Annotated in this window: 101 protein-coding genes and 1 pseudogene (1 of these 102 running past the window's edge); 48 read left to right on the top strand and 54 right to left on the bottom strand. The window is 71.9% G+C overall.

Features of this window, described 5'->3' with window-relative positions:
- Nucleotides 1-476 precede the first annotated feature (476 nt).
- On the bottom strand, nucleotides 477-1424 hold the full coding sequence (locus AB0947_RS04760; protein WP_366748788.1) for a LysR substrate-binding domain-containing protein: 948 nt from the start codon (nucleotides 1422-1424) through the stop codon (nucleotides 477-479).
- A gap of 132 nt (nucleotides 1425-1556) precedes the next feature.
- Between AB0947_RS04760 and AB0947_RS04755 the strand changes: the two genes are divergently transcribed.
- The gene (locus tag AB0947_RS04755; RefSeq protein WP_171153230.1) at nucleotides 1557-2111 is read left to right on the top strand and encodes a peroxiredoxin; all 555 of its coding nucleotides are present in this window, start codon (nucleotides 1557-1559) and stop codon (nucleotides 2109-2111) included.
- 3 nt (nucleotides 2112-2114) lie between these two features.
- Nucleotides 2115-2648: an alkyl hydroperoxide reductase gene (locus AB0947_RS04750; RefSeq protein ID WP_103815808.1), complete on the top strand. Its 534-nt coding sequence runs from the start codon at nucleotides 2115-2117 to the stop codon at nucleotides 2646-2648.
- Nucleotides 2649-2669: 21 nt separating this feature from the next.
- Here AB0947_RS04750 and AB0947_RS04745 read toward each other — a convergent pair whose 3' ends face one another.
- From AB0947_RS04745 to AB0947_RS04720, 6 genes are all read right to left on the bottom strand, one after another.
- Nucleotides 2670-4043, bottom strand: coding sequence for an AI-2E family transporter (locus AB0947_RS04745; RefSeq protein WP_366748787.1), 1374 nt, complete (start codon nucleotides 4041-4043; stop codon nucleotides 2670-2672).
- Between the two features lie 160 nt (nucleotides 4044-4203).
- Complete coding sequence (locus AB0947_RS04740) at nucleotides 4204-4920, bottom strand: transglycosylase SLT domain-containing protein (RefSeq protein WP_366748786.1); 717 nt, start codon at nucleotides 4918-4920, stop codon at nucleotides 4204-4206.
- 390 nt (nucleotides 4921-5310) lie between these two features.
- Nucleotides 5311-6636: a PhoH family protein gene (locus AB0947_RS04735; RefSeq protein WP_366748785.1), complete on the bottom strand. Its 1326-nt coding sequence runs from the start codon at nucleotides 6634-6636 to the stop codon at nucleotides 5311-5313.
- Between the two features lie 359 nt (nucleotides 6637-6995).
- Entirely contained in the window at nucleotides 6996-7769 is a 774-nt protein-coding gene (locus AB0947_RS04730; protein ID WP_366748784.1) for an isoprenyl transferase, read from the bottom strand.
- Nucleotides 7770-8410: 641 nt separating this feature from the next.
- Complete coding sequence (locus AB0947_RS04725; RefSeq protein WP_366748783.1) at nucleotides 8411-9202, bottom strand: class I SAM-dependent methyltransferase; 792 nt, start codon at nucleotides 9200-9202, stop codon at nucleotides 8411-8413.
- 73 nt (nucleotides 9203-9275) lie between these two features.
- Nucleotides 9276-10181, bottom strand: a complete 906-nt coding sequence (locus AB0947_RS04720; RefSeq protein WP_366748782.1) for an LLM class flavin-dependent oxidoreductase — start codon at nucleotides 10179-10181, stop codon at nucleotides 9276-9278.
- A gap of 59 nt (nucleotides 10182-10240) precedes the next feature.
- Here AB0947_RS04720 and AB0947_RS04715 point away from each other — a divergent pair, with 59 nt between their 5' ends.
- Entirely contained in the window at nucleotides 10241-10666 is a 426-nt protein-coding gene (locus AB0947_RS04715) for a DUF192 domain-containing protein (RefSeq protein WP_366748781.1), read from the top strand.
- Between the two features lie 13 nt (nucleotides 10667-10679).
- On the opposite strand, the gene AB0947_RS04710 is transcribed toward AB0947_RS04715, so the two are convergent.
- From AB0947_RS04710 to AB0947_RS04645, 14 genes are all read right to left on the bottom strand, one after another.
- Complete coding sequence (locus tag AB0947_RS04710) at nucleotides 10680-11264, bottom strand: OmpA family protein (protein WP_366748811.1); 585 nt, start codon at nucleotides 11262-11264, stop codon at nucleotides 10680-10682.
- A gap of 46 nt (nucleotides 11265-11310) precedes the next feature.
- On the bottom strand, nucleotides 11311-11892 hold the full coding sequence (locus AB0947_RS04705; protein ID WP_366748780.1) for a hypothetical protein: 582 nt from the start codon (nucleotides 11890-11892) through the stop codon (nucleotides 11311-11313).
- Between the two features lie 15 nt (nucleotides 11893-11907).
- On the bottom strand, nucleotides 11908-12519 hold the full coding sequence (locus AB0947_RS04700; RefSeq protein WP_366748779.1) for a pilus assembly protein TadG-related protein: 612 nt from the start codon (nucleotides 12517-12519) through the stop codon (nucleotides 11908-11910).
- Nucleotides 12516-12701 carry a hypothetical protein gene (locus AB0947_RS04695; RefSeq protein ID WP_366748778.1) on the bottom strand — a complete coding sequence of 62 codons (186 nt, stop codon included), beginning with the start codon at nucleotides 12699-12701 and terminating at the stop codon, nucleotides 12516-12518. The genes AB0947_RS04700 and AB0947_RS04695 overlap by 4 nt, the downstream gene beginning before the upstream one ends.
- Nucleotides 12702-12826: 125 nt before the next feature.
- A complete protein-coding gene (locus AB0947_RS04690) occupies nucleotides 12827-13585 on the bottom strand; it encodes a response regulator transcription factor (RefSeq protein WP_366748777.1) in 759 nt (252 codons plus the stop codon).
- A gap of 10 nt (nucleotides 13586-13595) precedes the next feature.
- Complete coding sequence (locus tag AB0947_RS04685; RefSeq protein WP_366748776.1) at nucleotides 13596-15227, bottom strand: histidine kinase; 1632 nt, start codon at nucleotides 15225-15227, stop codon at nucleotides 13596-13598.
- An 8-nt stretch (nucleotides 15228-15235) separates the two neighbouring features.
- Entirely contained in the window at nucleotides 15236-16123 is an 888-nt protein-coding gene (locus tag AB0947_RS04680; RefSeq protein WP_366748775.1) for a DUF5936 domain-containing protein, read from the bottom strand.
- A gap of 13 nt (nucleotides 16124-16136) precedes the next feature.
- Entirely contained in the window at nucleotides 16137-17081 is a 945-nt protein-coding gene (locus AB0947_RS04675) for a type II secretion system F family protein (protein WP_366748774.1), read from the bottom strand.
- A 12-nt stretch (nucleotides 17082-17093) separates the two neighbouring features.
- A complete protein-coding gene (locus AB0947_RS04670; RefSeq protein ID WP_366748773.1) occupies nucleotides 17094-18431 on the bottom strand; it encodes a CpaF family protein in 1338 nt (445 codons plus the stop codon).
- Nucleotides 18432-18449: 18 nt separating this feature from the next.
- The gene (locus tag AB0947_RS04665) at nucleotides 18450-18794 is read right to left on the bottom strand and encodes a TadE/TadG family type IV pilus assembly protein (RefSeq protein WP_366748772.1); all 345 of its coding nucleotides are present in this window, start codon (nucleotides 18792-18794) and stop codon (nucleotides 18450-18452) included.
- Nucleotide 18795: 1 nt separating this feature from the next.
- Nucleotides 18796-19176 (bottom strand): pilus assembly protein, encoded by a 381-nt coding sequence (locus AB0947_RS04660; RefSeq protein WP_366748771.1) that lies wholly within the window; start codon nucleotides 19174-19176, stop codon nucleotides 18796-18798.
- A 7-nt stretch (nucleotides 19177-19183) separates the two neighbouring features.
- Nucleotides 19184-20419, bottom strand: a complete 1236-nt coding sequence (locus tag AB0947_RS04655) for an AAA family ATPase (RefSeq protein ID WP_366748770.1) — start codon at nucleotides 20417-20419, stop codon at nucleotides 19184-19186.
- Between the two features lie 9 nt (nucleotides 20420-20428).
- Nucleotides 20429-21133 (bottom strand): Flp pilus assembly protein CpaB, encoded by a 705-nt coding sequence (gene cpaB, locus AB0947_RS04650; RefSeq protein ID WP_366748769.1) that lies wholly within the window; start codon nucleotides 21131-21133, stop codon nucleotides 20429-20431.
- Between the two features lie 58 nt (nucleotides 21134-21191).
- Nucleotides 21192-22013 carry a hypothetical protein gene (locus tag AB0947_RS04645; protein WP_366748810.1) on the bottom strand — a complete coding sequence of 274 codons (822 nt, stop codon included), beginning with the start codon at nucleotides 22011-22013 and terminating at the stop codon, nucleotides 21192-21194.
- Between the two features lie 339 nt (nucleotides 22014-22352).
- On the opposite strand from AB0947_RS04645, the gene AB0947_RS04640 reads away from it, so the two are divergent.
- Nucleotides 22353-24065: a glycoside hydrolase family 18 protein gene (locus AB0947_RS04640; protein WP_366748768.1), complete on the top strand. Its 1713-nt coding sequence runs from the start codon at nucleotides 22353-22355 to the stop codon at nucleotides 24063-24065.
- Between the two features lie 97 nt (nucleotides 24066-24162).
- Nucleotides 24163-24555, top strand: a complete 393-nt coding sequence (locus tag AB0947_RS04635) for an Imm50 family immunity protein (protein WP_366748767.1) — start codon at nucleotides 24163-24165, stop codon at nucleotides 24553-24555.
- A 66-nt stretch (nucleotides 24556-24621) separates the two neighbouring features.
- Here the strand turns inward: AB0947_RS04635 and AB0947_RS04630 are convergent.
- Both AB0947_RS04630 and AB0947_RS04625 read right to left on the bottom strand, forming a co-directional pair.
- Nucleotides 24622-25517, bottom strand: a pseudogene (locus tag AB0947_RS04630) (hypothetical protein).
- Between the two features lie 32 nt (nucleotides 25518-25549).
- A complete protein-coding gene (locus tag AB0947_RS04625; protein ID WP_366748766.1) occupies nucleotides 25550-25960 on the bottom strand; it encodes an ATP-binding protein in 411 nt (136 codons plus the stop codon).
- A gap of 206 nt (nucleotides 25961-26166) precedes the next feature.
- On the opposite strand from AB0947_RS04625, the gene AB0947_RS04620 reads away from it, so the two are divergent.
- The 3 genes from AB0947_RS04620 (at nucleotide 26167) to AB0947_RS04610 (ending at nucleotide 28753) form a co-directional block, all read left to right on the top strand.
- Nucleotides 26167-27018, top strand: a complete 852-nt coding sequence (locus AB0947_RS04620; protein ID WP_366748765.1) for a helix-turn-helix transcriptional regulator — start codon at nucleotides 26167-26169, stop codon at nucleotides 27016-27018.
- A 2-nt stretch (nucleotides 27019-27020) separates the two neighbouring features.
- Nucleotides 27021-27218, top strand: a complete 198-nt coding sequence (locus tag AB0947_RS04615) for a DUF397 domain-containing protein (protein WP_366748764.1) — start codon at nucleotides 27021-27023, stop codon at nucleotides 27216-27218.
- Between the two features lie 188 nt (nucleotides 27219-27406).
- The gene (locus AB0947_RS04610) at nucleotides 27407-28753 is read left to right on the top strand and encodes a M14 family metallopeptidase (protein WP_366748763.1); all 1347 of its coding nucleotides are present in this window, start codon (nucleotides 27407-27409) and stop codon (nucleotides 28751-28753) included.
- Nucleotide 28754: 1 nt separating this feature from the next.
- Here the strand turns inward: AB0947_RS04610 and AB0947_RS04605 are convergent, their stop codons facing one another.
- The 5 genes from AB0947_RS04605 to AB0947_RS04585 form a co-directional block, all read right to left on the bottom strand.
- Nucleotides 28755-29288 (bottom strand): hypothetical protein, encoded by a 534-nt coding sequence (locus AB0947_RS04605; protein ID WP_366748809.1) that lies wholly within the window; start codon nucleotides 29286-29288, stop codon nucleotides 28755-28757.
- Nucleotides 29289-29436: 148 nt separating this feature from the next.
- The gene (locus AB0947_RS04600; protein WP_366748762.1) at nucleotides 29437-30915 is read right to left on the bottom strand and encodes a gluconate:H+ symporter; all 1479 of its coding nucleotides are present in this window, start codon (nucleotides 30913-30915) and stop codon (nucleotides 29437-29439) included.
- A 125-nt stretch (nucleotides 30916-31040) separates the two neighbouring features.
- A complete protein-coding gene (locus AB0947_RS04595; protein WP_030652279.1) occupies nucleotides 31041-31451 on the bottom strand; it encodes a RidA family protein in 411 nt (136 codons plus the stop codon).
- Nucleotides 31448-32212: an IclR family transcriptional regulator gene (locus AB0947_RS04590; protein ID WP_366748761.1), complete on the bottom strand. Its 765-nt coding sequence runs from the start codon at nucleotides 32210-32212 to the stop codon at nucleotides 31448-31450. The genes AB0947_RS04595 and AB0947_RS04590 overlap by 4 nt, the downstream gene beginning before the upstream one ends.
- Complete coding sequence (locus tag AB0947_RS04585; RefSeq protein WP_366748808.1) at nucleotides 32209-33324, bottom strand: sugar kinase; 1116 nt, start codon at nucleotides 33322-33324, stop codon at nucleotides 32209-32211. The genes AB0947_RS04590 and AB0947_RS04585 overlap by 4 nt, the downstream gene beginning before the upstream one ends.
- Before the next feature lie 171 nt (nucleotides 33325-33495).
- Here AB0947_RS04585 and AB0947_RS04580 point away from each other — a divergent pair, with 171 nt between their 5' ends.
- Both AB0947_RS04580 and AB0947_RS04575 read left to right on the top strand, forming a co-directional pair.
- Nucleotides 33496-34767 (top strand): amino acid deaminase, encoded by a 1272-nt coding sequence (locus AB0947_RS04580; RefSeq protein WP_366748760.1) that lies wholly within the window; start codon nucleotides 33496-33498, stop codon nucleotides 34765-34767.
- A gap of 9 nt (nucleotides 34768-34776) precedes the next feature.
- Nucleotides 34777-36387 (top strand): D-aminoacylase, encoded by a 1611-nt coding sequence (locus tag AB0947_RS04575; RefSeq protein ID WP_366748759.1) that lies wholly within the window; start codon nucleotides 34777-34779, stop codon nucleotides 36385-36387.
- A 7-nt stretch (nucleotides 36388-36394) separates the two neighbouring features.
- On the opposite strand, the gene AB0947_RS04570 is transcribed toward AB0947_RS04575, so the two are convergent.
- Nucleotides 36395-37243 (bottom strand): serine protease, encoded by an 849-nt coding sequence (locus AB0947_RS04570; protein WP_366748758.1) that lies wholly within the window; start codon nucleotides 37241-37243, stop codon nucleotides 36395-36397.
- A 717-nt stretch (nucleotides 37244-37960) separates the two neighbouring features.
- Nucleotides 37961-38788: a hypothetical protein gene (locus tag AB0947_RS04565; RefSeq protein WP_366748757.1), complete on the bottom strand. Its 828-nt coding sequence runs from the start codon at nucleotides 38786-38788 to the stop codon at nucleotides 37961-37963.
- A 126-nt stretch (nucleotides 38789-38914) separates the two neighbouring features.
- Between AB0947_RS04565 and AB0947_RS04560 the strand changes: the two genes are divergently transcribed.
- From AB0947_RS04560 to AB0947_RS04535, 6 genes are all read left to right on the top strand, one after another.
- Entirely contained in the window at nucleotides 38915-40126 is a 1212-nt protein-coding gene (locus tag AB0947_RS04560) for a pyridoxal phosphate-dependent aminotransferase (RefSeq protein WP_366748756.1), read from the top strand.
- Nucleotides 40127-40215: 89 nt separating this feature from the next.
- Entirely contained in the window at nucleotides 40216-40635 is a 420-nt protein-coding gene (locus AB0947_RS04555) for a hypothetical protein (RefSeq protein WP_366748755.1), read from the top strand.
- A 299-nt stretch (nucleotides 40636-40934) separates the two neighbouring features.
- Nucleotides 40935-42011 carry a substrate-binding domain-containing protein gene (locus AB0947_RS04550; protein ID WP_366748754.1) on the top strand — a complete coding sequence of 359 codons (1077 nt, stop codon included), beginning with the start codon at nucleotides 40935-40937 and terminating at the stop codon, nucleotides 42009-42011.
- A 17-nt stretch (nucleotides 42012-42028) separates the two neighbouring features.
- The gene (locus AB0947_RS04545; protein ID WP_366748753.1) at nucleotides 42029-43192 is read left to right on the top strand and encodes a toxic anion resistance protein; all 1164 of its coding nucleotides are present in this window, start codon (nucleotides 42029-42031) and stop codon (nucleotides 43190-43192) included.
- Complete coding sequence (locus AB0947_RS04540; RefSeq protein WP_366748752.1) at nucleotides 43189-44727, top strand: VWA domain-containing protein; 1539 nt, start codon at nucleotides 43189-43191, stop codon at nucleotides 44725-44727. Before AB0947_RS04545 ends, AB0947_RS04540 begins: the two co-directional genes overlap by 4 nt.
- A complete protein-coding gene (locus AB0947_RS04535) occupies nucleotides 44714-45340 on the top strand; it encodes a hypothetical protein (protein WP_366748751.1) in 627 nt (208 codons plus the stop codon). The genes AB0947_RS04540 and AB0947_RS04535 overlap by 14 nt, the downstream gene beginning before the upstream one ends.
- Nucleotides 45341-45491: 151 nt before the next feature.
- On the opposite strand, the gene AB0947_RS04530 is transcribed toward AB0947_RS04535, so the two are convergent.
- Nucleotides 45492-47315 carry a phosphoenolpyruvate carboxykinase (GTP) gene (locus tag AB0947_RS04530; RefSeq protein WP_366748750.1) on the bottom strand — a complete coding sequence of 608 codons (1824 nt, stop codon included), beginning with the start codon at nucleotides 47313-47315 and terminating at the stop codon, nucleotides 45492-45494.
- A 280-nt stretch (nucleotides 47316-47595) separates the two neighbouring features.
- Between AB0947_RS04530 and AB0947_RS04525 the strand changes: the two genes are divergently transcribed.
- From AB0947_RS04525 to AB0947_RS04515, 3 genes are all read left to right on the top strand, one after another.
- Nucleotides 47596-48309 carry a hemolysin III family protein gene (locus tag AB0947_RS04525; RefSeq protein ID WP_366748749.1) on the top strand — a complete coding sequence of 238 codons (714 nt, stop codon included), beginning with the start codon at nucleotides 47596-47598 and terminating at the stop codon, nucleotides 48307-48309.
- Between the two features lie 127 nt (nucleotides 48310-48436).
- Nucleotides 48437-49069 (top strand): TetR/AcrR family transcriptional regulator, encoded by a 633-nt coding sequence (locus AB0947_RS04520; RefSeq protein WP_366748748.1) that lies wholly within the window; start codon nucleotides 48437-48439, stop codon nucleotides 49067-49069.
- Between the two features lie 33 nt (nucleotides 49070-49102).
- Nucleotides 49103-49825 (top strand): Mut7-C RNAse domain-containing protein, encoded by a 723-nt coding sequence (locus AB0947_RS04515; protein WP_366748747.1) that lies wholly within the window; start codon nucleotides 49103-49105, stop codon nucleotides 49823-49825.
- A gap of 224 nt (nucleotides 49826-50049) precedes the next feature.
- On the opposite strand, the gene AB0947_RS04510 is transcribed toward AB0947_RS04515, so the two are convergent.
- Nucleotides 50050-52083 carry a thioredoxin domain-containing protein gene (locus tag AB0947_RS04510; protein ID WP_366748746.1) on the bottom strand — a complete coding sequence of 678 codons (2034 nt, stop codon included), beginning with the start codon at nucleotides 52081-52083 and terminating at the stop codon, nucleotides 50050-50052.
- Between the two features lie 174 nt (nucleotides 52084-52257).
- Between AB0947_RS04510 and AB0947_RS04505 the strand changes: the two genes are divergently transcribed.
- Entirely contained in the window at nucleotides 52258-55464 is a 3207-nt protein-coding gene (locus tag AB0947_RS04505; RefSeq protein ID WP_366748745.1) for a tetratricopeptide repeat protein, read from the top strand.
- 10 nt (nucleotides 55465-55474) lie between these two features.
- Here the strand turns inward: AB0947_RS04505 and AB0947_RS04500 are convergent, their stop codons facing one another.
- Nucleotides 55475-55723, bottom strand: a complete 249-nt coding sequence (locus tag AB0947_RS04500) for a hypothetical protein (RefSeq protein ID WP_366748744.1) — start codon at nucleotides 55721-55723, stop codon at nucleotides 55475-55477.
- Nucleotides 55716-56576, bottom strand: a complete 861-nt coding sequence (gene mca, locus AB0947_RS04495) for a mycothiol conjugate amidase Mca (RefSeq protein ID WP_366748807.1) — start codon at nucleotides 56574-56576, stop codon at nucleotides 55716-55718. The genes AB0947_RS04500 and mca overlap by 8 nt, the downstream gene beginning before the upstream one ends.
- Before the next feature lie 179 nt (nucleotides 56577-56755).
- Here mca and AB0947_RS04490 point away from each other — a divergent pair, with 179 nt between their 5' ends.
- Entirely contained in the window at nucleotides 56756-57154 is a 399-nt protein-coding gene (locus tag AB0947_RS04490) for a DUF4307 domain-containing protein (RefSeq protein ID WP_366748743.1), read from the top strand.
- A gap of 200 nt (nucleotides 57155-57354) precedes the next feature.
- On the top strand, nucleotides 57355-57852 hold the full coding sequence (gene greA, locus AB0947_RS04485; RefSeq protein WP_366748742.1) for a transcription elongation factor GreA: 498 nt from the start codon (nucleotides 57355-57357) through the stop codon (nucleotides 57850-57852).
- Between the two features lie 99 nt (nucleotides 57853-57951).
- Here the strand turns inward: greA and AB0947_RS04480 are convergent, their stop codons facing one another.
- The 3 genes from AB0947_RS04480 to ilvA form a co-directional block, all read right to left on the bottom strand.
- Nucleotides 57952-58803 carry an ABC transporter permease gene (locus tag AB0947_RS04480; RefSeq protein ID WP_366748741.1) on the bottom strand — a complete coding sequence of 284 codons (852 nt, stop codon included), beginning with the start codon at nucleotides 58801-58803 and terminating at the stop codon, nucleotides 57952-57954.
- Entirely contained in the window at nucleotides 58800-59783 is a 984-nt protein-coding gene (locus AB0947_RS04475) for an ATP-binding cassette domain-containing protein (RefSeq protein WP_366748740.1), read from the bottom strand. Before AB0947_RS04475 ends, AB0947_RS04480 begins: the two co-directional genes overlap by 4 nt.
- A 228-nt stretch (nucleotides 59784-60011) precedes the next feature.
- Nucleotides 60012-61241: a threonine ammonia-lyase gene (ilvA, locus tag AB0947_RS04470; protein ID WP_366748739.1), complete on the bottom strand. Its 1230-nt coding sequence runs from the start codon at nucleotides 61239-61241 to the stop codon at nucleotides 60012-60014.
- Nucleotides 61242-61402: 161 nt separating this feature from the next.
- Here ilvA and AB0947_RS04465 point away from each other — a divergent pair, with 161 nt between their 5' ends.
- The 3 genes from AB0947_RS04465 to AB0947_RS04455 all read left to right on the top strand — a co-directional run bounded on the left by AB0947_RS04465 (nucleotide 61403) and on the right by AB0947_RS04455 (nucleotide 62893).
- Nucleotides 61403-61909, top strand: coding sequence for a MarR family transcriptional regulator (locus tag AB0947_RS04465; RefSeq protein ID WP_171159750.1), 507 nt, complete (start codon nucleotides 61403-61405; stop codon nucleotides 61907-61909).
- A 137-nt stretch (nucleotides 61910-62046) separates the two neighbouring features.
- The gene (locus AB0947_RS04460; RefSeq protein WP_366748738.1) at nucleotides 62047-62550 is read left to right on the top strand and encodes a sigma factor-like helix-turn-helix DNA-binding protein; all 504 of its coding nucleotides are present in this window, start codon (nucleotides 62047-62049) and stop codon (nucleotides 62548-62550) included.
- Nucleotides 62551-62644: 94 nt separating this feature from the next.
- Nucleotides 62645-62893 carry a hypothetical protein gene (locus AB0947_RS04455; protein ID WP_366748737.1) on the top strand — a complete coding sequence of 83 codons (249 nt, stop codon included), beginning with the start codon at nucleotides 62645-62647 and terminating at the stop codon, nucleotides 62891-62893.
- Between the two features lie 6 nt (nucleotides 62894-62899).
- Here the strand turns inward: AB0947_RS04455 and AB0947_RS04450 are convergent, their stop codons facing one another.
- Nucleotides 62900-64057: a cystathionine gamma-synthase gene (locus AB0947_RS04450; protein ID WP_366748736.1), complete on the bottom strand. Its 1158-nt coding sequence runs from the start codon at nucleotides 64055-64057 to the stop codon at nucleotides 62900-62902.
- Nucleotides 64058-64289: 232 nt separating this feature from the next.
- On the opposite strand from AB0947_RS04450, the gene AB0947_RS04445 reads away from it, so the two are divergent.
- From AB0947_RS04445 to AB0947_RS04415, 7 genes are all read left to right on the top strand, one after another.
- Nucleotides 64290-65408 carry a hypothetical protein gene (locus AB0947_RS04445; RefSeq protein ID WP_366748735.1) on the top strand — a complete coding sequence of 373 codons (1119 nt, stop codon included), beginning with the start codon at nucleotides 64290-64292 and terminating at the stop codon, nucleotides 65406-65408.
- A 228-nt stretch (nucleotides 65409-65636) separates the two neighbouring features.
- Nucleotides 65637-67268 carry a M48 family metalloprotease gene (locus AB0947_RS04440; protein ID WP_366748734.1) on the top strand — a complete coding sequence of 544 codons (1632 nt, stop codon included), beginning with the start codon at nucleotides 65637-65639 and terminating at the stop codon, nucleotides 67266-67268.
- 83 nt (nucleotides 67269-67351) lie between these two features.
- A complete protein-coding gene (locus AB0947_RS04435; protein ID WP_366748733.1) occupies nucleotides 67352-68470 on the top strand; it encodes a hypothetical protein in 1119 nt (372 codons plus the stop codon).
- Between the two features lie 90 nt (nucleotides 68471-68560).
- Entirely contained in the window at nucleotides 68561-69274 is a 714-nt protein-coding gene (gene msrA, locus AB0947_RS04430; protein ID WP_366748732.1) for a peptide-methionine (S)-S-oxide reductase MsrA, read from the top strand.
- Between the two features lie 464 nt (nucleotides 69275-69738).
- Nucleotides 69739-69879: a hypothetical protein gene (locus AB0947_RS04425; protein ID WP_366748731.1), complete on the top strand. Its 141-nt coding sequence runs from the start codon at nucleotides 69739-69741 to the stop codon at nucleotides 69877-69879.
- 1506 nt (nucleotides 69880-71385) lie between these two features.
- Nucleotides 71386-71979: a DUF4291 domain-containing protein gene (locus AB0947_RS04420; protein WP_366748730.1), complete on the top strand. Its 594-nt coding sequence runs from the start codon at nucleotides 71386-71388 to the stop codon at nucleotides 71977-71979.
- Between the two features lie 194 nt (nucleotides 71980-72173).
- Nucleotides 72174-72899, top strand: coding sequence for a hypothetical protein (locus AB0947_RS04415; RefSeq protein WP_366748729.1), 726 nt, complete (start codon nucleotides 72174-72176; stop codon nucleotides 72897-72899).
- A gap of 178 nt (nucleotides 72900-73077) precedes the next feature.
- On the opposite strand, the gene AB0947_RS04410 is transcribed toward AB0947_RS04415, so the two are convergent.
- Nucleotides 73078-74118, bottom strand: a complete 1041-nt coding sequence (locus tag AB0947_RS04410; RefSeq protein WP_366748728.1) for an NAD(P)-dependent alcohol dehydrogenase — start codon at nucleotides 74116-74118, stop codon at nucleotides 73078-73080.
- 171 nt (nucleotides 74119-74289) lie between these two features.
- Between AB0947_RS04410 and AB0947_RS04405 the strand changes: the two genes are divergently transcribed.
- Nucleotides 74290-75198, top strand: a complete 909-nt coding sequence (locus AB0947_RS04405; RefSeq protein ID WP_366748727.1) for a helix-turn-helix transcriptional regulator — start codon at nucleotides 74290-74292, stop codon at nucleotides 75196-75198.
- A gap of 69 nt (nucleotides 75199-75267) precedes the next feature.
- On the opposite strand, the gene AB0947_RS04400 is transcribed toward AB0947_RS04405, so the two are convergent.
- The 5 genes from AB0947_RS04400 to AB0947_RS04380 all read right to left on the bottom strand — a co-directional run bounded on the left by AB0947_RS04400 (nucleotide 75268) and on the right by AB0947_RS04380 (nucleotide 83059).
- Nucleotides 75268-78513 carry a S8 family serine peptidase gene (locus AB0947_RS04400; RefSeq protein WP_366748726.1) on the bottom strand — a complete coding sequence of 1082 codons (3246 nt, stop codon included), beginning with the start codon at nucleotides 78511-78513 and terminating at the stop codon, nucleotides 75268-75270.
- Nucleotides 78514-78815: 302 nt separating this feature from the next.
- Nucleotides 78816-79499, bottom strand: a complete 684-nt coding sequence (locus AB0947_RS04395) for an ABC transporter ATP-binding protein (RefSeq protein ID WP_366748725.1) — start codon at nucleotides 79497-79499, stop codon at nucleotides 78816-78818.
- Nucleotides 79500-79620: 121 nt separating this feature from the next.
- Nucleotides 79621-81063 (bottom strand): ABC transporter permease, encoded by a 1443-nt coding sequence (locus AB0947_RS04390; protein WP_366748724.1) that lies wholly within the window; start codon nucleotides 81061-81063, stop codon nucleotides 79621-79623.
- A 167-nt stretch (nucleotides 81064-81230) separates the two neighbouring features.
- A complete protein-coding gene (locus tag AB0947_RS04385; protein ID WP_366748723.1) occupies nucleotides 81231-82478 on the bottom strand; it encodes an Ig-like domain-containing protein in 1248 nt (415 codons plus the stop codon).
- Nucleotides 82479-82714: 236 nt separating this feature from the next.
- Nucleotides 82715-83059, bottom strand: a complete 345-nt coding sequence (locus AB0947_RS04380; protein WP_366748722.1) for a hypothetical protein — start codon at nucleotides 83057-83059, stop codon at nucleotides 82715-82717.
- A gap of 109 nt (nucleotides 83060-83168) precedes the next feature.
- Between AB0947_RS04380 and AB0947_RS04375 the strand changes: the two genes are divergently transcribed.
- The gene (locus tag AB0947_RS04375; RefSeq protein ID WP_366748721.1) at nucleotides 83169-83495 is read left to right on the top strand and encodes an LAETG motif-containing sortase-dependent surface protein; all 327 of its coding nucleotides are present in this window, start codon (nucleotides 83169-83171) and stop codon (nucleotides 83493-83495) included.
- A 42-nt stretch (nucleotides 83496-83537) separates the two neighbouring features.
- Nucleotides 83538-84335 (top strand): hypothetical protein, encoded by a 798-nt coding sequence (locus tag AB0947_RS04370; protein ID WP_366748720.1) that lies wholly within the window; start codon nucleotides 83538-83540, stop codon nucleotides 84333-84335.
- Between the two features lie 55 nt (nucleotides 84336-84390).
- Here AB0947_RS04370 and hutH read toward each other — a convergent pair whose 3' ends face one another.
- From hutH to AB0947_RS04355, 3 genes are all read right to left on the bottom strand, one after another.
- Nucleotides 84391-85929, bottom strand: a complete 1539-nt coding sequence (gene hutH, locus AB0947_RS04365) for a histidine ammonia-lyase (protein WP_366748806.1) — start codon at nucleotides 85927-85929, stop codon at nucleotides 84391-84393.
- 88 nt (nucleotides 85930-86017) lie between these two features.
- Complete coding sequence (locus tag AB0947_RS04360) at nucleotides 86018-87160, bottom strand: GGDEF domain-containing protein (protein WP_366748719.1); 1143 nt, start codon at nucleotides 87158-87160, stop codon at nucleotides 86018-86020.
- Between the two features lie 236 nt (nucleotides 87161-87396).
- Entirely contained in the window at nucleotides 87397-88191 is a 795-nt protein-coding gene (locus tag AB0947_RS04355; protein WP_366748718.1) for an enoyl-CoA hydratase-related protein, read from the bottom strand.
- Nucleotides 88192-88343: 152 nt separating this feature from the next.
- Between AB0947_RS04355 and AB0947_RS04350 the strand changes: the two genes are divergently transcribed.
- Nucleotides 88344-88979 carry a hypothetical protein gene (locus AB0947_RS04350; protein WP_366748717.1) on the top strand — a complete coding sequence of 212 codons (636 nt, stop codon included), beginning with the start codon at nucleotides 88344-88346 and terminating at the stop codon, nucleotides 88977-88979.
- 15 nt (nucleotides 88980-88994) lie between these two features.
- Here AB0947_RS04350 and AB0947_RS04345 read toward each other — a convergent pair whose 3' ends face one another.
- A complete protein-coding gene (locus tag AB0947_RS04345) occupies nucleotides 88995-90119 on the bottom strand; it encodes an adenylate/guanylate cyclase domain-containing protein (protein WP_366748716.1) in 1125 nt (374 codons plus the stop codon).
- Nucleotides 90120-90333: 214 nt separating this feature from the next.
- Nucleotides 90334-91194 carry a biotin--[acetyl-CoA-carboxylase] ligase gene (locus tag AB0947_RS04340; RefSeq protein ID WP_366748715.1) on the bottom strand — a complete coding sequence of 287 codons (861 nt, stop codon included), beginning with the start codon at nucleotides 91192-91194 and terminating at the stop codon, nucleotides 90334-90336.
- Between the two features lie 110 nt (nucleotides 91195-91304).
- Here AB0947_RS04340 and AB0947_RS04335 point away from each other — a divergent pair, with 110 nt between their 5' ends.
- From AB0947_RS04335 to AB0947_RS04320, 4 genes are all read left to right on the top strand, one after another.
- Nucleotides 91305-92918 carry an acyl-CoA carboxylase subunit beta gene (locus tag AB0947_RS04335; RefSeq protein WP_366748714.1) on the top strand — a complete coding sequence of 538 codons (1614 nt, stop codon included), beginning with the start codon at nucleotides 91305-91307 and terminating at the stop codon, nucleotides 92916-92918.
- A gap of 53 nt (nucleotides 92919-92971) precedes the next feature.
- Nucleotides 92972-93181 carry an acyl-CoA carboxylase epsilon subunit gene (locus AB0947_RS04330; protein ID WP_366748713.1) on the top strand — a complete coding sequence of 70 codons (210 nt, stop codon included), beginning with the start codon at nucleotides 92972-92974 and terminating at the stop codon, nucleotides 93179-93181.
- Between the two features lie 84 nt (nucleotides 93182-93265).
- The gene (locus tag AB0947_RS04325; protein ID WP_263983217.1) at nucleotides 93266-93394 is read left to right on the top strand and encodes a hypothetical protein; all 129 of its coding nucleotides are present in this window, start codon (nucleotides 93266-93268) and stop codon (nucleotides 93392-93394) included.
- 32 nt (nucleotides 93395-93426) lie between these two features.
- Nucleotides 93427-94044 (top strand): nucleoside triphosphate pyrophosphatase, encoded by a 618-nt coding sequence (locus AB0947_RS04320; protein ID WP_366748712.1) that lies wholly within the window; start codon nucleotides 93427-93429, stop codon nucleotides 94042-94044.
- On the opposite strand, the gene AB0947_RS04315 is transcribed toward AB0947_RS04320, so the two are convergent.
- Entirely contained in the window at nucleotides 94016-94600 is a 585-nt protein-coding gene (locus AB0947_RS04315; protein ID WP_366748711.1) for a hypothetical protein, read from the bottom strand. The two genes, AB0947_RS04320 and AB0947_RS04315, sit on opposite strands and share 29 nt — an antisense overlap.
- Before the next feature lie 364 nt (nucleotides 94601-94964).
- On the opposite strand from AB0947_RS04315, the gene AB0947_RS04310 reads away from it, so the two are divergent.
- Nucleotides 94965-96737 carry a biotin carboxylase N-terminal domain-containing protein gene (locus tag AB0947_RS04310; RefSeq protein ID WP_366748710.1) on the top strand — a complete coding sequence of 591 codons (1773 nt, stop codon included), beginning with the start codon at nucleotides 94965-94967 and terminating at the stop codon, nucleotides 96735-96737.
- Nucleotides 96738-96976: 239 nt separating this feature from the next.
- Here the strand turns inward: AB0947_RS04310 and AB0947_RS04305 are convergent, their stop codons facing one another.
- Both AB0947_RS04305 and AB0947_RS04300 read right to left on the bottom strand, forming a co-directional pair.
- On the bottom strand, nucleotides 96977-97885 hold the full coding sequence (locus tag AB0947_RS04305; RefSeq protein ID WP_366748805.1) for a DeoR/GlpR family DNA-binding transcription regulator: 909 nt from the start codon (nucleotides 97883-97885) through the stop codon (nucleotides 96977-96979).
- Nucleotides 97886-98075: 190 nt separating this feature from the next.
- The gene (locus tag AB0947_RS04300; protein ID WP_366748709.1) at nucleotides 98076-99524 is read right to left on the bottom strand and encodes an NAD(P)H-quinone dehydrogenase; all 1449 of its coding nucleotides are present in this window, start codon (nucleotides 99522-99524) and stop codon (nucleotides 98076-98078) included.
- A gap of 96 nt (nucleotides 99525-99620) precedes the next feature.
- On the opposite strand from AB0947_RS04300, the gene AB0947_RS04295 reads away from it, so the two are divergent.
- The 3 genes from AB0947_RS04295 to AB0947_RS04285 all read left to right on the top strand — a co-directional run bounded on the left by AB0947_RS04295 (nucleotide 99621) and on the right by AB0947_RS04285 (nucleotide 103533).
- Entirely contained in the window at nucleotides 99621-100058 is a 438-nt protein-coding gene (locus tag AB0947_RS04295) for a gamma-glutamylcyclotransferase (RefSeq protein WP_014674593.1), read from the top strand.
- 135 nt (nucleotides 100059-100193) lie between these two features.
- The gene (locus AB0947_RS04290; protein ID WP_366748708.1) at nucleotides 100194-101018 is read left to right on the top strand and encodes a purine-nucleoside phosphorylase; all 825 of its coding nucleotides are present in this window, start codon (nucleotides 100194-100196) and stop codon (nucleotides 101016-101018) included.
- An 883-nt stretch (nucleotides 101019-101901) separates the two neighbouring features.
- Nucleotides 101902-103533, top strand: a complete 1632-nt coding sequence (locus AB0947_RS04285) for a phospho-sugar mutase (protein WP_366748707.1) — start codon at nucleotides 101902-101904, stop codon at nucleotides 103531-103533.
- 282 nt (nucleotides 103534-103815) lie between these two features.
- On the opposite strand, the gene AB0947_RS04280 is transcribed toward AB0947_RS04285, so the two are convergent.
- The gene (locus tag AB0947_RS04280; RefSeq protein WP_366748706.1) at nucleotides 103816-104517 is read right to left on the bottom strand and encodes a PH domain-containing protein; all 702 of its coding nucleotides are present in this window, start codon (nucleotides 104515-104517) and stop codon (nucleotides 103816-103818) included.
- Between the two features lie 135 nt (nucleotides 104518-104652).
- Between AB0947_RS04280 and deoC the strand changes: the two genes are divergently transcribed.
- From deoC to AB0947_RS04265, 3 genes are read left to right on the top strand one after another with little or no spacing between them, the layout of a single operon-like run.
- On the top strand, nucleotides 104653-105612 hold the full coding sequence (gene deoC / locus AB0947_RS04275; RefSeq protein WP_366748804.1) for a deoxyribose-phosphate aldolase: 960 nt from the start codon (nucleotides 104653-104655) through the stop codon (nucleotides 105610-105612).
- Between the two features lie 6 nt (nucleotides 105613-105618).
- The gene (locus AB0947_RS04270) at nucleotides 105619-107049 is read left to right on the top strand and encodes an aldehyde dehydrogenase family protein (protein WP_366748705.1); all 1431 of its coding nucleotides are present in this window, start codon (nucleotides 105619-105621) and stop codon (nucleotides 107047-107049) included.
- Nucleotides 107042-107926, top strand: a complete 885-nt coding sequence (locus tag AB0947_RS04265; protein WP_366748704.1) for an aldehyde dehydrogenase family protein — start codon at nucleotides 107042-107044, stop codon at nucleotides 107924-107926. The genes AB0947_RS04270 and AB0947_RS04265 overlap by 8 nt, the downstream gene beginning before the upstream one ends.
- Nucleotides 107927-107976: 50 nt before the next feature.
- Here the strand turns inward: AB0947_RS04265 and AB0947_RS04260 are convergent, their stop codons facing one another.
- On the bottom strand, nucleotides 107977-108378 hold the full coding sequence (locus AB0947_RS04260; protein WP_366748703.1) for a hypothetical protein: 402 nt from the start codon (nucleotides 108376-108378) through the stop codon (nucleotides 107977-107979).
- A 127-nt stretch (nucleotides 108379-108505) separates the two neighbouring features.
- Here AB0947_RS04260 and AB0947_RS04255 point away from each other — a divergent pair, with 127 nt between their 5' ends.
- Nucleotides 108506-108755 carry the start of a uridine kinase gene (locus AB0947_RS04255; protein ID WP_366748702.1) on the top strand. 386 nt of this gene lie beyond the right edge of the window, so the window shows 250 of its 636 coding nt (coding positions 1-250); its start codon is at nucleotides 108506-108508; its stop codon lies beyond the right edge, outside the window.

Below are 108755 nucleotides of genomic sequence, written 5' to 3'. Positions count from 1 at the left end.
GACGTCGTCACCGGGCTGGCGGCGCTTGAGGGCGATCAGCTCCATCAGGCAGGCGGTGAGTTCCTCGTTGGCGCGCAGGGCCCCCCACCCCGCGGGGCGCTCAGCCCTCCAGCACCCTGACGGGCAGCGCCCGCAGCGCCCCCGCCAGCGAGGCTGGACGGCCTGCGCAGGGTGTGAGTCCGCCGTCGGCCGATCGCGGCGCCACCGCGGCCGGCCGCGCGGTCCCCCGCACCCCTGCAGGGGGCTCAGCCCTCCAGCACCCTGACGGGCAGTGCCCGCAACGCCTGCCGCAACGGGCCCAAACTGCTGCGGCAAGACCTCCTCGGCACACCCGTACGGAACTCAAGCGGGAGTTCGGCAGGAGGCGGACCCGCGCCCCGCCAGCTCCTCGTACTCCGCAGATGCGGCCGGATGGCCTGCGCACGGAGTGAGTCCACCGTCGGCCGGCCGCGCGGTCCCCCCACCCCGCGGGGCGCTCAGCCCTCCAGCACCCTGACGGGCAGCGCCCGCAACGCCTGCCGCAACGCCCCCGCCAGCTCCTCGTACTCCGCGGCGCGAGCCGCCCCCGCGCGCATCGCGAACGCGACCCGGCGGCTGGGGGCCGGCTCGGCGAAGTACCCGGTCAGCAGCTGGCTGCTACGGGTGGTCTCCAGCTTCAGCGCGGTGCGCGGCAGCAGCGTGCAGCCGAGTCCGCCGGCCACCAGCTGGACCAGCGTGGACAGACCGGCGGCCGTGGTGGTGACCGGCGCGTCCTCGCGGCCGGCCTCCCGGCAGATGTCCAGCGCCTGGTCGCGCAGGCAGTGGCCCTCGTCCAGGAGGAGCAGGTTCAGCTCCCGCAACGCCTCGCGCGGGATGCCCTCCCGGCCGCCGAGCCGGTGGTCGAGCGGGGTGACGAGCACGAAGTCCTCGTCGAAGAGGGGGAGTTCGACGACCCCGGGGACACCGAGCGGCACGGCGAGCAACAGCAGGTCGAGTCGCCCGGAGTTCAGTCCCTCGACCAGGGTGGCCGTCTGCTCCTCGTGCACCTGGAGGTCGAGGTGCGGGTAGCGGTCGTGGACGAGCCGCAGCACGGCCGGCAGCAGGTACGGGGCCACCGTGGGGATCACCCCGAGGCGCAGCGCCCCTGTGAAGGGCGCCCGGACCGCCTCGGCCTCCTCCAGCAGCGCGCCCACCGCGTCCAGCACCGCCTTGGCCCGCACCGCCAGCCGCTCCCCCGCGGGCGAGAGCAGCACCTTGCGGGTCGTACGCTCGAGGAGGGTCACGCCGAGGGTCTCCTCCAGGGCCGAGACCGCACCCGAGAGGGCGGGCTGGCTCATCCCGATGGCCGCCGCCGCGTCCCGGAAGTGCAGATGCTCGGCCACGGCGGCGAACGCCCGCAGCTGCGCCAGGCTCGGCTGCCGGCGCTTGCCGTTGCTCACGGTCACTGATAACTACCTCCGATCAACCTGACCGAGTGTAGCTATTTCACTAATCAATGCACCCTGTGCCACCATCGATCACGTCCAACCCATGGGAAACACCCCAAAAGGGAAGTTTCTTCGCTGCAAGGAGAGCGCGTGCTCACTGTCGGTGACAAGTTCCCCGAGTTCGATCTGACCGCCTGCGTCTCGCTGGAGAAGGGCAAGGAGTTCGAGCAGATCAACCACAAGTCCTACGAGGGCAAGTGGCTCGTGGTCTTCGCCTGGCCCAAGGACTTCACGTTCGTGTGCCCGACCGAGATCGCCGCGTTCGGGAAGCTGAACGACGAGTTCGCCGACCGCGACGCCCAGATCCTCGGCTTCTCGGGTGACTCCGAGTTCGTCCACCACGCCTGGCGCAAGGACCACCCGGACCTGACCGACCTGCCGTTCCCGATGATGGCGGACCCCAAGCACGAGCTGATGCGCGACCTCGGCATCGAGGGCGAGGACGGCTACGCCCAGCGCGCCGTCTTCGTCGTGGACCCGAACCACGAGATCCAGTTCACGATGGTCACCGCCGGTTCCGTGGGCCGCAACCCCAAGGAGGTCCTGCGGGTCCTGGACGCCCTGCAGACCGACGAGCTGTGCCCCTGCAACTGGACCAAGGGCGAGCAGACCCTCGACCCGGTCGCGCTGCTGGCTGGTGAGTGACCCGTGTCGCTCGACTCCCTGAAGTCCCGTATCCCGGACTACGCCAAGGACCTGAAGCTCAACCTGGGCTCGGTCATCGGCAACTCGGACCTGCCCGCGCAGCAGCTGTGGGGCACGGTGCTGGCGACCGCCATCGCCTCCCGTTCCCCCATCGTGCTGCGTGAGCTGGAGCCGGAGGCGAAGGCGAACCTCTCGCCGGAGGCGTACCAGGCCGCCAAGTCGGCCGCCGCCATCATGGCGATGAACAATGTCTTCTACCGCACCCGGCACCTGCTGTCCGACCACGAGTACGGCACCCTGCGCGCGGGCCTGCGGATGAACGTCATCGGCAACCCGGGCGTGGAGAAGGTCGACTTCGAGTTGTGGTCGTTCGCGGTCTCCGCGATCAACGGCTGTGGCATGTGCCTGGACTCGCACGAGCAGGTGCTGCGCAAGGCCGGTGTGGAGCGCGAGACCGTCCAGGAGGCGTTCAAGATCGCTTCCGTGGTGCAGGCGGTCGGCGTCACCCTGGACGCCGAGGCCGTGCTGGCCGAGTAAGCCGTACGCCGAGGACCCCGCTCACTCCTGGTGGGCGGGGTCCTCGGCGTTCTGGGGCACCGCCTCTTCCGCTGTCTCTTCGGCTGCCTCTTCCACTGCCTCTTCCGCGGGCTCGGCCGCGGTGTGGTGCTCGGCCTCCTGCGAGTACTGCCGCAGGTACCCCACCACCGTGTTCGTGACCGCCACCAGCGGTACGGCCACCACCGCGCCGCCGATGCCGGCCACCATGCCGCCGGCGGCCACGGTCAGGACGACCGCCAGCGGGTGCACCCGGACCGCGCGGCCCAGGATGAACGGCTGCAGGACGTGCCCCTCGATCTGCTGCACCGCGAGGACGACGACGAGGGTCATGACGGCGGTGAAGACGCCCTGGGTGACCAGCGCCACGATCACCGCGAGCGCGCCGGAGGCGACCGCGCCGACCAGCGGGATGAACGAGAACAGGAAGATGAACACGGCCAGCGGGACGGCCATCGGCACGTCCAGGAAGTAGATGCCGATGCCTATGAAGACGGCGTCGATGAGGGCGACCAGGACCGTGCCGCGCACGTACGCGGTCAGGGTGCGCCAGGCGCGCGGGCCGGCGCCGGCCACGCCCGGACGGGCGGCGGCGGGCACCAGTTTCAGGAACCACTGCCAGATGCGCTTGCCGTCGTAGAGCAGGAACAGCGTCGAGAAGAACACCAGCAGGATGCCGGTGAGGGCCTCCACGATGACCTGGACGCCCTCCAGACCGGCGGACGTTATCTGGTCGGCGTTGGCGCCGATCGCCTCGCGGAGGTTCTTGGCGATCTGGTTGATCTGCTTGTCGGTGACGTGGAAGGGGCTCTTCAGCAGCCAGTTGCGCAGGTCGTCGATGCCGCTCTGGATCTGGGTGGAGAGCGTGTCGATGTTCTCCATGACCTGCCAGGTCACGAACCAGCCCATCAGGCCGATGACGACGAAGCCGCTGATGGCGGTGAGCGCGGTGGCCGGGCCGCGCGGCACCCCGCGCCGGGTGAGCCGGGCCACCGTCGGCTGGAGCAGCGCGGTGACCAGCAGGGCGATGACGAAGGCGAACACAACGAGCTGGATGGCGCTGATGACCCGCATCAGCACCCAGACCGTGCCGGCCAGCACCAGCAGCCGCCAGCCCGCCTCGGCGGCGACCCGGACGCCCCACGGCACGGCCTGGGCCGGATCGGGGCGGGGACCGGACGGCACCGCGGGCCGGCGGGCGGGCGCGGCCGGGGCGGCGGACGCGCCGGCCGGCCGCACGTCGGCGGGCGCGGCGGACTCGACGGCCTCGGCGTCCCCGTGCTCCTTCTCCACCTCGGCGCGGCGCTCGTCCAGGCGCTCGCTCATCTCGGTGAGACCGGCCCCCAGCCGGCCGAGCCACCCTGGCACTCGCGACATGATCCGTCCTCTTCCCCCGAGTCCCCGGGTGCTCGCCACCACTCCCCCGCTGGAGTCGTTCGGATACGACCGTACAGGGCGAAAGCCCCTCCCCTGAGGACGGGGAGGGGCTGCGCGAGGTTGAGAGGGCACCGCGAAGGCCGCTGTGCCGGTGGAGCGCTCAGTACCAGTGGTTGGCCTGCCAGAACGACCAGGCCTGGCAGGGGCTGCCGTACCGGCTGTTCATGTAGTTGAGGCCCCACTTGATCTGGGTGGCCGGGTTGGTCTGCCAGTCGGCGCCCACGGAGGACATCTTGGAGCCGGGCAGGGCCTGGAAGAGACCGTAGGCACCGGAGGAGGCGTTCACCGCGCGGTAGTTCCAGCTGGACTCGTGGTCCACGATGTTGCTGAAGCACTGGAACTGGCCGCCGCCCACCATCTGGCGCGCCATCGCCTGGATCTGCGCCACGGTGTAGCTGCTCTGGACCGGGAAGCTGGAGGTGTCGCGGACGTCGGTGCCACGGCTCGCCGCGGCCTTCGCCTCGGCGCGCTCCTTCGCCTCCTTGGCCGCCTTCTCGGCGAGCTCCTTCTTGGCGATCGCGGTCTCGGCGGCGGCCTTGCGGGCCGCTTCCTCGGCGTCCTTCTTGGCGCTCACGTCCGCGGCGATGGCCTGCGCGTCGGCCTGCTGCGTCAGGGACGCGGTCTGCACCTGCGCCTGCTGACCCGCGGGTATGTCGGCCAGGAGCGTGGTGTCGGCTGCCGTCGCCTCGGCGTCGTTGGTCTGCGCGGTGCTGCCCGAGGCAACGCCGACGACGCTTCCGACAGCGGTGACCGCGGTGGCGGAGGCCACTGCGAATCCCCGGACCGAAATCCGGCTCACACGGTTTCCTTCCAGCATCGCCCGCTTCGGTGACCCTGGCGGACGCGATCGTGCCCCTGACACTGGCCTCCCAACTGCGGGGTCACGGGAGGCGCGGGCCCGGTGGGCAACTCCCCCGAGGGGAGCGCCGCGTGGTGCGCGGGCGGCATACGACGGACTCTATGGAGTTGGTGACGCTCAAGGGGCGCTGTACCGCTGGGGGTACAGCTGTGTCGTATGCGGGGCCTGACAGGAACGAGACTCTGCCGTAACCGGACGCCGCGTGGCAATTCTGTGTTGCGTGTGAAAGCTCACATCCCGTTTGGCCCTGGGGATTCCAGGAAAGCTCCACGCACGCAGGCGCCGCCCGGCTAGGCTCGTGGCCTTTGCCGGACGGCGCCAACAGCCGTCACCCGCACATGAGATGCGTCAGATGTGACCGTCCTCCAGCATTTCGGTCACAAGCGCCGCGATCTGGGACCTCTCGGAACGCGTCAGCGTGACGTGGGCGAAAAGCGGGTGCCCCTTCAGTTTCTCCACCACGGCGACGACGCCGTCGTAGCGGCCTACGCGCAGATTGTCCCGCTGCGCCACGTCATGCGTGAGAACGACACGTGAATTGGCGCCGATCCGGGACAGAACGGTCAGCAGGACGTTCTTCTCCAGGGACTGCGCCTCGTCCACGATCACGAACGCGTCGTGCAGCGAGCGCCCGCGGATGTGGGTGAGCGGCAGAACCTCCAGCATCCCCCGCGCGGTGACCTCCTCGATGACCTCCCGGCTGGTGACCGCCGACAGGGTGTCGAAGACGGCCTGGGCCCACGGGCTCATCTTCTCCGCCTCGGTGCCCGGCAGATAGCCCAGCTCCTGCCCGCCGACCGCGTACAGCGGACGGAAGACCATCACCTTCTGGTGCTGGCGGCGCTCCAGGACCGCCTCCAGGCCCGCGCACAGCGCCAGCGCCGACTTGCCGGTGCCGGCCCGGCCGCCCATCGAGACGATGCCGACGTCCGGGTCGAGCAGCAGGTCGAGGGCGATGCGCTGCTCGGCGCTGCGGCCCTTGATGCCGAACGCCTCCCGGTCGCCGCGCACCAGCCGGACGTTGCCCTCGGCGGTGACCCGGCCGAGCGCCTTGCCGCGCTCGGACTGGATGGTCAGGCCGGTGTGCACGGGGAGGTCCGCCGCCTCCGGGACGTACACGTGCCCTTCCTCGAAGAGGACGTCCACCTGCTCGCCCGGCAGGGTGAGTTCGGTCATCCCGGTCCAGCCGGAGTTCCCCGTGATGGCCAGTTCGGCCCGGTACTCCTCGGCGAGGAGGCCGACCGAGGACGCCTTGATCCGGAGCGGCAGGTCCTTCGACACGACGGTGACGTCGAACCCCTCGGCCTGCAGGTTGCGGGCCACCGCGAGGATGCGCGAGTCGTTGTCCCCCAGGCGGTAGCCGGTGGGCAGCACGCTGGGGTCCGAGTGGTTGAGCTCGACGCGGACCGTCCCGCCCAGTTCCCCGATCGGGATGGGGGCGTCGAGGCGACCGTGCTTCACCCGGTAGTCGTCCAGCAGGCGCAGCGCCTGGCGGGCGAAGTAGCCGAGTTCCGGATGGTGCCGCTTGGCCTCCAGCTCCGTGACCACCACGATGGGGAGCACGACCTCGTGCTCGTCGAAGCGGGTCAGGGCGTTCGGGTCGGCCAGCAGGACGCTGGTGTCGAGAACATACGTGCGCCGGTCGGGCTTGTGGCGCTTTGTGCTGGTCACCACGGAAGGACGTACCCCCTCGGATGAGGTCGGGGAGCGACGAAGTGATGCTGGACCGGTGTACGGCCCCCGCACACGGCGGGCCGTGAACCGGCCCTCCGCGGCTGCTTCCGTGCGGTGACCGCACGGTCGGGCTGGTGCAAAGGGCCTCCCGGGCGGGCGACCCCGTGCCGCCCGCTGAGATCCGACGCCCGTGGTTCGGGCGTCGACCTGCTTGGTCTATGCCCTCGATGGCGCGCGGCCATGCAAATGCGGCCACCGGCGCACCGGTGAACTCCTCGTTACGTCTGCGCCAATCGGGGTAAACGACGACGCCCCGTCACCGGGTGGCGACGGGGCGGGGCCGGGGCGGGGCCGGCGGGTCAGCCGCCGTAGCGGCGGTGACGTGCGGCGTAGTCGCGCAGGGCGCGCAGGAAGTCGACCTTCCGGAAGGCCGGCCAGAAGACATCGCAGAAGTAATACTCCGAGTGAGCGGTCTGCCAGAGCATGAATCCGGACAGCCGCTGTTCCCCGCTGGTACGGATCACCAGGTCGGGGTCGGGCTGGGCGCCGGTGTACAGGTGACGGCCGATCATGTCGATGTCGACGGACTCGGCGAGGTCCTCCATGGACACGCCCTTGTCCCGCGCGTCGAGGAGCATGGAGCGCACGGCGTCGGCGATCTCCTGCCGGCCGCCGTAGCCGATGGCCACGTTGACGAGTATCCCGTCGATGTGGGCGGTGGCCTCCTCGGCCTCCTTCAGGGCCGTCTGCATCTGCGCGGGCAGCAGGTCCATCGTGCCGACGTGGTGCACCCGCCAGCGGCCGTCGGCGGCGAGGGTGCGGACGACGTCCTCGATGATGCCGAGCAGGGGGACGAGTTCCTCCTGCGGCCGGTCGAAGTTGTCGGTGGACAGCAGCCACAGGGTGACGACCTCGACGTCGGTCTCGGTGCACCAGCCGAGGAACTCCTCGATCTTCTCGGCACCGGCCCGGTGCCCGTGGACGGTGCTGGAGCCGGACGCCTTCGCCCAGCGGCGGTTGCCGTCCATGATGACGCCGATGTGCTTGGGCACCTGAGCGTGGTCCAGGTGGCCTTCCACCCGGCGTGCGTAGAGCCTGACGAGCAGGCCGCGCAGCTTGTCGCGCAGGTTCACGTGACCCTCCGGGGGTTGGGCGCGGGGGACGGGGTGCCGGAGCCGTTGAGCCTACCGCTGCTCGGGTGTTGGTCATGGCCCGGCCCTTGAGTGGGGACGGCCGACCGGGGCCGGGAGGTTCCCGGACCGGGTTCCCGGAGCGGGAAAGAAAAACGGGCCGGTCCGTGGGGGGGGAGACGGACCGGCCCGAGGGGGGGTTTCCACCATAACCCTTCGTAAGGGATGGTGGGTGCATCGGCGCCCCACAACTACTCTCCGGAATCATCCGGCGACGCCCCGGTGGTCGCGGAATGCGGGATTCATAGGGGCTTCATGGCCGATTCACGACGGAATTGCAGGGAAATCCGGTCGGATACGAACGAATTCGCAAGGATTAGGCCATCTTGGGGTTCATTGGCGAGTTGCGCCGGGTCCCCCCGGACGGGCGACGCCGTCAGCGAAGGGTGGACTTGACGCCTCCGCTACGCCGCCGGAGGGCGACCGCGCGGCTCCACGGCACCGCGCAGCCCCCTCCACTGCGCGGTACCGCCCGCGCAGCTTTGCTCACGCGAATAACCTTGGTCTGAACTTACGTGATCGAGGAGACCGAGGGGACCCGCGATCGATAACAATGTGGAAACCACGGGCCGACTCCGGTCGTCCTACGGCCGACGACCCGGCTTGCGTACGTCGAAGAGGTGCCGGGCGCTGTGCGCGACGAACGGCCCCTCCTCCTCGATCCGTTGGTGCAGCGCGCGCAGCCGCGGCTCGTACGCCTCCACCGTGAAGCCCGGGACCATCCACACCACCTTGCGCAGGAAGTGGACGACGGCCGCGATGTCGTGGAACTCCACCCGCAGCCGCTCCGCCCGCAGCCCGGCCACCTCCAGGCCCGCCGCCTCGGCGCCGGCCCGCTCCCGCTCGGGGTCACGGACGCCGCGCACCTCCCGCGGCTGCGGCCCGAGGAAGTACTCGACCAGCTCGAACACGCTGCCCGGCCCCACGTGCTGGGCGAAGTACGTCCCGCCGGGCCGCAGCACCCGCGCGATCTCCGCCCAGTACGGCCGCACCGGGTGCCGGCTGAGCACCAGGTCGAACGCCCCGTCCGCGAACGGCAGCGGCGCGTCGTCCGGGGCGGCGACCACCACGACGCCCCGGGGCCGCAGCAGGGCGGTGGCCTTCGCCACGTTCGGCGGCCAGCCCTCGGTGGCCGCGACCAGCACCGGCCGGGCGGGCTCGGCCCGGCTCAGCGCGAAGTCCAGCACCTCACCGCCGCCGGTCTGGATGTCCAGCACGGCCTCGGCGCCGGCCAGCCGCTCCCCGGCCGACCGGGCATACCCCCACGACGGCCGTTCCTCGGTGGCCCGGCCCGCGAACCACGAGAAGTCCCATCCCTCGGTCGGTACGGCGGCACCCTCGGCCACCAGGTCCTCGAAGGAGCGCCGCGGAGTCATACGGCCATGGTCCCAGGGAAGCCCCCGCGGTTCCCCCTGTTTTTCCGCCCCGGCTCCATGCCGTGCCGTCCGCTCAGGGCACCAGTGGCCGGACCTCCCGCGCGGCGAAGCGCACGAAGCCCTCCAGGTCGGGCTCGTCCGCCGTCGGCTGAAGGACGACGGTGTCCGCGCCGGCCCCGGCCAGCCGCCGTACCGCCTCGGCGACCGCGCCCGCGTCCCCGGCGACCCCCACGTCCGCCGCCTCCAGCCCCTCGGCGGCGAGTTCCGCGCGCAGCCGTTCCTCGGCGCCGTCACCCGTGGCGGCCAGCAGATAGACCACGATCCGGTGCGAACCGTCACGTCCTGCCGCCTGACGCCCCTCCTCCACGAGCTTGCGGGCCCGGCGTACTCCGTCCGCCGAGGTCGCGGCGGTGAGCAGGGTGCCGTCGGCCTTCTCGCCGGAGAGCCGGAGCGTGCGCGGTCCGGTGCCGCCCGCGAGGACGTCGACCGGGCGCTGCGGGGGCCAGTCGAGGGCGACGTCGTCCAACTGGACGTACCGCCCGCGCACGCTGAGCCGTTCCCCGCGCAGCAGGGCGCGCAGGGCGTCGAGATGTTCGCCCAGGAGGCCCAGCGGGGAGGCGGCCCGGGCACCGACCTGCCCCATCCAGTCCTGCACCCCGTGCCCCAGGGTCAGGATGGCCCGGCCGGGGAACATGCGGTCCAGCGCGGCGGCCTCCATGGCGGTGACGGCCACGTTCCTGAGCGGCACGGGCAGCAGTCCGATGCCGACCCGCACCCGCTCGGTCCAGGCGAGGGCGGCGGCGGCCGTGGACACCCCGCCCTCCAGGAAGCAGTCCTCCCACAGCCACAGCTCTTCGAGCCCCACGTCGTCCGCGAGACGGGCGACGGCCCGCAGCCGCTCGGGAGGAAGCTGGGGACGGAATACGACACCGAGTCCTGTCATGGAGCCCTTCCTAGTGGGGAGGACGGCAAAGGACAACGCGTTTGTTGGGCCGGGCGAGTTGACGACACGGATGACCGGGCGTGGGAGGTCGGGGCATGGGGCGGCGCTGGCGGGACGGGCGGGGACGGCTGATCGTGCGGGCGGGCTCCGCCCCCGTCTCCGGAGGAGGGCATTCCGTCGTCTGTGTCCCCCTGGAGATCGCGGCCTCCTACCGGGCGCGTACGAAGGGCCTCCTGGGCCGGGACGCGGTCGACGGGGCGCTGCTGCTGTCGCCGGCCAGCGGGGTGCACACGTTCGGGATGCAGATCCCCATCGACGTCGCTTACCTGGACCGCCGGCTGACCGTCCTCGCCGTCCGCACGATGCGCCCCGGCCGCCTGGGCCTGCCGCGCCTGCGGGCACGGCACGTGCTGGAGGCGGGGGCGGGGGCGATGGCGGGGTGGGGGCTGCGGCCGGGAGCACGGGTGGAGGTGGACGTGGGATGGGACGTGGGGGTGGACCCGGGGGTGGACCCAGGCTAGCCGGGGTGCTGTCTCACTGCTGGGTGCGGGGGAAGGACACCTCCACCCGGCGGTTCTTCTTGCGGCCGGCCTCGGTGGAGTTGTCGGCGATCGGGTACTGCTCGCCGTAGCCGCGGACGTCGAAGGTGATGGACGGGGTGTTCAGGTCCTGGTCCAGTACGGCCTGTACGGCGTTGGCGCGCTGCTTGGAGAGGATGTCGCCGTGGGCGGAGGAGCCGAGGTTGTCGGTGAAGCCGAAGACGCGGACCTGGGTCGCGTTCTGCTTCCTGATCTCCTCGGCGATGCCGGCGATACGGGCCTTCGCCTCCGCGCCGAGCTTGGCGCTGTCCTTGCCGAACAGGACCTCGGCCTGGAGGGCGAAGGTCACGTCGGCGTTGGTGTCCTCACGCCGCTCGTCACCGCTCTGGTCCTCCACGACCGACTTGATGTCCAACACCTTGGCCTCGGCCAGCGTGGCCCCTTCCGGAAGCTTCAGATCCGGATCCGTGGGGTCGACCTTCACGGGGGCGGCGGCGGAGGGTTCGGTACCGGGGGGTTCACTGGGGCCGGTGTCGTTCGCGCGCGCGGGGGTGGGGGGCAGGGTCACGACGAACAGCAGAGCGGCGGCCGTGAGGGAGATCCGGGACGCGGTGATCACTTGGGCCTCACCCGGAGATCTTGACGGAAGCGCTGGCGAAGGTGGGCAGTTGGAGGGTCACCTCGGTGGTGTTCGGGGGTGGGGAGGGGAATTGCATGAAGACTGGGATGGTCTGACCTGACTGGATAGTTGATAGACCAGTCGTGGTGAGAGGTCGCCCGTCCGTGTCGCGCAGCACGTAGTACCGCTTCTTTCCGTTGGCGTCCACGAGGGTGGCACCCCCAAGAGATGTCCCATGCTGAACGATCTCAGTCTCGTCCCCGCGAAGGGCAGACGGAATGACCACCGACTGCGCACCGTCGTTCTTCAGGTTGCCGTTCACAGTGACGAATCCACCGGAATCCCGCTGTGCGGAGGTGACCTGCAGGAGAAGGCCGTCCTGTCCTTTGAGCTCTGCCAAAGGTGCTTCTGACTGCCCCTCTTGAGCGCTCGGCTGGGAGCCATCGGTCTTGGAGGCCGACGCAGAGGTCTCCGGCTTCTTGTCGTCGTTCCCTCCGCCGCCGCAACCGGCAACGGTAACGGCCAGCCCAGCAGCAACGGTCAGCGCGACCATCCCCCTGCGGGCCTTCGCAGTGAACCGCATGCTCATCGCTCCGCTTCCTCATCAATCGTCGTGGGCTTGTCCATCGGCCAGGTGGACGTCGAACAGATCCTCCGGCGCGGGCAGAGTGGCTTCATCGTTCGGGTCCAGATTCCAGGTCTTCCCGTCACAGTCGAGCGGGGGCAGCTCATCGCCCCTGGCGGCCTCCTCGGGAGGGTCGAACGTGCAGCGTGGTTCGATCACGGCCGTGGCGTCGGCTTTGGAATGGATGTCCTCCGTGCCGGGGACGACGGAATCTCCGACTGACTTCTTCGTTTCGACATCGACCGTGTACCGCAGAAGCTGCCAGTTGCAGTCATTCAGCGTGGCATCATTCTGCGCCGCGAGTTGCTCCGCACGCGCACAGGGGTTGTCGACCGGCGTCTCGCCGTGGAAGACGTCCTCCCACTTGCCCGGGTCGAGCAGATCGGTGACCCACGCGGCCGCGAGTTGGTCGCGCCCGTTCTGGGCGGCAGCCAGCACAGCCGCGTCAGCGGCTGTCTGAGCGCCGCCACGGTTCACTGCCGCCTGCCCCACGGCAAGGTAGGCGAACGCAAGAAAGAGCAGGCCCGCCACCACCGTGATGTAGATGGGGAAGGCCTGCCCGGCATCGCCGTAACGGCGGAGGCGCCTCACACGATTTTGTTGATCTGCGCCATGATCTTGTCGAGGATCGCCGATCCGATGCTGGTCCCCGTAACCGCCAGCACGATCGCCACCACCACCGCGATGATCCCGAGGTACTCGACGGCGGTCTGCCCCCTGTCGTCGGTGCGGCGCTGCATCGCCACCATCAACTTCAGCATCCAGTCGCTCATGACGCTCCCCTCCGGCTTCGCTTCGGATTCCGGAAACGTAAAGCTCCGAGCAGCACCAGTCAGAGGGCCCCAGGGCCCAACCCCAGGCCCATTCAGCAGGACGGGTTCGTTGCTCTCGGGGCATGTCACGCCACCCCCAGCCACTTCGCCGTCGCCTGGGACCTCGTGGTGCTGTGGAGCTTGGCGAAGATGCGGTTGATGTGGTTCTTGACCGTCTTCTCGCTGATGAAGCAGGCCGCGGCGATCTGCTGGTTGGTCATGCCGGACGCGATGAGGTCCATGATCTCCGCCTCCCTGCTGCTCAGCCGGAACCGTGACCGGAACGACTGTCCCACAGGTGGTTGCACATGCGAAAGAGGCATGGGGGATAAAGGTGGCTCGGCGGGCGGGAATTGGGCGGGGGTGTGTGCAGGTGCATCCCCCCGCAACCCTTCCAGCAACGCCCTCGCCGCCCCCGGCGTCACATGCGGACGGCCTTCCCGTACATCCCGTACCGCCCTCACCAACTGCTCCGTGGTGAACTCGCCGTGCACCAGATATCCCCCCGCCCCCAGCCGCAGCGCCTCCCGCACGGTCTCCGTCTCGTGGCTGTAGGTGAGCATCATGACGGGGGCCAGCCCCACCAGGTGGGGCAACGCCGAGATTCCGTCGAGTCCGGGCATGCGGACGTCGAGGAGGATGACGTCCGGCCGGTGCCGGACCGCCTCCTCGTACGCCTCCCGCCCGTCCCTCGCCTCCGCCACCACCGTGGTGTCCTGGTGGGCCGACAGCAGGGCCGTCAGACCGGCGCGGACGACGGGGTTGTCGTCGGCGACCAGCAGCCGCAGCGGCGGGGACGCGGGCGCCGGCGGCGGGAGGGGCTGTGGTGGTCGTCGGGGGCGCATGGGCCTCCTCTCAGGCCTGTCGGGACACGGGTGGCGGTGCCGGCAGGGGGACCTCCAGGCGGACCTCCGTGCCTCGTGCGTGGGTGCCCCTTCCGATGCGGATCCGGGCACCGGCCTGCGCTGCCCGCTCGACCATGCCGAGCAGGCCGAAGTGACCCGAACGGCGGAGTTCTTCGAGTGTGGTGCCCGGCGGGAGGCCCCTGCCGTCGTCGTGGACCGTGACCCGGAGCAGGTGGCCGTCGACCGCGGCCCGTAGGTCCACGCGGGTCGCGGACGCGTGCCGGTGGGCGTTCTCCAGCGCCTCGGTGACGATGGCGAGGACGTGGCGGGCCAGGGGGTCCGGGAGCACGGGGAGGCCGGCCTCCTCATGCCCTCCCCAGCCGCACGTGACCCGTAAGCCCGTGCGCCTCGTGAAGTCCGTCGCGCGGTGTGCGAGTTCCTGCCACAGCGCGGTCCGCTCCGGCGTGTCCGGCTGGTCCCGGCGCAGGTCCGTCAGCAGCTCCCGGGACTCCGCCGCCGCCCTGCGCGCCGAGCGGGACACCAGTTCCGCCTGTTCCCTGATGCGGGCCGGATCGGGGGTCCCGGACGACGCCGTGGCCGCCAGGCCGTCCGCCGCGAGGGCCACGCCGTACAGGGTCTTGGCCAGGGAGTCGTGCATCTCGCGGGCGAGCCGGGCGCGTTCCGCGCTCACCGCCTCCGCCGCCGCGAGGCGGGCCTGGACCGTCGTCAGGGCCTGGGTCGCGGTGCCGAAGCGGAGCATCAGGTTGCGCAGGGTGGAGCCCATGGCACCGGCGATGACGCAGAGGCCGGGGAGGAGGAGCGCCTCCGCCACCGGCGCGTGGCGGTCGGCCTTCAGCGTGGCGTGGACCAGGAGCAGGATCAGGGACTGGAGCGAGGCGAAGCAGGCGGCGCCGCGCCAGCCGTAGACCAGGCCGGCCAGGAGCGGGGTGCAGACGCTGACGTAGGCGAGGGTGGTGTCCGGGCCGGCGGAGATCAGGAGGAAGGAGCCGAATAGGGTGTCGGCGGCCAGGAGGCTGGGGTGGCGCAGCAGGAGGGGGCCGAAGCGTTCCCAGTCGCGGAAGAGGACGTAGGACACCATGAAGGTGACGACCACGGCCGCGCCGACCAGGCGGGCGCCCAGGCCGGGGGCCGCGTTGAGGAGGGCGGCGGGGGCCGACAGGACGATCATCGCCAGACGGAAGCCGAAGACCTGGCGGCACAGGGCCTGGAGGGCGCGGATCTGGAGCTTCTCGGAGGGCTCGGCCGGGGGCGCCGCCGTCACCGGCACCGTCCCCGCCGCCGTCGGGTGCGCTGGGGCCTCCGCCTCGGCACCGGCGGCCCCTGGCTCCTGCCTGAGCCCGGCCGCCCCCGCACCCCGCTCCGCCCCGGCCGCCCCCGGCTCCCGCGCCGCCCCGGCCGCCGCAGGGTCCGGCTGCAACCCGGCCACACCCGCATCCCACCCCGCCCCGGCCGCCCCCGCACCCCTCTCCGCCCCGGCCGCCGCAGGCTCCCGCTCCGCCCCGGCCGCCCCCGGCTCCCGCTTCGCCCCGGCCGCCCGTAGCCACGCCCCGGCGCGGGTCACGCCCGCGTGTACGCCCCGGCCCGTACGCCACCTCAGCACCGTCGAACCCGTCACCGTCACGGCCGTCGTCACTCCCCCGTGAGCGAGCCGAAGTCCACGCCGGAGCCGAGGAGCAGGCCCGCGCCCAGCAGGAGCATCGTCGCCGGGACCATGAACGTGGTGATCATCAGCGTGGCCTTCGGCACCGCCCGGGCGGCCTTGCGGCGGGCGTTCTGGGCGTCGGTGCGGCGCATGTCCTTGGCCAGGGAGACCAGTGTGTCCACGATGGGCGCCCCCAGCTCCTCGCCCTGCTGCAAGGCCGTGACGAACATGGCCACCTGCTCGGAGTCGTTGCGCCGCCGCAGCTCCGCGAAGGCCTCGCGGCGGCTCATGCCGAGGTCCATCTGGCGCAGGGTGATGCGCAGTTCGTCGGCCCACGGGCCCTCGTAGCGGGAGGCGACCCGGTCCAGGGCCTGCCGGAAGCCGAGCCCCGCGCTGACCACCACGGCGAGGACGTCCAGGAAGTCCGGCAGGGTGCGTTCGATGACGTCCTTGCGGACCCGGATCGCCGACCAGAGGCCGACCTCCGTCCAGAACGCGCCGAACAGGAGCAGCAGGACGGCCACGAACCACTGGCCGCGCAGGAGGAACACCAGGAAGCCCACGCCGCCGAGGGCGCCGTAGACCGCGCGGCGGGCCGCGTAGCGGTCGATGGTCAGGCCGCCGGGGTTGCCCGCGAGGTCGATCTTGCGGCGGTACCTGGCCACCAGGCGCGGGCCCATCAGGCGCAGCACGGCCGGGGCGTAGCGCATGCCCATGCGGTCGATGACCGAGCCGACCGCGCCGGTGCGGGTGGCGCCGACCTCCAGGGCGACGGCGAGGTCGCCGGGGAGGCGGGCGTCCGCGCGGTACATGCGGATGCCGGCGAAGACGCCCCAGACGCCGAGGCCCATCAGCAGGGCGAGCAGGTATGCCATCGGGTCACCTCCCTCAGACGTCGATCCGGCTCATCCGGCGGATGAGGACGAAGCCGACGGCGTACATGGCGAACGCGATGATCACGCACGCCTGGCCGACCGGTGAGCCGGTCATGCGGTCGAGCGCGCCGTCCTTGACGCCGTTCATCAGGAACAACGCGCCGATCCCGAGGACGGGCACGGCGTACGACGTCATGGTCACCTGGGAGAGCTGGGTGCGTATCTCACGCCGGGTCTCCTTGCGCTCCTCCAGGGTCTCGGTGAGGTTCCGCAGGGCGGAGACCACCTGGCCGCCCGCCCGGTTGGACAGGACCAGCGTGGTGACGAGGACGACCAGTTCGCGGGAGGGGAGGCGGTCGGCCAGCTCGCCGAGGGCGTCGTCCAGGGAGTGGCCGACGGCCAGCTGGTCGGCGACCTTGGCCAGTTCCTCGCCGGCCGGTGCCTCCAGCTCCTCCGCCGCCATGCCGATCGCGGTGCGCAGGGCGAGTCCGGCCTGGGTGGCGTTGGCCAGGATGCGGGCCAGTTCGGGGAGTTGGTTGATGAAGCGTTCGATGCGTTTCTGCCGCTGCCAGTTGAGGAACTGCACCGCGGCCCAGATGCCCAGCAGGCCCGCGAGCGGCCCGAAGAACGGGGCGAGGGTGGCCTGGCCGATCAGCCACAGCGCGGCCACCGTCGCGAGCATGGCCGCGAAGAACTCCCCCGGTGTGACGTCCAGGCCGGTGGCCGCCAGGCGCCGCTCCAGCCAGCGGCCGAGGCGGGTGCGGCGCAGCCGCCGGTCCAGGTCGCGGAAGCGGCGTGTGCGGCCGGCCGGGGGTGGCGCGCCGGTGTGCGCGAGCCGGTCCACGAGGGCGGCGCGCCGGGCCCGGCCGGAGGCGTAGGCGTGCACGCCGGCCACCGCCAGGACGCAGGTCAGCAGCGTCACGCCGGTGGTGAGCTGGACGAGGGTGTGCAGTTCCATGGTCCGTAAGTCCTACCTGGCTTCTCGGGTGGCGAGCTGGTCGGCGGAGCGGGCGACGCCGAAGGCCTGCGGGACGGGCTGGCTCGCCATGTAGAGGCGGTCGGCGGTGCGGCGGGGCAGCGGGAAGTACCGGAACTCGCCGTACACGCGGCCGTCCGGGGTCATGGGCCGCGCGTCGAAGCGCGCCACGGTCGCCAGCCGGTACGGTTCCCCGCCGTGGCTGTCGAGCAGCGCGATCTCGGTGATCCGGCGGGCGCCGTCGGCGAACCGGGTGAGCTGGACGATGACGTCGACCGCGCTGTTGATCTGGTCGTGCAGGGCGACGAAGGGCACCTCGACGTCGGACATGGAGGCCAGGGTCTGCAACCGGGTCAGCGCGTCCTCGGCGCTGTTGGCGTGCACGGTCGCCAGCGAGCCGTCGTGGCCGGTGGACATCGCCTGGAGCATGTCGAGGGACTCCCCGCCGCGGACCTCGCCGACCACGATCCGGTCGGGGCGCATCCGCAGGGAGTTGCGGACCAGGTCCCGGATGGTGATCTGCCCCTTGCCCTCCACGTTCGGCGGGCGTGACTCCAGGCGGACCACGTGGCTCTGCTGGAGCTGGAGTTCGGCGGAGTCCTCGATGGTGATGATGCGCTCGTGCGGCGGGATCAGCCCGGACAGGGCGTTGAGCAGGGTGGTCTTGCCGGTGCCGGTCGCGCCGGAGACGATGATGTTGAACTTCGCCTGCACCAGGCCCGCCAGCAGGTACACCATCTGCTCGTCCAGCGAGCCGAACCCGATCAGCTCCTGGAGGGTGAAGGAGCGCGGGAAGCGGCGGATGGTGAGGATGGGGCCGGTCAGGGAGAGCGGCGGGATGATGACGTTGACCCGCTCGCCGGAGGGCAGGCGGGCGTCCACCATCGGGTTCGACTCGTCCACGCGGCGGTTCACGGTCGACACGATCCGCTCGATGGTCTGCATGAGCTGGTCGGCGGAGACGAAGCGCAGGGGGAGCTGTTCCACCCGGCCGCCGCGCTCGACGAAGACGGCGTCCGGCCCGTTGACCATGATCTCCGTGATCGACGCGTCCTCCAGCAGGGGCTCCAGGATGCCGAGGCCCAGCGCCTCGTCCACGACCCGGCGGATCAGCTGGGAGCGCTCGACCGTCGACAGCACCGGGCCCTCGCGGCTGATGATGTGCCCGAGCACCCGCTCCAGCCGCGCCCGGCGTTCGGCGGCGGCCAGCGAGCTCATCTCCGCGAGGTCGATCTCCTCCAGCAGCTTGGCCCGGTAGGAGGCGACCAGGTGCCCGTCCTCACCCCGGCTGCCGTGCTCCTCCGGGGTGCTGATGCGTGACCGCAGACTCATGGGGTCGCCTCTCCTCGGTCAGTGGTCGAGCGGCATGGTGGCGGACTTGGTGGCGGAGCCGAGGTCCCAGACGACGGTGGGGATGTGGACGGTCGCGGTGACGGTGACCGAGTCGCCTCCCGCGGCGGCCGAGCAGGACACCGTCAGTCCGCCGCTCACCGCGTCGGCGCACGCCTGGGCGTACGACTGGTCCAGCGAGGCCGCCCGCGCCCCCGCTCTGGCCGCCGTACCGGCCTGCTCGGCCGCGTAGGCGACGGCGCCGAGCTGGATCCCGGCCAGCCCGACGATGAGCAGGACGGGGACGAACCCCAGGTATTCGATGGCCACTTGTCCCCGGTCGCGTCCCGGGCGGCGGTACGGCATGTCAGTGCTTCGCCTCCTCGACGGCTCCGGCGTGGCCGTGGACGGTGACGGGGAAGTCGATGAAGCCCGGGAAGAGGACGGGGACCTTGACGGCCACGTCGGCCGTCACGTAGCCGGTGCCACCGCAGTGCTCCACGCCGGCGCCCTCCCGCCATGCCCCCGACAGGTGCTTCAGTGCCGCCTGTTCACACACCCCGAACCGCTCCCCCGGAGGTGCCGCCGTCCCTGCCCGCACGCCCTCGTCCGCAGCATTCCCCGCGAGCGTGAAGGCGTACCCCACCAGTACGGCCTGCCACATGAGCACCAGCGTCAGCACGATCAGCGGGGTCATGCCCAGCAGCTCGACGCTCACCTGTCCCCGGTCCCGGTCCGGCCTTGTCATCAGGGGCTCACTCCTTCCGCCGCCGCAGGCTCACGGAGCCGCGTCCGCTTCCCCGGTGGGAGGCCCCTTCCGCGGCCTTCACCAGTCCCAGCTCGCCCGCGAGCGCCCACAGCGCCTGCTTGACCGTGCTCCTGGCGTCGAGTTCGTGGACCCGTCCGGCGTCCACGACCCCTTGCAGCTCCTTGAAGTTGGCGGGGACGGCCGTACGCGCCAGCGCCGTCCCGGTGATGCGCTGTACGAGCGCGGGCTGGATCTCCGTGTGGCGCGAGTGCCGGTTGACGACCACGGTCGTCTCCTCGGCCTTGCGGATCTGGAGCCGGTCCCACATCCGCACGGTCCGTTTGGCGGCGCGTACGGCGATGACGTCCGGGGTGGTGACCAGCAGCGCGGTGTCGGCCATCTCGACGGCCGCCGCGCCGGCCCCGCCGAGCTGGGCCCCGCAGTCGAGGACGACGACCTCGTAGCGCGAGCGCAGGGCGCTGACGAGCTGGCGGGTGGCGCGGTCGGTGACCTCCTCGCCGCGTTCGCCCTCGCCGGGGGCGAGGAGCAGGGCGAGCCCGGTGTCGTGGCGGAAGACGGCGTCGGCGAGGACGCGGGGCGAGATGTCGGTGATGCCGGCCAGGTCGGCCACCGAGCGGCGGAACTGGATGTCCAGGTAGGAGGCGACGTCGCCGGTCTGGAGGTCGAGGTCGACCAGGACGGTGGCGCGGCCGGATGCCTGGGCGGCGAGGGCGAGCTGGATGGCGGTCAGTGTGGCGCCCACGCCTCCCTTGGCGCCGCTGACCGTGACGACGGTGCCGCCGGCCCCGGCGAGCGTCTCGGCGCCGTGCCCGAGGTGCCGCCGTACGCCCGTCGACCACTGGGCGACGGCCTGCACGCGGTTGGCGAGTTCCTCGTACGACAGTGGGAGCGCGACCAGGCCGCGGGCGCCGGAGTCCATGGCGGCGGCGAACAGGCCGGGGCTCGCGTCGGTGGTGACGAGGATGACGCCGACGGCCGGGAAGCGCAGGGCGACCTCGCGGATCAGTTCCAGGGCCGGGACCGGGCCGATCCGTTCGTGGACGACCACGACCTCGGGCAGTTCGTCGACCGACTCGGCGGCGAGCCGGGCGAGGGCGTCGACCAGCTGGGTGGAGTCGGTCACCGGGGGCTGCGGCTCGGCGTCGGGGAGCTGGCTGAGCAGGGTGGTGAGGGAGCGGACGGCGTCCGGGTCCGCGCCGGCCGGGAGGATCCTGGTGGGCATGGCCGCCTCTCACTTGTCCGTCGCGAGTTCGTAGGTGCGGTCCTTGTCGGGGACGCCGGTCTCGCTGCCGGGGGCCACGAGCGCGAGCCGGACGCGCTGGGCGAAGGACTCGGCGTAGGTGACGCGCTGGGCGTCGATGGTGGACAGCGCGAAGGTGATGGGGACGGCCTCGGTGGCCTGCCGGTCCTTGTCGCGGTCGGGTTCGAGGGCGGTGATCCGGCCGACGTCGATGACGCGGGCGTTGGTCACGATGATCTTCGACTGGTCGGGGTCGCCCTCCTTCTTCCCCTCGAAGGTGGCGTAGACGTTGACCCGCGACCCGGGGGTGATCTTGCCGGCCACCCCGGTCGCCGCGTCGATCATGATGGCGACCTCCTGCTGGCCGGGCTGGAGGGCGGGCCGGTCCACGATCATGTCGGTCTGGAGCAGGGAGCCGGCGTGCAGGGTGGTCACGGCGATCTTGCCGCGGATCTGCCGGAGATCGGTGACGGCGTTGCCGGACAGCCACCGCTTCGGCATCTCGATCTTCTCGAACTGGCCCGTGTCCAGTGCGGTGTACGGCTTCACCTCGGACCTGACCCGGTAGGCGGCGACCTCGGGCCCGACCTTGGAGTTCGCGTCGTGGATGACGGAGAGCACGCCGGCGAACGCGCCCAGCGCGCACAGGACCGACAGGATCAGGAGTATCACGCCGCGGCGCTGACGGGAGTTCATGGACCGTGCAACCTCATTGGGGGAATCGGTCGAGCGGGACGGGTCAGGTTCGCGCAGGTCAGGCGGGCGTTCGCTGTTCCAGGGCGCGGGGTGGCTCATACACGGGCGGGGTGGCGGAGCAGAAGACGCAGCGGTCGCCGATGACGTCCAGGCCGCACCAGTGACAGCTGGTCTGCCGTACGGAGGTGACCAGCTGGTAGAGGACGGACAGGTCGGCGAGGTAGCCGCAGAACTCGACCATGCGGCCGGTTCCCCACCACACCGGGGACTCGGCGGGCAGCGGGGTCTCGCGCAGCCCGTGCACGCCCCACCGCGTGCCGAGCCCGGCGGCCCAGTCGCTCTGCAGCTGGCCCTTCGCGACCAGCATCCAGGTGCTGAACTCGGGTCCCTTGAGCGCGGCGTCGGGGGTCACCTTGACGAGCTGGGGCTCGGGGTGCGCGAGGACGGCGAACTGGCTGCCCGGCATCCAGGACCGGGCGTGCGCCTTGAGGCCGACCGGGACCCGGTCCAGCTTGGCGACGGAGCCGAGGACGGCGCCGGCGTGGATGTAGTGGGTGAGCAGCCGGCCGGCGGAGGCGAGCACACCGGGGCTCAGGTCGCAGGAGGCGAGCTGGCGCAGCTGCCGGGCCAGGACGGCGATGCCGAGCGGCGGCAGCTCCGGCCGGAACAGGGCGATGCGGTCGCTCTCCAGCAGCGAGCGCAGGGTGTGGAGCCGGCGTACGACCGGCTCCGGGGTGGCCTGTGAGCAGACGACGACCACATAGCCGTACTGCTCGGTGAGGGCGTTGAGTTCGGTGAGGGCCTGGTCCAGCGGCTTGTCTCCGAGGCCGGCCAGCACGACGGCGGGCACGGTCCGCTCGTCCTGCGCCGGCAGCGCCATGTCGGCACTGGTCACGGCAATGGCAGTTGGCACGCGCAGCTCCCCGCTCTTCCCACCCGCCCGGCCGACCGGTGTCACTCCAGTGCCAGGACGACTTCATTGCGTGACTACCTGAGCACTGTATCCACGGGTGTATGGCCGGAGAACAGCGTTGGTGAAGCCGGTGTGGAACTGTCCCGGAGCAAGTCCCGCCAAACCCGGACAGGTTGAGTCACCGTGCGGAGACGGTTTTGGTCTGGACCTCTTGACACCCGGATTGGTCTGGACCAACTTAAGGGCGCAAGCGGTGGCCACCGCCCCCTCTCCTCCCTTCCCCGCCCACTCCCCACGGAGGCTCCAGTGGACCGCGCTCCAGGCATACCCAGACCACGCGGACGCCGGCTCGCGGCATGGTCCGCCGCCACCGCCCTGGCCCTCTCGGTCGCGGGCCTCGCCACGGCCGGCCCCGCGTCCGCCGCGGACGTCAACAACGTGAAGAACGCGGGCTTCGAGTCGGGCCTGGCCAACTGGACGTGCACGGCCGGCAGCGGCACGACGGTCACGTCCCCGGTGCACGGCGGCACCGCGGCCCTGAAGGCCACCCCGGCCGGCCAGGACAACGCCCAGTGCACCCAGTCGGTCACGGTCAAGCCCAACTCGACGTACACGCTGAGCGCGTGGGTCCAGGGCGGCTACTCCTACCTGGGCGTGACGGGCACCGGCACGACGGACGTCTCGACGTGGACCCCCGACTCGGCGTCCTGGAAGCAGCTGTCGACGACCTTCACCACCGGCGCCTCGACGACCTCGGTCACGGTCTACACCCACGGCTGGTACGGCCAGGCGGCCTACTACGCCGACGACATCTCGGTCTACGGCCCCGACGGCGGCGGAGGCGGCGACCCGGCCCCGACGGTCCCGGCGGCCCCGGCCGGCCTCTCCGTGACCGGCACGACGTCCTCCTCGGTCTCCCTGTCCTGGTCGGCGGTGTCGGGCGCGACCGGCTACAACGTGTACCGCAACGGCACGAAGGTCACGGCCGTGACCGGCACGTCGGCGACGGTGACCGGGCTCACGGCGGCCACGTCGTACTCCTTCCAGGTCACGGCGGCCAACGCGGCCGGCGAGTCGGCCAAGTCGGCCACGGTGACGGGCACGACGGCCTCCGGTGGCGGGGGCGGCGGCTCCCTGCCCAAGCACGCGGTGACCGGCTACTGGCAGAACTTCAACAACGGCGCCACGGTCCAGAAGCTCTCGGACGTCCCGTCGTCCTACGACATCATCGCGGTGGCCTTCGCCGACGCCACGTCGACCCCGGGAGCCGTCTCCTTCACCCTGGACTCGGCCGGCCTGAACGGCTACACCGTCGACCAGTTCAAGGCCGACATCAAGGCCAAGCAGGCCGCCGGCAAGAAGGTCATCGTCTCGGTCGGCGGCGAGAAGGGCTCGGTGTCGGTCAACGACGCGGCCTCGGCGTCCAACTTCGCCAACTCGGTCTACTCCCTGATGCAGACGTACGGCTTCGACGGCGTCGACATCGACCTGGAGAACGGCCTCAACGCGACCTACATGACGCAGGCGCTGCGCGCCCTGTCGTCGAAGGCGGGCTCCTCGCTGATCATCACGATGGCCCCCCAGACGATCGACATGCAGTCCACGTCGAACGCGTACTTCCAGACGGCCCTGAACATCAAGGACATCCTGACGGTCGTCAACACCCAGTACTACAACAGCGGTTCCATGCTGGGCTGCGACGGCAAGGTCTACAGCCAGGGCACAGTCGACTTCCTGACGGCGCTCGCCTGCATCCAGCTTGAGGGCGGCCTCTCCCCGTCCCAGGTCGGCCTCGGCGTCCCCGCCTCCACCCGCGCGGCGGGCAGCGGCTACGTCTCCCCGGCGGTGGTCGACAACGCCCTGGACTGCCTCACGGCGGCCACGAACTGCGGCACCTTCAAGCCGTCCAAGACGTACCCCGCGCTCCGGGGCGCGATGACCTGGTCCACGAACTGGGACGCGACGGCGGGCAACGCGTGGTCGAACACGGTCGGCCCCCACGTCCACGCCCTCCCGTGACCTGACCCCGCCCCAACCCGGCGCCCGGGCCTTTCGGTCCGGGCGCCGTCTTGCGTGCCGTCGGGCATGATCCCGTCCATGGCTGAAGATGGGGGACATGTCATGGACATCATTTCTGCATTCCTCACAAGGCATTGACGCTATTTACCAGGGGAGGAGCGCCCCAGATCTGATCGGGGTGCAGGTACGCGAGGTGGTCCTGCATCAGAATGGGCCTACCCTGAAGCTGCGCCTGGACCTTCCCCGGTATCCTGAACAGCCGCCGAAAAAATGGAATGCACAGGGATTCAACACCGTCCAGATCGAGATTTCGTTCAGCGGGCTTCGATCGCTCACTCTTGAGGGCTTTGGAACTGATGTGATCGCAGACGTATCCCTGCACGAAGAGGGCGGGGTCATCCTCGATGTGTCGTCGTCCACGATGCAGCTCAGCGCCATCGCTGAAGTCGCCTTCATCTCGAAACTCACGGCGTACACCAACGGAGTATGAACCGACGGCACCGGTGGAGCCCGAGGTGCCGGGCTGGGGGGGCCACCGCTGTTCCGGGTCACGTGCTCACCCCCCGGTGAACAGCTCCGTGGCGTCCGCCGCGTGCACGGCTCGCTGGGCCCAGGTCTCCAGCTGGTCGAGATCCGTGCAGGCGTTCACCCGTTCGCGGACGGCTTCGGGCACGGGGACGCCTCGCCATTCCAGGATGTGCAGCACCATCTCGGCCCTGGCCTGGGCCCGTCCCTCCTCCAGGCCCTGTTCCCGACCCTCCTCGCGCACCTGTTCGGCCAGAGGGTGTCGCCAGAAGTACTGGATCGCCGTCATCAGATCCCTCCACATCTGCTTCGCCTGGGGGTCGGCCAGGCATGAGTCGACGAACTGCACGAAGACCGCGGCACTGTCGGGGTCGATGGTCCGCAGGGCGGCTGCCAGGGATTCCAGTATGGCCGCCGCCCGCGGCCCACGCCCGTGTGTCATCGCCGAGAGCACCGCAAGGGGACGTCCCGCTCCGCCTGCCGCTCATCCTCGATCACCGGCACGTTGTCCGGCCCCAGCACCAGCGGACGTACCGTGAGCGAGTCCCACCCCCGGAACCCGAACCGGATCGGACGCGAGGCCCATTTCGCCGTAGCACTGCTCTGCGTGATCACGATCAGCACCGGCTCGCACCGGTACTTCTCGTACAGGTACGACAGGTAGTACGGCCAGCTGCCCCGCTTGCGCTCGTCCGCCTTCCCCTGCGACTCCACCACCAGCAGATACGTGCCCTGGTCCGTCTCCGCCCGCAGCAACGTGTCCACCCGGCGCTCGACCGGTTCGATCTCCGTCAGGTCCACGTTCAGCGCCGCGATCTCCCGCGGCTCCGGGAACGGCACGTCCAGCACCCGCTGTAACGCCCGCGTCAGCAACGCCGGATCCTTCTGGAAGATCCGGTGCAGCGCCTCATGCGACGAGCCGACCATCAGCTCTCCTTTCATACGACGTGATCAACGAGTCAGGCCGCCGCGAGTTCGCACCACACGTACTTCCCCCGGTCCCCGAACCGCGCCGACGGCTGCCACCCCCAGTCCTGGGCGCAGGACGTCACCAGGCCCAGCCCCCGCCCCTCCTCCGAGTGCAGCGCCTGCTCCAACGGCACCGGCGGCTCCGGCGGCGCCGGGTCCGTGTCCCACGCCCCGATCCACACCAGGCCCTGCGGAGAGCGCCGTACCCGCAGCGCGGCCGGGCCCTTGGTGTGCCGTACGGCGTTCGACACCAGCTCCGTCGCGAGGAGTTCCGCCGTCTCCACCAACCCCGCCAGCCCGTGCAGCGTCAGGATCACCCGAAGGGTGCGGCGGCAGACGGTGACCGCTCTGGGGTCGTTGGGGATGTAGAGCGTGTAGTCCCAGGGGGCGTTCTCGGGCATGCGTCATCAACTCCGGTCGGTGAGTGGGGTTTCCGCGCGCGGTGGCAGTGCCGCGGCCGTCGTGGCAGGACGGCGCGGTGCGCTTCCGCAGTGTGTACGGTGTGTCACTGACGGTACGGCCACATTTTGGGACGCCGCAAGTCGTTGCCGTAATCTGCCCTCGAACGAGGCACTGCCTCAGGGCACTGGAGGCGAGGGAGGGAGCCATGCCGCGTAGGCAGCAGCCCACCGCACGGCAAGTGCGCCTTGGCGCCGAGCTGCGGAAACTGCGTGAAGCGGCGGGACTGAAGGGGCGCGAGGCGGCTGCGCTGCTCGGAACGGACGCGGCCCAGATGAGTCAGATCGAGGCCGGTACCGCCGGAGTGAGCGAGGAGCGTGTACGGCGGCTCGCGGCTCAGTACTCCTGTACGGACGCCCCGTTGATCGACGCCTTGGTCGCGATGGCCACCGACAGGACGCACGGCTGGTGGGAGGAGTACCGGGGCCGGCTGCCGACGCCGTTCATGGACCTGCCCGAGCTGGAGCACCACGCGAGCTACCGCTGGGACGTGGAGTTCCTGCACGTCCCGGGCCTCCTCCAGACACCGGAATACGCCCGCGCGCTCTTCGCCTACGTGAACCCCGAGTTCCCGGGCAGTGACGTGGAACGTTGGGTGGAACACCGGATGAGGCGCAGGGCCGTCATCGAGCGCCCAGATCCCGTCCCGTACGAGGCGTTGGTCCACGAGGCGGCGCTGCGCATCAGAGTGGGAGACCGGAGCGCGGCACGGGCTCAACTCGTCCGCGTTCTGGAACTCTCCGAGGCCGACCACGTGACCGTACGCGTCATCCCCTTCGACCTGGACGACTTCGGTGGAGCCGGCAGCGCCATGGTGTACGCGGGCGGCCCCGTGCCCAGGCTGGACACGGTCGTCCGGGACGGCCCCGGCGGACCTGTTTTCATCGACGCCGAAGCTCAGCTCAGCCGCTATCGAACGCTCTTCCGTAGGGTGGAGGCGGCGTCACTCGACCCGGGCCGGTCGCGTGACTTCATCCACAGGCTGGCGAAGGAGCTGTGAACATGTTGACCCCGGGCACCTGGCAGAAGCCGTCCTTCTCCGGAGGCGGCCAGGGGGATGCCTGCGTAGAGGTCCGCAACCGCCGCACCCACATATCCATCCGCGACTCCAAGGCCCCCAGCCGAGCCACCCTCACCCTCCCCGCCCGCGCCTTCGTCGCCTTCGTCGAAGCGCTGAAGGCTGGCCCGTACGGGGGCTGAGAGGCGCGTCCGCACCGCCCCGCCGTTTCCGGTCGTTCCGTCCGCCCGTACTTGACCTGATCATGCCAACCCCTCACCATGAGCGCCAACCCGCACAGCGAACTCACAGGGAGCCCGACCGAAGGCCCCCGTCGGTTCGTCCGCACGTCGCACGGGAACACCCCACCTCCACCCCACAAGGAGAGTTCATGCGACTTCGCATCCGCGGCTCCGGCGCGCGTGGCAGCAGACGTACCGCCGCTCTCGGCGCGCTGCTGGCCCTCGCGCTCGCCGCCCCCGTCTCGGCCACCGTCGGACAGGCCGCCCGCGCCGACGGTGTCCGGAAGGTCGAGCCCACCGGTGACGACATCCGGCAGTACGAGATCCAGCAGCGCACGACGCCCGTGACCCGCACGGCCATCCAGGCGGCCGGCGTCACCGTCGACGAGGCCGACGAGGAGAGCGTCGTCGTCTCCGGGCGGCCCGCGCAGATCCGCAGGCTGCGGGAACTAGGGTACGACGTACAGCCGTTGGGGAACGCGCCGCAGCGGTCCGGGGCGCGGCTCTACGACTTCCCCACCGCCGACGCGAAGTACCACAACTACGCCGAGATGAACGCCGAGATCGACCAGCGGCTGGCCGCCTACCCGGGCATCATGAGCAAGCGGGTGATCGGCAAGTCGTACCAGGGGCGGGACATCGTCGCCATCAAGGTCAGCGACAACGTCGGCACCGACGAGGACGAGCCGGAAGTCCTGTTCACCGCCCACCAGCACGCGCGGGAGCACCTGACCGTGGAGATGGCGCTGTACCTGCTGCGCGAACTCGGCGCGGGGTACGGGTCCGACTCCCGGATCACGAACATCGTCGACAGCCGGGAGATCTGGATCATCCCCGACCTGAATCCGGACGGCGGCGAGTACGACATCGCCAGCGGTTCGTACCGGTCATGGCGGAAGAACCGGCAGCCCAACTCCGGTTCCTCGTCCGTCGGTACGGACCTGAACCGGAACTGGAACTACAAGTGGGGCTGCTGCGGCGGGTCGTCGGGGTCGGCGTCCTCCGAGACCTACCGCGGGTCCGCCGCCGAGTCCGCCCCCGAGGTGAAGGTCGTCTCCGACTTCGTGCGCGGCCGGGTCGTCGGCGGCAAGCAGCAGATCAAGGCCGGCATCGACTTCCACACCTACAGCGAGCTGGTGCTGTGGCCGTTCGGGTGGACGTACAACGACACCGCCACCGGCATGACCGCGGACGACGCCGCCGCGTTCAAGGCCGTGGGGCAGAAGATGGCCGCCAGCAACGGGTACACGGCGGAGCAGTCCAGCGACCTGTACATCACCGACGGGTCCATCGACGACTACCTCTGGGGCGTGCACAAGATCTTCGACTACACCTTCGAGATGTACCCGACGTCCAGTTCCGGAGGCGGGTTCTACCCGCCCGACGAAGTCATCGAGCGGGAGACCTCCCGGAACAGGGACGCCGTGTTGCAGCTGCTGGAGAACGCCGACTGCATGTACCGGTCGATCGGCAAGGCCGCCCAGTACTGCGGTTAGGTCACGCCTCCTCGAAGTAGGCGTCGAGCACCGCGTCCAGCTGCTCGTCCCACTCCTTGAAGCGCGCCCTGGCCGCCGCCTCGATCTCGATCGGGTACCAGCGGCGGTCAGGGGTGTGCACGGTGATCGTGAAGCGCTTGCCGAAGCGGGGCGACTCCGTCTCCACCGCCGCGATCTCGTCCCAGCGGAACTCGCAGGCCTCCTCGTCCAGGCTGAGGCGGACGCCCTTGCGGTCGGCCACTATCCGCGCCCGGCGGTCGGCCGCCTCGAAGACCGGGCCGTCGGCCTCGTCCTCCGCGTCCGTGTCCGCGTCGGCGACCGTCCCGGCGTCCGCCTCACCGGCGTCCACCCGTTCAGGGGACGCCTGTTCGGAGGAGACCGGGCCGGAGGACACCGGCTGTGCCGAGTCCTCCACCGGTGCGGCCCCGGACGCCGGCTCCGGCGACTTCGTCACCCCGTCCGCCGGCGCCGGACCCGTGATCCCCGGGACGAAGGCCGGGTCGAAACCGGCGCCCAGCACGGGCTCCACCTTCACGGGTTCGGCCTTCGACGGCCCGGCCTTCGAAAGCTCCGCCTTCGAAAGTTCCGCCTTCGACGGCTCCGCTGCCTCGGTCGGCTCGCTGCTCGATCCTATGCGCTGCTCCACGGCGGCAGTATGGACGACTTCCCTGTGCCGGAACCAGTCAGCTCACGAACACGCTGACCACCGCCGCCACCACGAACCCCGCGAGAGACAGCACCGATTCCAGGACCGTCCAGGTGCGCAGCGTGTCCCGTTCGCTGATGCCGAAGTACTTGGCCACCATCCAGAATCCGCCGTCGTTGACGTGCGAGGCGAAGATGGAGCCCGCCGAGATGGCCATGATGACGAGGGCGACGAAGGCCTGCGAGTGGTGACCCTCGGACAGCAGGGGCGCCACGATGCCCGCCGTCGTGACGATCGCGACCGTCGCCGAGCCCTGGGCGACCCGCAGCACGAGCGAGATCAGGTAGGACAGGACGATCACGGGCAGGCCCACGTCGTGGAACGTGTCCGACAGCGCCTGCGCCACCCCGCTCGCCTTCAGTACGGCGCCGAAGACGCCGCCCGCGCCGACGACCAGCAGGATGTTGCCGATCGGCTTCAGGGAGGCCGTGGAGACCGTCTCCAGGGACTTGCGGGACCAGCCGCGGCGGATGCCGAGCAGGTAGTAGGCGAGGAGGAGGGCGATCGTCAGGGCGACGAAGGGGTGGCCGAAGAACTCGACGACCGAGCGGCCGGTGGAGGGGTCGAGGGCGATCGAGGAGAAGGTGGCGGCGAGGATCAGGATCAGCGGCGTACCGATGATGGCGAGGACCGTGCCCAGCGGCACCGGCTCCTCGCGCGGCCGGGCACCCGAGGCGCGCTGCTCCTGGAGGACGGCCTGCCTGGCCTCCGCCGCCGCCTCCACCATGTCCTGCGGAACGGCGACGAAGAGGCGGTGGCCGATCCACGCGGCGTACGCCCAGGCGGCCAGCACGGCGGGGATGCCGCAGACGACGCCCATGAGGATGACCCAGCCGAGGTCGACGTGGAGCAGGCCGGCGGCGGCCACCGGGCCGGGGTGCGGGGGCAGGAAGGCGTGGGTCATCGACAGGCCGGCCAGCAGGGGCAGGCAGTACAGGAGAATGGATTTGCCGCTTCGCTTGGCGGCGGCGTAGACGATCGGCGCGAGGACGAAGATGCCGACGTCGAAGAAGACCGGGATGCCGAAGATGAGGCCGGTCAGGCCCATCGCGAGGGGGGCCCGGCGCTCGCCGAACAGGGCGAGCAGACGCGAGGCCAGCACCTCCGCGCCGCCGCTGACCTCCAGGACGGCGCCGAGCATGGTGCCGAGGCCGATGATGATCGCGACGTGGCCGAGGATGCCGCCCATGCCGGACTCGATGGTGGACACCGCGTCCGAGCGCTGGACCGTGCCGAAGAGTTCGGTGACCGACAGGCCGGCCAGCAGGCCGACGGCTATGGAGACGGCGAGCAGGGCGACGAACGGCTGGAGCCTGACCTTGATGATCAGGAAGAGGAGCAGGGCGATGCCCACGGCGGCGACCGTGAGCAGTCCGGCCGTGCCGTCGACGAGGAGGAGCAGACCTCCGGTGTGGGGTGGTGCGGCGGGAGCGGGGGCGGCGAGCGGATGGGACATACGGGGGTCCTCTACGTAAATGCATACTGCTTTCGGGCAGGGAGGAGCGCGGCACGGCGCCCCGTGGGGTGCCGTGCCGTACCGGACGTGCGGGAAGTGCGAGGGGTGCGGGGGGTGAGGGGACGTCAGCCGAGGACGGCGAGGGCGTCGATCTCGATGAGGAGGCCGGCCGGCAGACCGACGTAGACCGTCGTGCGGGCGGCGGGCGGCTGGGTGAGGCCCTGCTCCTCGAAGTAGGCGTTGTAGATCTCGTTCATCTCGGCGAAGTGGTCCACGTCGGTGAGGTAGACGCGGATCATCATCACGTCGTCCCAGCCGGCGCCGCCCTCCTCCAGAATGGCCTTGACGTTGGCGAGGGTCTGGAGGGTCTGCTCGCGCAGCGAGGGGCCGGCCGGTGTCGGGGGCTTGCCCTCCTCGGCGGGCAGGAAGCCGACCTGGCCGGCGACCTGGAGGATGTTGCCCTTGCGCACGCCGTGCGAGAACTTCGCGGGCGGGGTGGTGTGGGTCTTCGGGGTGAGGGCGATCTTGTCGGTCATGCGGTGCGGTCCTTCACTGGGGTGCGTCCGGAGTACTCGCCGCTGATCGCGTCCGCCGTACGGCGCACCAGCGGGAGCAGGGTGAGGAGTTCCTCGGCGGTGACGACCACGTTCGGCGCGGACACCGACATGGCGGCGACCACCCGGCCGTCGGCGCCGCGGATGGGGGCGCCGACGCAGTTGATGGACTCCTCGTGGCCACCGAGGTCGGTGGCCCAGCCCTGTTCGCGCACCGTGGCCAGCTCCTTCAGGAAGGCCTCGGCGTGGGGCGTCGAACGGGCCGTGTACAGGGGGTAGTCGAGCCGCTCGGCGAGGGCGCGGCGCTCGGCTTGGGGCAGGTCGGCGAGGAGCAGCTTGGCCACGGCGGCGACGGTGATGGCGACGGGCTTGCCGATCCGCGAGTACATGCGGACCGGGTAGCGGCTGTCGACCTTGTCGATGTACAGCACCTCGTTCTCCTCGTAGACGGCGAGGTGCACGGTGTGGCCGCACTGTTCGTTCAGCCGTGCGAGGTGGGGGTGGGCGATCTCGCGGATGTCGAGGTTCTCCATCGCCTCCTGTGCGAGGGCGAAGAGGCGGGCGCCGAGGCGGTAGCGCTGGTCGGACTGGCGGTAGACCAGGCCGTGTTCGTGCAGGGTGCGCAGGAGGCGCAGGGCCGTGGACTTGTGCACGCCGAGGCGGTCGGCGACCTGGCCGAGGTCGGCGGGGCCCTCGGCGAGCAGCGGCAGGATGCTCAGGGCGCGGTCGACGGTCTGACTCATGGGGTGTTCGCCTCCTGTTCGGCCTGCTCGGCCTGCGTCCAGCCGGGGCCGAGTCGAAGTCTCCCCCATGCGTCGTCGTCCAGGGCGGCGAGGCGGTCGGCGTGGCCGCGGGCGGGGGGTGCGGCCAGGTCACCGGGGGTGGTGAGGGCGGCGGCGGCGAAGAGGTGGCCGTAGCGGAGCCGGTCCTTGACGGTCAGCCCCCGCAGGGTCGCCGAGAGGAAGCCGGCGGCGAAGGCGTCTCCGGCGCCGGTGGTCGCCACGACGGCCGTGCGGAGGGCGGGTACGAAGACGGGCGGGGTGGCACCGGGCCGGGGGCCGGCCGCGCGGCCGGGCGCCGACGGGGCGCCGCCGTCGTCCGGGACGTCCGCCGCCGGCGCGGTACGGCCGTCCGCGGGGAGCGGCCGCGCGAACGCCGTCGCACCCCGTGCCCCTTGCTTCACGACCAGCGCCGCCGGCTCGGGCAGCAGCCTGCGGACCGCCTCGGGGCCGCCCGTGACGCCCCATGCCTGTTCCGCCTCGTCCGCGCCGACGAACACGATGTCCGCGCGCCGGGCCAGGTCCAGCAGGAGCCGGGTGTCCTCGCCGTCCCGCCACAGCCCCGGCCGGTGGTTCACGTCGAAGGACACCAGCGGGCGGCCCGGGACGGGGGCCGTCAGCTCGTGCAGCAGCTCCCGGCACTCCCGCGACAGCGCGGCCGTGATGCCGGTCAGGTGCAGGACGCGGGCCGCGCGGGCCGCCGTGAGGTCCACGTTGGTCACGGACATCGCCGAAGCCGCCGAGCCGGCCCGGTAGTACGCCACCTCGTGCGCGCCCGTTCCCCGGTCCCCGGCGGTGCGGAAGTAGACGCCCGTGGGCCGGCCGGGGTCGCGGTGCACGGCGGTGACGTCGACGCCGTACCCGGCGATCCGCTCCAGCAGGTGGTCGCCGAAGCCGTCCGCGCCGACGCGGCTGACCCAGCGTGCCGTGTGCCCGAACGCGGCCAGGGCGCAGGCGACGTTGGACTCGGCGCCGCCGATGCCCCGGTCGAAGGAGGGGACGTCGGCGAGGCGGCCCGGGCGGCTGGGCAGGAAGGTGACCATGGACTCACCGAGCGCCACCACATCCACGTCCAGGACGGTCCGCGGGTGCGCAACAGCCGAGGCGTAAGCAGTGTCGTTGATGATGACTCCTGTCGATCGCCCGGCCGGCGGATCCGTTGACCCGGTGTTCGGCGAGATGCTAGACACCTGTAAGCACAAGACGCAATGGTCGTTGCAGTATTTGCAACGCATGAGAGGGGCTCCATGGGCATCGAAGCGCTCACCCGCCTGGCCGAGGAACGCGTCGACCACCGCTTCAAGGGCCTGCCCCCGGACGCCGACGGCCTGACCGTCGCCGAGCTGGCCGCCCAGCGCCGCAACCTCTTCCGGGACGGCGACGGCTTCACCACCCCCGTCCTCGCGCTGTCCGCCGAGCGCCTGGAGCACAACCTCGCGCTGATGGAGGCGTACACCGCCCGGCACGGTCTCGCCTTCGCCCCGCACGGCAAGACCTCCATGGCCCCGCAGCTCTTCCACCGGCAGATCGAGCACGGCGCCTGGGGGATCACGCTCGCGGTGCCGCACCAGGTGCGGGTGGCCCGCGCGTTCGGCGTCCAGCGGGTCTTCCTCGCCAACGAGCTGGTGGGCGCGCCCGCCCTGCGCTGGATCGCCGGCGAGCTGGCCGCCGACCCGGAGTTCCGGTTCGTCTGTTACGTCGACTCGGTGCGCGGGGTGGAGCTGATGGACGCGGCCCTCGCTGGCGCGGCCCGTCCGGTGGACGTCGTGATCGAGCTGGGCGCGGGCGAGGGGGCCCGGACGGGCGTGCGCACGGAGGCGGAGTGCGCGGCCGTCGCCGCGGCCGTCGCCGCCGTACCGACCCTGCGCCTGGTCGGCGTGGCGGGGTACGAGGGCGAGGTGCCGGGGGCCGACCCGGAGCGCGTGCGGGCGTATCTGCTGCGGCTGGTGGCGCTGGCCGCCGGCCTCGACAAGGACGGGCGGTTCGACGAGGCCGGGGAGATCGTGGTGAGCGCGGGCGGCAGCGCCTGGTTCGACGCCGTCGCCGACGTCTTCGCCGGGATTCCCGAACTGTCGCGGCCCGTGCTGAAGTTGCTGCGCTCGGGCGCGTACGTCTCGCACGACGACGGGCACTACCGCAGGCTCACCCCGTTCGGCCGGGTGCCCGAGGAGGGCGCCCTGGAGCCCGCCTTCCGGCTGTGGGCACAGGTCGTCTCCCGGCCGACGCCCGAGCAGGCCTTCGCCGACGCGGGCAAGCGCGACGCGGCCTACGACCTGGACCTGCCCGCCGCCCAGGTGGTACGCCGGAACGGCGAGGAGCGCCCGGCCACCGGCATCACCGTGACCGGGCTCTCCGACCAGCACGCCTGGCTGCGCACGGACCCGGAGGCGGACCTGGCGGTCGGTGACTGGATCGGCTTCGGCCTGTCCCACCCGTGCACGTCCTTCGACAAGTGGCAGCTGATCCCGGTGGCCGAGGCGGACGGCACGGTCGTCGACTACATCCGTACGTTCTTCTAGGAGGCCCGCGTGGAGGACCTGGTCATCCGGGACGCCGACGTCGTCGACGGCAGCGGGGCGGACGCGTACCGCGCCGATGTCGTGATCGACGCCGGCCGGATCGTCTCGATCGTCAAGGAGGCCGCCGCGGCGGGCTGCCAGCGCCCTGGCGCCATGCGGGAGATCGACGCGGAGGGCCTGGTCCTCTCCCCCGGCTTCATCGACATGCACGCCCACTCCGACCTGGCCCTGCTGCGCGACCCCGACCACAGCGCGAAGGCGGCGCAGGGCGTCACGCTGGAGGTGCTGGGCCAGGACGGGCTGTCGTACGCCCCGGTGGACGACCGCACGCTGGAGGAGGTGCGCCGGGCGATCACCGGCTGGAACGGTTACGGCGAGGACGTCGACTTCGACTGGCGGAGCGTCGGCGAGTACCTGGACCGGCTGGACCGGGGCATCGCCGTGAACGCGGCCTACCTGATCCCGCAGGGCACGGTCCGGGCGCTCGTCGTCGGCTGGGAGGACCGCGAGGCGACCGGCGAAGAGCTGGACCGGATGCGGCGGTTGGTGGCCGAGGGGCTGGAACAGGGCGCGGTCGGGCTGTCCTCGGGGCTGACGTACACGCCCGGGATGTACGCCGGGAACGCCGAACTGACCGAGCTGTGCCGCGTGGTGGCGTCCTACGGCGGCTACTACTGCCCGCACCACCGCTCCTACGGCGCCGGCGCCCTGGAGGCGTACGCCGAGATGGTCGGCCTGGCCCGGGAGGCGGGCTGCCCGCTGCACCTCGCGCACGCGACGATGAACTTCGGTGTGAACAAGGGCCGGGCCCCGGACCTGCTCGCCCTGCTCGACCGGGCCCTGGACGCGGGCGCGGACATCACCCTGGACACCTATCCCTACACCCCCGGCTGCACCACGCTGGCCGCGCTGCTGCCGAGCTGGGCGAGCGAGGGCGGCCCGGAGGAGATCCTGGCCCGGCTCACCGACCCGGCGACGGCCGAGCGGATCCGGCACGACCTGGAGGTCACCGGCTCGGACGGCTGCCACGGCGTGCCGGTGGAGTGGGAGACGGTCGAGATCTCCGGAGTGACCGATCCGGGCCTGGCCGACGTCGTGGGCCGTACGGTCCGGCAGGCGGCGCGGCTGCGCGGCGAGACGCCGTGGGCCACGGCGCACCGGCTGCTGGTCGGGGACCGGCTCGGGACGACCATCCTCCAGCACGTCGGCCACGAGGAGAACGTCCGCGCGATCATGCGGCACCGCGCGCACACCGGCGGCTCCGACGGCATCCTGCGGGGCAGCAAGCCGCACCCGCGCGCGTACGGCACCTTCCCGCACTACCTCGGCCACTACGTGCGGGAGCTGGGGGTGCTGACGCTGGAGGAGTGCGTCGCCCACCTCACCTCCCGGCCCGCGGCACGGCTGCGGCTGCCGGACCGCGGGCTGGTGCGCGAGGGCTACCGGGCCGACCTGGTGCTGTTCGACCCGGGGACGGTCGCGTCCGGCGCCACCTTCGCCGAGCCCCGCGGGTTGCCGGCCGGCATCCCGTACGTGCTGGTCGACGGCCGGTTCGTCATCGAGGACGGCCGGCGGACGGACGTCCTGGCGGGACGGTCCGTCCGCCGTACGCCGCTGTGAACCGCGCCTACGGCTTGGGCAGGGTGCAGCCGGCGGCGGCCAGGTTGAGCTTGTTGCCGGTGGTGAAGCAGGCCGGGATGGTGTAGGTCTCCTCGGCGTAGTTGATGCCCTGGCGGACGGTGACGGTGCCGTTCGCGTCGACCTCGCACGGGTTGTTCTCCGTGCACCGCTGGCCGTCCTCGTTGCCGGTGTTGTTGACGGCGACGACCTTGCCGGTGGCGGTGTCGACGACCGGGGAGCCGGAGGTGCCGCCGATGGTGTTGCAGGCGGAGGTGTAGCGGACCGAGTCCTTCCAGGTCCAGTCGCCCTCCTTCAGCCGGTACACGAACCCGTCGATGTTGCAGCTGTAGATGCGCTTCCAGTAGCCGGAGACCACCTTGATGGCGGTGCCGGCGACCGGGTGGGTGTCCTGCACGGTGAGCGGGCTGATGCCGTAGGAGCTCTTGATCGCCGCGTACGTGGTGGTGGTGCGGTAGATCGTGACGTCCGTGTCCGTCATGGTCGAGTAGACGACCTGGTTGGCGCGGAGGGTGGCGACCTTGGTGCCGGCGGAGTTCAGCAGGCCGAAGGCACGGCTGGAGGACTGGCCGGTGATGACCTCGCCGGGGGCCGGGAAGCCGGTCTCCAGGCAGTGACCGTTCGTCAGCACCAGGGCCGGATCGGTGTCGGCGGAGCCGGGGAAGCGGATGACGGAGCCGGAGCAGTTGCTGAGCGAGACGGTGCCGGCGAAGTCGACGGTGACCGCGGCGGCCTTTGCGGGGTGCGGGGCGGTGGTGTGCGGGGCGGCCATCGCCGGGGTCGCGCCCAGCCCTGCCAGGGCCAGCGAGGAGAGCGCGGCGACGAGAGGCTTCTTCATGTGGGGGTCCCCTCTTACGACTTGGGCGACCGGAGTGCTCCGGTCGCCCACTTGGTTGTCATGCGCATTCTCAACGTCGAGGAGGGGCGGGGACAAGACACGGTGTCAGGTCATAGGGGTTTCCCTGTGCGGACGGCAGGGGGCCGCGGGGCACGGCACGCGGCGGCTGAGCGTGCCCCCTGCCGGGGGCACCGGACTCCGACACGCCTGGCGCCGAGGGCACGGCGGCGGCGGACGCGGGGCGAGCGGTGGCGACGGGAGCGCCGTGGCGCAACGCCCGCCAACCCGGCTCTCAGCGCCGGTGGTTCGCCATGCCGTGACCCCTCCGGAGGCGCCCGGTGCCGTAGGCGCGTGGTGGCCGACGCGGGCGGGTGGCAGCGGCGGGACCGCCGTGGCGCGACGCCCGGCAGCCCGGCCCTCAGCGCGGGTGGTTCGCCGTGTCGTGCCCCCTCCGGAGGCGCCGAACGGCGACACGTCCCGTACCGAAGGCGCGCGGTGACCGCTTCGGGGCGAGCGGTGGCGACGGGAGCGCCGTGGCGCAACGCCCGCCAACCCGGCTCCCAGCGCCGGCGGTTCGCCATGCCGTGACCCCTCCGGAGGTGCCGAACGGCGACACGCCTGGTAGCTCGGCAAGTCTCGCTTCAGCGCCGGAGGTTCGTGTTGCCGGGGGGGACGCCTCGTGTGGGAGGCGTGGTGCCGCACGCTGCGGCTTGGCCCTCAGTGTGGGTGTCCCGGCGTGCCGTGGCCGTGGCCGTGGCCCCGGCCGGGGGTGCCGGACGGTGACGTCCGCGGGGTGCCGGACGACGCCGTCACCGTGGGGGTGGGTGTCGGTGTCGTCGTCGGCGTCGGCGTGGCGGACGGGGAACCGCTCGGCGCCGAGGTCGTGGTGGTGGCCGCCGGGGCGTCGGCCGTCCCGCTGTGCGCGGCCCCACCGGCGGCGGTTTCCGAGGCAGTGGCCGGGCGCGCCGGCGCGGGGTCGCCGGACGCCGGGGCACTCACGCTCGGCGAGCCGGCGTCCCCGCGCGGGCTCGCGGGAGCGGAGTCGACGCCCGCGCTCTTGCCGTCCTCGGGACGCGCGCCGGCCGGGGAGCCCGAGCCGCCGAGCGCGGCGAACGCGGCCACGGCACCGGCCGCGCCGAGGACCCCGGCGACGATCGCCACCCGGCGCCGGCCGCCCGCGCGGCGCGCGGCCCGCCGCCGGCCGGCCCGGCCCTCGCCGGGCACGCCGGCGGCCGTGACGGAGCCGAACGGACGCGTCGCTTCCGCGTGGTCCGCGGCTTCGGGCGCCGCAACGGTCCGCGCGGTGTCCACCACCCCCTGAGTCCCCTGAGCCCCCGCCACCTCGTCGGCCTCGGACAGGGCGGGCAGTTCGCGGGTCGCGTCGTAGGCGTTCTGCCAGCCGTGCGCGGCGGCGGGGTCGGCGTACTGCTCGTACGCGGGGGCCGGAGCCGGCTGCGGGAGGTACACGTTCGGCCGGGTCCCGGACGCGCCGCCCGCTCCGTCCATGCCGTCCGCCCCCGCCTCGTACTCCCGTTCCGTGGACATGCCAGCGAATTGTAGGGACGCAAGCGACTCCCGAGACAGCCGGCGGTGATATTCGGGCAAATCTCCGTGTCTCACGTGGCGGAAAACACGAGCCATGAGGCGTTACCGGGTCGTAAGCTCACGCACATGCAGGTGATCCAGTCGACCAAGCTCGCCAACGTCTGTTACGAGATCCGGGGCCCGGTTCTCGAGGAGGCCATGCGGCTTGAGGCGGCGGGCCACCGCATCCTCAAGCTCAACACCGGCAACCCCGCCGCCTTCGGCTTCGAGTGCCCCCCGGAGATCCTGGAGGACATCCTCCGCAACGTCTCCACCGCGCACGGCTACGGCGACGCCAAGGGCCTGCTCGCCGCCCGCCGCGCGGTCGTGATGCACAACCAGACCCTCGGCATCGAGACCGACGTCGAGCACGTCTTCATCGGCAACGGCGTCTCCGAGCTGATCGTGATGGCGATGCAGGGCCTGCTGGACGACGGCGACGAGGTGCTCGTACCGGCGCCGGACTACCCGCTGTGGACGGCGGCCGTGTCCCTCTCCGGCGGTACGGCGGTGCACTACCGCTGCGACGAGCAGTCCGACTGGATGCCGGACCTCGCCGACGTCGAGCGCAAGGTCACCGAGCGCACCAAGGCGATCGTCATCATCAACCCGAACAACCCCACCGGCGCGGTCTACGACGAGGCGGTGCTCCGGGGCCTGACGGACATCGCCCGCCGGCACAACCTGCTGGTCTGCTCCGACGAGATCTACGACAAGATCCTCTACGACGGCGGCACGCACACCCCGACCGCCAAGGTCGCCCCCGACCTGCTCACCCTCACCTTCAACGGCATGTCGAAGGCGTACCGGGTGGCCGGCTACCGCGTCGGCTGGATGTCGATCTCCGGCCCGCGCGCCCACGCCGACTCCTACATCGAGGGCCTGACGATCCTGGCGAACATGCGGCTGTGCGCGAACATGCCGGGGCAGCACGGGGTGGTCGCCGCGCTCAGCGGACGCCAGACGATCAACGACCTGGTGCTGCCGGGCGGCCGGCTGAAGGAGCAGATGGACACCGCGTACGAGCTGCTGACGCGGATTCCGGGGGTGAGCTGCGTACGGCCGAAGGGCGCGCTGTACCTGTTCCCGCGGCTGGACCCCGACGTCTTCAAGATCAAGGACGACCGGCGGATGGTCCTGGACCTGCTCCGCAAGGAGAAGATCATGGTCGTCCAGGGCACGGGTTTCAACTGGCCGGAGCCGGATCACTTCCGGGTGGTGACGCTGCCGACGGTGGGGGACCTGCGGGACGCGGTGACCCGCATCGGCACCTTCCTGGACGGATACAGCCAGCCGTAGTCGACGGGCTCCGTTCCGTGACCCGACTCAACTTTAGACGAAATCCAAGCTAGGATGGTTTCCTGTCAGAGCACAGGAGGCCATCCCCCATGTACGAGCCGATCCGCACCAAGTCGGTCCACAGCACGATGGCCGGCACCCCCTCGGACTTCCCCCACCGCTCGCGCGAGGAGGAGCTGGACATCCAGCTCGCCGGGCACCTGGCGGCGCTGCTCGCGGTGACCGACGAGTTGCGCGCGCTGTCCCCGTCCGCCGGCCTGGACACGGCGGCGGAGCGCCTCGCGGCGCAGGTGGCCCGGCTGCGGGGAGGGCGCACGCCGCTGCGGGCGGCGCCGGCCGCGGCCGGTGACCCCGGCGCCCTGCACCGGCGTGCGCACGCCCTCGCCGGGCGCGCGCTCGTGGTCGCCGCGTCCCGCGCCGACACGGCGGCGGCGATCCTCTCGGCCGAGCGGATGGACGCGCACGCCGCCGCGCTGTCCGCCGACCCGAAGGAACTCAGCACCGCCTGACCCCGGCGGGGGTCCCCCGATCGGCCCCGGTCCGCGCGCACCCGCAGCGACGCGCGGACCGGGCGCCATACGCCGCGCTCGGCCTGGGCCGGGTGTGCGGTGCGGTTCGTCTCCTCCCGGGGCGCCGGTCCGTCCGGGGCGGGCGCCGTCGCGGCGAAGGGGTGACCGGTGCTCTCCCGTGCCGTTCCGGCGGCCCGTTCCGGAATGATGACCTCCCGTTGCAGACCGGGAACGGGACGTCACCCCCCGTTCATCTCACCGCGGGCGGAACGTGGGATTTCGGGAGCACGCTCCCCGGCGTGAGACGTATCGCGGGAATCGTCCTCGCGGTCCTGCTGATCGGTGGCGTGGTGGCCGCCGTCGTCGCGGGCCGGCAAGGGGAGGACAAGGGCACGGCAACGAAGACCGTGCGTGGTGTGATCGGATCGGAGAAGGCCGACTTCTTCGCCGATCCCGACGTGGTGAAGGCCCTCGCCGCCAAGGGCTACACCGTCAAGACCGAGGCCTCCGGGTCCTGGGCCATGGAGGGGCTGGACCTCAAGGGGTACGACTTCGCCTTCCCGTCCAGCCAGGCACCCGCCGACCAGCTGGCGCTCAAGTACCACGTCCAGCAGCCGCTCCCCCGGCCGTTCTACTCGCCGCTCGTCGTCGTGGCGCACCGCGCCGCCGCCGACGTGCTCGCCGCAGGCGGCCTGGCGGTGCTGGACGGGAAGAACCGCGGCACGCTGCGGACGGGCGCCTACGTGGACGCCGCCCGGCACGACCGCACCTGGCAGCAGCTCAAGGGCGCCCAGGCCCACGGCGAGCTGACGGGCACCCTGTACATCGCCAGCACCGACCCCGAGTCGTCCAGCTCCGGCGCCCTCTACCTCGCCGCCGCCTCTTACGTGGCCAACGGCGGCAAGGTGGTCGCCGGCAAGGCCGACCTCGACCGCACCGCTCCCCTGCTGCACAAGCTGGTCAGCGTCCAGGGCGCCCAGCAGTCCAGCACGGACGCGGTGTTCCGGGACTTCGTCAGCGGCGCGGGCAACCCGCTGGTGCTGGTGTACGAGTCGCAGGTCGCCGCGCTCCTCGCCGAGCGGCACGACGTGGACGACCTGGTCGTGCTGTACCCGGACACCACCGTCAACAGCGACCACACCGTCGTACCGCTGGACGCGGACGGCCGGGCGCTCGGGGAGCTGCTCAGCACCGACCCGGCCCTGCGCAGGCTCGCCGTCCGGCACGGATTCCGGCCGCAGGGCGACGCCGCCGAGTTCGTCGCGGCCACCGCCGGCCGCGCCGCCTACCTCAACCAGAAGCTCACCGGCGTCCGGCAGGCGCCCGTGCCCACCTCCGCGGTGCTGCACGAGATGGCCCGCCGGGCCCGCGGATGACACGGGGGACCCACCGCATGACCGACAGCGACTTCCAGCTCACCCCGCCCGACCCCGTACCACCCGTGCCCAGGGAGAAGGCCGGCGGTCTGGTGCCGGTCGAGGACGCGGTGCGCACCGACATGGCCCGCAGGGCCACCGCCTTCGTCGAGCAGCTCGCCGTGCTCGACGCCCGCTCGCCCGAGTTCGCGGGCAAGGTCGGCGAGATCACCACGCTCGGCGCCGGTGAGATGCGCACCGCCGCCGTCCAGTCCAACCGCATGCTGGAGCGGGCCGTGCGCAGCCTGCCCGGCAAGGGCGGGGACGCCCAGGGCAAGGTGGCCGGCTCGCTCGTGGAACTGCGCCGGGTGGTGGAGGACCTGGATCCGCGGGACCTGCCCGCGAGCAAGGGCCGCAGGTTCCTGTCCCGGCTGCCCGGCGGCAACAAGCTGCGCGACCACCTCGCCACGTACGCCTCCGCGCAGGGCAGCCTGAACCGGATCGTGGGCGCGCTGCGCGGCGGGCAGGACGAACTGCGCCGGGACAACGCCGCGTTGCAGACCGAGCGGGTCCGGCTGTGGGAGACGATGGGCAAGCTCCAGGAGTACGTCGTCCTCACCCAGGCCCTGGACACCGCCGTGGAGGAGCACATCGCCGGGACCGGCGACCCGCAGGAGGCCGACGCCCTCCGTGCCGACGTGCTCTTCCCGGTCCGGCAGAAGCACCAGGACCTGCTCACCCAGCTGGCGGTGTGCGCGCAGGGCTACCTCGCCATGGACGTCGTGCGCCGCAACAACGACGAGCTGATCAAGGGCGTCGACCGGGCCGCCACGACCACCGTCTCGGCGCTGCGCATCTCCGTGATGCTGGCCTCCGCCCTGGACAGCCAGAAGAAGGTCGTCGAGCAGGTCAACGCGTTGCGCGGCACCACCGAGGACCTCATCCGGGGCAACGCCGAGATGCTCGCCACGCAGAGCGGCGAGATCCAGCGCATCGCCGCCGACCCGGCGGTCGGCGCGGAGACCCTGCGCGCGGCGTTCCAGCAGATCTACCGCACCCTCGACGCCATCGACAGCTACAAGGTCCAGGCGACCGAGGTCATGGCGAGCACCGTCCAGTCCCTCACGGACGAACTGCGTGGCGCCTCCGCCCACCTGGAGCGCAGCCGCGCCCAGGGCGCGCTGGAGGGGGGCCTCGGATGAGACGACGCTCCCTGATCGCCGTGGCCGCCGTCACCGCCGGCCTGCTGAGCGCGTGCAGCTCACAGGAGACCGGCGACGACCCGAACGCGCCGAAGCCCGGCACGCTGCGGGTCCTCGCCTCCAGCGAACTCAGCGACATGACGGCCGTCTTCGACCGCGTCCGCGAGGACACCGGCATCACCCTGCGGCCCACCTACATGGGCACCCTGGACGCCGTCGACCTGCTGGCCCGGGGGAAGGCGGACGGGGCGTACGACGCGCTGTGGCTGTCGTCGGACGACTACCTGCGGCTGCGGCCCGAGGCGGCGAGGAAGGTGGTGTCCGAGACGCCGGTCATGTCCAGCCCGGTCGCCGTCGGCGTCCGGCCGGCCACCGTGCGGGGGCTCGGCTGGAAGCCCGGGGACGTCACCTGGTCCCAGGTGGAACAGGCCGTCCAGGACGGGAAGCTGACCTACGGCATGACCGACCCGGCCCGCTCCAACTCGGGCTTCGCCACGCTGGTCTCGGTCGCCTCCGCCCTCTCCGGCGCCCAGTCCGCGCTCACCGACGCCGACGTGGCCAAGGCGACGCCCCGGCTGAAGGAGTTCTTCCAGGGCCAGAAGCTGACCTCGGGCTCGTCGGGCTGGCTCGCCTCCGCCTACCGGCGGCGCGGCACCGTCGACGCCCTGCTCAACTACGAGTCCGTCCTCAAGGGCATCCCGGGCCTCACCGTGATCCGCCCCCGCGACGGCGTCGTCACCGCCGACTACCCGCTCTCCTCGCTCGCGTCGACCGCCGCCCGCACCCGCGAGGACGTCCGCAAGGTGACCGCCGACCTGCGCACCGACGCCGTGCAGAAGCTGATCACCGACACCACCCACCGCCGTCCGGTCGTGCCCTCGGTGCGGCCCGCCGCCGGCCTCGACACCGACCGGCGCCGTGAACTGCCCTTCCCCGGCAGCCGCTCGGTGGCCGACGGGCTGCTGGACTCGTACGAGAACGAACTGCGCCGCCCCTCGCGCACGGTCTACGTCCTGGACACCTCCGGCTCCATGGAGGGCGACCGGCTCGCGGCGCTGAAGAAGGCGCTGACCGGGCTCACCGGCGACTTCCGGGACCGGGAGGAGGTGACGCTGATGCCGTTCGGCTCCGACGTGAAGAGCGTGCGCACCCACGTCGTCGACCCGAAGGACCCGGGGGCCGGGCTCGCCGCGATCCGCCGGGACACCGACGCGCTCACCGCCGACGGCGGCACCGCCGTCTACACCTCGCTGGAGCAGGCGTACGGCCATCTCGGCGCCGGCCGGGACACGTTCACCTCGATCGTGCTGATGACCGACGGCGAGAACACCGCGGGCGCCAAGGCCGGCGACTTCGACGGCTTCTACCGCGCCCTGGACCGCGACCGGCGGGACATCCCGGTCTTCCCGATCCTGTTCGGCGACTCCTCCCGCTCCGAGCTGCGGCACATCGCCGACCTGACCGGCGGCCGCCTCTTCGACGCCCGGCAGGGCTCGCTGGACGGCGCCTTCAAGGAGATCCGTGGCTACCAGTGAGGTCCTCGGCTACCTGGAGTCCCGCAAGAACCTCACCGGCGGCGCCTGCGGGCTGCTCGGTCTGGTGCTGACCTTCACCGGGGTCGCGGGACCGTACTGGCCGGTCGTGGTGGCCGGGCTGTACGGCGCGGGCGCGCTCATCGCCCCGCCGGAGCGGCCCGCTCTGCCGGACTTCCCGAGCCCGTCGGCCCAACTGGAGGAGCTGCGCACCGACTTCGGCCGGCTCGGCGGCTACCTCGCGGACGTCGACCTGCCGCCCGGGGCCGCCGCCCGGCTCGGCGAACTGACCGGACTGCTGGGCGCGCTGCTGGAACCGGGCTGGGCCGCCGAGGCGCTCGCCCGGGACCCGGAGGCCGTGCACACCGTCTCCCGGGCGGTGCGGCAGGACCTCCCGGAGGCCGTGGACGCCTTCGTGCGCACGCGCTGGTGGACGCGTCTGGCGCCGGGCTCCGAGCCGCCCGAACGCCATCTGGAGCGGCAGCTCGATCTGCTGCGGCGGGAGGCCGGGCGGCTCGCGGCGGAACTCGGCGAGACCGAGGCCCGCCGCCAGGAGTCCCACACCCGGTACCTGGAGGACCGGGGCGGGACGGGGGGCCGTGAACCCCGCGCCTGACGTGCGGGTATCGGCGGCGCCGGCCGCCGGCGACGGGGCGACCGGTGCCGGCCGGTCCGTACGGACCGCCCGGTGGGGCGCTCACCGCGGCCGGTCGTGACGATCGCTGGTCAGGGCACGGCGACCGGCCGCGGAGTCATGGGCGGGCGGTTCAGCCCAGGCGCTCCACCAGCGCCCGGTACTGGTCCCACAGCTCCTTCGGGGTGTGCTCGCCGAAGGTGTCGAGGTGCCCGGGGATCAGCGCGGCCTCCTCGCGCCAGACCTCCTTGTCGACCGTGAGCAGGAACTCCATGTCGGAGTCGGAGAGTGCCAGGCCGTCGGTGTCCAGGGCGTCCTTCGCCGGCAGGATGCCGATCGGGGTCTCGACGCCCTCGGCCCTGCCCTCCAGCCGCTCCACGATCCACTTCAGGACCCGCGAGTTCTCGCCGAAGCCCGGCCAGACGAACCGGCCCTCGTCGTTCTTCCGGAACCAGTTGACGTAGTAGATCTTCGGCAGCTTGGACTGGTCCTTGTCCTTGGCGACGTCGACCCAGTGGGCCATGTAGTCGCCCATGTTGTAGCCGCAGAACGGCAGCATCGCGAACGGGTCGCGGCGCAGCTCGCCGACCTTGCCCTCGGCGGCGGCGGTCTTCTCGGAGGCCACGTTGGCGCCGAGGAAGACGCCGTGGTTCCAGTCGAAGGACTCCGTCACGAGCGGCACCGCCGTCGCGCGGCGCCCGCCGAAGAGGATCGCCGAGATCGGCACGCCCTTCGGGTCCTCCCACTCCGGCGCGATGATCGGGCACTGCGCGGCCGGCACGGTGAAGCGGGCGTTGGGGTGGGCGGCCGGGGTCCCCGACTCCGGCGTCCAGTCGTTGCCCTTCCAGTCGGTCAGGTGGGCCGGGGGCTCCTCGGTCATGCCCTCCCACCACACGTCGCCGTCGTCGGTGAGCGCGACGTTGGTGAAGACGGCGTTGCCCCAGAGGGTCTTCATCGCGTTGGCGTTGGTGTGCTCACCGGTGCCGGGCGCGACGCCGAAGAAGCCGGCCTCGGGGTTGATCGCGTACAGCCGGCCGTCCTCGCCGAACCGCATCCAAGCGATGTCGTCGCCGATGGTCTCCACGGTCCAGCCGGAGATCGTGGGCTCCAGCATGGCGAGGTTGGTCTTGCCGCAGGCGGAGGGGAAGGCCGCGGCGACGTACTTGGACTCGCCCTGGGGCGGGGTGAGTTTGAGGATCAGCATGTGCTCGGCCAGCCAGCCCTCGTCGCGGGCCATGACGGAGGCGATGCGCAGGGCGTAGCACTTCTTGCCGAGCAGGGCGTTGCCGCCGTAGCCGGAGCCGTAGGACCAGATCTCGCGCGACTCGGGGAAGTGCGAGATGTACTTGGTCCGGTTGCAGGGCCAGGGGACGTCCTCCTGGCCGGGCTCCAGCGGGGCGCCGAGCGTGTGGACGGCCTTGACGAAGAAGCCGTCGTCGCCCAGCTCGTCCAGGACGGCCTGGCCCATGCGCGTCATCGTGCGCATCGAGACGGCGACGTAGGCGGAGTCGGTGATCTCCACGCCCAGCGCGGACAGCGGGGAGCCGAGCGGGCCCATGCAGAAGGGCACGACGTACATCGTGCGGCCCCGCATGGAACCCCGGAACAGGCCCTGCTCGCCGGTGAAGACGTCCCGCATCTCGGCGGGGGCCTTCCAGTGGTTGGTCGGGCCCGCGTCCTCCTCCTTCTCCGAGCAGATGAAGGTCCGGTCCTCGACGCGCGCGACGTCGGAGGGGTCGGAGGCGGCGTAGTAGGAGTGGGGGCGCTTGATCGGGTCGAGTTTCCGGAAGGTTCCCTTGGCGACCAGTTCCTCGCACAGCCGCTCGTACTCGGCCTCGGACCCGTCACACCAGACCACGCTGTCCGGCTGCGTCAGTTCGGCGATCTCGTTGACCCACGAGATCAGTTCCCGGTGGTTGGTGGGGACGACGGTGGGAGCCGCGATGTCGCGCGCCACGATTGCTCCTAAGTGAGGGATTTTTTGTGTTCTCGCCCCGTGGGGGCCGCGACCCGGATGCTTCGTAGCCTGCTCATCCGGTGCCGACCGCACTCATTTGATCATCCGAGTCTAGTGCCCATCTGTCCAGAGGGCATCACAAGTGAGCGGGGTGAGGAATCCCACGGTCACCACGACTCTTTGCGTCCATGTGGGGTCCAGCTGAAGGACTTTTTGCCGGATGACTTGATTGACCGTGCATTGACGAACGGCTTACGGAGGCGTCGGTACCATGCGAGCCATGACTGCGTCCGCCTCCGACGCGCCCACGGACACGCCGGCCGCCGGCCGTGGCCCCGTGGCGCTCTCCCTGCCGCATCCGGTCAAGCCCAGGCTCCGTGGCTGGCTGCACCTCGGGATGTTCCCGGCCGTACTCATCGCGGGCCTCGTGCTCACCGCCCTCGCCGACTCGACCAGAGGCCGCGTCGCCTGCGGCATCTACGCCCTGACGGCCTGCCTCCTGTTCGGCGTCAGCGCGCTCTACCACCGGGGCAACTGGAGCCCGCGCATGGACGGCGTGCTGCGCCGCCTCGATCACGCCAACATCTTCCTGATCATCGCGGGCACCTACACCCCGCTGACCCTGCTGCTCCTGCCCGGCACCAAGGGCCAGTGGCTGCTGTGGGGCATCTGGGCCGCCGCCGCGGCCGGCATCGTCTTCCGCGTCTTCTGGGTCGGCGCTCCTCGCTGGCTGTACACGCCCTGCTACATCGCGATGGGGTGGGCGGCGGTCTTCTTCCTGCCCGACTTCCTGCACACGGGCGGCGTCGCGGTCCTGGTCCTGGTGGTCGTCGGCGGCCTGCTCTACAGCGCCGGCGGCGTGATCTACGGGATCAAGCGCCCGAACCCGTCACCGCGCTGGTTCGGCTTCCACGAGGTCTTCCACTCCTTCACCCTCGCCGCGTTCGTCGTCCACTACGTCGGGATCTCGCTGGTGGCGTACCAGCACACGTAGCCCCTCGTAGCCCCTCCGCCCTCGCCCTCCACCGGCCACGGCTCCTGCGAGCCGTGGCCGTTCCCGCGCGCCGGGGGGAAGCCCCGGCCGTGGCCCCCGCCACGGCCGATGCCGGACAATGACCGGTATGAGGCCCGCACGCTCCCCGCTCTCCCCCGCCGACCGGCCCCAGCCGGGCCTGCGTGAACGCAAGAAGATCAAGACCCGCGAGGCGATCCGTGCCGCGACCTACGCGCTGATCGAGGAGCAGGGCTACGACGCCACGACGATCGACCAGATCGCCGACCGGGCCGAGGTGTCACCGTCGACCGTCTTCCGGTACTTCCCGGCCAAGGAGGACATCGTCCTCACGGACGAGTTCGGCTCGCTGATGGTGGAGGAGCTGCGCGCCCGGCCCGCGGGAGAGCCGTGGACGGACTCGGTGCGGCACGTGATGCACAAGGCCGTCGACGCGATGACGGCGGAGGACCCCGACATGGTGCGGGTGCGGGCGCACCTCGCGGTCCGGGTCCCCGCGGTCCGGTCCCGCATGGTCGAGAGCATGTCGCAGACCGGGCGCCTGCTGCGCGCGGCCCTCGCCGAACGCTCCGGGCCGGCCGCGGACAGCCTCGAAGCGCGCGTCTACGCGACGGCTCTCGTCGGCGGTCTGCTGGAAGCCACCATGTCGTGGGCGGAGAACGGCTTCCAGGACGACCTGCGCGGCATGGTGGACCGGGCCCTGGACGTCCTGGAGCACGGCCTGCCCACCGGAAAACCCTGAGGGCACGGACCGCTCCCATGACATCCTGACCGGGTGAACGGTCCCGAGATCCACGTCGAGTTCGCCCCCGAGCTGGGCCTGTTCGTGCAGCGCCAACCGGGGCGGACGGTCGTCACCGACGGCGTCTCGTCCCTGGGCCATGTCGTCGAGTCCCTCGGGGTACCGCTCACCGAGGTCGGCGCGCTGGTCGTGGACGGCCGCGAGGTCCCGCCCTCGCACCTCCCGCGGCCGGCCGAGCGGCTGGTCGTCCGGCCGGTGGAACGCCCCCAGCGGGTGCCCGGCGCACCCCTGCGCTTCCTCCTCGACGTCCACCTCGGCACGCTGGCCCGCCGGCTGCGGCTGCTCGGCGTGGACACGGCGTACGAGTCGACGGACATCGGCGACCCGGCCCTCGCCGCCCGCTCGGCGGCCGAGAAGCGGGTCGTGCTCAGCCGCGACCGGGGACTGCTGCGCCGCCGGGAACTGTGGGCCGGCGCGTTCGTCTACAGCACCCGCCCCGACGACCAGCTCCACGACGTCCTCGACCGCTTCGCCCCCGACCTCCGGCCCTGGACCCGCTGCACCGCCTGCAACGGCCTGCTGAGACAGGCCACCAAGGACGAGGTCGCCGCCCAGCTGAAGCACGGCACCCAACGCTCCTACGACGTCTTCGCCCAGTGCACGGCCTGCGGCCGGGCCTACTGGAAGGGCGCGCACCACGATCGGCTGGAGGCGGTCGTGGAACGGGCGCTGAGCATGCGTACCCGGAGCGGCTGAGTACGCCGCCGCTCCGCGGTACCCGGCCGGCTGCTGTACGGCAGTTTCCGGGCCTCCCTCGTGGCCGGTCCGGCCGTGCCGGTGTGGCCCCGGGGCCGGTGGACGGGCGCCGGGACCGGCGCCCTGCTGATCCAGTGCGGCGCCCAGTCGCTGCCGGCCGCGCTGATCCTCAGCCACGCCTGAGGGGCAGCCGCAGCCCGGGCACCCCAGGCGCGCCGCCGCTCTCAGGCAGTGGTCAGCTTCGTCCGCAAGGCGTCCGGGTCCGTCACCGGCAGGTCGCAGACGAAGCCGCGGCAGACGTACGCGGTGGGCGCGCCGTCGACGAGCGTGCGGTCGGCGAGCAGCGGGAACTCCTCGCTGTCCGGGGTGCCACAGGCGACGACGGCCCCCGGGGCGGTGCTCAGCAGCGCCGTACGGTGCAGGGCCGCCGTCCGCTCGTCGTCCGGGGCCGGTCCGACGACCGCCACCTCGCGCGGCCCGTCGAGCAGCGCCTCGGCGACGGCCAGCCCCCATCCGATGAACCGGGGCACGCGCGGCCCGAGCGTCTTGACGACCCCGAGCGCCCGTTCGGCGGCGGCCCGGTGCGGCTCGGAGCCGGTGTGGGCGGCGTAGCTCAGCAGCGCGCCGGCCGCGGCGGTCCAGCCGGAGGGGGCGGCGTTGTCGGTGGGGTCCTGGGGCCGGCGGATGAGCTGCTCGGCGTCGGAGGCGGTGTCGAACAGGGCGCCGGTTCCGGCGTCGGTGAAGCGGGCGAGGACGTGGTCGAGCAGCAGTCCGGCGAAGTCGAGCCAGACGCCCTCGCCGGTCACGGAGGCGAGCGCGAGGAAGCCCTCGGCGACGCCGGCGTAGTCCTCCAGCACGCCCGCGTTCGGGCCGACCCGGCCGTCCTTGCTGGTGCGGGCGAGCCGGCCGTGCTCGTCGAGGTGGACCCGGACCAGCAGGTCGGCGGCGGCGACGGCGGCCTCGGTGAGGTCCGGCCGGTCGAAGCAGGCGCCGGTCTCGGCGAGCGCGGCGATGGCGAGCCCGTTCCAGGCGGCGACGACCTTGTCGTCCCGGCCGGGCGCGGGCCGCCGGTCCCGGGCGGCGAGGAGCCGGTCCTTGACGGAGGCGATCTTCTCGGCCTCGAACACGCCCTCCGTCTGCGGGAGTTGCAGGACGGACTGGCCGTGCTCGAAGGTGCCCTCCTCGGTCACGCCGAAGTACTGGGCGGCGAGGCCGGCGTCGTCCCCGAGGACCTCACGCAGCTGGTCGGGCCGCCAGACGTAGTACGCCCCCTCGACGTGCCGCCCGCTGCCGTCGTCACTGTCGGCGTCGAGGGCCGAGGCGAATCCGCCCTCGGCGGTGCGCAGTTCGCGCAGCAGGAACTGGGCGGTGTCCAGCGCGACCCGCCGGGCGAGGTCCGAGCCGGTGGCCCGCCACAGGTGGGTGTACACCCGGCAGAGCAGGGCGTTGTCGTACAGCATCTTCTCGAAGTGCGGCACGACCCAGTCGCGGTCCACCGAGTACCGGGCGAACCCTCCGCCGAGCTGGTCGTAGATGCCGCCCCTGGCCATCCGCTCACAGGTGTCCCGGGCCATCTGGAGCGCGCCCTCGGCACCGGTCCGGGCGTGGTGGCGGAGCAGGAACTCCAGCACCATGGACGGCGGGAACTTCGGCGCGCCGCCGAATCCGCCGCGCTGGGGGTCGTACTCGCGGGTGAGGCCGAGCAGGGCCTGGGCGAGCTCCTGCTCGCCGGGCGCCTCGTCGGCCTGCCGGACGATCTCCCGCTGGGCGAGATCGCGGACGATCTTCCCGGCGACGTCGGCGACCTCCTCCCGGCGGGTGGTCCAGGCCTGCTGGACGCCCTCCAGCACCTGCCGGAAGGAGGGCATGCCGTGCCGGGGGGCGGGCGGGAAGTAGGTGCCGAAGTAGAACGGCTCGGCGTCGGGGGTGAGGAACACGGTCATGGGCCAGCCGCCGTGCCCGGTGGCCGCCTGGACGGCCTCCATGTAGACGGCGTCCACGTCCGGCCGCTCCTCGCGGTCGACCTTGACGCTGACGAAGTGCTCGTTGAGGTAGTCGGCGGTGGCCCGGTCCTCGAAGGACTCGTGGGCCATCACGTGGCACCAGTGGCAGCTGCTGTACCCGACGCTCAGCAGCACGGGCCTGCCGGTCCTGCGGGCCTCCTCGAAGGCCTCGCCGGACCACGGCCACCAGTCGACGGGGTTGTCCGCGTGCTGGAGCAGGTACGGGGACGTCTCATGGGCCAGTCGATTCGGCATGACCCCATCCTGCCCCAGCCGTCCCCGCGCGGGACGTCAGGCCCGGACGGCAGCCCCCGGTTCCGCCGGACGGGCGGGCGCCGCGGCGGCCCCGCTGATCGTCACCCCTCGCCATCCCGCCGCCCCCGAAGGACACTCGTACGCGACGGAGTTGCCGCCGGAGGGGGACGGGACATGCGGGACGGTCATCGGGCGGAGGCCGAGCGGCTGCTGGTGCGGGCCGTGGAGGAGGAGGTACGGCGTTCGGACGGGCGGGTCGACGGTCAGCTGCTGCTGGCGCGGGCCCGCGGCGCGCTGGACGCGATGGCGGGTGCGGCCGGCGAGGAGTACGAGGCCTACACGCGCGCGCTGGACGAGGCGGAGGCCGGCCGGCTCACCTTCGGCCAGCGGTACGCCCGCGAAGGCGCCGGAACGGCCCTGCTCGTCGCGGCGGTCGCCGCCGTCGCCGCCGCCGTGGCCGACCTGGCCCTCGGCACCGGTACCGGCACGGCCCTCGGCGCGGGCGTCACCGCGGGCGCGGTGGGCGCCGCGGCGACGGTGGTGAAGGTGGCCGGCGCGCATCTGCCCGCCGCCCACCACCGCGCGGGCGCGGCCGGCCAGCCCGGCGGCCCGGAGCAGCTGCGGTTGCAGTGGCTGACCGCGCTGGAGGTGCGGGGCGTCCGCCCGTTCCTCGACCAGCAGCGGGTGCTCAGCGCCTCCACCGGCGCCCGGAAGAAGGGCACCGGCCCGGCGCTGCGCGGCGCGGACAAGAGCGCGGCGGCCCGCAGGCGTTCGGTGCTGGAGCAGTCCTTCGGGCAGCTCCCGGACGCCGACGGCCCGTTCGCGGGGCGCCGGGCGGAGCTGGGGCGGATCAGGCAGTGGGCGCAGGCGGCGCGTGCGGCCACCGAGACCCGGCCGACGCTGGTGGTGCTGCACGGCGAGCCCGGCTCCGGCCGGACCACGCTCGCGGTGCGCGCGGCGCACGAGCTGCGGGACCACTTCCGGGGCGCGGTGGTGGTGGACCTGCGCGGCGGCAGCCGGGAGGAGGCGCCGCTGTCCACCCGGGACGCCCTGCTGCACCTGCTCAACCGGCTGGGCGCGCCCCGCGAGCAGCTGCTGTTCCGGGAGCGGTCCTCCCCCGACCAGCAGGTCAAGCGGCTGGCCGAGCTGTACCACCGGCATCTGACCGGACTGCCGGTGACGATCGTGCTGGACGACGCCTCGGACCCGGAGCAGGTGCGCGCCCTGGTGCCGGAGCGCTCCGACAGCCTGGTGCTGGTCACCGCCCGCTCCCCCCTCGACCTGCCCGCCGACCTGCCGGCCTGGGTGCACGAGCTGCCCGTCCCGGCGCTGGACGCGGCGGGCGCCGAGGAGCTGCTGAGCGCGGCGGCCGAGGACGCGCCGGGGCCGTACGACGCCGACTCCGCCGACCGGGTCCGCGAGCTGTGCGGCGGGCTGCCGCTGGCGCTGCGGGTCGCGGGCTCGGCCCTGGGCCCGCGCTCACCCCGGCAGCTGGCCGCGGACCTGGGGGCGTACGGCCCGGTGGAGCCGGTGGAGCGGGCGCTGTGGCTGCGCTACACCGACCAGCCGGAGCCCACCCGCCGGCTGCTGCGCAGGCTCGCCCTGGCGGGCCGGGCCTCGCTGGGCGCGGCGGCGGCAGCCTCCCTGCTCGCCACCGACGAGGCCGAGGCCACCCGGCATCTGGTGGCGCTCGCCCGGGCGGGCCTGATCGACCATGTGCGCGGCAGCCGCTACCGGCTGCACGACCTGGTGCGGGCCTTCGCGCACGCCCGGCTGCTGGACGAGGAGGACCCGGCCGAGCGGGCGGCCGCGCAGGAGCGGCTGATCGTGAACTACGCGGAGCTGGCCGACTCGGTGCTGCGCCTGGTCGACGGGAACATGTCGACGCGGTCGAACCAGTTCGGCTCGCACGGCTTCCCCTCCCTCGACGAGGCGCTGCGCTGGCTGGACGACGAGTCCAGCTTCATCACGGCGGCCCTGCGGCACGCGGAGGGCGTGGACCAGGCGGCCGTGCTGAACCTGCTGGGCGCGCTGTGCGACTACTGCCTGCTGCGCGGCGACCTGTACCGGCTCGGCGAGATCAGCGAGCTGGCGCAGTCGGTGGACCAGGGACTGCTGGTGCGCTCGGTGCAGTGGCGCACCGGCATCGCGGCCCGGCAGCTCGGCGAGCTGGACAAGGCGCGCACCACGCTGACCTCGGTCGTGGACCTGTACCGGGAGGCCCAGCACGAGGCGGGGGCGGCCCGCGCGCTGACCTCGCTGGGGATCACGCTGCACCACCAGGGCAACCTCACCGAGGCGGCGGCCAGGCTCCAGGAGGCGCTGGACCTGCAGGCGGCACCGGAGCTGGCGACGGACCGGGCGTGGACGATGCACGCGCTGGCGGCCGTCCAGCGCGACCGGGCCCGGCTGGCGGAGGCCCTGGACCTGCTCACCCGCTCCCTGGTCCTGCACCGCGAGGGCGGCTCGGTGCACGGCGAGGCCTGGGCGCACTTCCAGCTGGGCCAGCTGGCCCTGCGGCTGGGGGACGTACCGCGCGCGGAGACGGAGCTGCGGGCGGCCCTGGAGCGGTACGGCAGGACGCGGGACGCCCGCGGGGAGGCATGGGCGCTGACCCAGCTGGCCCGGGCCCGGCTGGTGGCCGGCGACGCCCCCGCGGCCCTGGAGGGCCTGCGCCGGGCGGTGCCCCGGCACCGGGAGAACGAGGACGCGCGCGGCGAGGCGTGGACGCTGTACTACCTGGGGCAGGCGCTGGAGGAGACCGGTGAGCTGGACCAGGCGGTGCGGGACCTGGAGCGGTCCCGGACGATGTTCTCCCGGATACGGGACGTGTACGGCCTGGCCTGTGCCCGGCACCACTCGGCGCGGGCGACCCGGGACCAGCGGGCCGCGCGGACCGGCTCGCTGCGCAACTCCGGTTTCGCCCGTCAGCTCCTGGTGGACGCGCGCGCCGACTTCCAGCGGATCGGCGTCGCCCACGGCGAGGCCTGGACCTGCCTGGAGCTGGCGGTGGTGGACGCGGGCAACGCGCGGACGCCGCAGGCGCTGGCGCTGTGCGACGAGGCGCTCACCCTGTTCACGTCCTACGGCGACCGGCGCGGCGAGGACTGGGCCCGCTTCCTGCGCTGCACCCTGCTGCCGTACGCGGCCCCGGGCGGGGTGGAGGTGGGCACGGCCGTCGCCCAGGAGGAGCTGGCCGAGCTGGCCCGCGACCCGCACCCGCTGCGGGACGAGAAGCTGGCGGACTACGTCTCGGCGTACGCCCTGCTGCTGGAGCGGGGCGTCGAGCTGGAGGCCGGCTGGCAGGCCTGGCGGCTGCGCATGACTCCGGACCGCCACGCCCGGGAGGTGATGGGGGTGGCGGTGCCGGCGGAAGGCTGACCCGGGCGGGTCAGCGCTGCTGTGCCGCGGAGTCGGCCTGTTCCCGGGCCTTCTCCGCGTCGTCGTCCGGCGACTGCTTGAAGTCGACCTTCTGCATGTGCTTGTTCATCGACTTCATCAGTCCCCAGACGGCCACGGCCATCACCGCGAAGACGATGAAACCGAGGACGCCGGGGGTGACCTTGTTCTCGTCCACCTCCTTGGCGAGGGGGACGAGGTGCGTCACTGCCAGGCTCACGCTTGCGCTCATGTCAGGCATTGTCCCGGATGCCCGCGAAGAGGTCGTCCTCGGGGAGGGAAGTATCGACGAGGGACTTCGCCAGCTCGTACTCCTCCGTCGGCCAGACCTCCTTCTGGAGCTCCAGCGGCACCTTGAACCAGCCGCCGTCCGGGTCGATCTGCGTGGCGTGGGCGATCAGGGCCTTGTCGCGGATCTCGAAGAAGTCCGCGCACGGGATGTGCGTGGTCAGGGTGCGCTCGGTGCGCTCCGCCTCGTTCCACCGCTTGAGCCACTCCCCGTACGGCGACTCCAGGCCGCGGTCGAGCATGGCCTGGTGCAGGGCCTCGGTGCGGGGACGGTTGAAGCCCTGGTTGTAGTAGAGCTTCAGCGGCTGGTAGGCGGGGCCGAACTCGTCCTCGGGGTACTTCCCGGTGTCCGCCGCGCCCTCGAACGCCACCATGGAGATCTTGTGGGTCATGATGTGGTCGGGGTGCGGGTAGCCGCCGTTCTCGTCGTAGGTGGTGATCACCTGCGGGCGGAAGGAGCGGATCTGCTTCACCAGCTCACCGGCCGCCTTGTCGACGTCCTCCAGGGCGAAGCAGCCCTCGGGCAGCGGCGGCAGCGGGTCACCCTCCGGCAGCCCGGAGTCGACGAAGCCGAGCCACTCCTGCTTGACGCCGAGGATCTCCCGGGCCTCGTCCATCTCCTTGCGGCGCACCTCGTGGATGTGCTCCTCGATGTAGGCGTCGCCCTGGAGCTTGGGATTGAGGATGGACCCGCGCTCTCCGCCGGTGCAGGTCACCACCAGCACGTCCACCCCCTCGGACACGTACTTCGCCATGGTGGCCGCGCCCTTGCTCGACTCGTCGTCGGGGTGCGCGTGAACGGCCATCAGTCGCAACTGGTCAGTCAAGACTCAATCCTCGGTAAGTCGGCGCCCCGCGTCGTGGGGTGCGGTCAAACGGGTGCCGCCCCGAAGAGGCGTCCCGGAGGGGCGGTGGTCGGGCGGCGGGCGGGCGGCTTCTATAGTGACCGAATCGGGGGGCGAATAATTCCGCGGAGAGGACGATCATGAGTACCGCGAGCACGCGGCTGCCCGAGGGCCGTTACGGCCGTTCCTCGGACCAGCGCGCCGACCGCAAGCTCAGGATCGCCGGTTCGGTGCTGGGCGCGGTGCTGCTCGCACTGGTCGGCTATTTCGCCTACCACTACGTCGCGCAGAACGAGATCAGCGCCGAGGTCATCACCTTCCAGGCCTCCGGCGACGCGGTCAAGGTGCACCTGGAGGTCCGCAAGGACGCCGGCGCCTCCGGCTACTGCACCCTGCGCTCGCAGTCGGCCGACGGCGCCGAGGTGGGCCGCGCGGACTTCCGCTTCTCCGGGTCGGCCACCCGGATCGACAAGGTCGTCACGCTCCGTACGACGGCGCAGGGGACGACGGCCGAACTGCTGGGCTGTCACGCCGGCTGACACCCGCCGGACACGCGCGGCCACGCTCCGGGTTCACCCGGAATGCGTAGGCACTGACCTGCGTTGATGTGGTTCTGATGGCTTATGTCCTCCCCCTTCCGGCGTTGAATTGTTAGGCTCGTGGTTTCGCCCATCCATGAGGGAACATGCTTCTGGGTAGGGCGATGCTTTGTATTCCCAGTACCGACGAGGAGCACCCTGTGACCCAGACCAGCGAGAACGTCACCTGGCTGACCCAGGAGGCGTACAACAAGCTCAAGGACGAGCTTGAGTACCTTACTGGTCCTGCGCGCACGGAGATCGCCGCCAAGATCGCGGCCGCGCGCGAGGAGGGCGACCTGCGCGAGAACGGCGGGTACCACGCGGCCAAGGAGGAGCAGGGCAAGCAGGAACTGCGCGTGCGCCAGCTGACCCAGCTCCTCGAGAACGCCAAGGTCGGCGAGCCGCCGGCCGCGGACGGTGCCGTCGCGCCCGGCATGGTCGTCACGATCGCCTTCGACGGTGACGAGGACGACACGCTGACGTTCCTGCTCGCCTCCCGCGAGTACGCGAGCTCCGACATCGAGACCTACTCGCCGCAGTCCCCGCTGGGCCGGGGCGTCATCGGCCACAAGGTCGGCGAGGACGCGGAGTACGAGCTGCCGAACGGCAAGAAGGCCTCGGTCCGCATCCTGAAGGCCGAGCCGTACACAAGCTGATCCCGGCCCCGGTCGGCTTCCGGCCCCCGGCGCCCTCAGGGGTGCCGGGGGCCTTGTCATGCTCGGGCCGCCCGCGGGCGGCCCGCCGCCGCGGGGCGGTCAGGCGGTCGCGGAGCGGTACTTGCGCACGGCGAGGGTGCGGAACACCAGGATGATCACCACCGACCAGATCAGCGAGGCCAGGACCGGGTGCTGCATGGGCCAGGCGTCGGGTGTCCGGAAGCCCGGCGGCAGGTTGCCGAACAGCTCGCGGCATGCCTGGACGGTGGCGCTGAACGGGTTCCACTCCGCTATGTGCCGCAGGAAAACCGGCATCTGGTTCGCGTCCACGAACGCGTTCGAGATGAACGTCAGCGGAAACAGCCAGATCAGACCGCCCGAGGTCGCCGCCTCCGGGGTGCGCACGGACAGGCCGATGAGCGCGCCGATCCAGGAGAACGCGTAGCCGAGCAGCAGGAACAGGGCGAATCCGGCGAGCACCTTGCCGAAGTTCTCGTGCGTGCGCCAGCCGACCAGCACGGCCACGACCGCGAGGACGAGCAGGGTCAGCGCCGTCTGGACCAGGTCGGCGAGGGTGCGCCCGGTCAGGACCGCACCGCGCGCCATGGGCAGGGAGCGGAACCGGTCGATGAGGCCCTTGTGCATGTCGTCGGCGATGCCCGCGCCGGCGCCCGCCGTGGCGAACGTGACGGTCTGGGCGAAGATGCCGGCCATCAGGAACTCGCGGTAGGCCTGCGTGGAGTTGGAGGAGCCGACCTGGATCGAGCCGCCGAACACGTAGGTGAACAGCACCACGAACATGATGGGCTGGATCAGCCCGAAGATCAGCATCTCGGGAATCCGGCCCATGCGGATCAGGTTCCGGCGGGCTACGACCAGTGAGTCGCGGACGGATCTGACCACAGGGTTGCCGGGTGCCGCGACGGGCGCGGTCTCGGTGACGGCACTCATTTCACGGCCTCCTTGCCGGTGCGCTCGTCCTGCGCGGCGCTCTCCGCCGCGTGTCCGGTCAGGGACAGGAAGACGTCGTCGAGGGTGGGGCGGCGCAGCCCGACGTCGTCCATCTCGATCCCGCGCGAGTCCAGCTCGCGGATGACCTCGGCGAGCAGCTTGGCGCCGCCGGTGACGGGCACCGTGAGCTTGCGGGTGTGCTCCTCGACCGTGGTCTCGCCCTTGCCGAAGCCGCGCAGCACCTCCGCGGCGGCGGCCAGCTCCTCCCGCTGGTGCACCACGACCTCGACGCGCTCGCCGCCGGTGCGGGCCTTGAGCTGGTCGGAGGTGCCCTTGGCGATGACCCGGCCGTGGTCGACGACCGCGATGTCATGGGCCAGGTGGTCGGCCTCTTCCAGGTACTGCGTGGTGAGCAGCAGCGTCGTTCCGCCGGAGACGAGCTGTTTGATGACCTCCCACAGCTGCTGGCGGTTGCGCGGGTCGAGGCCCGTCGTCGGTTCGTCCATGAACATCACCGGCGGCGAGACCACGAGGGCCGCGGCGAGGTCCAGCCGGCGGCGCATGCCTCCGGAGTAGGTCTTGGCGGGACGGTCGGCGGCGTCGGCGAGGTGGAACTGCTCCAGCAGCTCCGCCGCGCGCGCCTTGGCCGCCTTCGCCCTCATCTGGTAGAGCTGCCCGACCATCTGCAGGTTCTCCCTGCCGGTCAGGTACTCGTCGACCGCCGCGAACTGGCCGGAGAGGCCGATGGAGCGGCGTACGGCGTCGGGGTGCCGCAGCACGTCCACGCCGGCGACCACCGCCTTGCCGCTGTCGGGGCGCAGCAGGGTCGTCAGGCAGCGGACGGCCGTCGTCTTGCCGGCGCCGTTCGGCCCGAGGAGGCCGAGGACCGTGCCCTCGGGCACGTCGAGGTCGACGCCGTCCAGTGCCCTTACGTCGCCGAAGGTCTTCACCAGACCTTCGGCATAGATGGCACCTGGCATATGTGTCTCCACGTCGTCGGGGATTTCGGGGACGGATTCTTCGCAAAGGCTAGGTTTGTTCGCCCGGCCGTGCCCGTGGTTTTCGCTGATGCGGACGCCGGTGCGCACGGGTGCGGTACTCGTGCGGGCAGGCCGGCCGGCGACCACACGACACACCATAACGCGATGTATCGCGTCCCTCAAGAGACTTCACTCGAACGGGAGGTGGCCGTGGCCGGCCGTTCCGGGTCAGTCCATGACGGTGTAGCCGGCCTCCCGCAGGGCCCGGCCGACCTCGGCGCAGTGCGCCGGGCCCTTCGTCTCCAGGTGCAGCTCGACCTCGGCCTCCGTCAGACCGAGCCCATGACCGGTGCGGACGTGGCTCACGTCGAGGACGTTGGCGTCGGCCGCCGACAGCACCCCGAGCAGCGTGGCGAGCGCGCCCGGCCGGTCCGTCAGCCGCAGCCGGACGGCCAGGTAACGGCCCTGCGCGGCCATGCCGTGCCGCAGCACCCGCTGCATCAGCACCGGGTCGACGTTGCCGCCGGAGAGCACCGCGACGACCGGGCCCCCGAAGGCGTCCGGCGCGGCCAGCAGCGCCGCCACCGGGCTCGCCCCGGCCGGCTCCACGACCAGCTTGGCCCGCTCCAGGCAGAGCAGCAGCGCCGCCGACAACTGGTCCTCGCTGACCGTGCGCACCTCATCGACCAGCTCGCCGACGATCCCGAACGGCACCACACCGGGCCGCCCCACCTTGATGCCGTCGGCCATCGTCGCCGGGCTCAGCAACGACACCGGGCGCCCGGCGGCCAGCGAGGGCGGGTAGCAGGCGGCCCCCTCCGCCTGCACGCCGACGATCCGCACGTCCGGCCGCAGCGCCTTCACCCCCACCGCGATCCCCGCCGCGAGCCCGCCGCCGCCCATGCCGACGACGATCGTGCGGACCTCCGGGCACTGCTCCAGGATCTCCAGGCCGACCGTGCCCTGGCCGGCGATCACGTCCGGGTGGTCGAAGGGGTGGATGAACACCGCGCCGGTCCGGTCCGCGTACTCCTGGGCGGCGGCCAGCGTCTCGTCGACCACCTGGCCGTGCAGGCGCACCTCGGCGCCGTAGTCCCGGGTCGCGCTGATCTTCGGCAGCGGCGCGCCCTCCGGCATGAACACCGTGGCGTGCACACCGAGCAGGGAGGAGGCGAGCGCCACGCCCTGCGCGTGGTTGCCGGCGCTCGCGGCCACCACACCGGCCGCCCGCTCCTCCGGCAGCAGCCCGGCGATCCGCACGTAGGCGCCGCGCAGCTTGAACGAGCCGGTCCGCTGGAGGTTCTCGCACTTCAGGTGTACGGGGGCGCCGACCAGCTGGGACAGGTGCCGGCTGCCCTCCATCGCGGTCACACGGGCCACTCCCGAGAGCATCTTCTGGGCGCCGCGCACGTCGTCGAGGGTCACGGAGCGCAAGGAGTCGGCCGTGCGGTAGCTCATGACTCCAGCATCGCAGTTCACGTTCGCGCACGACGGGCGTGACCAAGCAGCGAGACCGGTTCGTGCAGCGCCGGTACGGCCCGGCGCCGGGCCGCGTACCCTGTCCCCCAACCAGCAGCCCTTCATGAAGCGAGCCTCCGGCCATGCCCACAACACCTGAAATGTCGATGGACATGACGACCGTCGGTGACACCGGTCTCCTCGACACCCTCCAGCACGAGGTGGCGGTGTTCGCCCGCCGTGCCGAACAGACGCGGCTCGGCGGCGTCGGCCAGGTGCGCAACTCCATGGACCGTGCCGCGTACCTGCTGCTCAACCGGCTCGACAACGAGGGCCCGATGGGCGTCAAGGCGCTCGCCGCGAGCATGGGCATCGACTCCTCCACGGTCACCCGGCAGGTGGCGCCCCTGGTCGACACCGGGCTCGTCAAGCGCACCTCGCACCCGGAGGACGGGCGCGCGGTGGTGCTCCAGCTGTCGCCACGCGGTGCCGCGCGGCTGGAGGAGGTGCGCTCGTCCCGGCGTCAGCTCATGGCCGAGCTGACACACGACTGGGCGCCGGAGGAGCGCGAGCAGTTCTGCACGCTGCTCACCCGCTTCAACCACGCGCTCTCCGCGCGGATGACCGTGCAGGGCGTTCCGGCGGCGGAGCAGCCCCCGGCCTCCTGACCGCGCGCCGCACGGCGCGGGTTCCGAGGGCTTGACCCCGGCCCGTCACTGGCCTGATATGAGACCGGGTCCGCAGAGGGGTTCGTCCGGACCGGCCCCGGCCCGGCCGGGGCGGGACCCCGTCGGGGGGAGGTGCGGTGGGGGATCGGCAAGCGGCCCGTGATGCCCGCCGGGCCCGGGAGTTCGAGGCGTTCGTCGCGGGTGCGGCCGGGCGCCTGCTGCACGCCGCCATGCTGCTCACCGCCGAGGCGCCGGACGCCAACCCGCGCGCGCGGCGCCTGCTGACGCTCGCGCTCGCCCACACCTACGCCCGCTGGGACCGGCTGCGCGGCGAGGACCCGTACGACTGCGCCCGCCAGTACCTCGCCACCCGCTTCGCGCGCACCACCTGGCACCGGTACAACGCCCTCGGCCGCGCCCGGCCGGATCCGCGCAGTCCGCTGGCCGCGCTCGCACCGCGCGAGCGGCTGGTCCTGGTCCTGCGGTTCTACGAGGGGGTGGCCGAGGAGCAGACGGCGGCCCTGCTCGGCCTGCCCGTGGAACGCGTCCACAGCCTCTGCGACCGCGCGACGGCCGACGTGCTGCACCCCGCCCGCCCGGTCGCCCCCCGCGCGGCGAACACCGGGGCGGCACCGTCATGAGCCGCGCCGGTGATCCCGTACGGCCCGTCCCCCCGCACGGCCGCCACCGGGGCCCCTCGTCGCGGGAGCGCCGGTCCGGCGGCGGGAGGCCGTGGTGAGGCGGGGCGAGCGGGAAGCCGCCGTGCGGCGGATCATGGAGCGGGGCGGGGCTCCGGTGCCGCCGGAGCTGCACGCGGACGCGGTGCGCCGCGGGGAACGACTGCTGCGGCAGCGGCGGCTCGTCCGCCGGGTCCTGTGGCTGCTGGCCTGCGTCGCGGCCGTCGCCTTCGCGGTGTGGGCGGCCGACGCCCACCCCTGGGCGGAGCCGCCCTCGCAGACGACCCCACCGCTGACCGGCTGGTGACCCCCGCTACTTGCCGAGGGCCTGCCGCAGGTCCTCCAGCAGGTCGTCGACGTTCTCGATGCCGACCGACAGGCGCACCAGGTCGGCCGGGACCTCCAGCGCGGAACCGGCGACGGAGGCGTGCGTCATCCGGCCGGGGTGCTCGATGAGGGACTCGACACCGCCGAGGGACTCGCCGAGGGTGAACACCTGGGCGCGGTTGCACACGTCGACCGCGGCCTGCTCGCCGCCCTCGACCCGGAACGACACCATGCCGCCGAACGCCTTCATCTGCTTGGCGGCGACCTCGTGGCCGGGGTGCTCGGGCAGCCCCGGGTAGAGCACGCTCGTCACGCGCGCGTGCCGGGACAGCATGTCGGCGATCTTCGTGGCGTTCTCGCTGTGCCGGTCCATGCGCACCGCGAGGGTCTTGGTGCCGCGCAGCACCAGCCAGCAGTCGAAGGGGCCGGCGACGGCGCCCATCGCGTTCTGGTGGTAGGCCAGTTCCTCACCGAGCCCCGGGTCGGAGACGATCAGCGCGCCGCCGACCACGTCGGAGTGACCGCCCATGTACTTGGTCAGGGAGTGCACGACGACGTCGGCGCCGAGCGCCAGCGGCTGCTGGAGGTAGGGCGTGGCGAAGGTGTTGTCGACGACGAGCTTCGCGCCCGCGTCGTGGGCGACCTGGGCGACGGCGGCGATGTCGGTGATGCCGAGCAGCGGGTTGGAGGGGGTCTCCACCCAGACGGCCTTGGTCTTCGGGGTGATCGCGGCCCGCACGGCGGCCGGATCGCTGGTGTCGGCGACCGACCACTCCACCCCCCAGCGGGTGGCGACCTTCGCGAAGAGCCGGAAGGTGCCGCCGTAGGCGTCGTTCGGGATCACCACGTGGTCGCCGGGGGTGAGCAGCGTACGCAGCAGGGTGTCCTCGGCCGCCAGGCCGGACGCGAAGGCGAGGCCGCGGCGGCCGCCCTCCAGCGCGGCGAGGTTCTCCTCCAGGGCGGTCCGGGTCGGGTTGGCGCTACGGCTGTACTCGTAGCCGCCGCGGAGCCCGCCGACGCCGTCCTGCTTGTAGGTCGAGACCTGGTAGATCGGCGGGACGACCGCGCCGGTGAGGGGATCCGCGGTGTTGCCCGCGTGGATCGCGAGGGTCTCGAAGTGCTGACTGATGTGCCTGTCGCTCATGTGCACCGAGCGTAATGCGCCCGGCGGGATGGTGACGCCCGCCATGAGCTCTCGCCGTGCCGCGCAATCCGGCCGTCATGCTCGGACGGCCGGGCGGCCGCCGGCGGCATGCTCCGAGCCGCGTTGCCTCATTCGATTCATGAGGCATCCGCTGTCATGTCCTCGCCCGGAGTTTTCCACAGTCCGGCGGCGGGGTTCGCCAATTGTCGGCGGCGTCTGGTTCGCTTGAGGCATGTCGATTCTCTGGCTGCTGATGGCGCTGCTCCTGCTGGGCTTCGTGCTGCTCCCGGTCGTACGGCGCAGGCGCGGGGTGATCGAGCAGGTTCCCCCGGGACACCCGGACGCCGCCGACCCCGCGGCCTACGGCTTCCTGCGCCAGGAGGAGCTGGACGTACGCCTGCCCGGCCCGGACGAGGACCTGCTCCAGGTCCTGGAGCTGGTGCAGCGCACGCAGGACTACCGGGCCGCCGCCCAGCTGCTGGCCGGCACCGAGTCCGGGGGCGAGCGGCGCTGGCAGCGGGTGCAGGCCTTCGCCGGTGCCGCCGCGCTGGAGTTGCAGCAGCGGCCCGGCGGGGTGCACGAGACGCCGGGCGGCCAGTGGCTGCGGGTGTGGCGGGCCGAGCAGCCCAAGGACGCGGGCGCCGCCGCCGTCCACGCGGAGTTCCTGGTGCAGCAGGCCTGGCGGACGTCGACGCCGGGCACGGACGACTTCCGCATCATCATGGAGGAGGCGCGGCACGCCTGTGCGCAGGCGGCCCTGCTGGCGCCCGGTGACCCGGTTCCCTACGTGACGGAGCTGTCCATCGCACGCGGACTGGCCTATCAGCACGCCGAGTTCGACCAGCTGTGGCTGAAGATCCTCGACCGCGCCCCGCACCATATGGGCGCGCACCTGGCCGCGTTGCAGTACTGGTGCGAGAAGTGGCACGGCTCGCGCGAGCAGGCGTACTCCTTCGCGGAGGCCGCCGCGGCCCGTGCCCCGGAGGGTTCGCTGCTCGCCGCGCTGCCGCTGTTCGCGGTGTTCGAGCACCTGCCGGAGGTGAACCTGGTCGCGAGCTTCTACCGGAGCGAGGTCGTCACCAAGGCGATCCACGGCGCGCTGCACGCGGTGCACGCGGCCGGCCCCGAGGACCCCATGCTGCCGCACGTCCGGCACCTGCTGCTGTTCTTCCTGGTCCGCGCCGAACGCTGGGCGGAGGCCATGCAGCAGCTGATACACATCGACGGTCACGTCGGCGCGCTGCCGTGGATCCTGTCCGCCGATCCGGCCGCCGAGTTCGCCCTGCACCGTGCGCTGGCCGTGGCCGGTTACGAGGCCAACGGCGGCAGCCCGGCCGGCCTCCCCGGCTGACGCACCCCTCCGGGCCCCGTCCCGGGACCCCCACCCCTTGCGCCCCCGAAATCGCATTGCCCTTCTGACCTGCGGTAGGGCATACTCCGCATCCCCCCACACCGCACCAGACGCACCACCCAGCACCGCCGGCACCGCCGAAGCACCGCCCGCGGCCGACCGGCCCGCCGCCGGCCCGGCGCTCCGTCATGTCCCTTTTCCCTTTGGTCCTGTGGGGGGATCTGCCCGATGGGCGCAACTCTGCGCGCGCTGCGCGCCCTCGTCCTGCTGCTCGGCTTCTACCTGCTGAGCCTCGTTCTGCTCGCCGCGCTGATCGCCGTCGACGTCCTCGTGTTCGGCTGGGGACACGGCCCGCTCACCGTGAAGGTCGGCTTCGTCACGGTACTGCTGGCCGTCCCCGTCGTCCGCGGCATGCTGATGCTGCGCACCCCGAAGGGCGAGGACGGGCCCGGCATCCCGGTCACCGAGGCCGACGAGCCCCGCCTGTGGGCGCTGGTCCGGGAGCTGGCCGCGGCGGCCGGCACCCGCGCGCCCGACCGCATCCTGCTCACCGGCGAGGTCAACGCGGCCGTCAGCGAGAACCCGCGGCTGCTCGGCCTGCTTCCCGGCCCGCGCCGGCTCTACCTCGGCGTCCCGCTGCTGACCGGCCTGACCGAGGCCCAGCTGCGGTCCGTACTCGCCCACGAGTTCGGGCACTTCACCGGCGGGGACACCCGGCTCTCCGCGCTGGTCGTGCGCGGGCGCGTGCAGATCGGCCGGGTCATCGGCCAGTTCCACGAGAAGGCGGACGAGAAGGTGGCCGCCGACCGGGCCCGGCAGGAACGGGCGTCCGCCAAGCGGATCGCCAAGGGCAAGAAGGCCAAGCGGATCGACACGACCGGCGTCGGAGCGACGTACCGGACGATGGCGAGGATCTACACCGCCTACGGCAAGCTCTACCTGCGTACCTCCCTCTCCACCGCGCGCGGCCAGGAGTTCGCCGCCGACCTGACCGCCGCCCGGATCGCCGGACGGGACGCGACCGCCTCGGCGCTGCGCGAGATCCCGGTCCTGTCCGCCTCCCACGACTTCTACCTGGAGTCCTACGCCACCCTCGGCCTGCAGGCCCGGCTGCTGCCGCCGCGCGGCGAGTTCTTCGGCGGCTTCGGCCGGCTGCTGACGGCCCGTGAACTGGAACTCGCGGGGCTCCGCTCGCAGCTGCCGGAGGAGCCGGCCGGGCCGTACGACTCGCACCCGCCGATCGCCGAGCGCGTGCGCCGGATCGAGGCGCTGCCCGCGGACGGCCGCGCCGACGAGGCCAAGGGGGCGGCGCTGGCCCTGCTGGCCGACCCGGCGCGCACCCTGGCCGCCCTGGAGGACGCCGTCCTCGCCGACGAGCTGCTCGGTTACCCGCGCGCGGGCGGCTGGGAGGACCTGCTGGACGCCTCGATGGCCACGGGCCTGTCGGCGGCGCGGACCCCGCTGCACCGGGCGCTGGCCCAGTACACCGGTCAGCCGCCGACGCTGTCCGCGCTGCTGGACGTCATCGACGACGGCCGGCTGTGGCGGGTGGCCGAGCAGCTGCCGCTGTCGGAGGAGGCCGCCGCCGCGAAGGGGCGGGCGTTCCGCGAGTTCGTCCGGCCCGTGCTGCGCCGCTCGCTGCGCACCATGGTGCTGGCCGAGTTCAGCTCCCGTTCGCTGCTGCACTGGGAGTTCTCCTGGACCCGCCCGGCGGCGGTGCGGCTGCCCGGCTGGGGCTCGCAGACGGAGGACGACGGTCCGGAGGCGGCGCTGGAGGCTGCCGTGGAGGCGGCGGTCGCCGACCACCCCGAGACCACACGGCTGCGGGCGCTCCTGCCGCCGGCCACCCAGAACGCCTGACGGGCCACGGCCCGCCGACCGCCCGGCAGGCCCGCGCCGCCCCCACTGCCGTACCTCCCGAAAACGAACGGACCCGACCCCCGATGACCGTCCTCCTCTGGATTCTGGGCATCCTGGCCGTGCCCACGCTGCTCTTCGTGCTGTGGCTGGCCTGGGTGTTTCTGAAGGAGCTGTTCCACCCGAGCCCCGACGACGACGCGGAGGCGGCCGAGGCGGCGGAAGCCGCCCAGGCCGCACAGAAGCTCGGGCTGCTGCCCGCCGAGCGGCAGAACACCGACCTGGCCGCGCCCCTTCCGGCGGAGTGGACCGCCGCGCTCACCGCGGTCCGCGGCGGTGACTGGCGGCCGGCCGCCGACCTGCTCGCGGCGGTCGGCCACGACTGGGAGCGCCGGTCCGCGCTCGTGTACCTGCTGGCGGACCGCGCGGCCGAGGAGGACGCGTGGCTGCTGGACTGGGAGGCCGAGCGGCGCGACGACCCCGGCGCCGCCGTGGTCCGGGCGCGCAGCACGGTGATCCTCGCCTGGAAGCTGCGCGGTGCGAAGACGGCCCGGTACACGACCCGGGAGCAGGCCGAGGGCTTCCACCGCACGCTGGTCTCGGCCCGTGCGGAGATCACCCGGGCGGCGGCGCTGAACCCGCAGGACCCCACTCCGTACATCGCGGAGATATGGGTGGCGCTCGGCCTCGGCTATCCGAACGCCGACATGGACAAGCTGTGGGCGGAGATCTCCGCCCGCGCCCCGCACCACTACGAGGCCCACTTCTCGGCGCTCCAGTACTGGTGCGCGAAGTGGCGCGGCTCCGAGCGGCTGGCCTTCGAGTTCGCCGAACGGGCCGCCGCCGACGCGCCGTTGGGCAGCCTGCTGACGGCGCTGCCGCTCATCGCGCACTTCGAGCACGACGAGTCGGAGGACACCGCGGCCGACAACACGCCGGAGATGCTGGCCCGGGTCGAGGCGGCGCTCCAGGACGCCGCGGCGGCGGACCCGTCCCACCCGCGGTTGCCGGAGCTGCGGCACCTGCTGGCGTTCTACCTGCACCTCCAGGACCGCAACGAGGCGGCGCTGGAACAGTTCAAGCTGGTGGACGGTCATGTGAACGCGCTGCCGTGGCGCTACCGGGGCGACATGGCCGGGCACTACTGCCAGGTCCGCGACACCGTGGTACGGGCGGTGCGGGAGACCGCCGCGGCGCCCGCCTGACCGGAATGCGGCGGGTCGCCCGGACGTTGTGAGCGGTGCCGGCCGGCGAGGCCGCCGGCACCCCATCCCCCGACCGACAGGGAGACCCCCATGCTCTTCGGCCGCACGCCCCGGCTGCCCACCCCCGAGCAGGCACTCACGGGCCGCCCCGCACTCCCCTACGAGGTCCCCCACCGGCACACCGTCCTCGGCACCCCGCTCCTCGGCCCGTACCCGGAGGGCCTGGAGGTCGCCGACTTCGCCCTGGGCTGTTTCTGGGGCGCGGAGCGCACGTTCTGGCGGCTCCCGGCGGGCGTGCACACCACCCTGGTCGGCTACCAGGGCGGCTACACCGAGAACCCGACGTACGAGGAGGTCTGCTCGGGCCTGACCGGCCACACGGAGGCCGTCCGCGTGGTCTACGACCCGCGGCAGATCTCGTACGACCGCCTGCTCAAGACCTTCTGGGAGTCCCACAACCCCACGCAGGGCTTCCGTCAGGGCAATGACGTGGGCACCCAGTACCGCTCGGCGGTCTACACCCACACCCCGGAGCAGGCGGCCACGGCGCAGGCCTCCCGCGAGGCCTACCAGAAGGTCCTGACCTCCTCCGGCTACGGCACGATCACCACGGAGATCCTCCCGGCACAGGGCCGCGCCTTCTACCCGGCCGAGGCATATCACCAGCAGTACCTCGACAAGAACCCCGCGGGTTACTGCGGCCTGGGCGGGACGGGCGTCAAGCTAAGTACCCCGTCCGAGACCAACTGGGGGGCGTCGTGCTCGACGGGCATCGCTCCAGCGCCGGAGGTCACGGAGCAGTAACCCTCCAGGCTCGTGTCTGGCCCAACCGGCCGTGCCGCCGACCCACCACCCAGTACGGAGGCGCGGCCGGCTTTCGGCGCCGTCTGGGCAAACCGGCGCCGCAGAGAGTCAGCCTTCCCAGAGCCAGTTCTCGGTCATACCGCACGCTGAGGGCATGATTCGCTGCGTCCCTCGCCACGATTACAGACATGGCGACTTCGGGGGCGGGGAGCGGTCGGTTCGGTGGCCTGGGACAGTGGTGGGGCGTCTTGGCCGGCGCTCTACTCATCGCTGCGTGGATCAACGGAGCCGCCGGCCCCGCGGCGGTCATCGCGCTCTCCGCCGCCGTGCTCCTCTGGTCCTTCTTCCAAGCTCCGGTGACGTGCGCAGCTCCGGTCAGGGGACGGGAGGACGGCTGCCGTAACAATGCAACTGGCCTCCTTATGGGATGCCACATCCGGCAGCACCGGTGGCAGAAGCTCAAAATGCTGATCATTCGGCGGCGGGTGCACGAGTTCTGCTCCGGGCTGTTCTCGGACGGTAAGGCAGCCCTCGTCACACTCGCGGCAGTAGGCAGCTTCCTCTCCGGACTGGTGGCCCTGATACCCGGCACCGCCGTGCACTGACCTAAGCGCTTGCGGACTCGTCGTCAGCACCATCCAGCGCTGGGCTGACGAACACGGCGAGATAGCGGAACTAACCGCCTGGCCCGCTCAGGTCGGTGTACGGCTCCCAATCGAGTGAATACGCACCCCGCAGTCTGCACGTATTCGGCTGATAAACGCCCTCAGCCCACAACAGCGTCCCGGCGAGCTCACGTCCCTGGTGGATCCTGAAGTCGTGATCCCGAGTACGTCGGCGGCGGGGGCTTGGCGGAGTCCACAGAGACGCCTCGTTGGTCATCATCAGGGCAAGACCGTTCTGGCCGGACCGGCTGCAGAAGCGCTCCAGCCTGGCTATGTCCCGAACGAAGTACAGGCGAGCGATGTCGGTAGCGGCGTGCGCCCTCAATGAGTAGTCCTCAGATGGATTGCCGGCCGTGCCTGTCCAACTTCGGGTGAAGTACTTGAACTCGATTGCGGTGCGGGTCGAGGGCCCAAGGCACAGGAGGTCCAGGTACTCGGTCTTGCCCTGCGCTCGTTGCGGCACCTCCAGCCTGGAGCGCACCTCCGGTGCCAGCTCCCAGAGCGCCCGAGCAAAACTGTGCCGAAGGTCGGCTTCGGAGTGAAAGACCGGCCTCTGCCGGCGCAGACACTCAACGACATCGCTGAGTGCGGTCCGTCCGGCGATAGTCCCAGTGCCGTCCATCGGCGTCGTAGTCACGGCGTCATTGAAGTGGCTCCCTGGCTGAACTCTCAAGCACCGTGGCTGACTTCGGATGCTGGTGGGTCCGGGTCAACACCGGCACAGGTACGCGCCCCTGTCAGTCCCTGGCTCTAACGTGGGGCCGGACAACGCCAAAACCTATTGGGGGAGCACAGTGAGCGATGCCGCCTTCTTGGCAGCCACGGAAGACCATGTACGCGTCGTACGAGAGGCTCGGCGCATCGTAAGGCAGATCCTTGCTGACGACGCGGCTCTCAGCGGGTACGAAGTCCTTCGCCGTCTGGACGATCTGGCGGTTGAAGCCTCAGCGGAAGCCGAACGCATCGCTACCGCGCTCGTGGAGGAGTCCGTGTGCCGCCACTGCGGACACTCGATCACGCGGGTCGGCGATTCCGCGTGGCGTCACGATGAGGCCCCGCCCATGTCGCGGGGGTGCCGAGCCGCGAGCTTCGATCGGGACGGCACTTGGGACGACTCCCTCGACCGAACATGGAAAGCAACTCCGCCGAAGAGCCGCTGATACTTCCGGGCGCCGGAGCTCAACGGGTCATATGGCTCAACAGGCCAGTCGGGACGGGGTCAAGCTAAGTACCCCGTTCGAGACCAACTGGGGTGCGTCGTGCCCGACGGGAATCGCTCCGGCGCCGGAGGCCACGGACAAGTAGCCGGTAGTGCGTGCGGTAGGTCTGACGCGGACGCCGTGGCACCGGCGATTCCCACGGTGCTGCGGCCGGCGGTCTCCGTCGCAGTGACCGGCGGTCGAAAATCAGTGGCCGCCCGAACCGGCTGTCACCACGCTGTACGCCATGGAACAACAGCAACGCGAGATCCGTGCGGCCTACGCGGACTCCACGATCACCGTCTACCAGGCGTACGCTCCGGGAATCGGCCTGCCCGCCATCCAGGAGGGCCGTTTTCCCGCCGCGTGGAAGCGCGACAGGATGACGTGGATCAAGCCGTCGTTCCTGTGGATGATGTACCGATGCGGCTGGGGCGCCAAGCAGGGGCAGGAGACCGTTCTCGCGGTCGAGATCAGTCGTGACGGTTTCAAATGGGCGCTGCGTCACGCGTGCCTGTCGAGCTATGTTCGCGGGGTGCACCCCGACCGGGCCGCCTGGCAGCGTCAGTTGAAGCGCGCGCCCGCTCGCGTGCAGTGGGACCCCGAGCGGGATCTGCGCCGGCGGCCTCTGCCGTACCGGTCTCTGCAACTCGGCCTCTGCGGTGAGGCCGCACGACGCTACGCGGACGAGTGGACGGTCTCCATCCGCGACGTGACCCCACTCGCCCACGAGATACACGCCCTGGTCAACGGGGGCGATCTGGACTCCGCCGCCCGGCGCCTGCCCCAAGAACGCCCCTACCACATTCAGGAAGACCTTCTCGCCCACCTACGCGGATGACGGACCGGTCCGCCCGACAGCCGGCTCCGGCCCACGGGTCACATGACAGCACAGGCTCGGCGGCACCGGTCTGTCCTGTCCGGTCGGGGTCGCCGAGGCGCAGGGCTGAGCCAATTCCGGCGACGGTCCCCGGTCCCTCCCCGTAGATTCACCCCCCGTGTCGAGACGGTTCGACTCGGAGCGAAGGGGAGGGCATGGGCAGTCGGGTTTTTCTCATCGGTGGGGGCTGGGACCGCGCCGAGGTGTACGAGCCGTTCCTGCGGGAGCTGGATGGTGAGCGGCGGGTCGGGTGTCTGGTCCTCGACGAGGGGGACGGGGCCGCGCAGTTCGAGCGGTACGCGACGGCGCTGCGGAAGGCCGGGCCGCCGTGCACGCCGGTGCCGCTGCTCGTGCCGCTCGGTGGCCGCTTCGAGCCGGAGGCCGCGCTGGACGGGATCGACGGGCTGCTGGTGTGCGGTGGGCTGACACCCGCCTACCTGGACGCGCTCGCGGACTGCCTGGAGCGGCTGCCGGCGCTGCTGGCGGTGCGCGGGATGCCGTACGCCGGTTTCTCCGCCGGTGCCGCCGTGGCCGCGCGGCGGGCCCTGGTCGGCGGGTGGCTGCTGGACGGGGTCCCGGTGTGTGCGGAGGAGACCGGGGAGGACCTGGCGGAGATCGAGGTCCGGCCGGGGCTCGGCCTGGTGCCGTTCGCGGTGGACGTGCACGCGGCCCAGTGGGGCACGCTGGCCCGGCTGGTGACGGCGGTCGCGCGGGGGGACGCGCCCTGCGGGGTCGCCGTGGACGAGAACACGCTGCTCACGGTGGGGGACGGCGAGGTCCGGGTGGCCGGGACCGGCCGGGTCCATGTCGTACGGCCGGCGGACGACGGAGCCGTCCTGGTGCGGGCGTACGGCGCCGGGGAGGGTTTCCGTCTCGGATAGCGCCCCCGAAGGGGCGCGGGGAACCGCGCGAACGGCCACGACGGCCCGCACCCGGCAGACCATCCGCACCCGGCAGACCATCCGCCGCACGCCGTAGCCCGGCAGGGCTACGGCCTCGCAGGACCACGGCCCGACAGGTACGCGCCCGGGCACGACCGCGCCCGGGCCGGACCGCAGGTCAGATCGTGGCCGTGTCGATCACGAAGCGGTAGCGGACGTCGCTCGCCAGCACCCGCTCGTACGCCTCGTTGACCTCGGCCGCGCTGATCAGCTCGATCTCGGCGCCGATGCCGTGCTCGGCGCAGAAGTCCAGCATCTCCTGGGTCTCGCGGATGCCGCCGATCATGGAGCCGGCGAGCGTCTTGCGGCCGCCGATCACCGAGAAGAGGTTGAGCGCGATGGGGTCCTCGGGGGCGCCCACGTTCACCAGCGCGCCGTCCGTCTTCAGCAGCGACAGCAGCGCGCCGAAGTCCATCGGCGCGGACACGGTCGACACAATCAGGTCGAAGGTGCCGGCCAGCTCCTCGAAGGTCTTCGGGTCGCTGGTGGCGTAGTAGTGGTCGGCGCCCAGCTTGAGCCCGTCGTCCTTCTTGCGCAGGGACTGGGACAGCACCGTCACCTCGGCGCCCATGGCGTGCGCGATCTTGACGGCCATGTGGCCGAGACCGCCGAGGCCGACGATCGCGACCTTCTTGCCGGGGCCGGCGTTCCAGTGGCTCAGCGGGGAGTAGGTGGTGATGCCCGCGCAGAGCAGCGGCGCGGCGACGTCCAGGGACAGCCCGTCGGGGATGCGCAGGACGTAGTTCTCGTTGACGACGATCTTCTCGGAGTAGCCGCCGTAGGTGGGCTCGCCGTCCTTGCCGACGGCATTGTAGGTGCCGACCATGCCGTTGAGGCAGTACTGCTCCTCGCCTCGCAGGCAGTTCTCGCACTCGCGGCAGGAGTCGACCATGCAGCCGACCCCGACCCGGTCGCCGACCCGGAACTTCGTCACGCCGGGGCCGACCTCGGCGACGACGCCCGCGATCTCGTGGCCGGGGACCATCGGGAAGATCGCCTCGCCCCAGCCCTCGCGGGCCTGGTGGATGTCGGAGTGGCAGATACCGGCGAACTTGATGTCGATCAGGACGTCGTGCTCGCCGACCGCGCGTCGCTCGATGGTCGTCCGCTCCAGCGGGGCCTTCGCGGCGGGCGCGGCGTATGCGGCAACAGTGGTCATGCGGAGGATCTCCTAGCGGGGGGTCTCGCGCCCGGCTGCCTTCCCGCCGGGCACGGTCTCCAGCCTGCCGGGCGAGGCGCCGCCCACCCAGACCACGCTTTTGCGTACGACCGCCGTGCCTACCACTGGCGGGGTCAGGCTGCCGCGCATACGACCAGGAATACTGGACGCATGGACAGCAGGGACGAGCAGCCGGACGCAAGCGTGGCCACCGGCCGGACCCTGGACCGGCGGGCGGAGCTGAGCGAGTTCCTGCGCAGCCGGCGGGCCCGGCTGAAGCCCGAGGACGTGGGACTGGCCGGCTTCGGACGGCACCGCCGGGTGCCGGGGCTGCGCCGTGAGGAGCTGGCGCAGCTGGCCGGGGTGTCGGTGGCGTACTACACCCGTCTCGAGCAGGGCAACGGCCGTAACGTCTCGGCCGAGGTGCTGGACTCCATCGCCCGGGCGCTGCGGCTGACGGACGCCGAGCACGCGCACCTGACGCACCTGGCCAAGCCGAAGGCGCACAAGAAGAAGCCGGCGGCACGGCAGCAGCAGGTGCGGGCGGTGCTGCGGCACCTGCTGGACAGCATGGAGGGCGTACCGGCGTACGTCGTGGGCCGGCGCTCGGAGATCCTCGCCTGGAACCGGATGGCGGCGGCCCTCTTCGGTGACTGGGGGGAGCTGCCGCCCGGTGAGCGCAACTGGGCGCGGCTGGTCTTCCTGCGCCCCGCCTACCGCGAGCTGTTCGTCGACTGGGAGCAGAAGGCGATCGACATCGTGTGCGCCCTGCGGATGGACGCGGGGTGCGATCCGGACGACGCGCGTCTGTCGGCCCTGGTGGGTGAGCTGTCCGTCAAGAGCGAGGAGTTCCGCCGGCTGTGGGCCACGCACGACGTCAAGGAGAAGAGCCACGGCGTCAAGCACCTGCACCACCCCTTGGTGGGCGACCTGGCCCTGAACTTCGAGAGCTTCCGCCTGACGGACGGCTCGGAGCAGTCCCTGGTCACCTACCACGCCGATCCGGACTCCGCCTCCGCGGACTCCCTGCGTCTGCTGGGCAGCTGGGGCGCCGACGCGACGCGCGCGGCAACGCGCTGAGGGGTGCACCGGAGGCTGTCCTCCGGTGCACCCCTCGTCAAGGAGCGTGACGGTCTACCGCGCTGTGGCCTACTTGCCGGAGTACGCGTTGTAGATCGTGATCGCCGACGTGTTGCCCTTCTTGTCGGTGATGTTGGCGCGGAACGAGATCGCCTTGTTCTTCGCCGGGTTCTTGACGGTGATCTTGCCGTTCTTGACGGTGACCTTCTTGAAGTTCTTGCCGTCGTAGGAGACGTAGACGGCGAGGGACTTCAGGTTCCTGCCGGCGGCGGAGCCCTCCACGGTGACCGGGAAGGTGACCGTCTTGCCGGCCGTGACACGGCTGTCCAGGCCGGTCGTGGCGCCGAAGTGCAGCGCGGAGGCGGGCAGCTGGACGAAGTCCGCCGGCTTCTTGGAGCGGAAGGTCCAGGTCGCGTCGATGCGCGTCGAGGCCTGCGACACCTTCGCGGACCGCTTGACCGAGGTGGTCAGCTTGTACGCCGCGTCACCGGACGGCACCTTGAAGGTGGCGTCGCCGAACAGCGGGTCCTTGTTCGAGCCGACCTTGGCGCCGTTGCGGTACAGCGTGGTGTTCACCGAGGTGAACTGCGAGGACCCGGCGTGCTTGGCGGAGTCGGCGAACAGCGGCAGCACGCCGAAGATCTCGTTGCCGTCGCGGAACAGGCCGTAGTCCTTGCCGAGGTGCGGGCCGAAGACGGCGGTGTTGACCGTCTTGGTGTAGGTCTTGCCGCCCTTGAAGGTGAACTGGCCGAGCCCGTAGCCGGCCTCGGTGACCGGGAAGCCGTCCTGGTCGACCCCGCCGTTCTGCTGGAAGTCCAGCTCCCACTGCACGCCGCCGGTGGCGGACAGGTGCAGGGTGCGGGTGCCGGGCAGCTTCTGCGGGATGCTGATGGAGGAGGCGCCGGAGCTGCCGGGCAGCCAGCCCACCGCGTCGATCGAGCCGGTCTTGCCGCTCGCCGCCGCGCCCAGCCGTGCCTTCACCGTGGCGAGGTCGCCCGCCTTGTAGTGCTTGGTGTAGCCGGTGGCGAGCTGCTTGACGGCACCGCCGGAGGTGACGTCGTACTGCTCGGTCGCGCCCTTGGTCCAGTGGCCGTCCCACTGCTGCCACAGCGTCCCGGCGGGCAGCTGCGGGCCCAGGTGGGCGGTGCGGAAGTTCTTGTACGAGTCGAGGAACCAGCCGAAGCCGTACTGGCCGTTGCCGACGGTGACGTCGTACTCCGGCGAGGCGAACTGGGACTTCAGGCCCGAGGCCGGGACGGTGATGTCCACCGGCTTGGTCTTGCGCGCGTCGATGGTGATCGTCTGCTTCTTGTCGACGGTCAGCTTCGGCTGCGCGATCCAGTCGGCGCCCTTGGAGGCGTCCTGGGGGTCAGCGTAGACGGAGGTGTTGAGGATGTACGTGCCCTTGGGCGCGCGCACCTTCACCGTGCCGGACTTGTCGTACGGGGTCAGCCAGACGCCGTTGGCCAGGCCCGCCACGCCGCTGACGTCGGCGTTGTAGTACGGGGCCGGCTTGCCGTCGCGGCCGATGAACTTCAGGGTCAGGTCGTACGACTCGACCTCGCGCTGCACCGCGGCGGCCGTGCGGACGGTCTGGCCGTCGCCCGTCGCCGTGACGTACGCCGAGTAGTCGCCGTCGACGGTGCCGCCCAGCTTGGTGTCGACGGTGAAGTCGACCGAGGCGGTGCCGTGCGCGGGGACGGTCACGGTCGTCGCGCCGAGCTGGAAGAAGCCGGACGGGGCCGCCGCGCCCTTGGGGTTGGTGGCGGTGCTGCTCAGGCTGAGCGTGACGTCCTTGTCACCGAGGTTGCGGTACGTCAGCTTCTTGGTGACCGGCTTGTCGTCGGTGTGCGGCCACTGCTGCACGCCGAAGCTCACCGACACCGGGTCGGCGACGATCGACTGCTTGATGGCCTTGTCGACCTGGATGCGGCCCGTACCCTGCTGGAACGGGGTGTACTTGCCGCCCTTGGTGGAGCCGGTGAGGGCGCCCTTCAGCTCGGTGTAGCCCCAGTCCGGGTGCTCCTGCTTCAGGATGGCGGCGGCGCCCGCGACGTGCGGGGTGGCCATCGAGGTGCCGGAGATGGTCAGGTAGCCGTCGGGCTTCTCGCCGACCTCCTGGTCGATGACGCTGCCCTTGGCCGCGGCGGCGGTGATGTCCACGCCCGGCGCGGTGACGTCCGGCTTGATGGCGCCGTCGCCGGCGCGCGGGCCGGTGGAGGAGAAGTCGGCGAGCTTGTCCTTGTCGTCGACGGCGCCGACGGTGAGCGCGGCGTCCGCGCTGCCCGGCGAACCGATCGACTGGGGGCCCTCGTTGCCCGCGGCGATCGCGAACAGGACGCCCTTCTCGGCGGAGAGCTTGTTGACCTCGGCCTCGAGCGGGTCGATCTCGGGGGTGTCGTAGCCGCCGAGGCTCAGGTTGATGACGTCGGCGCCCTGGGAGGCCGCCCACTCCATGCCGGCGAGGATGCCGGAGTCGTCACCGAAGCCGCTGTCGTCCAGGACCTTGCCGTTGAGGAGCTTGGCGTCCGGGGCCACACCCTTGTACTTGCCGCCCGACTTGGCGCCGGTGCCGGCCACGATGGACGCGACGTGCGTGCCGTGACCGAAGTGGTCCTTGGCGTCGGCGGCTGTGGTGAAGTTCTTGGACTCGATCACCTGGTCCTTGAGGTCCGGGTGGCTGGTGTCCACGCCGGTGTCCAGGACGGCGACCTTCACGCCCTTGCCGGTGTAGCCGGCGGCCCACGCGGTGGGGGCGCCGATCTGCGGCACGGACTTGTCGAGGGCGGCCTTGCGGACGCCGTCGAGCCAGACGTGGGCGATGCCGGAGGCGGACTTGTCGCCGTTGGTGACGGCGGCCCACAGGTCGGCGGTGTCCTTGACCGGGGTCTGTACGGCGTCCGCGTTGAGCGCCTTCAGGCTGCGGCGCAGGGTGCCCGCGTCGCGGACGTCGGCCTTGGCGCCGGCCGCGGTGCCGCGGTAGCCGACGATGACCTTCAGGCCGTTCTTCTGGGCCTTGCGGGTGGCGGCCTTGTTCAGCTCGGTGACGTCGAACAGGCGCTGGTCCAGCGTGCCGGAGGCGACCAGGCGGGCGGCGTCCGCGGGGACGACCAGCGTGTGCCCGGAGGTCTTGCGGACCTGGAAGGGTATGTGCTCGCGTCCCTTGGCCCGCTCCAGGCCGACGACGCGGCCCTTGGCGTCGAGGGCGACGCGGTCACCGGTGATCAGGGTGACGTGGTGCTTGACGGCGGCCTTCGAGGCGGCCGTGGTAGCCACCGAGGCGCGGTCGGGCTTCGCCGACGCCGGGCTGGTCATACCCGCTGCGAGGGCGACTGCTGCGGCCGTCGCCACGGTGGCCGCAGCCGCTCTTTTCACTTGTCTACGCAAGTTCTCCCCCTGGAGATGGAGTACCGGGCGAATTCCCCGTTCACCCGTTCGGGGGCGGACTCGTACGTATGCACGCCAACCCCCCGGACCACGCAGTATGCCGGGGGGTGATCAGTGGGCTCAATAGATGAAAGGACGGTAAGAAGGCTCGCCAGGAAACTGTTACGCGGCGGCCGGGACACCGTTACACAACTGCGAAGTGCGCCGCGATCGGCTCGTGTTATGCGCCGTCAGGTGGCCGCGTTCTCCTTCACGGTGATCCTGCCCTTGCGCAGGGTGGCCAGGCGCGGGGCCTTCTTCGCCAGCGTGGAGTCGTGGGTGACCATGATGAACGTCAACCCGTGCTCCGTCCACAGGCGTTCGAGCACGTCCATGATCTCGTCCCGCGTTCCCTCGTCCAGGTTGCCGGTCGGCTCGTCGGCCAGCAGCACCTTGGGTTTCTTCACGACGGCCCGGGCGATGGCGACGCGCTGCTGCTGCCCTCCGGACATCTCGCCGGGAAGGTGTCCGAGGCGCTCGCCCAGACCGACGGACCGAAGGGCCTCGGCGGCGAGTTCGCGGCGCTCCTTCACCTTGATGCCGAGGGGGACGAGGGCGGTCTCCACGTTCTCCTGGGCGGTGAGGGTCGGGATGAGGTTGAAGGACTGGAAGACGAAGCCGATGCTCTCGCTGCGGACCCTGGTCAGCCGGGCCTCGCTCAGCCTGGCCAGGTCCGTGCCGTCCAGGACGACTTCGCCGGAGGTGGGGCGGTCGAGGCCGCCGAGCATCTGCAGGAGCGTGGACTTCCCGCCGCCGGTGGGGCCCTGGATGACGAGCCTGTCCCCGTCGGGGATGGTGAGGCCGACTCCGTCGAGGGCGTGGACGGTGTCCTTGCCCCGGGTGTAGCGCTTGGTGACGTTGTTCAGTTCGTACATGGGGGCTCCGGGATCTGTTTCAGGGTGGGTGCGCGCTGGTTCTGGCCGTCGGTCCGCGGGGGCGGGCGCGCGTTTCCCCGCGCCCCTCGACCGGACCGGCCGGCCCCGCCGGGAGGCCGGCCTACTCCACCCGCCTCAGCGCGTCCGCCGGGCGCAGCCTGGAGGCGCGCCAGCCGCCGAACGCGCCCGCGATCAGGCCGCCCGCCACCGCGAGGCCCACCGCCAGGACGATCGTCGTCACGCTCACCGGGGCCGTGAGGGCCACCTCCAGGGTCTTCGCCGTCCGCCGGCCTGGGCCGCCCGGGAAGCCGCCGCCACCGCCGGGGCCGCCGCCCGTGCCGCCGCCGACCTGGGCCTGGAGGCCGGGGCTGATGGCGGTCACGACGTACGCGCCCGCCAGGCCGAGGGCGATGCCGAGGACGCCGCCGACCAGGCCGTTGACCATGGCCTCGCCGACCACCTGCCGGGTCACCCGGCCCGACCGCCAGCCCAGCGCCTTCAGCGTGCCGAACTCGCGGACCCGGCGGGAGACCGCCGAGGAGGTGAGCAGGCCGGCCACCAGGAAGGCGGCCACCAGCACCACCAGGGACAGCCAGGTGCCGACGTTCGCGGCGAGGGAGGAGGCCGTGGACAGGGAGCCGGAGACGGTGTCCGCGAGGTCGGCGGAGGTGGTGACCGTCGTACCCGGGACGTTCTTCCGGATCGCCGACTTGACGCTGTCGATCTTCTTCGAGTCGGCGGCCTTGACGTAGACCGTGGTGACCTTGTCCTTCGCGTCACCGAGGGTCTGGGCCCGCTTCAGCGGGATGTACAGGTTGGCGGCCGAGTCACCGCTGTCGGCGGTGGCGATGCCGATCACCGTGAACTTGACGCCCTTGACGGTGACGGTGGAGCCGACCTCGTACTTCTTCTCCTTGGCGTAGGCGGAGTCCGCCACGACGACCGCGGCGTCGGTCTCCGTCGTCTTGAAGGTTCGGCCGCTGGTGATCTTCGAGGAGGTCAGCGGGCCCAGGGCGGGCTTGGTGACGTCGGTGCCGTACACCGAGTAGGTGTTGACGTCGAAGTCGGCGCCGCCGCCCTTCACCTCGCCCTGGGGCTGACCGTACCCGCCGCCCCGCTGGAAGCCGCCGCTCCCGCCCTGCTGGAACTGACCCCGCGTGAACTGCCCGCTGACCTTGAGGACCTGAAGGCTCAGCCCGCCGACCGCGTCCGAGACGCCGGACTGCGAGCCCACCTTGGTCACCGTGGACGCCGACAGGGTCTGGAAGCCCTGCACCATCACGCGGTCACTGCTCTGCTTGGAGTCGTCGCCGTCGTTCTGCGCGTCGAACCGGAAGCGGGGCCGCTGGGCGTCACCGGTGGACGCCGACGCCGCCTTGGTCACCGTCATGTCGGTCCCCAGCCCGTACAGCGACTGGAGCACCTTGTCCTGGGCCTTCCCCATGCCGTTGGACACGGAGTTGACCACGATGACCAGCGCGATGCCCAGCGCGAGGCCGGAGGCGACGACGAGGGCCGCCTTTCTGCGGCGGCGCAGTTCGCGCCTCAGGTAGGTGAAGAACATGGCCGCAAGCTAGGGACGGACCGTGATGGCACCATAAGGCCGACATAAGAGAAGCATGAGAAGGCTTCCACCGGCTTCCACCGGCCCCCGGGACTCCCGGGCGGGCAGCCGTGAAAAAGCCGGTGCCGCGCATGAGGGGCGGCACCGGCATGGTGGGTGAGGGAGCGTCAGACGGCCGAGCCGGCCTTCCACTGCGCCCAGTCCATGTTCCAGCCGTTGAGGCCGTTGTCCGGCGAGACGGTCTTGTCGCCGGTGTTCTGGACGACCACGACGTCACCGATCAGCGAGTGCTCGTAGAACCAGGCCGCCGGCGTGCTGGGGTCGTTGGCGCCCTTCTTGTCCTGCAGGCCCACACAGCCGTGGCTGGTGTTGACGTTGCCGAACACCGAGGGGTCGCCCCAGTAGTTGCCGTGGATGAAGGTGCCGGAGTTGGTCAGGCGCATGGCGTGCGGCACGTCCTTGATGTCGTACTCGCCCTTGCCGTCGTCGTCGGTGAAGCCGACCGTCGCGCCGTTCATCCGGGTCTCCTTGAACTTCTCGGAGATCACCATCTGGCCCTCGTACGTCTTGTTCTCGGGCGAGCCGGCGGAGATCGGTATGGTCTTGACAACCTTTCCGTCCTGCGTGATCTTCATCTGCTTGGTCTTCGCGTCGACGTACGAGACCTGGTTGCGGCCGATGTGGAAGGTGACCGTCTTCTGCTGGACGCCGTAGACGCCGCTGGCGCCCTGGACGCCGTCGAGCGCGAGCTTCAGGGTGACGGTGGAGCCTTCCTTCCAGTACTCCTCCGGGCGGCAGTCCATGCGGTTGGCGTTGAACCAGTGGCAGGCGACCTCCTGGCCGCTGCTGGAGCTGACCGTGATGCCCTTCTGCACGGCCGCCTTGTTGGTGATCGCCTTGTCGAAGTTGATCGACACCGGCATGCCGACGCCGACCGTGGCGCCGCTGTCCGGGGTGAAGGTGCCGATGAAGCTGTTGGCCGGGGAGACCGTGGTGAAGGACGCGTTCTCGTGGGCTATGCGGCCCCCGGAGTCCTTGGCCGCCGCGGCGAGCTTGTAGGTGGTGGAGCGCTCGAGCTGGACGCTGGGCTTCCAGCTCTTCTTGTCGGCGGACAGCTGCCCGGCGACGGTCTTGCCGTCCTGGCTGGTCATCGTGACCGACGTGAGCGTGCCCTTGCGCACCGAGACGGCCGCCGAGTTGTTGATCGACGCGTTGTCGGAGCCGTCCTTGGGCGTGATGGTGATCTGCGCCTCCGACGACTTCTTGGCCGCCGCCTCGTCGGCCCTGGCCTGCGAGGTGTCGTTGCCGCCGGAAGCGGAGCCGGCGTCGCCGCCGGAACACGCCGTCAGCACCAGCACACCACCGAGCAGAGCGGACGCGGCCGTCAGGCGCCTACGCCGCATACTGTTCGTCATCACAAGCTTCTCCATCGTTGCCGAGTCGCGATAACCCCGAGAGTCCCCGCCAGGAACGTTCAACGCTACGGCCGGTACCTGCCGTTCCCCAGCCCGTCGGGCTGTGGGGCATCCCACGTCCGCGGAACGCGGTCGCCCACGGCGGCGGGTGGTGCGGGATTCGGTCCGTGCGCCCCCTGGGACGACGAAACCCCGGACGGCGGTTGCCGTCCGGGGTCCAGGGTGCCCCGCGACGCTCAGCCGATGCCGTCCTCTTCCTCGTCGTCCGCCCCATCATCCTCGTCCAGGTCCCAGTCGGGCGAATCGGGGTCGTAGTCGACCCGCTCGCTGGACCAGGACGCCTGCTGCAGTTCCACTCCGGGTACCTCGGCCACCAGGTCGAACGGGTCCACGAGATACGCCAGGGCCTCCGCGGTGTCTTCCGTCACAGCCGCCTCGGCCTGGGCCCGCTCCCCCTCCGGCAGCTCCGGGTCCGCGGCGATCCGGCGCAGCGCGGCCTTGGCCACCTGGTCGTCGTCCTGGACCTCCAGCACCAGCTCCACGCGAAGCCGCACAAAACGTGATGTCTCTTCTGTGCTCATGGCGGGAGCGTACGGCCGAAACCTCCCGTGACTTTCCTGTGACCCGCGACTTTCACTAACATCGCCCCACACGGCCAATTCGCCAGCGTCACAAGGGGATCGATATTCCGTGTCATCCGCTCGCCGTCCGCTGCTGACCGCCACCGCCGCGGGCACCCTGCTGTGTGCCCTGTGGTTCGTCCCGTCCGCGAACGCCTCGCAGGACGCCCCGGCGCGACAGACGGCGCGGACGTCCGCGCCGACGCAGGTCACGCAGGCGAGAGCGGTCACGGTGGCCACCACCGAGGACACCGGCCGGGAAGCGGCGGAGGAGGCCGGGCTGGCCGACACGGGAAGCTTCGACACCACCCCGTACGTCGTCGGCGGCAGCCTCTTCCTCGCCGTGGGTGCCGGATTCGTCGTGTATGCGGTGCGCCGGGAACGCCTGGACTTTTAATCATCCTTGACGGAACTTTGACAGCCCGCTCATAGTTCGCTCATGAAGAGATCATCGGGCGTGCGGCTGTGCGCCACCGCGGCTGTGAGCGTGCTGTCGCTCGCCCTCGTCACGGGCTGTGGCGACGGGGGGTCGAAGGACTCCGGGGACGCCAAGGGCCCGGACGCGGCGAAGCCGGCCGCGAAGGCGCTGAGCGCCGCCGAACTGAAGAAGCTGATCATCGCCAAGGGCGAGGTGCCCGGGTACGAGGTGGGCCCCGTCGAGGGCGGCATCCCCGACCGCGCCAAGGTCACGTCCGACGACGCCAAGTGCCGGCCGGTGCTCCAGGCGTCCACCGGCATCGCGCCCGGTGAGCCGGCTGCGGACACCAGCCGCATGGTCACGCAGGACAAGAAGAAGGACCCCACGGACGACCCCACGTCCCTGGACGACCTGTCCGACGGCAAGTTCGAGGACGCGATCAACAAGTCCATGGACCTGGACGTCACCGTGGTCACCCTGGCCTCGTACGACGGCGACGGCGCCGAGCGGGCCCTGAAGTCGGTCTCCGACGCGGTCAAGGCCTGCGCGGGCGGCTTCTCCGGCGTGCAGGACGGCCAGAAGGGCAAGTTCACCAACGTCGCCGAGGAGAAGTCCTCGGGCACGGGTGACGCGTCGATGGCCTTCACCGCGACCAACGACGCGGGCGAGGACGGCGCCATGCCGCTGCACGCCGAGGTCGTGCGGCACGGGAACACCCTCGCCACGTACACGACGATCAACATCGGGGCGATGATGAGCAAGAAGGCCTACACGGTCTCCGCTCCGGTGGTGAAGGCGCAGGCCGCCAAGCTGAAGTGACGACGCGTCCGTAGCGTGGAGGGGCCCCGGCCGCTGTGCCGGGGCCCCTGCGCGCTCACTGGAGCGGGCCGGTGACCTTCTCCACGGCCGCCACGAGATCGCCGCCGCGCACGAACGCGTCGGCGGCGGCCAGGTCGGGCGCCAGGAACCGGTCCGGGCCCGGACCCCGCACACCCGCGGCCCGGACGGCCTCGATGACCTCCTGGGAGGCGGGCGCCGGGGTGAGGCCCTCGCGCAGCTCGATGGCGCGGGTGGCCGCGTACAGCTCGATGGCGATGACCCGGGTGAGGTTGTCCACGGCGGTGCGCAGCTTGCGCGCGGCCGACCAGCCCATGGAGACGTGGTCCTCCTGCATGGCGGAGGACGGGATGGAGTCCGCGGAGGCCGGGACGGCGAGCCGCTTCAGCTCGCTGACCAGCGCGGCCTGCGTGTACTGGGCGATCATCAGACCGGAGTCCACGCCGGCGTCGTCGGCGAGGAACGGCGGCAGGCCGTGACTGCGGTTCTTGTCCAGCAGCCGGTCGGTGCGGCGCTCGGCGATGGAGCCGAGGTCGGCGGCGGCGATGGCGAGGAAGTCCAGGACGTAAGCGACCGGCGCGCCGTGGAAGTTGCCATTGGACTCCACACGGCCGTCGGGCAGTACCACCGGGTTGTCGACGGCGGAGGCCAGCTCCCGCTCGGCGACCAGGCGGGCGTGCGCGAGGGTGTCGCGGCCGGCGCCGGCGACCTGCGGGGCGCAGCGCACCGAGTAGGCGTCCTGGACGCGGGGCGCGTCGTCCTGGTGGTGCCCGGTGAGCTGGGAACCCTTGAGCACCGCGAGCATGTTGGCGGCGGAGGCACCCTGGCCCGGATGGGGCCGGATGGCGTGCAGTTCGGGCGCGAGCACCTTGTCGGTCCCGAGCAGCGCCTCCAGGCTGAGGGCGGCGGTTATGTCGGCGGACTTGTAGAGGGTGTCGAGGTCGGCGAGGGCCATGACCAGCATGCCGAGCATGCCGTCGGTGCCGTTGAGGAGGGCGAGGCCCTCCTTCTCGCGCAGCTCGACGGGGGCGATCCCGTGCTCGGCGAGCAGCTCGCCGGCGGGCCGGACGGTGCCGTCGGGGCCCTCCGCCTCCCCTTCTCCCATGAGGGTGAGGGCGCAGTGGGACAGCGGGGCCAGGTCACCGGAGCAGCCGAGGGAGCCGTACTCGTGCACGACCGGGGTGATGCCCGCGTTCAGCACGTCGGCCATGGTCTGCGCGACCTCGGGCCGCACACCGGTGTGCCCGGAGCAGACGGTCTTCAGGCGCAGGAACATCAGGGCCCGTACGACCTCGCGCTCCACCCAGGGGCCCATGCCGGCGGCGTGCGAGCGGACGATGTTGCGCTGTAGCTGGGCACGCAGTTCCTGGCTGATGTGCCGGGTCGCCAGGGCGCCGAAGCCGGTGGAGACGCCGTAGACCGGGTCGGGCTTGGCCGCGAGCGCGTCCACGATCTCCCGGGCCGCCGCGAGGGCCGCCACCGCCTCCGCCGACAGCTCGATGCGGGCACCGCCGCGCGCCACGGCGAGAACGTCGGACGCGGTGACGCCGGACGTCCCCACCACCACAGTGTGCATATCCATATTCAGGAGCGTACGCATTGAATGCGTCGGTGTCACTAGTGGGGACCGGGAGCACCCCTTACCGCGCGGTGTGGGCTTCGCCTCACGGCCGGCGTCCGCGGAACCGGCGCCGTTCGGTCCGTGCGGGCGGTGGCGCGTCGGCCAGCCGCACCACCGGATCGTCCGGCCCCTCCCGGCCGGCCACCACCGGCCGGTCCAGGCGCAGCGCCTTCGCCCGGTACTGGGCGGCGTCCGCGAGCCGGAACAGCCGGCGCGCGTCCCGTACCTCGCCGATCGCGTCCTCGGTCGAGGCGACCCCGCAGGAGACGCCCTCCCCCGGTTCCAGCTCGCCGGCCCGCCGGCACAGCTCGTCGGCCGCCTTGACCACGTCGTCGGCGGACGGCCCGACCGCGAGCAGACAGAACTCGTCCCCGCCGAGCCGCGCGGCCAGCGCGCCCGGCACCATCGCGCCGCACAGCGACAGCACCGAGCCGAAGCGTTCGAGGAGGCGGTCGCCGACGGCGTGCCCGAGGGTGTCGTTGACCCGCTTGAGCCCGTTGAGGTCGCAGACCACCAGGCTGACGACCACGCCCTGCGCGCGGTGCCGTTCCACGGCCTCCTCCAGGCGTACGTCCACGGCACGGCGGTTGGCCAGGCCGGTGAGGGCGTCGGTGAACGCGAGCCGGCGGGCCTCCTCCAGCCGCTCGGTCTGCGCGATGCCCGCGGCCACGACGGCGGCGAGGACGGTCGCGAAGTCGGCGTCGCCCCGCGCGAAGGACGCCCCGCCGACCGGCCGCGCCACGTACAGCTCGCCCCAGGCCCGGCCGTGCAGGACGACCGGGGCGACCACGCAGCAGCCGCGGCCCCGGCGGCGCAGGGCGGCGACGCGCTGGTGGAAGTAACCGGGGGTGCCTTTCGCCGTGCCCTCGGCCGTCTCCACCCAGGCGTTGGGGCCCCCGCCGCCGGCCCACCGCTCGTGCAGGAACTCGGTGATCTCCGGGAACTGGTGCACCGGGTAGGTCTCGGCCTCCGGGAACTCCTCTTCGTCCGGGGCGCGGTCGCCCACGTTGACGAGGACCCGGAGCCGGCCGAGTTCGCGTTCCCACACCGACAGCGCGGCGAAGCTGCCGTCGAGCGCGTGGCAGGCGCCGCGGGCGGCGGCCTGCCAGCACTCCCGCGGGGTGTGCGCCGCCGCCATGCCCTGCGCCAGCGCCACGACTGCGGCCAGCCGCTTGTCCTCACCCATTACTCCAGGTTAGGGAGGAATGGGTGGTTTGGGGGTGTGGGTGCGGCGATCAGGTGGCGGACGGTGCGCGGCGCTGCGCGGGGTGCGGGTCACTGTGCGGGTGCGTTGTGGCTTGCCGCGTGCGGCTACCGGGCCGGGGCACCGGACCGTTGCCGGGTGCGGGTGCGTCGTCGCCGGTCGCGCGGTTCCCCGCGCCCCTCGCGCTCCTTCGGGGCCTAGGGGGGCCGGTCCGTGTCCTACTCTCCCGGCCACTGCGGCTTGCGCTTCTCGTTGAAGGCCGCCACTCCCTCCGCCCGGTCACCCGAGAAGGCCACCGAGCGCCAGGCCGCGTCCTCCACCTCCAGCCCGGCCCGCAGGTCCAGCCCCTGCCCCAGGCGCAGCGCCCGCTTCGCCGCCCGCAGCCCCACCGGCGAGTTCCCGGCGATCCGCTCGGCCAGCGCCAGCGCCTCCTCGCGGTCCCGGCCGGGCTCCACCAGGCGGTCCACCAGCCCCAGCTCGGCCGCCTCCGCCGCCTCCACCCGCCGCGCCGAGAAGATCAGCTCGGCCGCGCGGGCCGCGCCGACCCGCCGGGGCAGCAGCTGGGTCCCGCCGCCGCCCGGGATCACGCCCACGGACACCTCCGGCAGCCCCACCACGGCGGTGCCGTCCGCCACGATCAGGTCGCAGGACAGCGCCAGCTCGAACCCGCCGCCGAGCGCGAAGCCGTGCACCGCCGCGATCGTCGGCATCGGCAGCTCCAGCACCCCGGTGTACGACCCGCGCGTCACCGGTCGCTGCCGCATCAGGTCGGCGTCCGTGAAGGAGTTCCGCTCCTTCAGGTCCGCCCCCACGCAGAACGCCCGTTCGTGCGACGAGGTGAGGACGACCACCCGGGCGTCCCGGTCGGCGGAAAGCGCGGCGCAGGCACTCGTGAGGGAGCGGGCCATCTCCGTGGAGACCGCGTTCATCGCCTTGGGCCGGTCCAGCACCAGCTCCGCGACGTGCCCGTGCCGCCGTACCAGCACGAACTCCCCGAACCGCTCCTCACCCATGACACCCTCCGGTTAACGCGGGTTAACATTCGTCGCCCCGATCATCGCAGCCGGGTTCCTTCCCGTGAAGTCCAGGGGGCTACACCCGTTCGAGTGACATCCCGGCCTTCTCCCCGCACACCGCCCACACGAGCGCATAGCGTCCGGGACCCATGACACCGATACCTGCACACTCCGGCGCCGAGCGGGAACGCGCGCCGGAGCGCACGCCGGGAGTACGGCGCGGCCGGCACCGCAAGCCCCGCCCGCGCAAGGTGCTGCTGGCCGCCGGCGGCCTCGCCCTGGCCGCGGGTGTGCTCAGCCTGGTACGGGCCGCCCCGGACGCGGGAGTCGGCGCGCCGGGCACCGCGGAGGCCGAGCCCAGGACCGGACCGGGCGAAAGTCCCGCGGACCGCTCCGCCGGCATCGCGGCCACCATCGCCGCCGCCCCGACCGCCCTGCCGTCGGCGACCTCCGCCATGGGCGGCAGGAGCCTCGTGCCGGTGCCCGCCGGCACCCCGGCCGGTTCGACACCGGCCTCGGCCCCGGCCCCCGGCACGGCCACGGCCACACCCGGTGGCACCGCCGTACCGACCGCCCTGCCGAGCCGGACCCCGGGCCCGCCGAGCGGCACGTCCCGGCCGCCCGCGCCGACGGCGTCCGCCCCGCGCCCGGCCCCGGCGACCCCCACGCCGACCGCCACCCCCACCCCCGGCCACGGCCCGGCCGGCCCGGAGCCCCGTCCGGGCGGGGTGTGCGTACCGGTGATCGGACTGTGCCTGGACCTACCCGGCGACCGGCACGGCTGAGAACCGCCCCGACGGCTACGGCTGCCCGTCGCGGCGGGTGAGCAGCCACGGCTCCACCACACCGAGCCCGCGCACCGGGCGCTGCCACATCGGCTGGAGCGCGAAGCGGTACACCGGCGGGTCCTCGCCCTCCTTCTCGGCCGCCGCCGCGGCCTCCGCCGCCTCCGCCTCCGAGGCGGGCGCCTCGCCGCTGCGGATCAGCTCCTCGGCGAACGCGCTGTCCACGAGGACGGCGTCGCGCGGGGCTATCGAGGTCAGCCGGGAGGCCAGGTTCACCGTCGTACCGAACACGTCGCCCATGCGGGTGGTCACCGTGCCGAACGCCATGCCGACCCGCAGCTCGGGCATCGTCTCGTCGTTCGCCAGCGTCTCCACCAGCAGCAGCGCGATGTCCGCGGCCACACCGGCGTCGTCCGCCGCGTACAGCACCTCGTCGCCGAGGGTCTTGATGAGCCGGCCGCCGCGCGCCGCCACCAGGTCGGCGGCGGTCGTCTCGAACGCCTCGACCAGCTCGCCCAGCTCCTCCTCCTCCATGCGGCGGGTGAGCCGGGTGAAGCCGACGAGGTCGGCGAAGCCGACGGCGAGCCGCCGGTCGACCATCTCCTCGTCGTCGGCGGTCTGGACGACCCGGCCGGCCGACGCGGCGAGCTGGCGCCGCCAGACGTAGACGAGGAACTCCTCCAGCTCGGGCAGGAGCAGCTCGACGATCGGGTACGTCACCTCGGTGCGGGTCATCCCCGGTTCCGGGGGCTCGGTCAGGCCCTCCAGGAAGGAGTCGATCTGCCATTCCGCCAACCGGGCGGTGGTCTGCCCGGTGGACCGGGCCACCTGCACCGCCATGGCCTCGCTCAGCAGCCCCGCCTCCACCAGGCCGGCGAGGCGGCGCAGGGCCAGCACGTCGGCCTCGGTGAGGGCCTTGGCCTGGCCGATGTCCGCGAAGCCCATCGCCCGCCAGAACCGGGACGCCAGCTCCATGGAGACGCCTGCGCTGCGGGCGGCCTGGAACGGGGTGTAGCGGCGCTCGGCGCCCAGGATGAGCTGTTCGAGACGCAGGGCCAGCGGGTCATCGCCGGTCTCGGGGGCGTGGGGGTCCACCCGGCCGTCCCCGCCAGCGCCGGAGCCCGTGTCGTCGACGGTCACGCCTGCTGCCCTTCCGATCTGCCGCGGTCAGGTATCGACCGGCCTCAACTCTACGGCAGGTGTGCGCCAGCTCACTCCGTCGGGTTGGGCCGGCGGCACGCGTTCCCGGCACCGGTCACGTGGACCGGGGTGGTCCGGCGACGCGTGCTCGCCGTGCCCGGCCGCAGGTCCATTCTGGCTGGTCGGGCGGTTCCCCGCGCCTTTTCGCAGCGCGCTACGCCGGCCGCAGGTGGACGATGTCGCCCGCCCCCACCGGCTCCTGCACCCCGTTCTCCGTGGCGATGATCAGCCGCCCGTCGCCGTCCAGCGCCACGGCCTCCCCGACCACCGAGCGGTCCCCCGGCAGCTCCGCCCGCACCATCCGCCCGAGGGTCGCGCAGCCCGCGGTGTACGTCTCCTGGAGCCGGCTCGCCGAGGGATCGCCCCCCGCGGCCCGCCAGCGTCCGTACCAGCCCTCCAGCGACCGCAGCACCGCCCGCAGCAGCGGATCCCGGTCCGTGCCCAGCGCACCGGCCAGGGCCAGGGACCCCGCCTGCGGGACCGGCAGCTCGTCGGCCCTGAGGGTGACGTTGATGCCGACGCCGATGACGACGCCGTCGTCGCCGGCCCGCTCGGCGAGGATGCCGCCGGCCTTGCGTTCCTCCCCGCCGACGGTCACCAGCAGGTCGTTCGGCCACTTGAGCGCCGTGTCGACGCCCGCCGCCCGGGACAGCCCGGTCGCCACCGCGACGCCCGTCAGCAGCGGCAGCCACCCCCAGCGGGTCACCGGCACCTCGGTGGGCTTGAGCAGGACGGAGAAGAACAGGCCCGAGCGCGGCGGAGCCGTCCAGCGGCGGTCCAGCCGGCCCCGGCCCGTCGTCTGCTCCTCGGCCACCAGGACCGCGCCCTCGTCGGCGTCGCCCGCGGCGGCCAGGGCGACCAGGTCGGAGTTGGTGGAACCGGTCCGCTGCACCACCTCGATGTCGCAGTACAGGCCCTCCGGCCTGACCAGCCCGCGGCGCAGGGCGGCGCCGTTCAGGGGCGGACGGTCCAGGTCGGACCAGCGGCTGTCGTCTGATGGATTCTGCGGCGTCATGCAAGCCACCCTAGGTGTGGTAAACGACGCACTGCTGATCCGCAGGCCCGCCACTACTCTACGGATGAGTAACCGTCCCCCCTTTTGAGCAGGCAGGGAGCCGCATCCCGATGTCCGAGCCGGAAGAGCGTCACGAGGTCCGAGAGACCGACATCCACACGACCGCGGGGAAGCTCGCGGATCTCCAGCGCCGCATCCACGAGGCGACGCACGCCGGCTCCGAGCGCGCCGTCGAGAAGCAGCACGCCAAGGGCAAGCTGACGGCGCGTGAGCGGATCGAACTGCTGCTCGACGAGGGGTCGTTCGTCGAGCTGGACGAGTTCGCCCGGCACCGGTCGACCAACTTCGGGCTGGAGCGCAACCGCCCGTACGGGGACGGTGTCGTCACCGGCTACGGCACGGTCGACGGCCGCCCGGTCGCGGTCTTCTCGCAGGACTTCACCGTCTTCGGCGGCGCCCTCGGCGAGGTCTACGGCCAGAAGATCGTCAAGGTCATGGACTTCGCCCTGAAGACCGGCTGCCCGGTCATCGGGATCAACGACTCCGGCGGCGCCCGCATCCAGGAGGGGGTCGCCTCCCTCGGGGCGTACGGCGAGATCTTCCGGCGCAACACCCACGCCAGCGGTGTCATCCCGCAGATCTCGCTCGTCGTCGGGCCCTGCGCGGGCGGCGCGGTCTACTCCCCGGCCATCACCGACTTCACGGTCATGGTCGACCAGACCTCGCACATGTTCATCACCGGCCCGGACGTCATCAAGACCGTCACCGGCGAGGACGTCGGCTTCGAGGAGCTGGGCGGCGCCCGCACCCACAACACCGCCTCCGGCGTGGCCCACCACATGGCCGGGGACGAGAAGGACGCCATCGAGTACGTCAAGCAGCTGCTGTCGTACCTGCCGTCCAACAACCTCTCCGAGCCCCCGGTCTTCCCGGAGGAGGCGGACCTCTCCCCCAGCGACGAGGACCGCGAGCTGGACACCGTCGTACCGGACAGCGCCAACCAGCCGTACGACATGCACACGGTGATCGAGCACGTCCTGGACGACGCCGAGTTCTTCGAGACCCAGGCCCTGTTCGCGCCGAACATCCTCACCGGGTTCGGGCGGGTCGAGGGCCACCCGGTCGGCGTCGTCGCCAACCAGCCGATGCAGTTCGCCGGCTGTCTCGACATCACGGCGAGCGAGAAGGCCGCCCGGTTCGTACGGACCTGCGACGCCTTCAACATCCCGGTGCTGACCTTCGTGGACGTGCCGGGCTTCCTGCCGGGCGTCGGCCAGGAGCACGACGGCATCATCCGGCGCGGCGCCAAGCTGATCTACGCCTACGCCGAGGCCACCGTCCCGCTGATCACCGTCATCACCCGCAAGGCCTTCGGCGGCGCCTACGACGTCATGGGCTCCAAGCACCTGGGCGCCGACCTCAACCTGGCCTGGCCCACCGCCCAGATCGCCGTCATGGGCGCCCAGGGCGCGGTCAACATCCTGCACCGCCGCACGCTCGCGGAGGCGGAGGCGAACGGCGAGGATGTCGAGGCGGTGCGCGCCCGGCTGATCCAGGAGTACGAGGACACCCTCCTCAACCCCTACGTCGCGGCCGAGCGCGGCTACATCGACGCGGTGATCATGCCGTCCGACACCCGCGCGCACATCGTCCGCGGGCTGCGTCAGCTGCGCACCAAGCGGGAATCCCTTCCTCCGAAGAAGCACGGGAACATCCCCCTCTAGGGTCCGAGAGGCCCTAGGTCACCCGCCAAGCCCTGCCGACCCTGGGAGCGGTCATGAACATCAAGGTCGTACGAGGCAATCCGACCCCGGAGGAGCTGGCCGCCGCCCTGGCGGTGGTCCGCGCCCGCGCCGCGGCGGCGGAGGCGACGCCGTCCGGCGCGGAGTCCCCGAGGGACGCGTGGTCCGACCCGTCCCGGATCGCGGCCCACCGCGTCCCCCGCCCGGGCCCGACGTCCTGGACCCGCACCTACTGGCCGGCCTGAGGGGTTCCGGGAGCACGAGCCGGGGCGCCAACCTGAGTAGCAGTACTCAGGCGCCCTCCCCGGCCGAAGCCGCACGCTGGAGGGATGCTGTGGTCGGACCCGGAGAACGAACCGCCGAAGGAACTGCGCGACGCGCAGAACATGCTTCGGCGGCTCGGGCTCCTGGTGGCCCTCGCCATGGTGCTGTTCATGATCGTCAGTGGCCTGAGGTGAGCCGCGGCGCGCCCGCTGACTAACCTGGCCGCATGACTGCCAAACCCCGCAGGCGACTCGTGCTCGCCTCCCAGTCCCCCGCCCGGCTGGCCCTGCTCCGGCAGGCCGGCCTCGCCCCCGAGGTGATCGTGAGCGGCGTCGACGAGGACGCCGTCACCGCGCCCACCCCGGCGGAACTGGCCCTCGCCCTCGCCGAGGCCAAGGCGAGCGTGGTGGCGGCGAAACCGGAGGTGCGGGGCGCCCTGGTGATCGGCTGCGACTCGGTGCTGGAGCTGGACGGGCAGGCGCTCGGCAAGCCGGCCGACGCCGAGGAGGCCACCGCCCGCTGGAAGAACATGCGCGGGCGGGCCGGGGTCCTCCAGACGGGGCACTGCGTGTGGGACACGGAGGCCAAGCGGTACGTGTCGGCGACCGCGTCCACCATCGTCCGCTTCGGTGAGCCCAGCGACGAGGAGATCACCGCCTACGTGGCCTCCGGGGAGCCGCTGCACGTCGCCGGCGCGTTCACCCTGGACGGCCGTTCGGCGCCGTTCATCGAGGGCATCGACGGCGACCACGGCAACGTGATCGGCATCAGCCTGCCCCTGTTCCGCAGGCTCCTCGCCGAACTGGGCGTGGGCATCACGGAGTTGTGGGCACCGGAGCGGTGATCCGGGCGGGGACCGTGTCCTGCGGCTCGTCGTCCCCGTCCTGCGGCTCGTCCGTACGGCTCACCGGCGCGCCCGCGCCGGCGGGGGCCGCGCCCGGTTCCGCCCGCGCGGCCGGTCCGGCGCCCTCCCCGGGCGTGCCGCCGGGTGCCGCCTCCTCCGGGCCGCCCGCACGGTCGTACGTCATCAGGAGCAGCACGATCAGCGCGAGGACGACCACCATGAACAGGAAGGCCGTCCAGCCCACCAGGCCCCAGGCGAACGCGCCCAGCAGGCCGTGCACGACGGCCGCGCTGATCAGCAGGACGCGGCCGAGACCCGCCGGTGCGCGGTCCCGTACCGCGACCAGCGCGGCCACCAGGGCGCACAGCGCGAAGTAGAGGCCGAAGACCACTCCGCCGATCTTCGAGGACATCGACATGACGTCCGGGTCGAGACCGGCCAGGGACATGTCCTGGCGGTCGACGACCACTCCGAGGAACCAGTTGAGCGCGGCGATGAGGACGGCCTCCGCCAGGAGGACGACCGCCACGACCCCTGCCACCGGTCTGCGCACCACCGATCCCCACCCACTCTCACACCAGCAGCCTGTTACCCCAGGTACGTTCCGGACAGCGCGAACGCTACTAACGGGTAAACCCAGGGACAAGGGTTCGGGCAGCAGCAAAGAATCATTGGGCCATTCGTAGGGACTCGACAAAGAATCCGAGTGGGCCGCAGCACGCCTTCACAGAGACCTTGGCCACATGACAGGGCTAGGGTTTTCCGCAGGAGTCCTGCGTACCGAGGTGCGACATGGGCTTTCGCGGGTCGAGCGGGCCTCGCATCACGCTCCGTGTGGGCAAGCTCACCACAGGGGACGGGTCGAAGTGCCGTGTCGGCAGTCCCTAAACTCGGCTTGTTTCAAGGAGGGAGCCTCAATCGTGCGCAAGGTGCTCATCGCCAACCGTGGCGAAATCGCTGTCCGCGTGGCCCGGGCCTGTCGGGACGCCGGGATCGCGAGCGTGGCCGTCTACGCCGACCCGGACCGGGACGCTCTGCATGTCCGCGCCGCGGATGAGGCGTTCGCTCTGGGCGGTGACACCCCGGCCACCAGCTACCTGGTCATCGACAAGATCTTGAACGCGGCGCGCGAGTCCGGCGCGGACGCCGTCCACCCGGGGTACGGCTTCCTCTCGGAGAACGCCGAGTTCGCGCAGGCCGTGCTGGACGCCGGCCTGATCTGGATCGGCCCGCCGCCGCAGGCGATCCGCGACCTGGGCGACAAGGTCGCCGCCCGGCACATCGCCCAGCGCGCCGGCGCGCCGCTGGTCGCCGGTACGCCCGACCCGGTGAGCGGCGCCGACGAGGTCGTGGCCTTCGCCCGGGAGCACGGCCTGCCGATCGCCATCAAGGCCGCCTTCGGTGGCGGTGGCCGCGGTCTGAAGGTGGCCCGCACCCTCGAAGAGGTCCCGGAGCTGTACGACTCCGCGGTGCGCGAGGCGGTCGCCGCCTTCGGCCGCGGCGAGTGCTTCGTCGAGCGCTACCTGGACCGTCCGCGCCACGTGGAGACCCAGTGCCTGGCCGACAAGCACGGCAACGTGGTCGTGGTCTCCACCCGTGACTGCTCCCTCCAGCGCCGCCACCAGAAGCTGGTCGAGGAGGCCCCGGCGCCGTTCCTGTCCGAGGAGCAGGTCGCCGAGCTGTACCGCGCGTCGAAGGCGATCCTGAAGGAGGCCCGCTACGAGGGCGCCGGCACCTGCGAGTTCCTGGTCGGCCAGGACGGCACGATCTCCTTCCTGGAGGTGAACACCCGCCTCCAGGTGGAGCACCCGGTGACCGAGGAGGTCGCCGGCATCGACCTGGTCCGCGAGATGTTCCGCATCGCCGACGGCGAGGAACTCGGTTACGGCGATCCGGTGCTGCGCGGTCACTCGTTCGAGTTCCGTATCAACGGCGAGGACCCGGGCCGCAACTTCCTCCCGGCCCCCGGCACGGTCACCCGGTTCGACCCGCCGTCCGGCCCCGGCGTCCGTCTGGACGCGGGCGTGGAGTCCGGCTCGGTCATCGGCCCGGCCTGGGACTCGCTGCTCGCCAAGCTGGTCGTGACCGGCCGTACCCGCAAGGAGGCCCTGGAGCGGGCCGCCCGCGCGCTGGACGAGTTCCAGGTCGAGGGCATGGCGACGGCGATCCCCTTCCACCGCGTGGTGGTGCGGGACCCGGCGTTCGCCCCCGAGCTGACCGGCTCGCAGGACCCCTTCACGGTCCACACCCGCTGGATCGAGACCGAGTTCGTCAACGAGATCAAGCCGTTCGCCGCGCCCGCCGACGCCGAGGCGGAGGAGGAACTGGGCCGCGAGACGGTCGTCGTCGAGGTCGGCGGCAAGCGCCTGGAGGTCTCGCTGCCGTCGTCGCTCGGCATGAGCCTGGCCCGCACGGGCCTCGCGGCCGGCGCCAAGCCCAAGCGCCGCGCGGCGAAGAAGTCCGGCCCGGTCGCCTCCGGTGACACCCTCGCCTCGCCGATGCAGGGCACGATCGTGAAGATCGCCGTCGAGGAGGGCCAGGAGGTCAAGGAGGGCGACCTGGTCGTCGTCCTGGAGGCCATGAAGATGGAACAGCCCCTGAACGCCCACAAGGCGGGCACCATCAAGGGCCTGACCGCCGAGGTCGGCGCGTCCATCACGTCGGGCGCGGCGATCTGCGAGATCAAGGACTGAGGTCCGGCCGCGACACACCGAGTCGGCCCCCGGCACGCACCGGGGGCCGGCCGCTTTTCCGGACCCTGAGCCTCCAGCCGTGGGCCGTGGACGCCACCGACGGGTGGGCGGCGGCGGTGCGCGGCCCGGTCCGGTCCGGGGAGGAGTCGTCGGGCGGCTGACGGCCGGTCGAACGCCCTGTCAGTCCGCACGAGCGTCGGCCCCTGGCGAGGCTGCGGGCGTCCGGGCGTCCGGCGTCCTCAGCGCCTTCGCAGGTCGGCGACGCGTCCCCGCTCGGCCGCGGCCGACTCTCCCAGCCCCGCCCCCGAGCGGAGCGCCACGTGCCCCCTGCGCGGCCCCGGCAGCGGGGCGCGGCGGGTCGCCGGGACCTGTTCACCCCCCGGGTTCCCGCTCGCCCCGGCCACGGCGATCTGCACGCCCTGGTCCGCGAGCGCCTGCAACTCCGTGGCGGCGCGGTCGTCGTGGGCCGGGAGCTCGTCGGTGACCAGCCGGGTGATGAGGTCCGTGGGCACGGTCTGGAACATGGTGTCCGTGCCGAGCTTGGTGTGGTCGGCGAGGACCACGACCTCCGCCGCGGCCTGGACGAGGGCCCGGTCCACGGACGCCGAGAGCATGTTGGAGGTGGACAGGCCGCGCTCGGCCGTCAGCCCGCTTCCGGACAGGAAGGCCTTCGACACGCGCAGGCCCTGGAGGGACTGCTCCGCGCCGGAGCCGACGAGGGCGTAGTTGGAGCCGCGCAGGGTGCCTCCGGTCATCACGACCTCCACCCGGTTGGCGTGGGCCAGCGCCTGCGCCACCAGGAGGGAGTTGGTGACGACCGTCAGGCCCGGCACGCGCGCGAGCCGGCGGGCCAGCTCCTGCGTGGTCGTACCGGCCCCGACCACGATCGCCTCGCCCTCTTCGACGAGGCCCGCGGCGAGGTCGGCGATGGCCGTCTTCTCGGCGGTCGCGAGATGGGATTTCTGCGGAAAGCCGGACTCTCGCGTGAACCCGCCCGGCAGTACCGCACCGCCGTGCCGGCGGTCGAGGAGTCCTTCTGCCTCCAGTGCCCGCACGTCCCGCCGTACGGTCACTTCGGAGGTCTGGACGACGCGGGCGAGCTCACGGAGCGACACGGCACCGTTCGCTCGCACCATTTCAAGGATCAATTGGCGACGTTCAGCAGCGAACACGAAACTGACAGTAACCCCAGCGACCGTCTGCTTTCAGCAGTTTGCGCCGAATAACAGAAGTTGTTCGCACGGCAGGGCGGGAAGTGGTATAGAACCCGCCCGCCCCGACTATGCCGACCGCGCATGCCCCAACACCCCCTGACCAGGGGGAAGTCGGCGGCGGCCGTCAGGCCTCCGCGCTCGCCTTGCGGGTGTGCAGCTGCCGCGCGACCTCCGCGATCGACCCCGAAAGGGAGGGGTACACCGTGAACGCGTTCGCGATCTGTTCGACCGTCAGATTGTTGTCGACGGCGATCGAGATGGGGTGGATCAGTTCCGAGGCGCGCGGCGCCACGACCACCCCGCCGACCACGATGCCCGTGCCGGGCCGGCAGAAGATCTTCACAAAGCCGTCCCGGATGCCCTGCATCTTGGCGCGCGGGTTGCGCAGCAGCGGCAGCTTGACGACCTTCGCGTCGATCTTCCCCGCGTCCACGTCCGCCTGGCTGTAACCGACGGTGGCGATCTCGGGGTCGGTGAAGACGTTGGACGAGACGGTCTTCAGGTTCAGCGGGGCCACCGCGTCGCCGAGGAAGTGGTACATGGCGATGCGCCCCTGCATGGCGGCGACGGACGCGAGGGCGAAGACACCGGTCACGTCACCGGCCGCGTAGACACCGGGCGCGGTCGTCCGGGACACCTTGTCCGTCCAGATGTGACCCGAGTCGCGCAGCTTGACCCCGGCCTCCTCCAGGCCGAGGCCCGCGCTGTTCGGGATGGCGCCGACCGCCATCAGGCAGTGCGAGCCGGTGATGACCCGGCCGTCGGCCAGCGTCACCTCGACCCGGTCGCCGACCCGCTTGGCGGACTGCGCGCGGGAGCGGGCCATGACGTTCATGCCACGGCGCCGGAAGACGTCCTCCAGGACGGCGGCGGCGTCCGGGTCCTCACCCGGCAGCACGCGGTCGCGGGACGACACGAGCGTGACCTTCGACCCCAGGGCCTGGTACGCGCCGGCGAACTCGGCACCGGTCACGCCCGACCCGACCACGATCAGCTCTTCGGGCAGCTCGGTGAGGTCGTAGACCTGGGTCCAGTTGAGGATGCGCTCGCCGTCGGGCCGGGCGTCGGGCAGCTCGCGCGGATGACCGCCGGTGGCGATGAGGACGGCATCGGCGGTGAGCGTCTCCTCGGTGCCGTCGGCGGCGGTGACGACGACCTTCCGGGACCCGTCCAGGGACTGCATGCCGTCCAGCCGGCCGCGCCCGCGCACGACCCGGGCGCCGGCCCGGGTGACGGAGGCGGTGATGTCGTGGGACTGGGCGAGCGCCAGCCGCTTCACCCGGCGGTTGACCTTCCCGAGGTCCACGCCGACCACCCGGGCCGCCTGCTCCAGCGGCGGGGTGTCGTCGGCGACGATGATGCCGAGCTCTTCGTACGACGAATCGAAGGTCGTCATGACCTCGGCCGTAGCGATAAGGGTCTTCGACGGCACGCAGTCGGTCAGCACCGACGCCCCGCCCAGACCGTCGCAGTCGACGACGGTCACCTCCGCGCCGAGCTGAGCGGCCACCAGCGCCGCTTCGTATCCGCCGGGTCCGCCACCGATGATCACGATCCGAGTCACGTACTCCATTGTCCCGCACGCTTCAAGGTGCCACTGCCCGGGGGCGCCACCCGGGGGCTCCTGGGACGCCCGGGGCACGCGGTGCGCCTGCCGTACCCTCTGTCCATGTCGCTCTATGCCGCGTACGCCGGCAACCTCGACGCGCGCCTGATGTCCCGCCGCGCCCCGCACTCCCCGCTGCGCGCCACCGGCTGGCTGAACGGCTGGCGGCTGACCTTCGGCGGCGAGCAGCTGGGCTGGGAGGGAGCGCTGGCCACGATCGTCGAGGACCCGTTGGCCGAGGTCTTCGTCGGCCTGTACGACATCGCACCCATGGACGAGGAGTCGCTCGACCGGTGGGAGGGCGTGGGCCTCGACATATACCGCCGGGTACGCGTGCGCGTGCACACCCTGGACGGTGAGGAGCCGGCCTGGGCGTACGTCCTCAACGCGTACGAGGGCGGGCTGCCGTCGGCGCGCTACCTGGGCGAGATCGCCGACGCGGCGGAGTCGGCGGGGGCTCCGCACGACTACGTGATGGAGCTCCGCAAGCGCCCCTGCTGACCCTCCGGGCGCTCCCCTGTGCCGCGTTTTGCTCCGCTTTTTCCGGCTGCTTGTGGAAAACGACAAGACAACGAAGGCAAACCCGTGGGCTCTGTCATCTACGCGCGTAGGCGAGAACCGGCTACCCTCATCGGCGTGAACGCATTTCTTCTTCCGGACGACATCCAGGGCGACCCCCACGCGGCCGCCGACGCCGCCGCCGCGCGCCTGCGCGCCCTCACGGGCGCCGAGACCCACGACGTCGCCCTCGTGATGGGCTCCGGCTGGGCTCCGGCCGTCGACGCCCTCGGGGCGCCCGACGCCGAGTTCCAGGTCACCGAGCTGCCCGGCTTCCCGCCGCCGGCCGTCGAGGGCCACGGCGGCAAGATCCGCTCGTACTCCTTCGGTGACAAGCGGGCCCTGGTCTTCCTGGGCCGCACCCACTACTACGAGGGCCGCGGTGTGGCCGCGGTGGCGCACGGCGTCCGTACGGCCGTCGCGGCCGGCTGCAAGACCATCGTGCTGACCAACGGCTGCGGCGGTCTGCGCGAGGGCATGCGGCCCGGCCAGCCGGTACTGATCAGCGACCACATCAACCTGACGGCGACGTCCCCGATCGTCGGCGCGAACTTCGTCGACCTGACGGACCTGTACTCGCCGCGCCTGCGCGCCCTGTGCAAGGAGATCGACCCCACGCTGGAGGAGGGCGTCTACGCCCAGTTCCCCGGCCCGCACTACGAGACCCCGGCCGAGATCCGCATGGCCCGCGTCATCGGCGCGGACCTGGTCGGCATGTCCACGGTGCTGGAGGCCATCGCCGCCCGCGAGGCCGGCGCCGAGGTGCTCGGCATCTCCCTGGTCACCAACCTGGCCGCGGGCATGACCGGCGAACCCCTCAACCACGAGGAGGTCCTCCAGGCCGGCCGCGACTCGGCGGCCCGCATGGGCGAACTGCTGGCACGGGTACTGGGCAGGATCTGACGGAACGCTGCGCTCGGCTTCGACGGGGGCGGTGGCGTTCCGGTCGGCTCGGGGCGTGGCGGGGCGGGGCACTGGGTTCGGCTCTGGGCGGGCGCGGGACAGCCTTCGGCTCTGGGTGGGGGTTACAGCCTCCGGTTCTGGGCGGGGGCTACAGCCTCAGGCTCTGGGCGGGGGCTACAGCCTCCGGCTCTGGGCTGGGGAACGACAGCGGCCGGCTCTAAGCGGGGTGGTGCCCTCGGCTTCGGGCTGGGGCGCTGGACTCTGCTTCAGGCGGGCGTTGGGACCGGCTTCGGGCCGGGTCGCTGCACTCGGCTTCGAGCGGAGGCCCGCTGGCCCGGCTCCGAGCGGGGCACCAGGCTCTGCCCCAGGCAGGCATTGGGACCGGCTCCGAGCAGAGTCGCCGGGCCCGGCTTCGAGCGGAGGCCCGCTGGCCCGGCTCCGAGCGAGGCACCAAGCTCTGCCCCAGGCGGGTATCGGGCTCGGCTTCGGACCCAGGGCCCGCTGGGCCGGGCCTCGGGTGCGGCGCCGGGTTCGCTTCTGGCCGTGGGCGGCGTTGCGACCGGCATGGGTGGGCACCAGCGAGCGTAGGGATCGGTCTTCGGCCGGGGCGGCGTTCCACCCGGCTCGCGGGCGGTATTCCCGGTCCGGCGGCTGCTCGCCGTACCGCTCCCGCACCGCGCCACCGGCACCGGCACCACAACGACCGGCGGCACCGCCGCCGCTCAAGCCGGACCCGCCGCCGCCCGGACCCCCGAGCGGCGCGCGATGCGGCAAGCTCCCTTCCGTGCCGCGCCCCGCTCCCCGGGGGCGTCGGCGGCAGAGTGGGGGTCCGGGGGAAGCCCCCCGGTTGGACGAGGCAAACACAGGAGAGGTTGATCCCAAGGTGCACGACGATCTCATCGCCCGGGCCAAGGCCTGGCTCGCCGAGGACCCGGACCAGGAGACCCGCGACGAACTGGCCGCGCTGATCGACGCCGGTGCCGTCGAGGAGCTGTCGGCCCGCTTCTCCGGCACACTCCAGTTCGGCACCGCCGGCCTGCGCGGCGAGCTGGGCGCCGGCCCGATGCGCATGAACCGCGGCGTCGTCATCCGTGCCGCCGCCGGCCTCGCCGCGTACCTGAAGAAGAACGGCCACCCCGGTGGACTCGTCGTCATCGGCTACGACGCCCGCCACAAGTCCGCCGACTTCGCCCGGGACACCGCCGCCGTGATGACCGGCGCCGGCCTGCGCGCGGCCGTACTCCCCCGCCCGCTGCCCACCCCCGTGCTGGCCTTCGCGATAAGGCACCTCGGCGCGGTCGCGGGCGTCGAGGTCACCGCCAGCCACAACCCGCCCCGGGACAACGGCTACAAGGTCTACCTCGGCGACGGCTCCCAGATCGTCCCGCCCGCCGACGCGGAGATCGCCGCCGAGATCGACGCGATCGCCTCCCTGCACGACGTACCCCGTCCGGAGGACGGCTGGGAGACCCTGGACGAGTCGGTCCTGGACGCCTACCTCGCCCGCACGGACGCCGTGCTGGACCCCTCCTCCCCCCGTACCGCCCGCACGGTCTACACGGCGATGCACGGCGTCGGCCGGGACGTCCTGCTGGCCGCGTTCGCCCGCGCCGGCTTCCCCGAGCCGGTGCTGGTCGCCGAGCAGGCCGACCCGGACCCGGACTTCCCGACGGTCGCCTTCCCGAACCCGGAGGAGCCGGGCGCGATGGACCTGGCGTTCGCGCGGGCCCGCGCCACCGACCCGGACCTGGTGATCGCCAACGACCCCGACGCGGACCGCTGCGCGGTGGCCGTGAAGGACGGCGGCGACTGGCGGATGCTGCGCGGCGACGAGGTCGGCGCCCTGCTCGCCGCCCATCTGGTCCGCCGTGGCGCCCGGGGCACCTTCGCCGAGTCGATCGTCTCCTCCTCCCTGCTCGGCCGGATCGCCCAGAAGGCGGGGCTGCCGTACGAGGAGACGCTGACCGGCTTCAAGTGGATCGCCCGTGTCGACGGCCTGCGCTACGGCTACGAGGAGGCCCTCGGCTACTGCGTGGACCCGGACGGCGTGCGCGACAAGGACGGCATCACCGCCGCGCTGCTGATCACCGAGCTGGCGTCCGTGCTGAAGGAGGAGGGCCGTACCCTCCTCGACCTGCTCGACGACCTGGCCGTGGAGCACGGCCTGCACGCCACCGACCAGCTGTCGGTGCGGGTCAAGGACGTGTCGCTGATCGCGGACGCGATGCGCCGTCTGCGCGAGCAGCCGCCGGCCGGTCTCGCGGGGCTGCCCGTCGTCCGGGCCGAGGACCTGAACCGGGGCACGGAGAAGCTGCCGCCCACGGACGGCCTGCGCTACACGCTCGACGGCGCCCGGGTCATCGTCCGTCCCAGCGGCACCGAGCCGAAACTGAAGTGCTACCTGGAGGTCGTCGTACCGGTCGAGGCCCACGCCGGCCTGCCGGCCGCCCGCGCCCGCGCGGCGGAGCTGCTGACGGCCGTCAAGCGCGACCTGTCGGCGGCCGCCGGCATCTGAGGATCCGGGGCCCTGCTGTCCGTCCGCACGACAGGAACATCCGCACGACAGGGACAGCAGGGCCGCCGTCCAACCCGGCGCGCGCACCGGCGCCCAGGGACCACAGAAGCAGACAGCCCACGCCGCACCCACGCGGGCACGTCAGGAAACCCGGCCCTCGATCCACCACCCGGTGCCGACGTACGCCGGCACCCGGCCCGGCAGGCCCACGCCTTGGCGTCAGCCCGCCCAGGCCGCGGCCCCGCCCTCCGGAGGCAAGGCGGGCAGCCCCCGAGGGCTCCCTCAGCCCACCGCCAGCAGGATCGCCAGCAGCACCGCTCCGGCGACCACGGGCGCGGCCACCTCGTAGGCCCAGCGCACGGTGATCTCGCCCTGTGCCGACTCGGCCTGCCCGCGCCGCTCCAGCGTCTCCCCCAGGTCGGCCATGATCTGGTCGGTCTCCGCCCGGGCCGGCCCCGGCTCCGGGCCGCGCACGCTGAACCCGCCGAAGCCGAGGCCGCTCGGTGCGAGCACCCCGTCCCGGCCGCCCCGGGCCGTGCCGCGGGCCGCGTCCGCCGCCGCCCGCTGCTGCCGGCGCACCGCCTTCTTGCGGGCCCGCAGCGAGACGGGGACCGCCCACAGCTGGTACTTGGCGCCGGACTTGGCGAGGACCTCGTTGGAGTAGCCGGAGCGCAGGCCGGCGATCTCGCCCCAGGGCAGGGTGATCACCCGGAACGGGTTGCGGACGCGCAGCCGGTCCTCGCCCGCGAACACCGCCGGGCGGAGCGTGAAAGCGAGGACCAGCGGCACGATCAGGATCATCCCGGCCAGCGCCAGCCACGGGGTCCGGCCGTGGCCCTTGAACAGGGCGTCGAAGCCCAGCCAGAGGACGACCAGGAGCAGCAGCGTGCCGCCCGCCAGCCCGAGGGGCGAGCGGTAGACGCGGTCCTTGGCGGCGGGCGCCGGCGGCTGTGACGCGGGTGACGGGTGGTCCGGGGTGGTCATGGCCCCGATTCTGCACGACGCCGTCCGCGGTGCGGCCACGCGCCCGTGAACCGGCGCTCATCCGTGATGTCGGCCTCGGGGACGGGCCCGGGGGTGTACAGCCGCTACGCGCGTAGATATGCTCGTCTGGTGACCATGCCCACTACCGCACCCACAGCTCACGCTCTCGCTGACGTCACCGCGTCCGACAGCACGCTGCGCCGCTTCCTCCACGGGCTGCCCGGCGTCGACGCGGTCGGCCTGGAGGCGCGCGCCGCGTCCCTCGGCACCCGTTCCATCAAGACCACCGCGAAGGCGTACGCCATCGACCTCGCCATCTCGATGGTCGACCTGACGACGCTGGAAGGCGCGGACACCCCGGGCAAGGTCCGGGCGCTCGGCGCCAAGGCGGTCCACCCGGACCCCACGGACCGCACGACCCCGACGACGGCCGCGGTCTGCGTCTACCCCGACATGGTGGCCGTCGCCAAGGAGGCCGTCGCCGGCTCCGGCGTCAAGGTCGCCTCGGTGGCCACCGCCTTCCCGGCCGGCCGTGCCGCGCTCGACGTGAAGCTGGCCGACGTCCGTGAGGCCGTCGCCGCCGGCGCCGACGAGATCGACATGGTCATCGACCGCGGCGCGTTCCTCGCCGGCAGGTACCTGAAGGTGTACGACGAGATCGTCGCCGTGAGGGAGGTCTGCGGGACGGACGCCCGGCTGAAGGTCATCTTCGAGACCGGCGAGCTGTCGACGTACGACAACATCCGCCGCGCCTCCTGGCTCGGCATGCTGGCCGGCGCCGACTTCATCAAGACGTCGACGGGCAAGGTCGCCGTCAACGCCACGCCCGCGAACACCCTCCTCATGCTGGAGGCGGTCCGCGACTTCCGGGCCCAGACCGGCGTCCAGGTCGGGGTGAAACCGGCCGGCGGCATCCGCACCAGCAAGGACGCGATCAAGTTCCTGGTCCTGGTCAACGAGACCGCGGGCGAGGACTGGCTGGACAACCACTGGTTCCGCTTCGGCGCCTCCTCGCTCCTGAACGACCTGCTGATGCAGCGCCAGAAGCTGGCCACCGGCCGCTACTCCGGTCCCGACTACGTGACGGTGGACTGATCCCCCATGGCATTCGAGTACGCACCCGCCCCCGAGTCCCGCGCGATCGTCGACATCGCGCCCTCGTACGGCCTGTTCATCGACGGCGAGTTCACCGAGGCGGCCGACGGCAAGGTCTTCAAGACGGTCTCGCCGTCGACGGAGGAGGTCCTCGCCGAGGTCGCCCAGGCCGGTTCCGAGGACGTCGACCGTGCCGTCAGGGCCGCCCGCAAGGCGTTCGAGAAGTGGTCCGCGCTGCCCGGCTCCGAGCGCGCCAAGTACCTGTTCCGCATCGCCCGGATCGTCCAGGAGCGCAGCCGTGAGCTGGCGGTCCTGGAGACGCTGGACAACGGCAAGCCGATCAGGGAGACCCGCGACGCGGACCTCCCGCTGGTCGCCGCGCACTTCTTCTACTACGCGGGCTGGGCCGACAAGCTCGGCCACGCCGGCTTCGGCCCGGACCCCAGGCCGCTGGGCGTGGCCGGCCAGGTCATCCCGTGGAACTTCCCGCTGCTGATGCTGGCGTGGAAGATCGCCCCGGCCCTCGCGACCGGCAACACGGTCGTCCTGAAGCCCGCCGAGACGACCCCGCTGTCCGCCCTGTTCTTCGCGGACGTCTGCCGCCAGGCCGGCCTGCCCAAGGGTGTCGTCAACATCCTCCCGGGCTACGGCGACGCGGGCGCCGCGCTGGTCGGGCACCCCGACGTGAACAAGGTCGCCTTCACCGGCTCCACGGCCGTCGGCAAGGAGATCGCCCGCACGGTCGCCGGCACCCGCAAGAAGCTCACCCTCGAACTGGGCGGCAAGGGCGCGAACATCGTCTTCGACGACGCGCCGATCGACCAGGCCGTCGAGGGCATCGTCAAGGGCATCTTCTTCAACCAGGGCCAGGTCTGCTGCGCGGGCTCCCGCCTCCTGGTCCAGGAGTCGATCCAGGACGAGCTGCTGGACTCCCTCAAGCGCCGCCTGTCCACGCTGCGCCTCGGCGACCCGCTGGACAAGAACACCGACATCGGCGCGATCAACTCCGCCGAGCAGCTGGCCCGGATCACCGCGCTGGCCGAGCGGGGCGAGGCGGAGGGCGCCGAACGCTGGTCGCCGGCCTGCGAACTGCCCTCGTCCGGTTACTGGTTCGCCCCGACGCTGTTCACGAACGTCACCCAGGCGCACACCATCGCCCGTGACGAGATCTTCGGCCCGGTGCTGTCGGTCCTCACCTTCCGTACGCCCGACGAGGCCGTCGCCAAGGCCAACAACACCCAGTACGGCCTCTCGGCCGGCATCTGGACCGAGAAGGGCTCGCGCATCCTGGCCGTCGCGAACAAGCTGCGCGCCGGTGTCGTCTGGTCCAACACGTTCAACAAGTTCGACCCGACCTCGCCGTTCGGCGGCTACAAGGAGTCGGGCTTCGGCCGCGAGGGCGGCCGCCACGGCCTGGAGGCGTACCTCGATGTCTGACCGACTCACTGTGTTCAAGACCTACAAGCTGTACGTCGGCGGGAAGTTCCCGCGTTCCGAGAGCGGCCGGGTGTACGAGGTGCAGGACTCGAAGGGCAACTGGCTGGCCAACGCTCCGCTGTCCTCCCGCAAGGACGCCCGTGACGCGGTGGTCGCCGCGCGCAAGGCGTTCGGCGGCTGGTCCGGCGCGACCGCCTACAACCGCGGCCAGGTCCTCTACCGCGTCGCGGAGATGCTGGAGGGCCGCAAGGAACAGTTCGTCCGGGAGGTCGCGGACGCGGAGGGCCTGTCGAAGTCGAAGGCGGCGGCCGTCGTGGACGCGACGATCGACCGCTGGGTCTGGTACGCGGGCTGGACCGACAAGATCGCCCAGGTGATCGGCGGCGCCAACCCGGTCGCGGGCCCGTACTTCAACCTCTCCTCCCCGGAGCCGACCGGCGTGGTCGCCGTGCTGGCCCCGCAGGAGTCGTCCTTCCTCGGCCTGGTGTCGGTCGTGGCCCCGGTGATCGCCACCGGCAACACGGCGGTCGTGATCGCCTCCGAGAAGGCCCCGCTGCCGGCCCTTTCCCTGGGCGAGGTGCTGGCCACCTCCGACGTCCCGGGCGGTGTCGTCAACGTCCTGTCCGGCCGTACGGCGGAGATCGCGGCGCCGCTGGCCGCGCACCAGGACGTCAACGCCATCGACCTCGCGGGCGCGGACGAGGACCTGGCGAAGGAGCTGGAGGTCGCGGCGGCCGACAACCTGAAGCGGGTGCTCCGTCCACAGGCTGTGGATTACTTCGAGACGCCGGGGACCGAGCGGATGACGGCGTTCCTGGAGACCAAGACGGTGTGGCACCCGACGGGCGCGCTGGGCGCGTCGGGCTCTTCCTACTGAGGGGCCCCGGGCGGGGGACCACCCCCGCCCCGCGCCCCTGCGGGGCGCTCTCAGCGGCCCAGGGCGCCGAGGACCTGGCCGGCCACCGGGACGCTGCCGAGTGACGGCGCCTGGGCCAGCGGGCGCGTCAGCGTCTGGGAGCCGACCGGCTTGAAGTCGGCCAGCTGGGTGCCCACGCCGTTGTCGAGCGGGTCCACGCCCGTGCCCGCGAGCGGGTTGGGCTTGAGACCCGCGACCGGGCCGGTCACGTACCCCACCATGCCGGTCAGGGCGCGCGCGCCCGCCTGGGGGTCGACGTTGCCGAGGTTCAGGGGGCGGTAGTTGAGGCCCACGCCGGGGACCGAGTCGGCGGACGCCGTCGCCGCCCCCGCGCCCAGGGCCGCTCCGGCGGCCGCGAGGACGATCAGGGCGCGCTGCGCGGTGGAGTGCCGGGGGGAAGTGTGTCGGGCCATCGCTGGTGCCACCTTCTGGTGCGCAGGGTAAGGATGTCGACACGTAGGGTAGTTGAGGCGAGACTCACGCTCAAAAGCCGACCCGCGGGGTCGGCAGGGCGCCCCCCATGCGTCAAACTGGTGTTCCGTGAGCATTCATCCTCCGTCTCCCGCCCGTGTCGTGCTGCTGTGCGGCCCCTCGGGCTCGGGCAAGTCACATGTCGCCGCCCGTTCCGGGCTCCCCGTGCTGCGCCTGGACGACTTCTACAAGGAGGGTGACGATCCGACTCTGCCCCTGGTGGAGGGGAGTTCGGACATCGACTGGGACCACCCGCGGTCGTGGGACGCGGACGTCGCCGTCGAGGCCATCGCCCGGCTGTGCGCCACGGGGTCGACGC

The sequence above is a fragment of the Streptomyces sp. NPDC047841 genome, from assembly GCF_040704085.1.
GTDB classification, from domain to species: Bacteria; Actinomycetota; Actinomycetes; order Streptomycetales; family Streptomycetaceae; genus Streptomyces; species Streptomyces argyrophylli.
Note: the sequence above shows the minus strand (reverse complement) of the source record. Positions and strands in the feature narration are given on the sequence as shown.

Bases quoted from the DNA above. Each gene is read 5' to 3' on its own strand.
- AB0947_RS04745 (WP_366748787.1), bottom strand. From the start codon at position 4,043: ATGTCGCGAGTGCCAGGGTGGCTCGGCCGGCTGGGGGCCGGTCTCACC.
- AB0947_RS04740 (WP_366748786.1), bottom strand. From the start codon at position 4,920: ATGCTGGAAGGAAACCGTGTGAGCCGGATTTCGGTCCGGGGATTCGCA.
- AB0947_RS04725 (WP_366748783.1), bottom strand. From the start codon at position 9,202: ATGACTCCGCGGCGCTCCTTCGAGGACCTGGTGGCCGAGGGTGCCGCC.
- AB0947_RS04715 (WP_366748781.1), top strand. From the start codon at position 10,241: ATGGGGCGGCGCTGGCGGGACGGGCGGGGACGGCTGATCGTGCGGGCG.
- AB0947_RS04705 (WP_366748780.1), bottom strand. From the start codon at position 11,892: ATGAGCATGCGGTTCACTGCGAAGGCCCGCAGGGGGATGGTCGCGCTG.
- AB0947_RS04695 (WP_366748778.1), bottom strand. From the start codon at position 12,701: ATGAGCGACTGGATGCTGAAGTTGATGGTGGCGATGCAGCGCCGCACC.
- AB0947_RS04690 (WP_366748777.1), bottom strand. From the start codon at position 13,585: ATGCGCCCCCGACGACCACCACAGCCCCTCCCGCCGCCGGCGCCCGCG.
- AB0947_RS04680 (WP_366748775.1), bottom strand. From the start codon at position 16,123: ATGGCATACCTGCTCGCCCTGCTGATGGGCCTCGGCGTCTGGGGCGTC.
- AB0947_RS04675 (WP_366748774.1), bottom strand. From the start codon at position 17,081: ATGGAACTGCACACCCTCGTCCAGCTCACCACCGGCGTGACGCTGCTG.
- AB0947_RS04670 (WP_366748773.1), bottom strand. From the start codon at position 18,431: ATGAGTCTGCGGTCACGCATCAGCACCCCGGAGGAGCACGGCAGCCGG.
- AB0947_RS04665 (WP_366748772.1), bottom strand. From the start codon at position 18,794: ATGCCGTACCGCCGCCCGGGACGCGACCGGGGACAAGTGGCCATCGAA.
- AB0947_RS04660 (WP_366748771.1), bottom strand. From the start codon at position 19,176: ATGACAAGGCCGGACCGGGACCGGGGACAGGTGAGCGTCGAGCTGCTG.
- AB0947_RS04655 (WP_366748770.1), bottom strand. From the start codon at position 20,419: ATGCCCACCAGGATCCTCCCGGCCGGCGCGGACCCGGACGCCGTCCGC.
- cpaB (WP_366748769.1), bottom strand. From the start codon at position 21,133: ATGAACTCCCGTCAGCGCCGCGGCGTGATACTCCTGATCCTGTCGGTC.
- AB0947_RS04645 (WP_366748810.1), bottom strand. From the start codon at position 22,013: ATGGCGCTGCCGGCGCAGGACGAGCGGACCGTGCCCGCCGTCGTGCTG.
- AB0947_RS04635 (WP_366748767.1), top strand. From the start codon at position 24,163: ATGTCATGGACATCATTTCTGCATTCCTCACAAGGCATTGACGCTATT.
- AB0947_RS04625 (WP_366748766.1), bottom strand. From the start codon at position 25,960: ATGCCCGAGAACGCCCCCTGGGACTACACGCTCTACATCCCCAACGAC.
- AB0947_RS04620 (WP_366748765.1), top strand. From the start codon at position 26,167: ATGCCGCGTAGGCAGCAGCCCACCGCACGGCAAGTGCGCCTTGGCGCC.
- AB0947_RS04615 (WP_366748764.1), top strand. From the start codon at position 27,021: ATGTTGACCCCGGGCACCTGGCAGAAGCCGTCCTTCTCCGGAGGCGGC.
- AB0947_RS04610 (WP_366748763.1), top strand. From the start codon at position 27,407: ATGCGACTTCGCATCCGCGGCTCCGGCGCGCGTGGCAGCAGACGTACC.
- AB0947_RS04600 (WP_366748762.1), bottom strand. From the start codon at position 30,915: ATGTCCCATCCGCTCGCCGCCCCCGCTCCCGCCGCACCACCCCACACC.
- AB0947_RS04595 (WP_030652279.1), bottom strand. From the start codon at position 31,451: ATGACCGACAAGATCGCCCTCACCCCGAAGACCCACACCACCCCGCCC.
- AB0947_RS04590 (WP_366748761.1), bottom strand. From the start codon at position 32,212: ATGAGTCAGACCGTCGACCGCGCCCTGAGCATCCTGCCGCTGCTCGCC.
- AB0947_RS04580 (WP_366748760.1), top strand. From the start codon at position 33,496: ATGGGCATCGAAGCGCTCACCCGCCTGGCCGAGGAACGCGTCGACCAC.
- AB0947_RS04570 (WP_366748758.1), bottom strand. From the start codon at position 37,243: ATGAAGAAGCCTCTCGTCGCCGCGCTCTCCTCGCTGGCCCTGGCAGGG.
- AB0947_RS04565 (WP_366748757.1), bottom strand. From the start codon at position 38,788: ATGTCCACGGAACGGGAGTACGAGGCGGGGGCGGACGGCATGGACGGA.
- AB0947_RS04560 (WP_366748756.1), top strand. From the start codon at position 38,915: ATGCAGGTGATCCAGTCGACCAAGCTCGCCAACGTCTGTTACGAGATC.
- AB0947_RS04555 (WP_366748755.1), top strand. From the start codon at position 40,216: ATGTACGAGCCGATCCGCACCAAGTCGGTCCACAGCACGATGGCCGGC.
- AB0947_RS04545 (WP_366748753.1), top strand. From the start codon at position 42,029: ATGACCGACAGCGACTTCCAGCTCACCCCGCCCGACCCCGTACCACCC.
- AB0947_RS04540 (WP_366748752.1), top strand. From the start codon at position 43,189: ATGAGACGACGCTCCCTGATCGCCGTGGCCGCCGTCACCGCCGGCCTG.
- AB0947_RS04525 (WP_366748749.1), top strand. From the start codon at position 47,596: ATGACTGCGTCCGCCTCCGACGCGCCCACGGACACGCCGGCCGCCGGC.
- AB0947_RS04520 (WP_366748748.1), top strand. From the start codon at position 48,437: ATGAGGCCCGCACGCTCCCCGCTCTCCCCCGCCGACCGGCCCCAGCCG.
- AB0947_RS04510 (WP_366748746.1), bottom strand. From the start codon at position 52,083: ATGCCGAATCGACTGGCCCATGAGACGTCCCCGTACCTGCTCCAGCAC.
- AB0947_RS04505 (WP_366748745.1), top strand. From the start codon at position 52,258: ATGCGGGACGGTCATCGGGCGGAGGCCGAGCGGCTGCTGGTGCGGGCC.
- AB0947_RS04500 (WP_366748744.1), bottom strand. From the start codon at position 55,723: ATGCCTGACATGAGCGCAAGCGTGAGCCTGGCAGTGACGCACCTCGTC.
- mca (WP_366748807.1), bottom strand. From the start codon at position 56,576: ATGGCCGTTCACGCGCACCCCGACGACGAGTCGAGCAAGGGCGCGGCC.
- AB0947_RS04490 (WP_366748743.1), top strand. From the start codon at position 56,756: ATGAGTACCGCGAGCACGCGGCTGCCCGAGGGCCGTTACGGCCGTTCC.
- AB0947_RS04480 (WP_366748741.1), bottom strand. From the start codon at position 58,803: ATGAGTGCCGTCACCGAGACCGCGCCCGTCGCGGCACCCGGCAACCCT.
- AB0947_RS04475 (WP_366748740.1), bottom strand. From the start codon at position 59,783: ATGCCAGGTGCCATCTATGCCGAAGGTCTGGTGAAGACCTTCGGCGAC.
- ilvA (WP_366748739.1), bottom strand. From the start codon at position 61,241: ATGAGCTACCGCACGGCCGACTCCTTGCGCTCCGTGACCCTCGACGAC.
- AB0947_RS04465 (WP_171159750.1), top strand. From the start codon at position 61,403: ATGTCGATGGACATGACGACCGTCGGTGACACCGGTCTCCTCGACACC.
- AB0947_RS04450 (WP_366748736.1), bottom strand. From the start codon at position 64,057: ATGAGCGACAGGCACATCAGTCAGCACTTCGAGACCCTCGCGATCCAC.
- AB0947_RS04445 (WP_366748735.1), top strand. From the start codon at position 64,290: ATGTCGATTCTCTGGCTGCTGATGGCGCTGCTCCTGCTGGGCTTCGTG.
- AB0947_RS04440 (WP_366748734.1), top strand. From the start codon at position 65,637: ATGGGCGCAACTCTGCGCGCGCTGCGCGCCCTCGTCCTGCTGCTCGGC.
- AB0947_RS04435 (WP_366748733.1), top strand. From the start codon at position 67,352: ATGACCGTCCTCCTCTGGATTCTGGGCATCCTGGCCGTGCCCACGCTG.
- msrA (WP_366748732.1), top strand. From the start codon at position 68,561: ATGCTCTTCGGCCGCACGCCCCGGCTGCCCACCCCCGAGCAGGCACTC.
- AB0947_RS04425 (WP_366748731.1), top strand. From the start codon at position 69,739: ATGCTGATCATTCGGCGGCGGGTGCACGAGTTCTGCTCCGGGCTGTTC.
- AB0947_RS04420 (WP_366748730.1), top strand. From the start codon at position 71,386: ATGGAACAACAGCAACGCGAGATCCGTGCGGCCTACGCGGACTCCACG.
- AB0947_RS04415 (WP_366748729.1), top strand. From the start codon at position 72,174: ATGGGCAGTCGGGTTTTTCTCATCGGTGGGGGCTGGGACCGCGCCGAG.
- AB0947_RS04410 (WP_366748728.1), bottom strand. From the start codon at position 74,118: ATGACCACTGTTGCCGCATACGCCGCGCCCGCCGCGAAGGCCCCGCTG.
- AB0947_RS04405 (WP_366748727.1), top strand. From the start codon at position 74,290: ATGGACAGCAGGGACGAGCAGCCGGACGCAAGCGTGGCCACCGGCCGG.
- AB0947_RS04400 (WP_366748726.1), bottom strand. From the start codon at position 78,513: ATGACCAGCCCGGCGTCGGCGAAGCCCGACCGCGCCTCGGTGGCTACC.
- AB0947_RS04395 (WP_366748725.1), bottom strand. From the start codon at position 79,499: ATGTACGAACTGAACAACGTCACCAAGCGCTACACCCGGGGCAAGGAC.
- AB0947_RS04390 (WP_366748724.1), bottom strand. From the start codon at position 81,063: ATGTTCTTCACCTACCTGAGGCGCGAACTGCGCCGCCGCAGAAAGGCG.
- AB0947_RS04385 (WP_366748723.1), bottom strand. From the start codon at position 82,478: ATGACGAACAGTATGCGGCGTAGGCGCCTGACGGCCGCGTCCGCTCTG.
- AB0947_RS04380 (WP_366748722.1), bottom strand. From the start codon at position 83,059: ATGAGCACAGAAGAGACATCACGTTTTGTGCGGCTTCGCGTGGAGCTG.
- AB0947_RS04370 (WP_366748720.1), top strand. From the start codon at position 83,538: ATGAAGAGATCATCGGGCGTGCGGCTGTGCGCCACCGCGGCTGTGAGC.
- hutH (WP_366748806.1), bottom strand. From the start codon at position 85,929: ATGCACACTGTGGTGGTGGGGACGTCCGGCGTCACCGCGTCCGACGTT.
- AB0947_RS04360 (WP_366748719.1), bottom strand. From the start codon at position 87,160: ATGGGTGAGGACAAGCGGCTGGCCGCAGTCGTGGCGCTGGCGCAGGGC.
- AB0947_RS04355 (WP_366748718.1), bottom strand. From the start codon at position 88,191: ATGGGTGAGGAGCGGTTCGGGGAGTTCGTGCTGGTACGGCGGCACGGG.
- AB0947_RS04350 (WP_366748717.1), top strand. From the start codon at position 88,344: ATGACACCGATACCTGCACACTCCGGCGCCGAGCGGGAACGCGCGCCG.
- AB0947_RS04340 (WP_366748715.1), bottom strand. From the start codon at position 91,194: ATGACGCCGCAGAATCCATCAGACGACAGCCGCTGGTCCGACCTGGAC.
- AB0947_RS04335 (WP_366748714.1), top strand. From the start codon at position 91,305: ATGTCCGAGCCGGAAGAGCGTCACGAGGTCCGAGAGACCGACATCCAC.
- AB0947_RS04330 (WP_366748713.1), top strand. From the start codon at position 92,972: ATGAACATCAAGGTCGTACGAGGCAATCCGACCCCGGAGGAGCTGGCC.
- AB0947_RS04325 (WP_263983217.1), top strand. From the start codon at position 93,266: ATGCTGTGGTCGGACCCGGAGAACGAACCGCCGAAGGAACTGCGCGAC.
- AB0947_RS04320 (WP_366748712.1), top strand. From the start codon at position 93,427: ATGACTGCCAAACCCCGCAGGCGACTCGTGCTCGCCTCCCAGTCCCCC.
- AB0947_RS04300 (WP_366748709.1), bottom strand. From the start codon at position 99,524: ATGGAGTACGTGACTCGGATCGTGATCATCGGTGGCGGACCCGGCGGA.
- AB0947_RS04295 (WP_014674593.1), top strand. From the start codon at position 99,621: ATGTCGCTCTATGCCGCGTACGCCGGCAACCTCGACGCGCGCCTGATG.
- AB0947_RS04280 (WP_366748706.1), bottom strand. From the start codon at position 104,517: ATGACCACCCCGGACCACCCGTCACCCGCGTCACAGCCGCCGGCGCCC.
- deoC (WP_366748804.1), top strand. From the start codon at position 104,653: ATGCCCACTACCGCACCCACAGCTCACGCTCTCGCTGACGTCACCGCG.
- AB0947_RS04270 (WP_366748705.1), top strand. From the start codon at position 105,619: ATGGCATTCGAGTACGCACCCGCCCCCGAGTCCCGCGCGATCGTCGAC.
- AB0947_RS04265 (WP_366748704.1), top strand. From the start codon at position 107,042: ATGTCTGACCGACTCACTGTGTTCAAGACCTACAAGCTGTACGTCGGC.
- AB0947_RS04260 (WP_366748703.1), bottom strand. From the start codon at position 108,378: ATGGCCCGACACACTTCCCCCCGGCACTCCACCGCGCAGCGCGCCCTG.